Source organism: Escherichia sp. MOD1-EC6021 (assembly GCF_002965245.1).
GTDB classification, from domain to species: Bacteria; Pseudomonadota; Gammaproteobacteria; order Enterobacterales; family Enterobacteriaceae; genus Escherichia; species Escherichia coli_F.
The window spans coordinates 1-115,343 of the sequence record NZ_PTRU01000003.1 but is presented as its reverse complement, the minus strand read 5'-3'; the positions used below and the strand labels follow the sequence as shown (position 1 = coordinate 115,343).

Here is a 115,343-nt window from a genome sequence, read left to right as displayed (position 1 = left end):
AAAGGGTACTGTTAAGTGGTTCAACAATGCCAAAGGGTTTGGTTTCATCTGCCCTGAAGGCGGCGGCGAAGATATTTTCGCTCATTATTCCACCATTCAGATGGATGGTTACAGAACGCTAAAAGCTGGACAATCCGTTCAGTTTGATGTCCACCAGGGGCCAAAAGGCAATCACGCCAGTGTTATTGTGCCCGTCGAAGTAGAAGCGGCAGTCGCATAGCTCTTCTGTCTCATTGTGTACATCCTACAGGCAAAATGCCAGCCCGATCGGCTGGCATTTTTATCTCAAAAATTACTCTCGTGCCAAAGCATCTACTGGATCCAGTCGTGCCGCATTTCGTGCGGGTAACCAGCCAAATAAAATCCCGGTGACCGTCGAGCAGAGAAACGCCAGCAGCAGTGCCAACGGTGAAAAACCGATCTCCCAACCGGGTAAGAAAAGCTGCAAGGTGAAAGCAATTAACAGTGACAGTGTTATTCCCAACGCACCGCCGACCAGACAAACCAGCACGGCTTCGATCAGAAACTGTTGCAAAACATCGCTTGCTCGCGCACCTACAGCCATGCGAATGCCAATTTCCCGCGTCCGCTCGGTCACTGACACCAGCATAATATTCATTACACCAATACCGCCCACCACCAGCGAAATCACCGCCACCAGCGTCAGAAACAGTTGTAAAGTACGTGTGGTCTTTTCAACGGTTTTCAAGACGCCGTCCATGTTCCAGGTAAAGAAATCCTTCTTACCGTGGCGCAGTGAAAGTAAACGCGTGAGTTGCTGTTCCGCCTCGGCGCTGTCAAAGCCCTCTTTCACCCTGACAGTAATAGAGTTCAGCCACGACTGGCCCATAACTCTCCCGGACATCGTGCTGTAAGGTAACCACACGCGCAGCACTTTACTACTGCCAAACATCGACTGTTTTTCCTCTGCCACGCCGATGACTCTCGCTGGCATATTACCAACCAAGATAACCTCGCCAACCACATTTGCTTTATGGGGGAAAAGCTGACGGCGAGTATTACTGTCGAGAACCACGACTTGCGCACGGCCATTCAGCTGTTCCTGATTAAAGGTGTTCCCTTCACTGAAGGTCATGCCATAGACATTAAAATAATCGCCGCTCACGCCATTGGCACTGGCAGCCACATCGACATTGTTATAACGCAGGCGCAGGTTTTGCGAGACGGCAGGTGTGGCTGAGGCGACCCACGGTTGTTTTTGGATGGCGATTAAGTCGTCGTACTTCAGCGCCTGCTGATATTGCGGATCGTCATCGCCAAAATCTTTCCCGGGATAGACATCAATAGTATTCGTACCAATAGAACGAATATCCGCCAGCACCATTTGTTTGGCGGCGTCGCCGACCACGACAATGGAAACCACCGACGCAATACCGATAATAATCCCCAGCATGGTCAGTAAAGTACGCATTTTATTCGCTGCCAGCGCCCGCCACGCCATCGTCAGCGCCTCGTTAAAACCGCTGACAAACTGCCGCCAGCCAGACGCCGTGTTGATAACAGGCTCCGTCCCGCCAGCAACATTCACTTTTTCAATGGCGGGAGGATTGCGCACAATTTCGCCGTCGCGAATTTCGATCACCCGCTCGGCCTGAGCAGCGACCTGCGGATCGTGGGTAACGATAATCACCGTATGCCCGCGATCGCGCAGCTGATGCAGGATCGCCATTACCTCCTCACCGGAATGGCTGTCCAGTGCGCCTGTCGGTTCATCGGCAAGAATTACCTGACCGCCGTTCATCAATGCCCGCGCGATGCTGACGCGCTGTTGCTGACCACCCGAAAGCTGTGCCGGATAATACTCTGTACGGTCTTCAAGCCCCAGTCGTTGCAATAACTTCTGGGCACGAAGCAGTCGCTGTTTCCGCTCAAGACCCGCATAGACGGCGGGTACTTCAACATTCTGCTCGGCGGTTAAATGTGAAAGCAAATGGTAACGCTGGAAAATAAAGCCGAAGTGTTCGCGACGCAGTTGCGCCAGCGCATCGGCGTCCAGCATGGCAACATCCTGACCGGCGACGCGATAGGTGCCGCTGGTGGCCTTATCCAGGCAGCCGAGAATATTCATCAGGGTCGATTTACCGGAACCCGAAGCGCCGACAATCGCCACCATCTCACCAGCATAAATATCGAGGGTGATGCCCTTCAGCACCTCAACCTGCTCATCACCGGCAGGATAGCTGCGACGAATATCCTTTAATTCGAGCAAGGGCGTCATTGTGCAGCTCCTGGTTTGGCCTCACCAATCACCACTTCATCGCCCGCTTCCAGCCCTTTGACAATCTCAACATCGGTGTCGTTACGTGCACCAATCGTCACTTCACGCTCGCGTGTTTCACCATTACGCAACAATTTGACTTTATAACGATTATCGCCAACCGGATCGCCTAACGCCGACAGAGGGATCGTCAGCACATTTTTCACATCGGTGAGCTGAATATGCACTTGCGCGGTCATATCCAGCCGCAGCAAACCATTGGGGTTGGGTACTTCAAAACGGGCGTAATAGAAAATAGCGTCGTTAACCTTTTCCGGCGTCGGTAGCACATCCTTGATTTGCCCCTCATAGCGCGTCAGCGGATCGCCAAGCACCGTAAACCAGGCTTTTTGCCCCGGCTTCAGGTGGATTACATCCGCTTCAGAAACCTGCGCTTTTACCAGCATGGTGCTCATATCTGCCAGCGTCAGAATGTTCGGTGCTTGTTGTGCGGCAATCACCGTCTGGCCTTGCAGAGTGGTGATTTGCGTGACTTCCCCGGCCATCGGGGCAACGATGCGGGTGTAATCGAGATTGGTTTTAGCCGTATCGAGTGAGGCCTGATTACGCTTGATTTGCGCGTCAATGGTGCCAATTTGCGCCTGTTTCACAGCCATCTCCGTCGCGGCGGTATCGAGATCCTGCTGTGAAACCGCCTGCGTTTGTGCAAGACGTTGCTGACGGGAATACGTCACCCGCGCCAGTTTCAGCTCCGCTTCCGCCTGCTGCCGCTGCGCGCGTAGCTCCATCAGCGTTGCTTCCACCTCCTTGATCTGGTTTTCAGCTTGTTCAGGATCAATAACCCCTAAAAGCTGGTCTTTTTTTACTTTATCGCCAATCGCCACCGACAGCGTTTTCAACTGACCGCTGACCTGCGCGCCCACATCAACCTTACGCAGCGCGTCCAGCTTTCCGGTCGCCAGCACGCTTTGCTGTAAATCACCGGGGCGCACAATCAGCGTCTGATAAGTCGGCACGGGTGCGTTAAGAATTCTCCATAACGTAATCAGCCCGGCAATGACTATCACCAGCGCAATAACGTAACGCTTCTTCACGGTTTTCCGCTTTTTCATAAATATTCTGAATACTCCATATGCCAATCCGGGTCATTAACTTCAACGAAATATCAACAAAACCCTAAAATTTACGTTAGTAATCACACTATTGATGTTTGGTTAAGATACGCCATGGTGAAATCGACGTTATGTACAACCATTGATTTCATGAATATGTCGCAGCTAACTGAACGGACCTTTACGCCATCTGAATCTCTCAGCAGCCTGTCACTTTTTCTTAGTCTGGCACGTGGACAGTGTCGGCCGGGTAAATTTTGGCATCGCCGTAGTTTTCGCCAGAAATTTTTGCTGCGCTCGTTGATTATGCCGCGTTTAAGCGTTGAGTGGATGAACGAACTTTCCCACTGGCCGAATCTCCATGTGTTGTTAACGCGCCAGCCGCGACTGCCTGTGCGTCTGCATCGCCCTTACCTTGCGGCGAATCTTAGCCGCAAGCAATTGCTGGAGGCGTTACGTTACCATTATGCATTGCTTCGTGCCTGCATGTCGGCAGAAGAATTCAGCTTATATTTGAATACTCCCGGGCTGCAACTGGCGAAGCTGGAAGGCAAAAACGGCGAGCAGTTCACACTTGAGCTGACCATGATGATCTCAATGGATAAAGAAGGTGACAGCACAATCCTGTTCCGCAACAGCGAAGGTATTCCTCTGGCAGAGATCACCTTTACTCTGTGTGAATACCAGGGGAAAAGAACAATGTTTATTGGCGGGCTGCAAGGTGCGAAATGGGAAATTCCACATCAGGAAATCCAGAATGCGACGAAAGCCTGCCACGGGCTATTTCCCAAACGTCTCGTGATGGAAGCGGCCTGTCTGTTTGCCCAACGTTTGCAGGTAGAGCAGATCATTGCCGTCAGCAATGAAACACATATTTACCGCAGCCTGCGTTATCGCGATAAAGAAGGCAAGATCCATGCTGATTACAACGCGTTCTGGGAGTCGGTTGGCGGCGTATGTGATGCTGAACGCCATTACCGCCTTCCGGCACAGATAGCACGAAAAGAGATTGCCGAAATCGCCAGTAAAAAACGGGCTGAATACCGTCGGCGCTATGAGATGCTCGACGCTATTCAGCCACAAATGGCCACGATGTTTCGCGGTTAATCCGCGCGACCGCGCGCCAGCCACAGCACGCGTGAGAACATTTTTTTCAGCAGCGTCGGTACGGAGTCCACACCACGACGGCCGGCCTCCATTGCCACTTCAATGGCAAGATCGGGTTTGGAAGAGCGATGGATCGCTTTCGAGATAATTTTACGCAGATTCATCGGCACATTTTCCGGGATCTGCGCCACGCGGTGGAACACATCGGAAAATCCCTGGCGATACATAAAATGTTCCATATCCAGCGCCGGTAACGCCGTTAAATGTTCTCGTTCGGCTTCCCGATCGTTATTCAACAGGCTGCGTACCGTAGCGGCATACTTCTTCCCGGCTTCATCGCCATCGACCAGCACATGCCATTCAATCCCCATTCGACGGGCGAATTTAACCAGTGGCTTTAGCCCGGACTGGGCAAACTCAATGACCTTGATCCCTTCGGCATCAAAATGATGTCCACACTGACGCGCCAGTTCATTGATAACCCAGGTTTCCGTTTCGCCTTCCACCAGCAGCCAGCAGCGAGCAAACAGCGATGACGGACGGTTAAAACGAATGTGGAAAGAGATACGTCGGCTATCTTCGGTACTCAAGCCACTCGGCCCCAGACGCCAGGCGGCAACGCGAGAGGACTCACGTACCAGTCGGCAAACATGCTCTACCGGCGTTAACGAAAGCAGCTCGCCAGAGTTGGTGGTGGCAATGCGCTGCAATGGCAGAAGATTCAACAGATGCCAGGCAACTGAAAGCATAATGGGGTGTAAACGCGTTTCTGGATCTTCAATCAGCAATAATGGACGTGCGTCTTTATCCAGCCGCAATGTGCCTTTTGCCTGCAATAAAGTAGCAAACAGGCCGAGCAAAATAACCCGATACGAGCGCCCTCCAGGCCGGTCAATCATCCGGTTGATGATATCCAGATAGCGCCAGCTTCGTTGCTCATTACTGGCCCGCCGCCGCATTAAACGATATCGCGCTTGTCCGGCCCCCTGCTCAGAGAAATAATGCTCAAGCAGCTGCACCATTGCGGAAAGTCCCTGACGAATCTGTCCATCAGAGAGATTTTGCGGATGTGAGGATAATTCACGGGCGAGGAAATCGAGTTGGCGCGCGGTGACTTCCACATTAGGGACATTTGGCACCGTGCCGTTACGAATACGGCGCATAAAACGGGCATCACGCAAGCGCAGCACCGGCATTAAACGCACCAGATGGCGTGCCTGATCGTTAATATCCTCGACATCAATCGGATGTCCGTCTTTATCGAGAAAACTGCGGAGTGTCATCACACTGCCATCTTCCGCACTCTCCCCTTCCAGGCGATAAAAAATTCGATGATAACCATCGGTGCATGGCGTCCAGCATGCTTCCAACGGTCGATAGCGGCGTACCCGATGACGGCCTGGCAGCGATTCGCGGAAGGTCAAAATAATATGCAGATGATGTTCCCGCCCGTTGATATCTCCCGGCGGAAACCAGAAATCGTCGCGCTCAAAATGGTAGAGATCTGATTCTGGCGATAGCAGCAGGGTTAAGGCGTCCAGCAAGCTGGATTTACCCCACGCGTTCTCCCCAATCAGGACGTTGTTTTGTTCCAGCATCAACGATAAACGGTTGATACCGCGAAAACCCACAATTTCAACGCGCTCAAGAATCATATCCCCTCCAGAAATATGTGACTTATCCTTTACGCTGGCAGTATAACGGGAAAGGCCGTGCTAATACGTGATGACATCACATTTAAGCATGGCAAATGTCTGAAAAATGAGCGAATAATCGCGTTATACTCCCTCTTGCTGATAAGTCTGCAAAAACAACAAAATCAAATAATTAGCATGATAAATTATTTTTTATTACGCCTAAAGGATTAAATCTTTTGCTTGCACTACACTGTCAATCAGACAAATGACTATATGGGGCAACCCGCTGTTGCCCTAAATCAAATTTACTGGATTTATTTATCTGGTGAATGACTCGCCTTCGTTTTTAAAATAGCCGCGCATTATTTCCGTCGTCACTTTTTTACGACGACCCTATAAAACGACCATATTTTTCACAGGGTCAATTTTTAATTGAGGTGGATATGTTCAGAAAATTAGCAGCTGAATGTTTTGGTACTTTCTGGCTTGTTTTTGGTGGCTGTGGTAGTGCCGTACTGGCCGCAGGCTTCCCGGAATTAGGCATTGGTTTTGCCGGCGTGGCGCTGGCATTCGGTTTAACCGTTCTGACGATGGCCTTCGCTGTTGGTCATATTTCTGGTGGTCATTTTAACCCGGCGGTCACTATTGGCTTATGGGCTGGCGGACGTTTTCCGGCAAAAGAAGTCGTTGGCTACGTAATTGCCCAGGTTGTCGGCGGTATTGTTGCAGCGGCGCTGCTGTATTTAATTGCCAGTGGTAAAACGGGATTTGACGCGGCAGCCAGCGGTTTTGCTTCTAACGGTTATGGCGAGCATTCACCAGGCGGTTATTCCATGCTTTCCGCGCTGGTAGTTGAACTGGTATTGAGTGCAGGTTTCTTGCTGGTGATCCACGGCGCAACCGACAAATTCGCTCCGGCGGGTTTTGCGCCAATTGCCATTGGTCTGGCATTAACGCTGATTCACTTAATCAGTATTCCGGTGACTAACACTTCCGTTAACCCGGCGCGCAGTACTGCGGTTGCCATCTTCCAGGGCGGCTGGGCGTTAGAACAACTGTGGTTCTTCTGGGTGGTGCCAATTGTCGGCGGCATTATCGGTGGTCTGATTTACCGGACTCTGCTGGAAAAGCGTAATTAATTAACGCAGAAGGCCTGGCGCAATGTCAGGCCTTTTTTAAATATATTGATTCATCTTCCTGTTGCGCTCCTTGATGTGTTAAGCCACATATAGTCACTGGCGCAGGGGGCGGCCAATCGCCGCCGCCCCCTGCACCCCCGGGCTCTGGCGAACAAAATCGCCGCTGCGCGGTGCCCTCGACTTATCCCTTGCGGCTACCGGGTCGGGCGCGAGGTAACATCCCGGTAAAACGCGCCCTCAGCCCACATCCATGTGGGCTGCCCCGGCCTTCAGGGAACACCTCGGCGATTTTGACGCCACCAACACCGGTGCGGTTTGTAATTAAAGCGCAAGAATATCTTTAAATGAAAATGAATACCCTACCGATCCTTATGCATAACATTTCCTTTTAATTGCAACTTTACTCGTCCTTCCGCTTTCAGTAGTGTGTCATCGCGCATTTCGACTTCTTTCTTTGCAAGGACTGGTTTTTCATGTTTTCTGGGCTGTTAATCATTCTGGTTCCCCTGATTGTGGGTTACCTCATTCCGCTTCGCCAAAAAGCTGCATTAAAAGTTATTAATCAGCTATTAAGTTGGATGGTTTACCTCATTCTCTTTTTTATGGGTATCAGTCTGGCGTTTCTCGATAACCTCGCCAGTAACCTGTTGGCGATTCTGCATTATTCCGCCGTCAGTATTACCGTTATTTTACTGTGTAATATTGCCGCCCTGATGTGGCTGGAGCGAGGCCTACCGTGGCGCAACCACCATCAGCAAGAAAAACTCCCGTCACGTATTGCGATGGCGCTGGAGTCCCTCAAGCTCTGCGGTGTGGTGGTGATTGGCTTTGCTATTGGCCTTAGCGGATTAGGTTTCTTACAACACGCTACGGAAGCCAGCGAATACACGTTAATTCTGCTACTTTTCCTCGTCGGTATTCAGTTGCGCAATAATGGCATGACCTTAAAGCAGATTGTCCTTAATCGCCGGGGAATGATTGTCGCTGTGGTGGTGGTGGCCAGTTCTTTAATTGGTGGTTTAATTAACGCCTTTATTCTTGATCTTCCCATCAATACCGCGCTGGCAATGGCTTCCGGTTTCGGCTGGTATTCTCTTTCCGGTATTTTATTGACCGAATCTTTTGGTCCGGTAATCGGGAGCGCGGCGTTTTTTAATGATCTGGCCCGTGAGCTGCTTGCTATTATGTTGATCCCTGGGCTGATTCGCCGTAGCCGCTCTACTGCACTGGGCTTATGCGGTGCGACGTCGATGGATTTCACACTGCCCGTTCTTCAACGTACTGGCGGACTGGATATGGTCCCGGCGGCGATTGTTCACGGTTTTATTCTTAGCCTGTTAGTGCCGATCCTCATCGCCTTTTTCTCTGCATAATACCTCTCTGGCGGTAGATCCCTGCCGCCAAAATTGCGCTAAATCAATCTCCCTTAAAGTTGCATGAAAAATCCCTTTTATCCCCGCGTTAAGCGTCTTAACCTTAAACATGTATATTAAATATAACTTTAAAAGGTGTGATCATGTTTTGTGTGCAATGTGAACAAACTATCCGTACTCCGGCAGGAAACGGCTGCTCATACGCGCAGGGGATGTGTGGTAAAACGGCGGAAACCTCTGACCTTCAGGATTTACTCATCGCGGCGCTGCAAGGGCTTTCAGCCTGGGCGGTAAAAGCGCGTGAATACGGCATCATCAACCATGACGTTGACAGCTTCGCGCCGCGCGCATTTTTCTCAACCCTGACCAACGTTAATTTCGATTCTCCGCGTATTGTCGGCTACGCCCGTGAAGCAATTGCCCTGCGTGAGGCGCTGAAAGCACAGTGCCTGGCTGTAGATGCCAACGCCCGCGTCGATAACCCGATGGCTGACCTGCAACTGGTGAGTGACGATCTCGGCGAGCTGCAACGTCAGGCGGCGGAATTTACTCCCAATAAAGATAAAGCGGCGATTGGCGAAAACATTCTCGGCCTGCGTCTGCTCTGCCTGTATGGCCTGAAAGGTGCTGCCGCCTATATGGAACACGCGCACGTTCTCGGTCAATATGACAACGATATTTACGCCCAGTACCATAAAATCATGGCATGGCTGGGTACCTGGCCTGCCGATATGAACGCACTTCTCGAGTGCTCCATGGAAATCGGCCAGATGAACTTCAAAGTGATGAGCATTCTGGACGCAGGCGAAACAGGTAAATACGGTCACCCGACGCCAACTCAGGTCAACGTCAAAGCGACGGCGGGTAAATGCATTCTGATTTCCGGTCACGATCTCAAAGATCTCTACAACTTGCTGGAACAGACCGAAGGCACGGGTGTTAATGTCTACACCCACGGCGAAATGCTGCCTGCCCACGGCTACCCGGAGCTGCGTAAATTCAAGCATCTGGTCGGTAACTACGGCAGCGGCTGGCAGAATCAGCAAGTAGAGTTCGCTCGCTTCCCTGGACCTATCGTGATGACCTCGAACTGCATCATCGACCCAACCGTAGGGGCTTATGACGATCGTATCTGGACCCGCAGCATCGTTGGCTGGCCGGGTGTGCGTCATCTGGATGGTGATGATTTCTCAGCAGTCATCGCCCAGGCGCAACAAATGGCGGGCTTCCCGTACAGCGAAATTCCGCACCTGATTACCGTGGGCTTTGGTCGTCAGACGCTGCTTGGCGCGGCGGATACGCTGATTGATCTGGTGAGCCGTGAAAAACTGCGTCATATCTTCCTGCTCGGTGGCTGTGACGGCGCACGCGGCGAGCGCCACTACTTCACCGATTTCGCCACCAGCGTACCAGATGACTGCCTGATCCTGACTCTCGCCTGCGGTAAATATCGCTTTAACAAACTTGAGTTCGGCGATATCGAAGGTCTGCCGCGTCTGGTAGATGCTGGTCAATGTAACGATGCTTACTCAGCGATTATTCTGGCTGTCACTTTGGCAGAAAAACTGGGCTGCGGTGTCAACGATCTGCCGTTGTCGCTGGTACTCTCCTGGTTCGAACAAAAAGCGATTGTTATTCTGCTGACGCTGCTTTCTCTGGGCGTGAAAAATATCGTTACCGGCCCGACTGCACCTGGCTTCCTGACGCCAGACCTGCTGGCGGTACTGAACGAGAAATTCGGCCTACGTTCTATCACCACTGTTGAAGAAGACATGAAGCAACTGTTGAGCGCGTAAGGAGTTTGTCGATGACGATGCCAACCAATCAATGCCCGTGGCGGATGCAGGTTCATCACATTACGCAAGAAACGCCGGATGTGTGGACGATTTCCCTGATTTGCCACGATTACTACCCGTATCGCGCCGGGCAATATGCGCTGGTCAGCGTGCGTAACTCAGCGGAAACGCTGCGTGCTTACACCATTTCCTCCACACCAGGCGTGAGTGATTACATCACTCTGACCGTGCGGCGGATTGATGACGGTGTCGGTTCCCAGTGGCTGACCCGCGATGTAAAACGCGGTGACTACCTCTGGCTTTCGGACGCGATGGGGGAATTTACCTGCGACGATAAAGCAGAAGATAAATTCCTGTTGCTGGCGGCCGGCTGCGGCGTCACGCCGATTATGTCGATGCGTCGCTGGCTGGCGAAAAACCGTCCGCAGGCTGATGTGCAGGTGATCTACAACGTGCGTACGCCGCAGGATGTCATTTTCGCGGATGAGTGGCGTAATTACCCGGTGACACTGGTGGCGGAAAATAATGTTACCGAGGGATTCGTTGCCGGACGCCTGACTCGCGAACTGCTGGCCCGCGTTCCTGATTTAGCCTCGCGTACTGTAATGACCTGTGGCCCGGCTCCGTATATGGATTGGGTAGAACAGGAAGTGAAAGCGCTCGGCGTGACGCGTTTCTTTAAAGAGAAGTTCTTTACGCCAGTGGCGGAAGCAGCAACCAGCGGTCTGAAATTCACCAAACTGCAACCGGCGCAAGAATTTTACGCACCTGTTGGCACCACACTGCTGGAGGCTTTGGAAAGCAACAAAGTTCCGGTTGTCGCCGCCTGCCGTGCAGGTGTTTGCGGCTGCTGTAAGACGAAAGTGGTTTCCGGTGAATATACGGTGAGTAGCACAATGACGCTGACCGACGCCGAAATCGCAGAAGGTTATGTACTGGCCTGCTCCTGCCATCCGCAGGGGGATTTGGTTCTCGCATAATCGTATTATGCCCGATGATATACCTGTCATCGGGCAGTTTAACCGTTAGTGCCTCATTTTTCTCCCACCCCATCCCCCTCCGTCAGATGAACTAAACTTGTTACCGTTATCACATTCAGGAGATGGAGAACCATGAAACAAACGGTTGCAGCTTATATCGCCAAAACACTCGAATCAGCAGGGGTAAAACGCATTTGGGGAGTCACGGGCGACTCTCTGAACGGTCTTAGCGACAGTCTTAATCGCATGGGCACCATAGAGTGGATGTCCACCCGTCATGAAGAAGTGGCGGCCTTTGCCGCTGGCGCTGAAGCCCAACTTAGCGGGGAACTGGCGGTCTGCGCCGGATCATGCGGACCTGGCAACCTGCACTTAATCAACGGTTTGTTCGATTGTCACCGTAATCACGTTCCGGTACTGGCAATTGCCGCTCATATCCCTTCCAGCGAAATTGGCAGCGGCTATTTCCAGGAAACCCACCCGCAAGAGTTATTCCGCGAATGTAGCCATTATTGCGAGCTGGTTTCCAGCCCGGAGCAGATCCCACAAGTGCTGGCGATTGCTATGCGTAAAGCGGTGCTAAACCGTGGCGTTTCCGTTGTCGTGTTACCGGGCGACGTGGCGTTAAAACCGGCACCGGAAGGGGCAACCACGCACTGGTATCATGCGCCACAACCAGTCGTCACCCCAGAAGAGGAAGAGTTACGCAAACTGGCGCAACTGCTGCGTTACTCAAGCAATATCGCCCTGATGTGCGGTAGCGGCTGCGCGGGGGCGCATAAAGAGCTCGTCGAGTTTGCCGGAAAAATTAAAGCGCCTATTGTTCATGCCCTGCGCGGTAAAGAACATGTCGAATACGATAATCCGTATGATGTCGGAATGACGGGATTAATCGGCTTCTCGTCAGGTTTTCATACCATGATGAACGCCGACACGTTAGTGCTGCTCGGCACCCAATTCCCCTACCGTGCGTTCTACCCGACCGATGCCAAAATTATTCAGATTGATATCAACCCGGCCAGCATCGGCGCGCACAGTAAGGTGGATATGGCACTGGTCGGTGATATCAAATCGACTCTGCGTGCATTGCTGCCTTTAGTGGAAGAAAAAACCGATCGAAAATTTCTGGATAAAGCGCTGGAAGATTACCGCGATGCCCGCAAAGGGCTGGACGATTTAGCTAAACCGAGTGAGAAAGCCATTCACCCGCAATATCTGGCGCAGCAAATTAGCCATTTTGCTGCCGATGACGCCATTTTCACTTGTGATGTCGGCACACCAACGGTATGGGCGGCGCGTTATCTGAAAATGAACGGCAAGCGCCGCCTGTTAGGTTCGTTTAACCACGGTTCAATGGCCAACGCCATGCCGCAGGCGCTGGGTGCTCAGGCGACAGAGCCAGAACGTCAGGTGGTCGCCATGTGCGGTGATGGTGGTTTCAGTATGTTGATGGGCGATTTTCTCTCAGTGGTACAAATGAAGCTGCCAGTGAAAATTATCGTCTTTAACAACAGCGTGCTGGGCTTTGTAGCGATGGAGATGAAAGCCGGAGGCTACCTGACAGACGGCACCGAACTGCACGACACCAACTTTGCCCGTATCGCTGAAGCGTGCGGTATTACGGGCATCCGCGTAGAAAAAGCCGCTGAAGTCGATGAAGCCTTGCAACGCGCCTTTTCCATCGACGGCCCGGTGCTGGTGGATGTGGTAGTCGCGAAAGAAGAGTTAGCCATTCCGCCGCAGATCAAACTCGAACAGGCCAAAGGATTTAGCCTGTATATGTTGCGCGCAATCATCAGCGGACGCGGTGACGAAGTGATCGAACTGGCGAAAACGAACTGGCTAAGGTAAAAAGGGTGGCATTTCCTGTCATAAATAAGGACATGCCATGATTGATTTACGCAGTGATACCGTTACCCGACCGAGCCGCGCCATGCTCGAAGCAATGATGGCCGCCCCGGTTGGGGACGACGTTTACGGAGACGACCCTACCGTTAATGCTCTGCAGGACTATGCGGCAGAGCTTTCCGGGAAAGAAGCCGCCATTTTTCTGCCTACCGGCACTCAGGCCAACCTGGTCGCTCTGCTCAGTCACTGCGAACGCGGCGAAGAGTATATTGTCGGTCAGGCCGCGCATAACTATCTGTTTGAAGCCGGTGGCGCAGCGGTGCTGGGCAGTATTCAGCCGCAACCCATCGATGCTGACGCCGACGGTACGCTACCGCTGGATAAAGTGGCGATGAAAATCAAACCCGACGATATCCATTTCGCCCGCACCAAATTACTCAGTCTGGAAAACACCCACAATGGAAAAGTGCTGCCGCGGGAATACCTGAAAGAAGCATGGGAATTTACTCGCGAGCGCAATCTGGCACTGCATGTTGACGGTGCGCGCATCTTTAATGCCGTGGTGGCTTACGGCTGCGAACTGAAAGAGATCACGCAATATTGTGATTCGTTCACCATTTGTCTGTCGAAAGGTCTTGGTACGCCAGTCGGTTCATTACTTGTCGGTAATCGTGATTACATTAAACGCGCCATCCGCTGGCGGAAAATGACTGGCGGCGGGATGCGCCAGTCCGGGATTCTGGCCGCCGCCGGAATGTATGCGCTGAAAAATAACGTTGCACGCTTGCAGGAAGACCACGATAACGCCGCCTGGATGGCGGAGCAACTGCGTGAAGCAGGCGCGGATGTCATGCGCCAGGACACCAATATGCTGTTTGTCCGCGTCGGACAAGAAAATGCTGCCGCATTAGGCGAATACATGAAAGCGAGAAACATACTGATTAACGCCTCGCCGATTGTCCGCCTGGTAACCCATCTCGATGTCTCGCGTGAACAACTGGCAGAAGTCGCAGCCCACTGGCGCGCTTTCCTGGCGCGTTAAGGAGAGAGACGTGCCGCAACGCATTTTAGTTCTCGGTGCCAGTGGCTACATTGGTCAGCATCTGGTGCACGCGCTTAGCCAACAAGGGCATCAGATCCTGGCGGCGGCACGTCACGTCGACAGGCTTGAAAAGCTGCAACTGGCAAACGTCAGTTGCCATAAAGTCGATCTCAGCTGGCCGGATAACCTTCCGGCCCTGTTGCAGAATATCGATACCGTCTATTTTCTGGTGCACAGCATGGGCGAAGGCGGCGATTTTATCGCTCAGGAGCGCCAGGTGGCTCTTAACGTCCGCGATGCGCTGCGCGAAGCACCGGTTAAACAATTAATCTTTCTCAGTTCATTGCAGGCCCCGCCTCACGAGCAGTCGGACCATCTGCGCGCCCGTCAGGCTACGGCGGATATTCTTCGTGAAGCGGGTGTTCCGGTGACCGAATTGCGTGCCGGAATTATCGTTGGCGCAGGTTCAGCGGCGTTCGAAGTCATGCGCGATATGGTGTACAACCTGCCAGTGTTAACGCCGCCACGCTGGGTTCGTTCACGCACCACGCCCATCGCGCTGGAAAACTTGCTGCACTATCTGGTGGCGCTGTTAGATCATCCGGCCAGCGAACACCGCATCTTCGAAGCCGCCGGACCAGAGGTGCTCAGTTATCAGCAACAGTTTGAACATTTTATGGCGGTGAGCGGTAAGCGCCGCTGGTTAATCCCCATCCCCTTTCCCACCCGCTGGATTTCGGTGTGGTTTCTCAATGTGATTACTTCCGTACCGTCAACCACCGCCAAAGCGTTGATTCAGGGGCTGAAACATGATCTGCTGGCGGATGACACCGCGCTACGTGCACTCATCCCACAACGGCTGATCGCTTTCGATGACGCGGTACGTCGCACCCTGAAAGAAGAAGAAAAGCTGGTCAACTCCAGCGACTGGGGATACGACGCTCAGGCCTTTGCCCGCTGGCGACCGGAGTACGGTTATTTCGCCAAACAGGCGGGGTTTACCGTTAAAACGTCCGCCAGCCTTGCGGCTTTATGGCAGGTGGTGAATCAAATCGGCGGTCAAGAGCGTTATTTCTTTGGCAATATTTTGTGGCAAACCCGGGCGTTGATGGACCGCGCGATCGGTCATAAGCTGGCGAAAGGCCGCCCGGAGCGTGAATATTTGCAGACCGGAGATGCGGTGGATAGCTGGAAAGTGATTGTCGTTGAACCGGAAAAACAACTTACGCTGTTATTTGGCATGAAAGCGCCGGGGCTGGGACGACTGTGTTTTACCCTGGAAGATAAAGGTGACTATCGTACTATCGATGTTCGCGCATTCTGGCATCCGCACGGTATGCCGGGGCTGTTTTACTGGTTACTGATGATCCCCGCGCATCTGTTTATTTTTCGCGGAATGGCAAAACGAATCGCCAGACTGGCAGAACAAAGCACAGATTAATCGACAAAACCTGCGTTATTCTTTCATGTTTCCCATTGCATCAAGGGGGAAATCACGGAAGAATGCGCACGTCATTTTCTCAACAACAGTGGATTGATATGAAGGTACTGGTTACCGGCGCCACCAGCGGCTTAGGTCGAAACGCGGTAGAGTTTTTATGCCAGAAAGGCATCAGCGTGCGTGCGACCGGTCGCAACGAGGCAATGGGTAAATTGCTGGAAAAAATGGGCGCAGAGTTTGTTCCGGCGGATCTGACCGAGCTGGTCTCATCACAAGCTAAAGTGATGCTCGCAGGCATTGATACGTTGTGGCACTGCTCCAGCTTTACCTCTCCGTGGGGGACACAACAGGCTTTCGATCTGGCTAACGTTCGCGCCACTCGCCGTCTGGGTGAATGGGCTGTCGCCTGGGGAGTACGTAACTTTATTCATATCTCTTCCCCCTCCCTGTACTTCGATTATCACCACCATCGCGATATTAAAGAAGATTTTCGCCCTCACCGCTTCGCTAACGAGTTTGCCCGCAGCAAAGCGGCCAGCGAAGAAGTGATCAATATGCTTTCGCAGGCGAATCCACAAACACGCTTTACTATTTTACGCCCACAAAGTCTGTTCGGGCCACACGATAAAGTCTTTATTCCCCGTCTGGCGCATATGATGCACCACTACGGCAGCATTCTGTTACCACACGGCGGCAGTGCGCTGGTCGATATGACGTACTATGAAAATGCCGTGCACGCCATGTGGCTGGCAAGTCAGGAAGCCTGCGATAAGCTGCCTTCCGGGCGAGCATATAACATTACCAACGGCGAGCATCGCACTCTACGCAGCATCGTGCAAAAACTTATCGACGAGTTGAATATTGATTGCCGTATTCGCTCGGTGCCTTACCCGATGCTGGACATGATCGCCCGCAGCATGGAGCGTTTAGGTCGCAAGTCAGCAAAAGAGCCGCCGCTGACCCACTACGGCGTCTCCAAGTTGAATTTTGACTTTACGCTGGATATGACGCGTGCACAGGAAGAATTAGGCTATCAGCCAGTCATCACTCTGGATGAAGGCATTGAGAAAACTGCTGCCTGGCTGCGCGATCACGGGAAACTGCCCCGCTAATCCTGACCGTATTTCTCCAGCAACGCTTCGGCAATCGCCTGAGTTTCTGCATCCGCTTCGCCGTTGTATAACGTCGGGCGAAAATGCATCTGGAACGCCATAATCACGCGCCGCTGCTCGCGCGGTGTCATATCAGGTTTAACGTCATAACCATAGCGCGCCAACAGTTCCAGCAATGGCGCGGTATCTACTGGCGTGTGCGGCGCACGCCCGGCAAGGTAAAAGTTCACCCGCTGCGCATCCGGCCAGGCACCAATCCCCTGCTGCGCCAGTTGCTGCCACGGAAATAACGGTCCTGGATCGTCTTTTCGCTGCGGCGCAATATCCGCATGTGCCACCACGTTTTCCGGCTTGATGTGATAACGGGTAATAATATCTTTCGCCAGGGGGATGAGCGCCTGTATCTGTGCCGGTTCAAACGGGGCAAAATATTTCACTCCGGATGATTTTTGCCAGCCACGGTTTTCCAGCTCAATGCCAATAGAGGTGTCGTTAAGGCGTGTTGCCCCGCGCCAGGCGCTAATCCCCGCATGCCAGGCCAGTTCCTGTTCCGGCACCAGTTGCCAGATGCGCGGTTTACCGTTGTATCGCGGTGGCACAGCAGGGACCAGATAATGCGAGCTGACCTGTTTATCGGTCAGTGTCGCCAGCGAGCTATCAAAATCATCTGCGGTGTAGTGGATCACCAGCACTTTAATGCGCGGATACGCCGCCTGCGCCTGGCGTCGGGTATCAAGCTGGTATCCCTCTTTCTCGACAATGCCTTTTTCGCCTGCACACCCTGCAAGTAACAAAGCAGCGGCGACCAGCCAGAAGACTCTTCTCATCGACGTGTTTTCACCGCCGTACCGCTGACGCTAACCATCAGCATACTGCCGTTTTGCCCGACCGTTTCGTAGTCGATATCAATACCGACTACGGCATCGGCCCCCAACGCCCGCGCCTGCTCACCAAGTTCCTCAAAGGCAATCTCCCGCGCTTTACGCAATTCTTTTTCATAAGCCCCGGAGCGTCCGCCAACGATATCGCGGATACCGGCAAAGAAATCACGGAAAATATTGGCACCTAAAATCGCTTCGCCTGTCACCACACCGCAATATTCAACGATGGTCTGGCCTTCCAGAGTTGGGGTTGTAGAAAATTGCATGATCGATCTCCTTGTTTGCTAATCCTTCGATCTCAAAGCATTATCGGGCTGATATGCCATGTTGGGAAGAAGGTTTTGATCAGTTTAGGAAATCATCTCATTGTGTCAAAAATAAGCGCATATGCCTTTACGATTACCCGTCTCCTAACCCGATATTGGTTTCATTATGGGATAGCGCTGACCTGCTATATTATGTTGTACCTGCAACATTAATGAATGGGAAGAGTCACCTTATATTGTAAATTATTCCAAAATTTTTCCGCATCTTGAGGCTGAGGAATATACCTCTGAATTCTTGTTTGATCGGTCTCCGCAAAACATGAAAGTAATGTAACCTCAAGGCTTCTATCATTAATATAAGCAAAGATCATTTTTGCAAATTCGTAAATAAATGCCCGATCCTGAGCGCTTAATAGCTTAATACAATATTTATTCTTTAGAGAGTAAAGGATTTCAATGAAAGCATCCGCTGCAACCTTTACGTTATTCCCAACGGTCATATTAAATATATCCCTTACACAGATAGAGTACAGTGATAGTAAACAACCATACAAATAATCATTTATTAATTCTTTTGTCCATTTTACTGGTAACCATGGTCTTATCTTGACATCATGCATACTACACTCATGAAAAAGACATTTATAGAGATTAACTCTTATCATATCAACACTGTAAAAATGGCAATGGACAAATTTTGAAGAATGAGCATTTACATTATTAATTTTAGTCGCTCTAAACGTAAAGTTACTGAATACGTTTTTCGTTAAATTACTATTTGTTATCTTAACATCACCTAAACTGCCGTTCTCAAAACAACATCCCTTCAATATACTTTCATTTAAAAGAGAATGTGATAAATACAGATGATTTAAGTTTTTCTTCATTAAACCCACAGCATCAAAATGACTATATTTAATAAAACAACCATCATTGAGTAGCGTTTTTAGATTGACTAAATTACTATCATGTTCACGTGCCATAGTTGTGATAGGGGTTGGAAGAGACATGAAAACCTCTTCATTGACCATCAAGTGAATCATGCATTGCTTGCCTTTTGTCATATCCACACTTACACTACAAATATCGTTGTAATGCGATGAATGCATTTCCGGACACAGATTCAATACAATATTTTGAAAGGCGTAAAATCGTGTTAATACTTCCGAATAAGTAATTGGATTAAACTTAAGATCGTCATTAGCAAAACCAAGTGTTATTGTATGTTCTACATTTAGGTCAGGTTCAGATGAGTCTTCAAGAGCAATATCATCACTGAAAATTTCGCCTGATGTATTATCACTGTTACAAAAGGTGCTCATCAATGCAATGGTATTTATAACGGACTCTTTGTCGATATCCTCACTCATTGTATATCGCCTGCTATAATCATAGAAATGAATAAATGCGTCTTTTATAATTGTTATATATTGTTCCTTATTAAATACAATTCGATTGTATACTTTTTCAAAGATCGCATTCGCGATCTTACAACCAAGGGTATACCTATATAACAATGGATAAGAATCAATAGTAAAATTCTTCTCCAATTCACATTGCAGTTTATTTTCGTAATGCAGAGGAAAAAGAAATTCTTGTCTTTCCATTTTTCCGCTGACTTTATTTCGCACCCCAATGGTGATTCTTTCATTGCCAATTTTTATTTCAACTTCATTGTTTTGTGATGTACCAAGGTATGTTTTAGTACCAGTTTCGAAAGCACTACTAAAAAAAGAATTAAAATAATTATTTGCTGAATAAATAATGTTACCGAGCGACATATCATTTTTAATAGTTTCACTATCAGCATTTATTACTAATACTAGATTCAAGTAGATGGTGTCCCATGTAGATAACTCATCCTTATGACTGGATTTTAATATGGTAAAAAATTCCCTCAGCGAGGCCATGAGATTATCACTTTGATTCGGTTGTGTGCTTAGAAATGATGACGATTGTTCAGAGACATTATTTATCATATAAAAATCACCCAAAAAAAACAATAACCCACTGTACTCCCTGTGATTTATAAACATAAAGTCACAACACATTCTATATTCATATTAATTAATGGCGCATTGAAAAAAATTATATTATTCTTAACTCAAATCCATTAGCTTAATAAGATTATATTCTTCACTCACAACCGTAACAAAAATAATATTATCGAAAGTTAAAGTTGGGACTATCAAATTTCGCTCATTTCAAACATACATTGTGATTTTTGCAATCATCTTAATCTTAGGGCCTATCATCATATGTTAAAATTTTGTCAATAATAGAAATGAATCTTGGTCACCTATCATGCGTTATAAATGTGCAACTGGCTTCCTGCAGATGCTCTTAACTTCTACAGCAGGATTTATACCAGCGTTTCAGAACTATCATATTTACCTTAAATGATCATTTCAGTCTTATAACACGCTCAGCCTCACAAATGGTTTACACTGTCTATTGTTTGGGTAATTTAAGTAAGTCAGCTACGATCAACCTTGAATGGGGAGCCAGCAATGGACTTAAGCCTAATCGGGTCTTCAGATTGTTTCAGAATTGTATAAAAAACAATGTATTAAATAATCTGATTGTTTTTGGTCATAGTGTGACGCAGAAAGCAAGCCAATAAGGAAATGATTATGCGCTACCGTTCACTATCTCTACTTATTCCATGTGCACTGCTGCTGAGTGCCTGTACCACCGTCACGCCAGCTTATAAAGATAACGGCCCCCGCACCGGTTCCTGTGTCCAGGGTGGACCTGACAGCGTGGCTCAACAATTCTATGACTACCGCATTCAACATCGCAGCAATGACATTACCGCTCTGCGCCCCTATTTGAGTGACAAACTGGCAACCCTACTTAGCGATGCCAGCCGCGATAATAGTCATCGTGAATTGTTAAGCAGCGATCCGTTCTCCAGTCGAACCACCTTGCCAGACAGCGCCCACGTTGCCAGTGCATCTACTATCCCTAATCGTGATGCCCGTAACATTCCTTTGCGCGTGGATCTCAAACAGGGTGACCAGGGCTGGCAGGATGAAGTGCTAATGATTCAGGAAGGCCAGTGTTGGGTGATTGACGATGTGCGCTACTTAGGCGGCAGCGTTCATGCCACAGCAGGTACACTCCGTCAGTCAATCGAGAATCGCTAACGCCTTGATCAACCAATAACCCCCGTAAATTGTCCGGCATTTCGCGAGGAATGCCGACATTTATGCTCGCCGCCCACCGCGCCCGTTATTTTGTGCTATGTTTAGTGAATAATGCGCTTTGCTTTTAACTTTTAAAGCAGAAATATTGCATAATTATTCTGTCAAAGGTACTATCTTCGACCTCAATAGCTATCAGACTGCCAGTATACGAGTGTCAATGAGTATTCAATTAAACGGCATTAATTGCTTTTACGGCGCGCATCAGGCGCTGTTCGATATCACGCTGGATTGCCCACAGGGCGAAACGCTGGTGTTACTTGGCCCCAGTGGCGCGGGTAAAAGCTCGCTGCTGCGTGTACTCAATCTGCTTGAGATGCCGCGCTCCGGTACGCTCAACATTGCAGGCAACCATTTCGATTTCACTAAAACGCCCTCAGACAAAGCGATTCGCGATCTGCGTCGTAACGTCGGTATGGTGTTTCAACAATACAACCTGTGGCCGCACCTCACCGTGCAGCAAAACCTGATTGAAGCGCCCTGCCGTGTACTGGGATTGAGTAAAGATCAGGCGCTGGCCCGTGCAGAAAAATTGCTGGAACGTCTGCGCCTGAAACCTTTCAGTGATCGCTATCCGCTGCATCTTTCTGGTGGTCAGCAGCAGCGTGTTGCTATTGCGCGTGCGTTAATGATGGAACCGCAGGTACTGCTGTTCGATGAACCGACCGCCGCGCTGGACCCGGAAATTACGGCACAAATCGTCAGCATCATTCGTGAGCTGGCAGAAACCAATATTACCCAGGTGATCGTCACCCACGAAGTGGAAGTGGCGCGTAAAACCGCCAGCCGTGTGGTGTATATGGAAAATGGTCACATCGTAGAACAAGGCGACGCGCGCTGCTTTACCAAGCCGCAAACCGAAGCATTTAAAAACTATCTCTCTCACTAAGATTCGGGATAACAACAATGAAAAAAGTTCTGATTGCCGCGTTAATTGCAGGTTTTAGTCTTTCCGCCACAGCTGCCGAAACTATTCGTTTTGCCACCGAAGCCTCCTATCCTCCGTTTGAATCAATGGATGCAAACAACCAGATCGTTGGTTTTGACGTCGACCTGGCGCAGGCATTGTGTAAAGAGATTGATGCGACCTGCACTTTCTCTAACCAGGCGTTTGACAGCCTGATCCCAAGCCTGAAATTCCGTCGCGTAGACGCGGTGATGGCTGGTATGGATATCACCCCGGAGCGTGAAAAGCAGGTGCTGTTTACCACGCCGTACTATGACAACTCTGCCCTGTTTGTGGGTCAACAAGGTAAATACACCAGCGTTGATCAGCTGAAAGGCAAAAAAGTCGGCGTTCAGAACGGGACGACGCACCAGAAATTCATTATGGATAAACATCCGGAAATCACCACGGTTCCTTATGATAGCTACCAGAACGCGAAACTCGATCTGCAAAACGGTCGTATCGACGGCGTTTTTGGTGACACCGCAGTGGTAACCGAATGGCTGAAAGATAACCCGAAACTGGCGGCTGTCGGCGACAAAGTGACCGATAAAGATTACTTCGGTACTGGCCTCGGCATCGCGGTACGTCAGGGCAACACTGAACTGCAGCAGAAATTCAACACTGCGCTGGAAAAAGTGAAGAAAGATGGCACTTACGAAACCATCTACAACAAATGGTTCCAGAAGTAATACCTGATGAATGAATTTTTTCCTTTAGCAAGCGCCGCCGGGATGACCGTCGGCCTTGCCGTTTGTGCATTGATTGTCGGACTGGCGCTGGCGATGTTCTTTGCGGTGTGGGAGTCAGCAAAATGGCGTCCTGTCGCGTGGGTAGGTTCAGCACTGGTGACGATTCTGCGCGGTCTGCCAGAAATTCTGGTGGTGCTGTTTATCTATTTTGGCTCCTCGCAGTTACTGCTGACGCTTTCGGATGGCTTCACCATCAATCTTGGGATCGTACAGATCCCGGTGCAGATGGACATTGAGAACTTCGACGTTAGCCCGTTCCTGTGTGGGGTTATCGCCCTGTCGCTACTGTATGCCGCCTATGCCTCGCAAACCCTGCGTGGCGCACTGAAAGCGGTGCCGGTGGGCCAGTGGGAATCCGGTCAGGCGCTGGGGCTGTCGAAATCGGCTATCTTTTTCCGCCTGGTGATGCCGCAGATGTGGCGTCATGCGCTGCCTGGTCTCGGTAACCAGTGGCTGGTACTGCTGAAAGATACCGCGCTGGTCAGTTTGATAAGTGTGAATGATTTAATGCTGCAAACCAAAAGCATCGCCACTCGTACCCAGGAGCCATTTACCTGGTACATTGTGGCAGCAGCGATCTATCTGGTGATTACCCTGCTCAGTCAGTACATTCTCAAACGCATTGACCTGCGCGCGACACGTTTTGAGCGGAGGCCTGGCTGATGCTTGAGTATTTACCCGAACTGATGAAAGGGCTGCACACCAGCCTGACGCTGACGATTGCCTCGCTGATTGTGGCGCTAATTCTGGCGTTGATTTTTACCATCATCCTGACGCTGAAAACGCCGGTACTGGTGTGGCTGGTGCGGGGCTATATCACGCTGTTTACCGGTACGCCGCTGTTGGTGCAGATCTTCCTGATTTACTACGGTCCAGGCCAGTTCCCGACATTGCAGGAGTATCCGGCACTGTGGCATCTGTTGTCAGAACCGTGGTTGTGCGCGCTGATTGCGTTGTCGCTGAACAGTGCGGCGTATACCACGCAGCTATTTTACGGTGCAATTCGTGCAATCCCGGAAGGTCAGTGGCAGTCCTGTAGCGCCCTGGGGATGAGCAAAAAAGATACGCTGGCGATCCTGCTGCCGTATGCCTTTAAACGCTCACTCTCTTCTTATTCCAACGAAGTGGTGCTGGTGTTCAAAAGTACCTCTCTGGCTTACACCATTACGCTGATGGAAGTGATGGGATACAGCCAGTTGTTGTACGGGCGCACTTACGATGTCATGGTGTTCGGTGCGGCGGGGATTATTTACCTGGTCGTCAACGGCCTGCTGACACTGATGATGCGTTTGATCGAGCGCAAAGCGCTGGCGTTCGAGCGACGGAATTGACATGGCTGCATGCTGATGCCGGATGATTTGTAGGTCTGATAAGACGCGCCAGCGTCGCATCAGACACCAGCACGGTGCCTATGCCGGATGCGGCGTGTACGCCTTATCCGGCATACATAGTGCATAGATTAATATAATAAAGACGGGCAACCCACTAAGTTGTCCGTCTTTTTTTATTCATTACGAATTATTTAATCATATTTATTGCATATAAATTCACTTAATGGCATTGTTATCTCATGCCGCAGACACGGCCAAAAATCATAAGATTGACAGACGGGAGTTCCATCATGAAAAAGTTAGTTCTTGCCGCTTTACTTTCATCCTGTGCATTCGGCGCTTCTGCGGCAGAGAAAATCAATTTCGGCGTATCAGCGACCTATCCTCCCTTTGAATCTATAGGTGCTAATAATGAGATTGTCGGCTTTGATATCGACCTGGCAAAAGCGTTATGCAAACAGATGCAGGCAGAATGTACTTTTACCAATCACGCTTTCGACAGCCTCATCCCGTCACTGAAATTCAGAAAATATGACGCCGTTATCTCCGGTATGGATATCACGCCGGAGCGTAGCAAGCAGGTATCATTTACCACGCCCTACTACGAAAACTCAGCTGTTGTGATTGCCAAAAAAGATACCTACAAAACGTTTGCCGACCTGAAAGGCAAACGCATTGGGATGGAAAACGGTACAACGCACCAGAAATATATTCAGGATCAACACCCGGAAGTAAAAACTGTCTCCTATGACAGTTATCAAAATGCCTTTATCGACCTGAAAAATGGTCGTATTGATGGGGTATTTGGTGACACAGCGGTGGTTAATGAATGGCTGAAAACCAATCCACAACTGGGCGTTGCAACAGAGAAAGTAACCGACCCGCAGTACTTCGGCACCGGTCTGGGCATCGCTGTACGTCCGGATAATAAAGCCCTGCTGGAAAAACTGAATAACGCACTGGCAGCGATTAAAGCAGATGGTACGTATCAGAAAATCAATGACCAGTGGTTCCCGCAGTAATCGGGACTGATGACAAAAGTAAGATTGCCTGATGCGCTACGCTTATCAGGCCTACATTTACCCTGCAATGCATTGATTTAGCACGATTTTGTAGGCCGAACAAGGCGCTCACGCCGCATCCGACATGAACAACGCGCACCTTATCAGCAATCTGAAGCCGCAGCCGCGGCTTTTTTATTGCTTCACCAACAGTGTCAGCACTTCATAGTGCGCGGTGTGCGGGAACATATCAAAAAGCTGTACCCGTTCAATACGATAACCTGACAGTTCGCGGATATCTTTGGCCATCGTTTGGGCGTTACAGCTGGAGTAGATGATAAAACGCGGAGCCATCGTTGAAAGATAATCACACAGCGGTTTACCAATACCTCGGCGCGGCGGGTTAACCAGCACCAGCTCCGGCACCTCTCCCTGAGTGGTGACAAACTGAGTGGAGTCCAGCGCCTGAAATTGCAAACGCGTTAAGCCCAGTTCAGCAGCTGACTGCTTCGCACAGGCAATGGCCTCTGGCGCAATTTCGATCCCGGTTAACTGCATGTCAGGCGTCGCGCAGTGTAAACCAAAGCCGCCCACGCCACAGAACAGATCCCACATATGTTTAACCGGCAACTGTCGTACCCAGTCGCGCGCAGTAGCGTACAGCTGGCTGGCGACTACCGGATTAGTCTGGAAGAAACTTTGTGGACGGATCCACAGCGGCACATCGTTAAAACGCTCAGCCAGCGCCTGTTGTTCGCTCAGATAAATCTCCGTCTCCCCTTCCATAATCGCCATATGTATCGGCTGAATATTGGCGGTAATGACTTTCAGCTGCGGCAGTTGTTCCTGTAACCACGGCAGCGCCTTACGCAGTTGTGCCAGCTTGGTTTCGGAACGCAGTACAAAGCGCAACATCATGCCACCATCACTTTGGCTTTCAGTCAGCAGAATGTATTTCAGTTCGCCACGCTTACGCGCCACATTGTAGGGGGTTAGCCCCGCACGGGCGATAAACGGTTTTAACGCCGCAAAAACGGGCGCAAATGAGGAGGGATAAAGCGGACAATCGCAAAGGTCTTCTGGTGTGCCGTCGCGATGCAGCATACCGAGCAGTGGTTTTTCAACGCTACCACTCACCACCATTTTGGCTTTATTACGAAACCCTTGCTCCGGGCCTGACACCGGCTCGCACCATTCCTCAACCGAAAAGTCGGCGAGCAGATTTTTAAGATCGGCGGTTTTAGCGGAGAGTTGCTCTGGAATCAGCTGCGTTATCCACTGACAGGAACGACAGCGACCCGCGTCGTAAAGTGCGCACTGCATACATTGACCTTCACATCATCAGGGGCGACGATTATACACATTATTGCAACTGGAAGAACCGCCGACTGGTCGAGGGAACGAACAGTAGCAACAGGATGAGCATATCCGGCAACTTCTGCAGCATCAGACTATGGAAGATTTCACGTTTTGATTCACCGGGAATGCTGAACAGCTCCGGATAACCATACCCCAGCGAAGCCGCCCACAAATAACTGGCGGCCGTGATTTGTGTCAACAGATACAGCCAGCGCGCCCAGCGACGCCCTTTCACCAGTGAAAACGCACACCAGATCTCAATGAAAACCAGCACCAGGCTGCTTAAAAAGACCAGTGTTAAACTCCAGGTTTGTACACTGCGATGAATGAACTCGCCAATACCGCGCACGCCCAGCGTATTGAAAATCATCAGCACGTCGAGGCCACGGATCATAATAATGGCGAGCGCCGCCACCTGCACCAGCGCAGGCACATTCAGGCGAGCATGAGATGAAGATGTTTTCTTAAAAAATCCCAACGTTTCGTCTTCCATGAAAACAATGCCGCGACATGCGCGGCATTATGTAGCCAGGTTGGCAAATTTTAGTGTCTTCAGCCACGTCTTGCACGCTGGATGTCGCGTATCCGCTGTTTTTCTGCGCGCGCCATCAGATACCAGGCGATAAATCCGACAATTCCGACTGCGCCGAGGATTAATGTTGCCAGGGCGTTGATTTCCGGATTCACCCCCATCCGCACGCTGGAGAAGACCAGCATCGGTAACGTGGTGGCTCCTGGCCCGGAAACAAAGCTGGCAATCACCAGATCGTCGAGCGACAGAGTAAAAGCCAGTAACCAGCCAGAAATGATCGCGGGCATGATCATCGGTAGCGTAATGACGAAAAACACTTTCAGCGGCGTCGCACCGAGATCCATCGCTGCTTCTTCAATGGAACGGTCCAGCTCCCGCAGACGCGACGAAATAACGACTGCCACATAAGCCGTACAGAAAGTGACATGCGCCAGCCAGATGGTGAGCATGCCTCGCTCCGCAGGCCAGCCGATGGCATGTGCAAGTGCGACGAATAACAACAACAGCGACAAGCCCGTGATGACATCTGGCATCACCAGCGGCGCGGTGATCATAAAGGCAAAACCATTTGATCCGCGAAACCTGCCAAAGCGCACCAGCACGACCGCCGCAATCGTCCCGAGGATCGCCGCCGCCGTTGCCGCACAGGCAGCTATTGTCAGGCTTAAACCAACCGCACTCATCATCGCGTCATCGCGCAATAATTCGCCATACCAGCGCGTTGACCAGCCGGCCCACACCGTCACCAGCTTCGAGCTGTTGAATGAATAGATCACCAGCATCAGCATTGGCGCGTAGAGAAAGGTGAAGCCCAACAGCAAAATCACAATTCGCCAGGGCGAACGAACCACCGGTAAATTATTCATCCGTGTTCTCCCACGCTTTTTTGCTGATGCTTGTGGAACCACATTATCGGCACAATTAGCAGCAACAACATGATGATCGCCACTGCCGAGGCCACCGGCCAGTCACGGTTGTTAAAGAACTCCTGCCACAGCACGCGTCCGATCATGATGCTATCCGGACCGCCGAGCAGCTCCGGGATTACAAACTCTCCCACTGCCGGAATAAAAACCAGCATCGATCCGGCAATAATACCCCCTTTGGTGAGCGGCACGATCACAGTAAAGAATGTTTTCAGCGGTCGAGCGCCGAGATCCAGTGCCGCTTCCACCAGCGAATAATCAATACGAATCAAGGCGGTGTAGATCGGCAGCACCATAAACGGTACATAGGCATAAACAATGCCAATATAAACGGCCAGGTTTGTATGCAGAATGGTCAGCGGCTGGTCGATAACCCCCAGCCACAGCAGAAAATTATTCAGCACGCCGTTATTTTTTAATATTCCCATCCAGGCATAAACGCGGATCAGAAACGAGGTCCACGACGGCAGGATCACCAGCAGCAATAAGATATTGCGGGTCGAAGGCTTACTGTGCGCCACCGCCCACGCCAGCGGATAGCCGATCAGTAAACAACAAATTGTCGAAATCGCCGCTACCTGTAACGACTGGAGATATGCATCGAAATAGAGCGGATCGTCAGTCAGTTGCAGGAAATTACCAAGATTGAGGGTGATGGAAAGTTGCCCGTCAGCCCACTCCATCAGTTCGGTATAAGGTGGAATAGCGCGCGCCATCTCCGCCAGACTTATTTTAAAGACGATCAGAAATGGCAGCAGAAACAGCAAGATCAACCAGATATACGGCAACGCAATGACCAGTTTGCGCCCATGCTTCATTTGCAGCTGCGACAACCACAGCTTAAATCCGCCCGGCGGTTTCGACTGGGCAGCAGGTTCAAGTGTACTCATCTTTGCTCCTTAAACCGTCAGCACCACACAACTGTCCACTTCCCAGCACAAGCGCACTTCATCGCCCCAGGTGGGTAATCCTTTACGATAACGATGGGCATTTTGTAGCTGGGCGCTGATCATCTGCCCGCTTTTCAGGCGAACGTGATAGACCGAAAGATCGCCGAGATAGGCAATGTGCATCACCTCCCCCACCGCGAAGTTACAACCATTGGCGGGCGGTTCTTCACAAAGCATGATTTTTTCCGGACGCAGCGCCACATGCACCGGCACGTTATCGACCACCGAAGCATCTACATCAACTTTCAGTGGATGCACCAGCCCCGGCGAATAAAGCACCAGACCATCTTCCTGACGCTCTTTGAGTACACCTTCAAAGACGTTTACCGAACCGATAAATTCAGCACTGTAGCGCGTGGTCGGATGCTCGTAGATCTCTTCCGGCTCGCCAATCTGGACAAATTTCCCACGATTCATAATGGCGATGCGCCCCGCCATGGTCATCGCCTCTTCCTGATCGTGAGTGACCATTACGCAGGTCACACCGACGCGCTCCAGAATATCCACCACTTCAAGCTGCATCCGGTCACGCAGCTTTTTATCCAGCGCGCCCATCGGCTCATCGAGCAGTAATAGTTTCGGGCGCTTGGCAAGGCTTCGGGCCAGCGCCACACGCTGTCGCTGACCGCCGGAAAGCTGGTGCGGTTTGCGTTTGGCGAACTCCTGCATATGCACCAGCCCAAGCATCTCATTGACCCGGCTGGCAATTTCCGCTTTCGGTAGTTTGTCCTGTTTCAGGCCAAAAGCGATGTTCTGTTCCACGGTCATATGCGGAAACAGCGCGTAAGACTGAAACATCATATTGATGGGGCGCAGGTAAGGCGGCACCTGTGACAAATCGACGCCATCGAGCATAATCTGCCCGGCAGAAGGTTGTTCGAAACCTGCCAGCATACGCAGCAGCGTGGACTTGCCACAGCCGGATGCGCCCAGCAGCGCGAAGATTTCGCCTTTATAGATGGTCAGGCTGACATCATCGACCGCATGCTGACCATCGTAAGATTTAGTCAGATTACGGATTTCTAATAGCGGCGTCAGCGCCTTACGGGTTTTCGCCTGGGGGCGAGGGATAGCGTCATTCACGGCTGCTCTCCGGCATTGAATGTGTGCAAGCGCACCCTGATGGTGCGAATTGCCGGCGGGTGTGGTGCGCCCGTCCGGCATCTACGGCTGCGGATTATTTTCCGCTCTTCACTTTGGTCCACGCGCGGGTGCGCACACGGTCGATTTTCGGATCCTGCACTTTCAGAGTGAACAGCTTCGCACGGACATCCGCAGGCGGGTAAATACCGGGGTTATCACGCACTTCCGCGCTTACCAGCGGCGTAGCTTCTTTGTTCGCGTTGGCATAGAACACATGGTCAGAGATATGCGCTACGACATCCGGACGCAGCAGGTAATTCAGGAACTGATAAGCTTCGTCTTTATTTTTGGCATCCGCAGGCATGGCAAATACATCAAAGAATGCCATCGCCCCTTCTTTCGGAATCGAGAACGAGACATTCACGCCATTCTTTGCTTCCTTCGCGCGGTTTGACGCCTGCCAGACATCGCCCGCCCAGCCGATAGCGACGCAAATATCGCCGTTTGCCAGGTCGTTAATGTATTGAGATGAATGGAAATAACGAATGTTCGGGCGCAGCTTTAACAGCAGATCGGTTGCCGGTCCGGTGTAATCATCTGCTTTAGTGCTGTTGGGATCTTTACCGAGATAATTCAGCACGGTAGCAAACACTTCTTCCGGTGCATCAAGGAAAGAGACGCCGCAGCTTTTCAGTTTTTCCAGATTTTCAGGTTTGAGGATCAAGTCCCAGCTATCGACGGGCGCGTTTTCACCCAGTACCGCTTTGACTTTATCGACGTTATAGCCAATCCCGGTCGTCGCCCACATATAGGGCATAGCAAATTTATTATCCGGGTCATGTTTAGCGACCAGCTTCAGCAGTTCCGGGTCGAGATTCTTCCACTCCGGCAATTTGTTTTTATCCAGTGGCTGGAAAACTCCCGCAGTCAACTGGCGCTCCAGAAAGCTGGCAGATGGAACCACCAGGTCAAAGCCGGTGCTCCCCGCCATTAATTTTCCTTCCAGTACTTCGTTGGAATCGAAAACATCGTAAACGACTTTAATACCGGTTTCTTTTTCAAAATTGGCCACCGTATCCGGGGCGATATAATCAGACCAGTTATAAATGTGGAGTGTTTTTTGTTCAGCCGCGAGCGTGCCGACAGAGACGGCCATCAGAGCACCCGCAACCAGACCCGATAGCCATTTTTTATTTAAGGCGGTCATATCTCTTTCCTTCTGAAAGTTCGTTAACAAACGAACAAAAGTTGTCACACTGAAAGATATGCAATATTCGTGCATATTTTTATCGGCTCGGTGTAAGAAAAGAGAACTCTCTCCCGGCCAGCACTGCTCGCTATATAAAAGCATCGCAAGAATAACTTTAGCCAGGGTTTGAGACTATAGCTCGGATTAAAAAACGGTATTTAACAAATTTTTATGCGTATTTGCTCTATGTGATAAAGCCAAATCGGCACAAGAGAAGTGAAATAATCTTTAATAAAAGGTTAAAAACAGCAGATAATTTTGCAGCACGCAGTCACTGCGGCAGCGACTGCGTACTCGAAAGGAGTTATCAGTGGAGGAAATAGTTTTCGGTAACGTTGTTTTGCCCTTCATCGTCAGTCGGTAACAGCAGTTGATGGGCATTAGCTTCAAGAATGACCATCGAAATCTGCTCTTCGCTCTGACGCACGAACCATGCAAACTGCTCATAGGTTACGCCCTGCATAACGGATAAAGACTGGCAAACCACCAGCTTTGGCAGATTATCATCCTGCATATCAAGAAATGCTTTCACGGTCAGCGAACTGGCATTGATGGCGGATAAATCCGCCGCCAGCGGCAATACGGCTGAAGGTCGGACTTCCGCCATGGCAGAAAACAGGATCGTGTTATCGATCAGATCGATTTTGGCATCAAAGACACCGTCGAAATTCTGCATATGGGGCAGATGCAGAGCCTGACAGTTATCACATTCAAAAAAACTCATCCCCAGGTCATCGAGCCATTGACGCAACGTATCCAGACCAGGAACGACCAGCGATGTCATAATTTTGTACAACCTCTTCCGATAAAAAGACCGGCACAGCTTACGCAAAAAGCGCAGGCAAAACCATGATCAGTAATGTGATTGCGACTAACCACCCGTTTTCAGGCAATATTCTGTCGTGGCGTTGCGTTCGATCCAGCGGATCATTTTACTCGCGATGTCGATACCGGTGGTTTTTTCTATTCCTTCCAGCCCCGGCGACGCATTCACCTCCATCACCAATGGCCCGCGATTAGCACGCAGAATATCCACACCAGCAACGTCCAGCGCCATCGTTCGCGCGGCTTTTATCGCGATTTCACGCTCCTGTGGTGTGATACTGGCGACGCTTGCCGCGCCTCCACGATGCAAATTGGAACGAAAATCGCCCTCTTTCGCCCGCCGTTCAATCGCAGCGACCACTTCATCGCCAACAACCAGACAGCGGATATCGCACCCTTGCGCCTCTTTGATATATTCCTGCACCAAAATATGCGCGTTCAGACCGCGAAAGGCGTCAATCACGCTTTCCGCCGCCTGACGCGTCTCCGCCAGCACGACACCAATTCCCTGCGTACCTTCAACCAGCTTAACCACCAGCGGCGCACCACCGACCATGTCGATTAAATCGCTGGTATCATCCGGCGAATGCGCAATGCCCGTGACAGGCAGGTCGATGCCCTGACGCGCCAGCAGTTGCATGGAACGCAATTTGTCACGCGCCCGGGCAATGGCGACCGACTCATTGAGCGGATAGCTCCCCAGCATCTCGAACTGGCGCAGTGCCGCCGTCCCATAAAAGGTAATGGCGGTGCCAATACGCGGGATCACAGCGTCAAAATGGGGTAACTTGCGGCCTTTGTAGTGAATTGAAGACGCCGCAGGATTTATGTTCATGTAGCAAGAAAGCGGATCAAGAATTTCAACCAGGTGACCACGCTGTATAGCGGCTTCACGCAGCCGCTTACACGAATAGAGCGTTCCATCCCGGGACAATATGGCAATTTTCACCCTGCACCTCTCTGTCAGACCTGGTCAAAAGCCCGCGTATCATACATCGGCGTGGCGATTTTAGCGCGTAGCCCAACCCTGTTTGTGCAAATAATCCAGTATAAATGGGCGGCTTTCTTTAATGATTGTTCGGCGGATATGATCGCTCCAGGTATCCCGGCGATTATTGCTGCCACGGGTGAGGTAATATTCCGCCAGTTGTTCGTCATACTGCGCCAGTGCGTCTTTATCCAGCGGTTGATAGCTGTTTTCATGCACCAAAATGGAAGCCGGTAAACGCGGCTTAAGATCTGGATTATCCGCAGGCCAGCCAAGGCACAGCCCAAACAGCGGCAGAACATGCTGCGGTAATTTCAGCAGTTCCGTCACCGCTTCAATATTATTGCGCAGGCCGCCGATATATACCCCGCCCAATCCCAGCGATTCCGCTGCGGTTAACGCATTCTGCGCCATCATTGCCGTATCAACGACACCGAGCAACAGTTGTTCCGCCAGGCCAAGTTGTGCATCCGGACAGATCTGTAAATGGCGGTTAAAGTCGGCACAGAACACCCAAAACTCCGCCGCTTTCGCTACGTGTTTTTGCCCGCCGGTCAGCGTCACCAGTTCATCACGTAACGCTTTGTCGGTAATGCGAATAATGCTACTGCACTGCAAAAAACTGGAACTGGACGTCGCACGGGCGCTGTTAATAATCGCCTCACGCTGCGCTTCGGAAATGGGTTCATCAGTGAAATGGCGAATGGAGCGATGGCCACAAATAAGTTCAATGGTTGGCGTTATTATCTTTTTCTCTTTCTGAACGTGAATATTGCGGTGGACGGTTCATCAGCTGTGGGGCAAGACGTTTTGCCACCTGAAGAATAACCACCACCGCAGCGGGAAGCATGAGCAAAACACCGAGAAAAATCATCAGAATCTGCACTTCTGGCCGAGAAAATGGCTCAGGCAGCGACAGGGAGTCGCTTACCGACAGCAGCGCCACCGCCAGCAACATCATTCCGATAAATTCCAGTATCAACACGCTTTTAGGCAATTTACCGATCGCGCGCATACGCTTCCCTCTGCAAAGTGAGCCTTCAGTCTAAAACTTTTCACTGTATTGTGTTTAACAGTTATAGCTTTTAGCAATTAATGCAACAGGTTAAACCTACTTTCAGCGAATACATTTTAGCGTGATCATTACAGGCATAAGTCTATGAGGGGAGAAATAATGCAAACCGTTATTTTTGGTCGTCCGGGTTGCCCTTACTGTGTGCGTGCAAAAGATCTGGCTGAGAAGTTGAGCAATGAACGCGATGATTTTCAGTATCAGTATGTAGATATTCGTGCGGAAGGGATCACTAAAGAAGATCTACAACAAAAGGCAGGTAAACCCGTAGAAACCGTGCCGCAGATTTTTGTCGATCAGCAACATATCGGCGGCTATACCGATTTTGCTGCATGGGTGAAAGAGAATCTGGACGCCTGAGCGTCTGACAAGCCCTCGTGTTGAGGGCTTAATTAATTTTTTCTGTGCTGTGATTTAAACAAACTGCTGATAAATAAGAAACACAATGCCCCCAACGCACACCAGAACACCGCACTTAATAACCATGCCAGCTCTTGCCAGAATGAGCGCGTTGGTGAAAAAAACAGCCGCATTATGAGCATCGAACAGGGTGCCGCCAGCATTGCGCCAAACAGAGGTTTCAGGACTTCTCTACGCTGTGAAAAGAAGCTGGCAACCGCTCCAGGAAGAATGAAAAACAGCAAACCAATTTCAGGATGCCCGGCAGCCCGAAAAGCGCCTTTCATGTGCGTCGCCAGAAAAAGGCACACCACAATGAAGAGGACAAAACAGCAGATTGCCCCCGCCCAACGTTGTTTATGTTTCACTCGTTCCTCCTGACACTGCGTCTATCGAACACATTTTTCGCCAGTGTGGCGTTCAGTAAGATAAAGCCGCTTCGCATTCCATGCTAATATAGGCCAACGCAATTCATATAGCCGTTGATACCTAATGTGATTACACTAGTAAAATATATTGTTACTTTACTATCGTTTAGGTGCGCTGAATGAATCTGCGCCCTGAATTCTGGTAAAAAACATTATCGTAAATTACCATTTCTTTCAACAGCTTACTAGTAAACAAGAAGTTAGCCTCCGTGAATATAAACGTCGCCGAATTGTTAAATGGGAATTACATTCTGTTATTATTTGTGGTCCTCGCGCTTGGGCTATGTCTCGGGAAATTACGACTTGGTTCGATCCAACTGGGTAATTCCATTGGCGTTTTAGTCGTATCGCTGTTATTAGGCCAACAACATTTCAGCATTAACACCGACGCGCTTAATCTTGGCTTTATGCTGTTTATTTTCTGCGTCGGGGTCGAAGCTGGACCGAACTTTTTTTCCATTTTTTTTCGCGATGGGAAAAATTACCTAATGTTAGCACTGGTGATGGTTGGCAGTGCGCTGGTGATCGCCTTAGGGTTAGGTAAGCTGTTTGGCTGGGATATTGGCCTGACGGCCGGTATGTTAGCAGGCTCTATGACGTCAACACCGGTTTTGGTCGGTGCTGGCGATACACTGCGTCATTCCGGCATGGAAAGCAGGCAGCTCTCACTGGCACTGGATAATCTGAGCCTCGGGTATGCCTTAACCTATTTAATCGGTCTGGTGAGTTTGATTGTTGGTGCGCGTTACTTGCCGAAATTGCAGCATCAGGACTTACAGACCAGCGCCCAGCAAATCGCCCGCGAACGTGGCCTGGACACAGATGCCAACCGTAAGGTTTATTTGCCGGTGATCCGCGCCTACCGCGTCGGCCCGGAGCTGGTAGCCTGGACCGACGGCAAAAATCTGCGTGAACTGGGTATTTATCGACAAACTGGCTGTTACATTGAACGTATTCGTCGTAACGGGATTCTGGCAAATCCAGACGGTGATGCCGTACTACAAATGGGCGATGAAATAGCGTTGGTAGGCTATCCCGACGCCCACGCCCGACTCGATCCCAGTTTCCGTAATGGCAAAGAAGTTTTTGATCGCGACCTCCTCGACATGCGTATCGTCACTGAAGAAGTGGTCGTTAAAAACCATAACGCTGTTGGCAAACGTCTCGCACAACTGAAGTTGACCGATCACGGCTGCTTCCTCAACCGCGTCATTCGTAGTCAGATTGAGATGCCGATTGATGACAACGTCGTGCTTAACAAAGGTGACGTTTTACAAGTCAGCGGCGATGCCCGTCGCGTAAAAACCATCGCCGATCGCATCGGCTTTATCTCGATTCACAGCCAGGTCACTGACTTGCTGGCATTCTGCGCCTTCTTTGTTATTGGGCTGATGATCGGGATGATCACCTTCCAGTTCAGCACATTCAGTTTCGGCATGGGGAACGCTGCCGGGTTGTTATTCGCCGGAATTATGCTGGGCTTTATGCGCGCTAACCACCCGACCTTCGGTTACATTCCGCAGGGTGCATTAAGCATGGTGAAGGAGTTCGGCTTGATGGTGTTTATGGCAGGCGTTGGTCTGAGCGCTGGTAGCGGTATTAATAACGGCCTGGGCGCGATTGGCGGTCAAATGTTGATTGCCGGATTGATTGTCAGTCTGGTGCCAGTGGTTATCTGCTTCTTGTTCGGTGCTTATGTATTGCGAATGAACCGCGCACTGTTGTTCGGCGCAATGATGGGCGCACGCACCTGCGCGCCGGCAATGGAGATCATCAGTGATACAGCTCGCAGTAATATCCCGGCGCTGGGCTATGCGGGCACCTACGCAATCGCCAACGTTCTGCTAACGCTGGCTGGGACAATCATCGTCATGGTATGGCCAGGATTAGGATAAAACTGAAGTTGCCCTGAAAATGAAATTTTTTTGCACAACCGCAGAACTTTTCCTCAGGGCATCAGTCTTAATTAGTGCCACTGCTTTTCTTTGATGTCCCCATTTTGTGGAGCCCATCAACCCCGCCATTTTGGTTCAAGGTTGGTGGGTTTTTTGTTATCTAAAATTTATCTACTACCCTGCAACCCTCTCAACCATCCTCAAAATCTCCTCGCGCGATAGCGGCTTACGGTCGGTGACAAAATGCAGCGTCATCCCCTCAATAAACGCATCAAGCGCGCGGGCGGTTCCGGGTTCAAACCATTGTTCGAGCGTTTGCTGACTGCGCTGCATCCAGTTTTGCATTACCGTTTTTAATAGCGGTTTTCGGCTAGCCAGCGCGTAGAGCTGGTACATCAGCTCCATGTTATCCGGCGTTGCAACCTGTGAGCTGTAGATCATATCGGTGATAGCCTGGCATGCGCCCGGAGCATCACTAACATCGCTAAAAAATGCCTGATATTGCCGGGACATGATCTCAGTAAAACTGCTGAACGCCTCCAGCAACAACTCATCAATTCCTGAAAAATAGTAGGTCATCGACCCCAACGGTACCCCGGCAAGGGTAGCAATTTTGCGGTGCGTAACGGCATGTATTCCGTAAAGTTTCACCGCCTCCAGCGTGGCCTGGATAATTTTTTCTCGCCGTTGCGGATCGTTAGCGCGACGCATGTCATTTCCTCTCTCTGCAATTGTGTACAAATGTACACAACCTTGCTAATGTTGTCTTCCCTCTTCTTATTTTGACGTGATCTATGACCGTAAATTCTTCACGTAATGCATTGAAACGCCGAACCTGGGCGCTGTTTATGTTCTTCTTTTTGCCGGGCCTGTTAATGGCGTCCTGGGCAACTCGTACACCTGCTATCCGCGATATTCTTTCTGTTTCGATCGCTGAAATGGGCGGAGTCCTCTTTGGTCTGTCGATCGGTTCAATGAGCGGTATTCTCTGCTCGGCGTGGTTAGTGAAACGCTTTGGGACGCGTAATGTCATCCTGGTCACGATGTCCTGCGCATTGCTCGGGATGATGATATTAAGCCTGGCGCTCTGGCTGACATCGCCCGTGCTCTTTGCCGTTGGTCTCGGCGTCTTTGGGGCTAGTTTTGGTTCTGCAGAAGTGGCGATAAACGTTGAGGGTGCCGCCGTTGAGCGAGAAATGAATAAAACGGTTTTACCGATGATGCACGGTTTTTATAGCCTGGGCACGCTGGCAGGCGCTGGTGTCGGGATGGCACTGACGGCCTTTGGCGTTCCGGCAACGGTGCATATTTTATTGGCGGCGCTGGTAGGCATCGCGCCTATTTATATCGCCATTCAGGCAATCCCTGACGGTACGGGCAAAAATGCTGCCGATGGCACCCAGCATGGTGAAAAAGGCGTACCTTTTTATCGGGATATCCAGTTGCTGCTGATTGGTGTTGTGGTACTGGCGATGGCCTTTGCCGAAGGTTCTGCCAACGACTGGTTACCCTTATTAATGGTTGACGGTCACGGTTTTAGCCCTACTTCCGGCTCGCTGATTTATGCCGGTTTTACCCTGGGGATGACTGTTGGACGCTTTACCGGCGGTTGGTTCATCGACCGTTATAGTCGCGTTGCCGTGGTTCGGGCCAGTGCACTGATGGGAGCGTTGGGTATTGGGCTGATTATTTTTGTCGATAGCGCCTGGGTCGCTGGGGTGTCTGTTGTACTTTGGGGACTGGGTGCCTCGCTGGGCTTCCCGCTGACCATTTCTGCCGCCAGCGATACCGGACCCGATGCACCAACCCGCGTCAGCGTAGTGGCAACGACCGGTTATCTGGCTTTCCTCGTCGGGCCTCCGCTACTGGGCTATCTCGGCGAACATTATGGATTACGTAGTGCAATGTTGGTTGTACTGGCGCTGGTTATTCTTGCGGCTATTGTCGCGAAAGCCGTCGCCAAACCCGATACCCAAACGCAGACGGCGATGGAGAATAGTTGATGAGCATTAAATTAATTGCGGTAGACATGGATGGTACTTTCTTAAGCGATCAAAAAACCTATAACCGTGAGCGGTTTATGGCTCAGTATCAGCAGATGAAAGCACAAGGCATTCGCTTTGTGGTCGCCAGCGGGAATCAATATTATCAGTTGATCTCTTTCTTCCCTGAAATTGCTAATGAAATTGCCTTTGTGGCAGAAAACGGCGGTTGGGTAGTGAGCGAAGGCAAAGATGTTTTTAATGGCGAGCTGTCGAAGGATGCGTTTGCTACTGTCGTGGAACATTTGCTGACGCGCCCGGAAGTGGAAATTATTGCCTGCGGAAAAAATAGCGCCTATACCCTCAAAAAATATGACGATGCCATGAAAACGGTGGCGGAAATGTATTATCACCGTCTGGAATACGTCGATAACTTTGATAATTTAGAAGATATCTTCTTTAAGTTTGGCCTGAATCTTTCCGATGAACTGATTCCACAAGTGCAAAAAGCATTACATGAGACCATCGGCGATATTATGGTGCCGGTCCACACCGGCAACGGCAGCATCGATCTGATTATCCCCGGCGTACATAAAGCGAATGGCCTGCGCCAACTTCAGAAATTATGGGGAATAGACGACAGCGAAGTGGTGGTCTTCGGCGATGGTGGTAACGATATTGAGATGCTGCGTCAGGCAGGCTTTAGTTTTGCGATGGAAAATGCCGGCAGCGCGGTCGTCGCAGCGGCAAAATACCGGGCAGGCTCCAATAATCATGAAGGTGTACTGGATGTGATCGATAAAGTTCTTAAACACGAAGCGCCTTTTGATCAATAAAAACGGTAGCACGCCCGGCAACACAAAGCCTGAATGCAGGCTGCATAATTCGCGGAAATTAACCCGCTGCATTATTTCAGGCGAAATGATTATGAAAAATTGTCTACTGTTGGGCGCGCTTTTAATGGGCTTTACTGGTGTGGCGATGGCGCAAAGTGTCACCGTCGATGTGCCGAGTGGATACAAAGTGGTTGTGGTTCCTGATTCAGTCAGCGTTCCACAAGCAGTCAGCGTCGCGACTGTGCCGCAAACCGTCTATGTGGCTCCTGCGCCAGCTCCGGCTTACCGCCCGCATCCGTATGTTCGCCATCTTGCCAGCGTAGGTGAAGGGATGGTTATCGAACACCAGATTGATGACCATCACCATTAATTTGAAAATGCCTGATTGCTTTGCGCAACCAGGCATTTTTTTACCCTTCGTGCGAATTACCCATCTGTTTATCTTTTAAAAAGATAACCATCAGCAGCAGCCACAAAATCCCGTTGGCAAGGTTGAAGAGATTAAACAGGCCGTTGCCCCCATTCAGCCAGGCATGTTTGCTGATTTCAATACCGACGGTAAAAATAAGCATTTGCAACATTCCCATCGCCGCAGAAACCGTACCTTTACTCATATCGCTGGCAAACAGGGTCAATCGCACCAATCCCGCATTCGCCAGGCCAATACCGAAAGCATAAATACTTAACCCGGCGGTCATCCACAAATACGCGTGCGATGAGATAACCGTTGCCGCAGCAGCGACCAACAGGCCAATCATAATCGGCCAGCCGCCCATAATAATCAATGAACGTACGGTGCGGCGCGAGGTCAGACGCGCTAGCAGCAAGTTACCCGCAATTAATGCCCCGAAAATAGGCACTTGCAGCAAGCCATATTCATAGCTACTCAACTGCTCGCCGGTAATGATGATAATCGGCGACTGGGCGATCCACGCCAGCAACGGCAGGCTAACGAATCCCAGCGCCAGTGCCCCTGCCACAAAGCGACCGTTCTTCAGCACCAGCTTATAGTCACGACCGAGTTCTTTCAGCGACAGTTTCTCGCCTATACGCGTCGCGGTTTCAGGCATGGCTCGTTGCAGACCGAAAAAGGAGATCGCTGCCAATGCGGCAAACAAAACAAACATCCCCTCCCAGGGCAGCACATGGATCCACGCCGCGCCCACCAGCGGACCAAGTAGCGGAGCAATCAGCGCCACGTTCGCCATCAGCGCGGTGATCTTGATACAAACCGCCTCTTCGAAGGACTCCTGAATTGCGGCGTAACCCACAGCGCCAATGAAACAGAGGCTTATGCCCTGCAAGAAGCGCAACAGCGTGAATTGTTCAATGTTTTGCGCCAGTAATATCGCCAGACAAGTGATGATAAACCACACTACTCCCGCCAGCATCACCGGACGGCGACCAATACGATCCGACAGTGGTCCCAGCAGCCACTGTAAAAACATCCCGCCCGCCAGATACGCGGTCATCGAAGTAGGAACCCAATCAATGCCCGCCTGATATTGTTCCACCACGGCCAACATACCGGGTTGAATCATATCGTTGCCGATATAGGTTGAAAATTCGTAAAGCACCAGACAGAGAGGGAAAAGTAACGCCTGACGTCCAAGCCTGGCACCGGAAGCTAATCTATTTTGCATGCAATTTCTTCGCCAATAATAATCGCGCAAAGTTTAATAAAAGCGCAGCTAACGAGAAAGCGAATTTTGTAGCTGAAACTTCGGTTAAGCACATTCTTACATTATTGCGAGTATAGCTACGCTTTCTTTAAGTTTTATTTAACCTATGCTCGTTACAATCAGCCACCGTAAACAGGGCCGCTTGAGGGAAATAAGACGATGCCGCTTTACCCAGTTTAACCTGCACTTTATTCTCAACGACTTGCCTGTATTGGCTCCCTTTTAATCACTTTGCGTCGGGAAGTTATGCTGGAAAATTTGAATCTCTCTCTATTCTCTCTTATTAACGCGACGCCAGACTCTGCGCCGTGGATGATCTCGTTGGCGATTTTTATTGCTAAAGATTTGATTACCGTGGTGCCGCTGCTGGCCGCAGTACTTTGGTTGTGGGGGCTTACAGCACAACGGCAACTGGTGATAAAAATCGCAATCGCGCTAGTCGTCAGCCTGTTAGTGTCCTGGACGATGGGGCATCTTTTCCCACACGACCGACCCTTTGTCGAGAATATCGGCTATAACTTCCTGCATCATGCGGCGGATGACTCATTCCCGAGCGATCACGGTACGGTGATTTTCACCTTTGCACTGGCATTTTTATGCTGGCATCGCCTGTGGTCCGGCTCACTTTTAATGGTGCTGGCCGTCGTCATTGCCTGGTCGCGCGTTTATCTTGGCGTCCACTGGCCGCTGGATATGCTCGGTGGATTGCTGGCAGGTATGATTGGCTGCCTTAGCGCCCAGATTATCTGGCAAGCGATGGGGCATAAACTCTATCAACGTCTGCAATCGTGGTATCGTTTCTGTTTTGCATTACCGATCCGCAAAGGCTGGGTGCGTGACTGATCTCTGCTAAAAAGTGTAGTATTGAGCGGCTCGCTTCAATAACTATTCAGAGGGATTATGGAAACACGTCGCGAAGAGCGTATCGGGCAGCTGCTGCAAGAATTAAAACGCAGCGATAAGTTACATCTTAAAGACGCCGCCGCCCTGCTTGGGGTTTCGGAGATGACGATTCGTCGCGATCTGAATAACCACAGCGCCCCCGTCGTTTTGCTTGGCGGCTATATTGTTCTGGAACCGCGCAGCGCCAGCCATTATCTGTTAAGCGATCAAAAATCCCGTCTGGTAGAGGAAAAACGCCGGGCGGCAAAACTGGCTGCGACGCTGGTAGAACCCGATCAGACCCTCTTTTTTGACTGTGGCACCACCACACCGTGGATTATTGAAGCGATTGATAATGAAATCCCTTTTACCGCCATTTGTTATTCGCTAAATACCTTTCTGGCACTGAAAGAGAAACCTCATTGCCGCGCGTTTCTTTGCGGTGGTGAATTTCACGCCAGCAACGCCATTTTCAAACCCATCGATTTTCAGCAAACGCTGAATAATTTTTGCCCGGATATCGCTTTTTATTCCGCGGCGGGGGTGCATGTCAGTAAGGGCGCTACCTGTTTTAATCTTGAAGAGTTGCCGGTAAAACACTGGGCCATGTCGATGGCGCAAAAGCATGTGCTGGTTGTCGACCACAGTAAATTTGGCAAGGTGCGTCCGGCGCGCATGGGTGACCTGAAACGCTTTGACATTGTGGTGAGCGATTGTTGCCCGGAAGATGAGTATGTGAAGTACGCGCAGACGCAGCGTATTAAGTTGATGTATTAATGATGCATAACCGGATGACGTTTCCACGCCATCCGGTTATCACAAAATCAAGAGAACCAGCTGCCGAACCACTGATGGAATTTCATCATCACGAAATCCCACATCCGACCAAAGAATCCACCCTCTTCCACATTTTCCATCACGATCAGCGGGCGCTGTTCAATGGATTTACCGTTAAGCTGGAAATCAATGGTGCCGACAACCTGACCTTTTTTCAGCGGTGCGGTAAGCTGCGGTTCCGTTAACGTATAACTCGCTTTCAGGTTTTTCAGCTGCCCACGCGGTATGGTCACGGATCCCGCTTCGCCTGCCCCGAGATTCACTTCGCTCTTATCACCAAACCAGACGCGCTGAGTCACAAAGGTGGCATCAGGTTTAATTGGCGTCACGGTTTCAAAGAAGCGGAAACCCCAGGTCAATAATTTCTCAGACTCATTAAAACGGATACGGTCAGTTTTCGCCCCCAGCACTACGGAGATTAAACGCATATCGCCCTGGGTAGCCGAAGCAACCAGATTATATCCCGCGCCTGCCGTGGTTCCTGTCTTCATGCCATCAACATTCAGATTGCTGCTCCATAGCAGACGGTTACGGTTAGGCTGACGAATTTTGTTGAAGGTGAACTCTTTCTCTTTATGAATGGCGTACTCTTCTGGCACATCGTGAATCAGTGCTTTACCCAGCAATGCCATATCGCGCGCGGTACTGAACTGCCCCGGCGCATCCAGACCGTGCACCGTCTGGAAGGTCGTGTTGGTCAGCCCCAGTTTTTTGGCATAACCATTCATCAAACCAATAAATGACTCCTGGCTCCCGGCAACGTAATCAGCCAGCGCAATACAGGCGTCATTACCGGACTGGATAATCACGCCTTTGTTCAAGTCTGCCACCGAAACCTGATCGCCTGGTTTGAGGAACATTACCGACGAACCACGCAGTGCCGGGTTTCCCGTCGCCCAGGCATCTTTACCGACCGTCACCATATCGGTGAGTTTAATCTTATCGGCCTTAAGCGCCTGCCCAACCACATAGCTGGTCATGATTTTAGTCAGGCTCGCGGGGTCCAGTTTCTCATCCGCATTGCCTTCTGCCAGCACTTTACCGCTGGCGTAATCCATTAAAATCCATGCACGCGCATCCACGCTCGGCGCTTCAACGGTTTGTTCCGCCGCGAATGCCGTTGGGGCAAAAAGGAATAAAAATGCAGAACCCGCTGCAAGACCACGAAGGAGAGAGGAGTATTGCGTCATAAATGCCACCCGAGTATCCATTCAAAAAAAATACGTTATATCGCCGTATGATAAGTTCGGTGATTAATAACGCACACACAAACTTAAAGAAACCGTAAGTTGGTAAAGTTTTTAAAGTTTATGCAATATCCTGCCGCTTCGCTGCTTCTGCCGTCATTTTTTTGCCAGCTGTTGCTTAAAAGTTAACTTTACTTCACCATCAAAGTCCTGTTCAGCCTGTGGCTGCCTGTCGGAAAAGGAGTAAGTATGATTACGCTGTGGGGTCGGAATAATTCAACCAACGTAAAAAAAGTATTGCTGACGCTCGAAGAACTGGAACTACCTTATGAGCAAATTCTCGCGGGCCGTGAGTTTGGGGTAAACCACGATGCTGATTTTCTGGCGATGAACCCTAACGGGCTGGTGCCGTTATTGCGTGACGACGAAAGTGATCTCATTCTTTGGGAATCAAACGCCATTGTCCGCTATCTGGCGGCACAGTATGGGCAAAACCGCCTGTGGATCGACTCACCGGCACGCCGTGCAGAAGCGGAAAAATGGATGGACTGGGCAAACCAGACGCTCAGTAATGCCCATCGCGGGATCCTGATGGGATTAGTCAGAACACCACCGGAAGAGCGCGATCAGGCCGCCATTGATGCCAGTTGCAAAGAGTGCGACGCCCTGTTTGCCCTGCTCGATGCGGAACTGGCAAAAGTAAAATGGTTCTCTGGCGACGAGTTTGGTGTGGGCGATATCGCTATCGCTCCGTTCATCTACAATTTATTTAACGTTGGCCTGACCTGGACACCGCGTCCAAATCTGCAACGCTGGTATCAGCAACTCACTGAACGCCCCGCAGTGCGCAAAGTGGTGATGATCCCCGTTAGCTAATTGCGTGGGCTAACTTTAAGTAATTCCCCACTGGACTCGTCGGTGAGAACGTATAAATAACCGTCGGGTCCAGTGCGAACATCACGAATTCGCTGCCCTCTGTCCGTTAAAATACGGCCATCTTCTGTCACTTTGTCGCCGTTGACGCTCATCACAATGACATCTTTATCTTTCAGCGCGCCAATAAATAATTTTTGCTGCCACTGGGGGAATTTATCGCTGTTATAGAAGGCCATGCCGCTCACGGCGGGCGAATCTTTCCAGTAAAAAATAGGTTGCTCGGTCCCGGCGACGATCTCCCCTTTCGCTTCCGGTATTTTAAAGCCTGAATAATTGATTCCCCAGGTTGCCAGCGGCCAGCCGTAGTTTTTGCCTTTTTGCGGGATATTAATTTCATCACCACCGCGTGGGCCATGTTCATTCAGCCACAGTGCATTACTCCACGGATTCATCGCCATTCCTTGCGGGTTACGAATACCATAAGACCAGATCTCGGCGCGTGCATCGGATCTCCTGGCAAAAGGATTATCATCCGGGATCTCGCCCTGGTCAGTAAGACGCACCAGTTTGCCCTGTAATTTATCCAGATCCTGCGCCGTCGGGCGCTGATTGTTTTCGCCCAGAGCAATAAAAAGATAACCTTTACCGTCGAATACCAGCCGCCCGCCAAAATGGTTGCCGGTAGACAGTTTTGGCATCTGGCGAAAGACGGTGCGGAAGTCGGTCACTTTTGAGAGATCATCACTTAAGCGGCCATAACCCACAGCAGTTCCGGCTTTGCCATCATCGCCAACTTCGGAATAACTTAACCAGATGCGGCGCGACTGGGCAAAATCAGGCGCTAAAGCCACGTCCAGCAGACCGCCCTGCCCGTGCGCCCAAACTTCCGGCACTCCGGAAAGCGGCGCAGATAATCCTTTTCCTGCTTGCCAGTGACGCAACTCGCCGCCGCGCAGAGTGATTAACATACCGTGATTATCGGGTAAAAAGGCCAGCGCCCAGGGGTGATCGAGTTTGTCTTGCAGTACTTCGACATTTACCGTTGCAGGAGCTGCCCAGAGAGCAGAAGAAAGACAGATAAGGGGCACAAGGAAAAAGGATTGTCTCTGCATAACGCCTCCAGATTGACTCTGGCTTAAAGCGTAGTCAGTGGAGGAGATAACAAATTCATTTTTACAAAAACTTAAACATGAAGGGGGAGACGCTTTCTCCCCCTTAGTTTTCAGGCCTTCTCAAGCATGGCGTGCTTCTGCAGGCTCTGGATACTCAGCGTTAAGCTCATCAGACAATTTTCAAGCTTATCGGCGTTGACGGTAATAACAGTCGGGCAATCATGGTGCCCACTCATCAAACATACTGCGGCTGTCGCTAATGCTTCTTCAGCATGATGAAGAGCACTCCACTCTTCCTGATCCAGATGAAGATTCAACCGCAGCGATTTATCGTGCAGTTCGCGATTCAGTTTAAAAAAGTTATCTCGTAGATGATTGCTTTCGCTGACGGACATGTATCCTTTTGCCTTCCTCAGTTGCACGTATGCAGCGAGGTCAACGCGTGCGTCGATCAACCGGTTCAGCAGATCGATTCGCTGTCTGTCAACGAACATACTTCGATCCTCCTCTTTCCAGCCTTGTTGCAATTAAATAGTATGGCTATTTATTGAGCAAAATGCTGTCCAGGATCAATTCTTCACGCCGAATTAACAAAATTTACATTTCCTTCGCCTCCGCCAGCGAATGAGATTGCGATACAAATTTTATCCAGAACTCTGTAGAATCCCTGCCCTGACCTTTCCTGTAACTGAATATTTTTTAAGCTATGAGCAAAGTAACTCCCCAGCCGAAAATCGGCTTTGTTTCCCTTGGCTGTCCAAAAAACCTTGTCGATTCAGAGCGAATTCTCACCGAACTACGCACCGAAGGTTATGACGTGGTACCGAGCTATGACGATGCGGACATGGTGATCGTCAATACCTGCGGCTTTATTGACAGCGCGGTACAAGAATCACTGGAAGCCATTGGCGAAGCGTTGAATGAAAACGGCAAGGTAATTGTGACCGGTTGTCTGGGGGCGAAAGAAGATCAGATCCGCGAAGTCCACCCGAAAGTGCTGGAAATCACCGGGCCTCATAGCTATGAGCAGGTTCTTGAGCACGTTCATCACTACGTACCAAAACCGAAACACAACCCATTCCTGAGCCTGGTGCCAGAACAAGGTGTGAAACTGACGCCGCGTCATTATGCCTATCTGAAAATTTCTGAAGGCTGTAACCACCGCTGCACCTTCTGCATTATTCCGTCTATGCGCGGCGATCTGGTGAGCCGTCCGATTGGCGAAGTGTTAAGTGAAGCGAAACGTCTGGTTGATGCGGGCGTTAAAGAGATTCTGGTGATCTCGCAGGATACATCCGCCTATGGCGTCGATGTTAAACATCGTACTGGCTTCCACAACGGCGAGCCGGTAAAAACCAGCATGGTCAGCCTGTGTGAACAGTTATCGAAACTGGGGATCTGGACACGTCTGCACTACGTTTACCCTTATCCACACGTGGACGACGTCATCCCACTGATGGCGGAAGGCAAAATCCTGCCGTATCTGGATATCCCGTTGCAACACGCCAGCCCGCGCATTCTCAAACTGATGAAGCGTCCGGGTTCTGTAGATCGCCAACTGGCGCGCATCAAACAGTGGCGCGAAATCTGCCCGGAACTGACCCTGCGCTCAACCTTTATTGTCGGCTTCCCTGGCGAGACGGAAGAAGATTTCCAGATGCTACTCGATTTCCTGAAAGAAGCACGTCTGGATCGCGTTGGCTGCTTTAAATACAGCCCGGTTGAAGGCGCAGATGCCAATGCCCTGCCTGACCAGGTTCCGGAAGAAGTGAAAGAAGAACGCTGGAACCGTTTCATGCAGCTACAGCAGCAGATTTCCGCCGAGCGCCTGCAAGAGAAAGTGGGCCGTGAAATTCTGGTGATTATCGACGAAGTGGACGAAGAAGGTGCGATTGGCCGCAGCATGGCAGATGCACCAGAAATCGACGGCGCGGTTTATCTCAATGGTGAAACTAACGTTAAGCCGGGTGATATCCTGCGAGTGAAAGTCGAGCACGCCGATGAGTACGATTTGTGGGGTAGCCGGGTTTAATTAATTCAGGCAGGGCAACATCATTTGCCCTGCCTGCTAATAATGATTACTGCCAGCTAATCTGCGCCCTGCCGTTTTTCTTACTCTTATACAGCCGCTCATCCGCCAGCATTTTCAAACGTTCAACGGTGGTACATTCATTTGAATGCGCTACGCCGATACTGGTGCTCAAGTTAATACTCCCCACCTGGAAATGGACGATTTCTTTTAGAATCGATAGCAACTCCTCCAGCGTTCCGCCAGTATAAATCACCGCAAATTCGTCACCGCCGAAGCGGTAGACTTTACCTTTATCTACCGGGATCTGTGATTTAAGGATTTTCACCACTTTCATCAACACTTCATCGCCCAGCAAATGACCGAAGGTGTCGTTAATGTTTTTGAATTTATCGACATCAAAAAGACACAGATAGCCCCCTTTTTCCGGCAGGGCTTTTAAATCTTCATCAAAGGATTTTCTGCCCATTGCTTTGGTCAGGTCGTCCAGAAACGCCGAGTTATACATACTGTAGAGTTTTTTGACATCGGCAGCCGAGAAGAAAAGCCCACCGTCCAGGACGCGTTCAAAATGGTTATTAATAATGGCTTCTTTCTCCACAATGCCACGATTAATCACTCTGCGCACCAGATAAAGGCAGCTAGCACCCGATATCAATGCCACCAATGCAGCAAAGAAAATAATCAACATACATACCTGAAAATAAACGTCTTTTTTATACGAAAATACGTACAATCCGGTCGGCAAATAGGCGAAGTGCTCCATTGCTTCCGAAACGGTGAAGATGGCGTTTTTAGCATTATATTCATCACCGGTCACCGGTTTACCGTTCTTAAACAGAGAGAACATCAGGTTCTCGCTATCCATCGCCAGCGATTTTGACAGTAAAGAAAAACGCTCCAGACCAAGCAAAAATATCAGACTGCGATTGTGAGTTACCGGATAGAGGTAATAGACGAAGGTTTTACCGTCAAAAGAGATAAACCCTGTATTTTTGACATGTCGATACTTAACAACCTGCATAATATCTGCACAATAATTTTTCTCGAACTCCTTTACCTGAATACATTCGTCACTGGAAATCAGATAAGGACCGACATCGTACAAATAAGAGGGTGAAACCGAGTCGGCGTAAGCTGTGCGCAAGCCAACCAACAGCTGTTCCTCCGTGGGATTTAGCGTGTTGATGAGATCAATTGCCACGCTACGCCGATATTCAGCAATATTTGCCACCGCAAAAGCAGTATCAATAACGGACTGTTTCAGGCCATACACCCGTTCCTTTACCATTTGAGTGTAGATCCCGCAGGCAACTGCTGAAATCATGATAAAAATCAGCAGACTGACTGTAAGTACGAACTTATTGATTCTGGACATACGTAAACTACTCTTTTACTAATTTTCCACTTTTATCCCAGGCGGAGAACGGCATGGGTTTCTGGTACAGATACCCCTGAGCCTGAACACATCCTAATTTGATTAATTCGCGCGCAACGTCTTCGCTCTCTACGCCTTCCGCAATCACCGGGATCCGGTTATAGCGTGCCAGATCGAAAATAATGCGCACAATTTTTCCCGCAGTACCGAAAATATCGCCGGTAAATTGTGAGTCCACTTTTATGCTATCTGGATTAATTTCATAAAAACGTTTCAGGTTTGACAAACCGGTGCCAAAGTCATCAATCGACATCCGTACCCCTTGTTTACGCAGTTGTTCAATATTGAGATAAAAATGTTCATTAATTCGCTCGATCACAGTTTCAGTGATCTCAACACAGAGGCTGTTCGCCTTCAGGCCATTTTCTTTCATGATGGTGGTAAAACGCTCATGAAAGTGTGGTTCGTTTAACTGCCAGGGCGAAACATTAATATGCAGTAAGAAACCGTCCTTCAGCGACGCACGCTGACTAAAATGTCTAAATTCACCCATTGCCGTTTTAATAATCTGATAACCCAGCTCATTGATAAACCCGATATCTTCAGCAATGGTAATGAACTTCAGCGGTGAAATGATCCCCCGCTCCGCAGACACCCAACGGCACAACGCCTCCGCGCCCAGAATGGCGCGGGTGTTAATATCAACGATCGGTTGATAGACCAGGAATAGTTCGCCAATTTCCATTGCATGGCGAATATTACGCGCAATCCAAATATTCTCTTCTATTTCGTTGAGTTTCGCGTCATCACAGAAAATAAACTCTGAGAACATATGGTCACGGATGCTGGAAATCGCCAGTTTCAGTTTTTCTGCGTAACTCCAGGCGTTTTCTCCCTGCAAAGGTTCACAAATAGCAGACTTATGGATGCGCAGATTGCGGTAGCCAAAGCTGCTGTCAAAATCGTTTATCGTCGCTATCTTACGGGTAAACGTCTGGACATTTTCCCGGCACAGGAGTAAATAAAGATCGGCATTGAATGTCACGATATCGCAGCATTGTGCATATTTCTCGGCAATTCGCTGACACAGTTTTCTGACGATTTTATTACGCTCATCGACACCAAACACCGCTTCAACGGCTTCCAGGCCACACAGTTTGATGATCCCCACAGCCAGATACTGATTATTGTTGGACTCAATAATCGCCATATTTTTAATAAAACCGCTTTCTTGATCGTAAGAGATCAGCGAGAGCAATTTATTCGAACGTTCAATTTCGGCATCTTTCATTTCCGCGATCGAATTTTTGATGCTGATAATCTCTTTCGCATCGCCTTCGCGAATTTTCAGAGCCTCGATTTGATCCGTTGAGTCGGGCAAAAATGCCAGCGTATTAACCAGCTCGGTCATTTCAGAAAATTGCCGACGGAACACACGAGTGGTCATTAAATAAACCACCAGCAATACGATAATAATGAAAGCAAACGGCAGATAAAAAAGTTTATCTGATGCGTTCAATAAATTACCGCCAGGATAATAAAAATAGATTTCGAATAATGCGTTGTTTGGCACCGCTGATGTTTTTTCGATATATTCAGTATCGACAGAATCAATAATATTATAATTGCCTTCGCTATTATAAATAATCAGTTTTTCACGAGCGAGTTGATTCTTGGCAATGATCTCATGGCCTTGTTTCAAAAATAGAACTTCATCATTAGCGCTGATTTGATCAAGATACTCGTTCAGATATCGCCAGTTTAAATCGACATGAATTTTATCCACCACTAACAAATCGTGATCTTTGCCGTTGATGCGTAGCGTAAAAGAGATACATTTTTTACCCGGACGATCAAAGCAATTGTATGCCGGATTCCAGCTGTTGTTAGAGTCATCTGAAGCCACAGACCACGGTCGTTTCGATGGGTTAAAATCGGCAAAAATAACCCGCCCTGACTCGTCGACAAGCGGTCCATTTAATTGTTCCTGATGATAAACAACGATTTTATCATTTGCCCTCCGCGAAAAGAGATAATATTTATTATCATCAAGTACCAGTCCCACCGAGTCTAAAAATGGCATCATTTCCATTTTAAGGATCACAGCGCGTTGAATCTCCTCTGTATTTTTTAATAAATACAGTGAGTCCTTTAATGTCAGGGCCGAACGTTCAATATCTTTAAAGAAATAGCCAACGTTTTTCTGAATAAGTTCAAAGCGGCTATCGGCACGTTTTACCGCGCGTTCCGATACCAGTTGATAGTTAATGATGAAAAAAAGGCCAATAAATGACAGTGCTGCCAATAAAAATAAAATTATCAGCCTTATCTTTATCTTTTCGTATAAACTCAGCATGTTAATACATTTAACAAAATAACTGTCTGAACGCTGTGCCGCTGCAAAAACAGTCCCTTGCTGCGGCTTTTTAACCAAATTACCCGATTCTACAAAATCAGCAGAAAGTTACAACACTTGCTTAGGGCAATAATTTCCTGTGAGGTGATTACCCTTTCAAGCAATATTCAAACGTAACTATCCTTTAATTTTCGGATCCAGCGCATCGCGTAAACCATCCCCCAGCAAATTGAACGCCAGTACAGTCAGAAAAATAGCCAGGGCCGGAAAAACAGCGACATGCGGCGCGATAACCATATCCGCTCGAGCCTCATTGAGCATCGCTCCCCACTCTGGTGTCGGCGGCTGCGCGCCGAGGCCGAGAAACGACAGGCTGGCCGCAGAGATAATCGAGGTGCCAATGCGCATGGTGAAAAACACCACGATAGAAGAGACGGTCCCAGGCAGAATATGACGCAATAAAATGGTCATATCGCTGGCACCAATACTGCGTGCTGACTCAATAAAGGTTTGCTGTTTCAACACCAGCGTATTGCCGCGCACCAGTCGGGCAAACGCGGGGATGGAAAAAATGGCAACGGCGATAATCACGTTAGCGATGCCGCTTCCCAACACCGCAACAACAGCGATCGCCAGTAAAATACCCGGGAAGGCAAACAGCACATCGCAAATGCGCATGATCAGCCGATCCCACCAGCCTTCATAATATCCCGCCAGCAAGCCCAGCAACGTCCCGATCGCCGCACCGATAAACACGGCAAACACGCCCGCCGCCAGCGAGATTTGCGCACCAACCAGGACACGGCTGAAAATGTCGCGTCCCAGTGAATCGACGCCAAACCAGTGCTGCAAAGAAGGTCCGTTATTCAGATTGTCATAATCGAAAAAATTTTCGGCGTCATAGGGGGCGATCCAGCGTGCAAAAATGGCCACCACAATCAATAAAATGACGAATAATGCGGCGGCCATCGCCATATGCTGATGGCGAAATCGTCGCCAGAATTCATGCCACGGTGTACGTACCTGGTCAGGTTTAACCAATGGCATGGCGTTTAACACCGCCTGACGTCGCCAGTTAAATATTCGCATCCTTACTTGTACCTGATAGCCGGGTTAATGGCGGCATAAAGCACATCCACCACTAAGTTGATAAGAATAAATTCCAGCGAGAAAAGCAGAATTTCCGCCTGAATCACCGGGTAATCGCGCATTTCTACGGAGTCGACGAGTAAGCGTCCAAGTCCGGGCCAGTTGAAGACTTTCTCCACCACAATGGAACCACCGAGTAAAAAGCCAAACTGTAAGCCCATCATGGTCACTACCGGGATCATCGCATTGCGTAACCCGTGTTTGAGGATGACCCAGGTTTCGCTCACCCCTTTCGCCCTCGCGGTACGCATATAATCTTCGCTTAAAACGTCGACAAACGATGCGCGGGTAAAGCGCGCCATCACGGCTGCCACTGCCGCGCCGAGCGTCAGGGAGGGTAAAATGTAGTGCTGCCAACTGTCTGCACCAACGGTGGGTAACCAGCCAAGTTCAACTGAGAAAACCTGAATCAACAGTATTCCTAACGCAAATGCCGGGAATGAAATCCCTGATACCGCGATAGTCATACTTAATCGATCCGGCCAACGGTTACGCCAGACGGCGGCGATAATTCCCGCCGCCATACCAAATATCACTGCCCAGACCATACTGGTTATGGTCAGCCACAGCGTTGGCATAAAGCGGCTGGCAATCTCATTGGCAACGGGACGACGCGACACCATCGACAGGCCAAAATCCCCCTGCACAGCATTGCTGATATAGTGCCAGAACTGGTGATACATCGGCTGATCCAACCCCAGCTGCTGACGCACCAGTTCTATAACCTGCGCATCAGCTTCGGGCCCGGCAATCAATCGCGCCGGATCGCCGGGCAGCATATGGACAAATAAAAACACCAGCACCGAGACGATAAACAGCGTCGGAATCAACCCCAGTAAGCGTTTGATAACGTAATTAAGCATTCCACTCCCTGCGTTGCTTATTGCAAATCCGCGTCTTCAAAGCTGAAACCGGTGTCTGGCATGATCCAAAAACCGGTCAGGTTTTTACTGTGTGCCGACACCAGTTTTTCTACCACCAGCGGGATCCACGGCGACTCTTGCCAGATGATATCCTGCACCGCCTTATATAAACGGGTCTTTTCTGCCGGATCGTTGGTTTTCAGCGCCTGGGCAAGCTCGTCATCCACCTGCTTATTGCTGTAAAACGCAGTATTAAACAGCGTCGGCGGCCAGTTCTGCGAGGCGAACAGTGGCGATAGCGCCCAGTCAGCTTCACCAGTCGAGGCCGACCAGCCAGTGTAGAACATTCTCACGCCGCTCTCTTTTTGCCCTTTACCTTCAACTTCTGCCGCCCGCTGCCCGGCATCCATCGCAGTCACCTGGGCTTTAATCCCGACCTGCGCTAACTGCTGCTGGGTAAATTGCAGCACTTTCTGCGCGGTGCTGTGGTTATGTGACGACCACAGCGTGGTGCTGAAACCGTTGGGATATCCCGCCTCTTTCAGTAATTCGCGCGCTTTCACTGGATCGTAAGGCCACGGTTTATAACTTTGCGCGTAGGCGATACTCGGCGGTACCACACCAGTAGCTGGCGTTGCATAGCCCGCGAAGGCTACTTTCACCAGCGCCGGGCGGTTAATGGCGTAATTCAGCGCCTCACGGACCTTCGGGTTATCGAACGGCTTTTGCGTCACGTTCATACTGATATAACGCTGCATAATTGACGGACTGGCCATCAACTCGATATTTTTGTTTTTCTCCAGCAGTGCGGCCTGCTCGTAGGGAATGGGGAAAGCAAACTGCGCTTCACCGGTTTGCAGCATTGCCGCGCGGGTGTTGTTATCCGCCACCGGACGCCAGGTTATGCTGTCCAGTTTGGGCAATCCTGGCTGCCAGTAACCCGCGAATTTTTTCACTTTCACAAAATCGGTCTGATTCCAGGTATCCAGTTCATACGGCCCGGTTCCCACCGGATGAAAACCAATATCCTTGCCATATTTTTCCAGCGCTGCCGGTGAAATCATCGCGGTCGCCGGATGGGCAAGAATATTAATAAACGCTGAAAACGGCTGTTTGAGGGTAATCTTTACCGTTGTCGGATCGATCGCTTCCGTTTTGGCAATATTCTTATACAGGTTATAGCGTTTAAGATGATTCGCCGGATCGCTGGCCCGGTCCAGATTCGCTTTTACCGCTGCTGCGTTGAAATCGGTGCCATCCTGGAATTTAATTCCTTCCCGCAGTTTCACGGTGTAAGTAAGGCCGTCATCGGAAACGGTATAACTCTCCGCCAGCACGTTTTTCAGTTTCATCTCTTTATCGAGACCGAACAGCCCCTGGTAAAACGATTTCGCTACGGCCTGAGATAACGTGTCATTCGCGTCATATGGATCGAGCGTGGTGAAGTTCGATCCTACCGCCACCACCACATCTTTGGCAGCGAATGCACAAGATGCCATCAACGCTGTCGCAATGCCCAGCGCCACTAACCCACTACGGTGTACAGCTCTTGCCATTTTATTCTCCGCCTGAATGTTATCTACGCATGAATGCGTATTCTGATTGTGGTTGTGCGACGTAATGCCCCGGCCCGACGCATTGCAACGAGACGGCTGCAACCTCTTCGCCACGCAGATGAATATTGCTGGGAAGATCGTCCGACAGCAGTACACGCTGCGGTCGTTGTCGGGACGGTTCAGCGACCGGAACTGCCGCCAGTAATTTACGCGTATAAGGATGCTGCGGGTTTTCAAAGACCGCGCGCCGTGGACCAATTTCAACAATTTGTCCGAGATACATCACCGCCACACGATGACTAATCCGCTCTACCACGGCCATATCGTGGGAGATAAACAGATACGCAATGCCGAAATCACGCTGGAGATCGAGCAACAAGTTGATAATCTGCCCGCGAATAGATACATCCAGCGCCGAGACGGCTTCGTCGGCAATGATCACTTTTGGATTCAATGCCAACGCGCGAGCAATGCAGATGCGCTGGCGCTGACCGCCGGAAAACTCATGCGGGTAACGCCAGGCATGTTCAGGTAACAGGCCCACGCGCTCCAGCAACCACGCAACGCGTGCAGCCGCTTCTTTACCTGGCAATAAACCGTGTACGCGCAGCGGTTCGATAATCGAATCACCGATGGTCTGACGTGGGTCCAGCGAAGCGTAAGGGTCCTGAAAAATAAACTGAATATCGCGACGCAATGCCTGAAGTTTGCCGGGTGACAAAGTATCGATTCGCTGACCGTTAAAGATAATTTCGCCGCCCTGCGATTCGACCAGGCGCAGCAACGCCCGCCCGGTAGTGGATTTACCGCTGCCAGACTCACCCACCAGCGATAGCGTTTCGCCAGGCCAGAGATCAAAACTGACTTTCTCAACGGCATGCACTTCCCGCGTTACGCGATTCAACAAACCACTGCGCAAAGGGAAACGGGTGACCAGATTACGCACCCGTAAAACAGGTTCGCCATCCACCACCGTTTTCTGCTCGATGGGTGGCTCCTGTTTCGCTGGATGTTCAAGCGATATCAATGGGAAACGTCGTGGATAATCTAACCCTTTCATCGCACCAAGTTGCGGAACAGCAGCTAACAGCGCACGGGTATAAGGATGTTGCGGTGCATTAAAAATCTGTTCGACGCTACCCGTTTCCACCGCCTCGCCCTGATACATCACCAGTACCCGATCGGCAATCTCTGCCACCACACCCATATCGTGAGTGATAAAGATAACGCCCATCGACATCTCTTTTTGCAATACTTTGATTAATTGCAGGATCTGCGCCTGAATAGTGACATCCAGCGCGGTGGTTGGCTCATCGGCAATCAGCACCGCCGGGCGGCATGACAGTGCCATCGCAATCATCACTCGCTGGCGCATCCCGCCAGAGAGTTGATGCGGATAACGTGAAAGAATGGTTTGTGCCTCCGGAATGCGTACCTGATCCAGCATCCGCTTCGCCTCGACCATTGCTTCTTCACGACTGGCGTTTTGATGCAGACGAATTGATTCGGCAATCTGTTCACCCACGGTAAATACCGGGTTCAGCGATGTCATCGGCTCCTGAAATATCATCGCCATATCCGCACCGCGCACATGGCGCATTTGTGCAGCGCTCTGTTCGCTAAGTTCAATCACCTCACGACTGCGCCGCCGCAACAGCATTTGATCGCACTGCACTAAACCACCGGCCTGTTCCAACAGGCGCATCAATGCCAGCGCAGTCACTGACTTACCGGAGCCGGATTCGCCAACAATTGCCAGCGTCTCACCACGTTGTAGGCTAAAAGAGAGATTGCGGACCGCAGCTATTTTCTGCTGGTCCTGCCTAAAGGCAATATTCAGATTTTCAACCGCCAGCACATCACCGGCATCAAGTTCATCACTGTGTGGCAACGGTGTCCCCTTTTTCACGGTAGATACCGGTGGTTGGCGTATCGCCTGCGTAGCCCCAGGCGCGATACATTCCTTCGGTGTTAAACGGTAGCGCGACGTTACCTTCATGGTCGATAGCGATTAAGCCACCGCTACCGCCAAGCGCAGGGAGTTTTTCCATTACTACCCGCTCGCAGGCTTCCGCGAGACTTAATCCGCCGTAATCCATTAACGCGGCGATGTCATATGCCGCCAGCGCGCGGATGAAGACTTCGCCCGTGCCGGTACAAGAAACCGCCACACTGGCGTTATTGGCGTAGCATCCGGCGCCCACTAAGGGACTATCGCCAACTCGTCCGGGTAATTTATTGGTCATTCCGCCCGTGGACGTGGCTGCCGCCAGATTGCCGTTTAAATCCAACGCCACGGCCCCCACGGTGCCCATTTTCTGTTTTTCATCCAGTGGCGCACCGCTATGGTCGAGGACCATTGCCCCTTCCTCGCGCGCTGCCAGGAGTTGTTCATAGCGCAAAGGCGTGGAGAAAATCTCCGGCGAGACGCGCTCCATGCCATGAGCAAATGCAAAATTTTCTGCCCCTTCGCCAATCATCATCACATGCGGGCTTTGCTCCATCACCAGCCGGGCGGCAAGAACCGGATTACGCAGATGCCTAACGCCCGCCACCGCACCGGCTTTCAGGGTGTTACCATCCATCACACAGGCGTCCAGTTCATGGGTTTCATCACGCGTAAAGACAGCGCCAATTCCGGCGTTAAACAGTGGACACTCTTCCAGCAGACGCACCGCTTCCGTCACCACATCCAGCGCACTTTCGCCCGCTTCCAGCATTTTCTGCCCGGTTTCAACAATGGCAGACAGCGCCTCGATGTAGCGTAATTCCTGTTGCAGACTCATCTGCGCGCGGCTAATTGCACCTGCGCCACCATGAATTGCAATGACTGCTTTGCCCATAGTATTCGTCCATTAAGGGTGGCTCGCCACTTTTGCTATAAATATCAGAATTTTTATGAATTACTCATTCAATTTTTGAATATAGAAAGATGGATATGGCATGTAAAGGCAGGAGCCAGCGCTACGCCCGAGGTGGCATACAGTCTGTGGCGTTTTTCTGACATAATAGGCAAATTCGATTTTGCCTCCGCAGGAGTGTTTTCATGGAATTTACCACCGGATTGATGTCGCTCGACACCGCGCTTAATGAGATGCTTTCTCGCGTTACCCCACTGACCGCCCAGGAAACGCTGCCACTGGTACAGTGTTTTGGTCGTATTCTGGCGAGCGATGTCGTTTCGCCACTGGATGTCCCGGGGTTTGATAACTCCGCTATGGACGGCTACGCGGTGCGTTTAGCCGATATTGCCTCCGGGCAACCGCTGCCCGTTGCCGGTAAATCCTTTGCCGGTCAGCCGTACCATGGTGAATGGCCTGCGGGTACCTGCATTCGTATTATGACCGGTGCGCCGGTGCCGGAAGGCTGCGAAGCGGTGGTGATGCAGGAACAGACCGAACAGACTGACGCTGGCGTGCGTTTTACCGCTGAAGTGCGTAGCGGACAAAATATTCGCCGTCGCGGTGAAGATATTTCTGCGGGTGCGGTTGTTTTTCCAGTAGGTACTCGCCTGACTACCGCAGAGCTGCCAGTAATTGCTTCACTGGGGATTGCCGACGTTCCGGTGATTCGTAAAGTGCGTGTAGCGCTGTTTTCTACCGGTGATGAACTCCAGTTGCCAGGCCAGCCGCTGGGCGACGGCCAAATCTACGATACCAACCGTCTCGCCGTACACCTGATGTTAGAACAGCTGGGATGCGAGGTAATCAACTTAGGGATTATCCGCGACGATCCCCATGCCCTGCGCGCCGCTTTTATTGAAGCCGATAGCCAGGCAGATGTGGTGATCAGTTCCGGCGGTGTTTCAGTGGGTGAAGCGGATTACACCAAAACCATTCTTGAAGAGCTGGGGGAGATCGCCTTCTGGAAGCTGGCGATTAAACCAGGTAAACCGTTCGCGTTCGGTAAACTCAGCAATAGCTGGTTCTGCGGCCTGCCGGGCAACCCGGTTTCAGCAACGCTGACCTTCTATCAACTGGTACAGCCTTTGCTGGCAAAATTGAGCGGCAACACCGCCAGCGGCCTGCCCGCGCGCCAGCGTGTGCGCACGGCATCGCCTCTGAAGAAATCGCCAGGACGCCTTGATTTCCAGCGCGGCGTGCTGCAACGCAACGCCGATGGCGAACTGGAAGTGACGACCACCGGACATCAGGGTTCACATATATTTAGCTCCTTTAGCCTCGGCAACTGCTTTATCGTACTGGAGCGCGAGCGCGGCAATGTGGAAGTGGGCGAATGGGTGGAAGTAGAACCGTTTAACGCGTTGTTCGGAGGCCTGTAATGGCGGAACTCAGCGATCAGGAGATGCTGCGCTACAACCGGCAAATCATTCTGCGCGGTTTTGATTTTGACGGTCAGGAGGCGCTAAAAGATTCTCGCGTGCTGATCGTCGGCCTCGGTGGACTCGGCTGTGCAGCTTCGCAGTATCTGGCAAGCGCCGGTGTCGGTAACCTGACGCTGCTCGACTTCGACACGGTTTCGCTTTCAAATCTGCAACGCCAGACACTGCATAGTGATGCCACGGTCGGGCAACCGAAGGTGGAATCCGCCCGTGACGCCCTGACGCGGATCAACCCGCATATTGCGATTACGCCAGTCAATGCACTGCTAGATGACGCAGAACTTGCAGCATTGATTGCTGAACACGATCTGGTGCTCGACTGTACGGATAACGTTGCGGTACGCAATCAACTGAACGCTGGCTGTTTTGCCGCAAAGGTGCCGCTGGTTTCCGGGGCGGCAATTCGTATGGAAGGGCAAATCACGGTCTTCACTTATCAGGACGGCGAACCGTGCTACCGCTGCCTTAGCCGTTTGTTTGGCGAGAACGCGCTAACCTGCGTAGAAGCAGGCGTGATGGCACCGTTGATCGGGGTGATTGGTTCGTTGCAGGCAATGGAGGCGATCAAACTGCTGGCAGGTTATGGCAAACCTGCCAGCGGCAAAATCATCATGTACGATGCGATGACTTGCCAGTTTCGCGAAATGAAACTGATGCGTAATCCGGGGTGCGAGGTGTGCGGGCAGTAATTGCCAGCCCCAGGCCTGATAAGTCGCGGCAAGCGTCGCATCAGGCATTTGCTCCAGACGCCAGATGCGGCGTGAACGCCTTATCTGGCCTACGGTTCGGGCGCAGATTTCCAGGCGCGGCAAGCGTTGGTGCACTCCACCATGTCATCAGCAATTGATGAGGATGCAGAACGTCCGGTTAAATCGACGTTCTGCCAAAAGCCCCCTGCCAGTCCTGCTCAAACTTCGCCACGGCGGCATCAACTGCCGGATAGCTAATCATCTGCTGCGCCACATCCAGTGGCAGAGTAATTGATTCACATCCTGCCAGTAAGCAGTCCAGCGCCTGACGCGGGGTTTTGAAACTTGCGGCTAACACTTTCGCCTGCGGCGCATGCATTTTCAATAACTGGTGCAAATCGGTCACAGTTTGAATACCGCTACCGCCCTGAGCATCAATTCGGTTGACGTAAGGCGCAACGTACTCCGCACCTGCCAGCGCCGACAGCAGCCCTTGTGCCGCGCCATATACCGCGGTTCCCAGCGTCGGAATCCCTTCCGCTTTTAACATTTTAATGGCTGACAGGCCCTCAGCGGTCACCGGGATTTTCACCACGATATCCGCAATGATAGAACGCAGTTTACGTGCATCATTCACCATCCCTTCGGCAGTGGTAGCCATTACCTGGGCAAACAGACGCCCCTGACCGCCCATCGCTTCGTGAAGCTCCGGAAGTACCACCTCCAGCGGTTTTTTACCCGCGGCGATAATACTTGGGTTAGTGGTCACACCCGCCAGCGGAAAAATACGTGACAGCGCCTTCACCGCAACAACGTCTGAAGTATCCAGATACAGTTCCATACCATCCTCAAAATGTACTTTTTGTCTGAATGTAGACTATCACGGGAAAACTCTCTGAACAGTTGACGCACATCAATCAAACTTTCATTCGAAAGTTTTTTAATGTTTGAACGAAACAGAGAGGCAACTATGATTTTCAATATTCAGCGCTACTCGACCCATGACGGCCCCGGTATCCGCACGGTCGTTTTTCTTAAAGGCTGTTCACTGGGCTGCCGCTGGTGTCAGAACCCGGAAAGCCGCGCCCGCACGCAGGATCTGCTGTATGACGCACGTCTGTGCCTGGAAGGCTGCGAGCTGTGCGCTAAGGCCGCGCCGGAAGCGATTGAGCGCGCGCTGAATGGTTTGCTTATTCATCGGGAAAAGTTAACCCCGGAGCATCTGACGGCGTTAACCGACTGCTGCCCGACACAGGCGTTAACCGTGTGTGGTGAAGTGAAAAGCGTTGAGGAGATCATGGCGACCGTTCTGCGCGACAAACCGTTTTACGATCGCAGCGGCGGCGGCTTAACGCTTTCCGGTGGTGAGCCGTTTATGCAGCCGGAAATGGCGATGGGGCTACTGCAAACCAGCCACGAAGCCGGTATTCATACTGCGGTAGAAACCTGTCTGCATGTGCCGTGGAAATACATCGCCCCTTCTCTGCCGTATATCGATCTGTTTCTTGCCGATTTAAAACACGTTGCCGACGTGCCGTTTAAACAGTGGACCGACGGTAACGCCGCCAGAGTGCTGGATAACCTGAAAAAACTCGCAGCGGCGGGGAAAAAAATCATCATCCGCGTGCCGTTGATTCAGGGCTTTAATGCCGATGAAACCTCTGTGAAAGCCATTACCGATTTTGCCGCCGACGAGCTGCACGTCGGCGAAATTCATTTCCTGCCCTACCACACGCTGGGCATCAACAAATATCACTTACTTAATCTGCCCTATGACGCCCCGGAAAAACCGCTTGATGCGCCAGAACTGCTCGACTTTGCCCTGCAGTATGCCTGCCAGAAAGGGTTAACCGCGACCTTACGAGGATAACAACCATGACCACACTGAAACTGGACACGCTCAGCGACCGCATTAAAGCGCACAAAAATGCGCTGGTGAATATTGTGAAACCGCCGGTCTGTACCGAGCGCGCGCAGCACTATACCGAGATGTATCAACAACATCTCGATAAGCCGATCCCGGTACGTCGCGCTCTGGCGCTGGCCCATCACCTGGCGAATCGCACTATTTGGATCAAGCACGATGAGTTGATCATCGGCAACCAGGCAAGCGAAGTTCGCGCCGCGCCGATCTTCCCGGAATATACCGTCTCCTGGATCGAAAAAGAGATTGATGATCTGGCGGATCGTCCGGGTGCAGGTTTTGCGGTGAGCGAAGAGAACAAACGCGTTCTGCATGAAGTGTGCCCTTGGTGGCGCGGTCAGACGGTACAGGATCGCTGCTATGGCATGTTTACCGATGAGCAAAAAGGCCTGCTGGCGACCGGTATCATTAAAGCGGAAGGTAATATGACCTCCGGCGATGCGCACCTGGCGGTCAATTTCCCACTGTTGCTGGAAAAAGGGCTTGATGGTCTGCGCGAGAAAGTGGCGGAGCGCCGCATGCGTATTAACCTGACCGTGCTGGAAGATCTGCACGGCGAGCAATTCCTGAAAGCGATTGATATCGTGTTGGTGGCGGTCAGTGAACATATTGAACGTTTCGCTGCCCTGGCGCGTGAAATGGCCGCTACCGAACCCCGCGAAAGCCGTCGCGATGAACTGCTGGCGATGGCCGAAAACTGCGACCTTATCGCCCACCAGCCGCCGCAGACTTTCTGGCAGGCGCTGCAACTGTGCTACTTCATCCAGTTGATTTTGCAGATCGAATCTAACGGTCACTCAGTATCGTTTGGTCGTATGGACCAGTATCTCTACCCGTACTATCGCCGCGACGTTGAACTGAACCAGACACTGGATCGTGAACACGCCATCGAGATGCTGCATAGCTGCTGGCTGAAACTGCTGGAAGTGAACAAGATCCGCTCCGGCTCGCACTCAAAAGCCTCTGCGGGAAGTCCGCTGTATCAGAACGTCACCATTGGCGGGCAAAATCTGGTTGATGGTCAGCCGATGGACGCGGTGAATCCACTCTCTTACGCAATCCTCGAATCTTGCGGCCGCCTGCGTTCCACTCAGCCTAACCTCAGCGTGCGCTACCACGCGGGAATGAGTAACGATTTCCTCGATGCCTGCGTACAGGTGATCCGCTGCGGCTTCGGGATGCCGGCGTTCAACAACGACGAAATCGTCATCCCGGAATTTATTAAACTCGGTATTGAACCGCAGGATGCTTACGACTACGCGGCGATTGGCTGTATCGAAACCGCCGTCGGTGGCAAATGGGGCTATCGCTGCACCGGGATGAGCTTTATCAACTTCGCCCGCGTGATGCTGGCGGCGCTGGAAGGCGGTCGTGATGCCACCAGCGGCAAAGTGTTCCTGCCACAAGAAAAAGCGTTGTCAGCGGGTAACTTCAACAACTTCGATGAAGTGATGGACGCGTGGGACACGCAAATCCGTTACTACACCCGTAAATCAATCGAAATCGAATATGTCGTCGACACCATGCTGGAAGAGAACGTGCACGATATTCTCTGCTCGGCGCTGGTGGATGACTGTATTGAGCGAGCGAAAAGCATTAAACAAGGCGGCGCGAAGTATGACTGGGTTTCTGGCCTGCAGGTCGGCATTGCTAACCTCGGCAACAGCCTGGCGGCAGTGAAGAAACTGGTGTTTGAACAGGGCGCGATTGGTCAGCAACAACTGGCTGCCGCACTGGCGGATGACTTCGACGGCCTGACGCACGAGCAGCTGCGTCAGCGGCTGATTAACGGCGCGCCGAAGTACGGCAACGACGATGATACTGTCGATACGCTGCTGGCTCGCGCTTATCAGACCTATATCGACGAACTGAAACAGTACCATAACCCGCGCTACGGTCGTGGTCCGATTGGCGGCAACTATTACGCAGGTACGTCGTCTATCTCCGCTAACGTACCGTTTGGCGCGCAGACTATGGCAACGCCGGACGGACGTAAAGCACATACCCCGCTGGCAGAAGGCGCTAGTCCGGCCTCCGGTACTGACCATCTCGGCCCAACGGCGGTCATTGGCTCGGTGGGTAAACTGCCTACGGCAGCGATTCTCGGCGGCGTGTTGCTCAACCAGAAACTGAATCCGGCAACGCTGGAGAACGAATCTGACAAGCAGAAACTGATGATCCTACTGCGCACCTTCTTCGAGGTGCATAAAGGCTGGCATATTCAGTACAACATCGTTTCCCGCGAAACGCTGCTGGAAGCGAAAAAGCATCCGGATCAGTACCGCGATCTGGTGGTGCGCGTAGCGGGTTATTCCGCCTTCTTCACTGCGCTCTCTCCAGACGCACAGGACGATATCATCGCCCGTACTGAACATATGCTGTAATCTCCTTCGCCCGGTAACGGTTGTTGCCGGGCGAAAATACTCATCCCATCGATATTATTTTAATCCGAAATAAATTTGTGCTCCGCGTCACATTGTCATTACACTGTGGCGGTTTGCATTCATTGTCAGGAGCACATCTATGAGCGTAAAAGTTATCGTCACAGACATGGACGGTACTTTTCTGAGCGACGCCAAAACGTACAACAATGAGCGTTTTATGGTGCAATATCAGGAACTTAAAAAGCGCGGCATTGAGTTCGTTGTCGCCAGCGGTAATCAGTATTACCAGCTTATTTCGTTCTTTCCTGAGCTAAAGGATGAGATCTCTTTTGTCGCGGAAAACGGCGCACTGGTTTACGAACATGGCAAGCAACTGTTCCACGGCGAACTGACCCGACATGAATCAAGAGTTGTCATTGGTGAACTGCTGAAAGACAAGCAGCTCAATTTTGTTGCCTGCGGTTTGCAAAGCGCGTATGTCAGTGAGAATGCGCCAGAAGCATTCGTCGCGCTAATGGCAAAACACTACCATCGTCTGAAACCTGTGAAAGATTACCAGGATATTGATGATGTACTGTTCAAGTTTTCGCTCAACCTGCCTGACGAACAAATCCCGTTAGTGATCGACAAACTGCATATTACGCTCGATGGCATTATGAAGCCCGTCACCAGTGGTTTTGGCTTTATCGACCTGATTATTCCTGGCCTGCATAAAGCGAATGGTATTTCGCGGTTACTGAAACGCTGGGATCTGTCACCGCAAAATGTGGTAGCGATTGGCGACAGCGGTAACGATGCGGAGATGCTGAAAATGGCGCGTTATTCCTTTGCGATGGGCAATGCTGCGGAAAACATTAAACAAATCTCCCGTTACGCTACCGATGATAATAATCATGAAGGCGCGCTGAATGTGATTCAGGCGGTGCTAGATAACACCGCTCCTTTCAATAAGTAACCTTTTCCCGGCCGGAGCAATCGTTCCGGCATCTCTCTTTTTTGCTCACTTTGTGCACTTACTCAAGATTTTCATCTTGCGTTAACTTATTTTTAACTTAAAGTATCAATCATAACTATTTTCACTTTCGAACGAAAGTTGTGAGGTTGATATGACTTTTACCTATGAGACACTGCCAACAGATGCGAAAACGGCTATCCGTAAGATGAAAGCGGAGCTGCGACAACAGATCGGCGATGTACAACAGGTCTTCGATAAACTCTCTGCAAAAATCGAAGCACGTGTAGCAGAAATAGACGCCCTCAAAGGGCAAGGATTACCGGTTTGGCCGGAAGTCCCATATAGCGACGTTGCAGCAGGTACAGTGAGTGAAGCCACGCGCAATGAAATTAAACGTCGCGGCTGTGCAGTAATTAAAGGCCATTTCCCCCGCGAACAGGCACTGGCATGGGATCGCGCAATGCTTGACTATCTTGATGCCAATCATTTTGATGATGTTTATAAAGGTCCCGGCGACAGCTTCTTTGGATCGCTGGAGGCATCTCGTCCTGAAATCTACCCTATTTACTGGTCGCAGGCACAAATGCAGGCGCGACAAAGTGACAATATGGCGGCGCTGCAATCTTTCCTTAACCGCCTGTGGAAGTCTGAAAGCAACGGCAGGCAGTGGTTTGATCCCGATATTAGCGTGATCTATCCGGACAGGATCCGCCGCCGCCCACCAGGCACGACGTCTAAAGGTCTGGGTGCACACACTGATTCTGGGGCGCTGGAACGTTGGTTATTACCCGCTTATCAGCGTGTTTTTGCCCATGTTTTCAACGGTAATGTCGACGATTACGATCCGTGGGATGCTGCATACCGTACTGATGTTGAAGAGTACACGGTAGATAACACCACAAAATGTTCGGTGTTCCGCACTTTTCAAGGCTGGACGGCGCTTTCCGATATGTTACCAGGACAGGGATTATTGCATGTGGTGCCAATCCCGGAAGCGATGGCGTATGTTTTATTGCGCCCACTGCTGGATGACGTACCGGACGATGAGTTGTGTGGGGTCGCTCCTGGCAAAGTTCTGCCCATTTCAGAGAGATGGCATCCACTACTGATTAAAGCACTCACTTCCATTCCAGCTATTACAGCGGGGGATTCCGTCTGGTGGCACTGCGACGTGATCCACTCCGTCGCACCGGTAAATAATCAACAAGGCTGGGGGAATGTGATGTATATCCCTGCCGCGCCGATGTGTGAGAAAAACCGGGCTTATGCGCATAACGTCAGGAAAGCACTGGAAAAAGGGGCATCACCGGGCGATTTCCCTCGAGAAGATTATGAAGCAAACTGGGATGGCCGATTTACGCTGGATGATCTGAACATTCACGGTAAGCGCGCGCTGGGCATGGATGTTTGAGAGGTGATGGATTAGTAGAAGTGAATTGATGTGAGGTTAAGAAAGCAGGTTCGGTGTTGCTCTGATTGCTGACAAAGTGCGCTTTGTTCATGACGGATGCGGCGTTAACGCCTTATCCGGTCTACAAAGTCCTGAAAATTCAATATATTGCGATACGCTGTCAGGCCTGATAAGCGTAGCGCATCAGGCAATTTTGCATTTGTCATCAGTTTCAGTAGCCCTGACCCTATCAGGGCTACTGATAATAACTTACTCGATCCCTTTACTACGCAGGTAATCTTCGTAATTACCGCTAAAGTCGATCACGCGTTCCGGGGTGATTTCCAGAATGCGGGTCGCCAGGGAGCTTACAAACTCACGGTCGTGAGAAACAAAGATCAGCGTTCCCTGATACAGTTCCAGCGCCATGTTCAGCGACTCGATAGATTCCATATCCAGGTGGTTGGTCGGTTCGTCCATGATTAGAATATTTGGTTTCTGCATCATTAACTTACCAAACAGCATCCGCCCTTTTTCCCCACCGGAAAGCACATTAGCTGGTTTTTTGATGTCGTCCTGGCTGAACAGCAAACGACCGAGAATGCTGCGTACCGCCTGCTCGTCATCGCCTTCCTGCTTCCACTGACTCATCCATTCGAATACGGTCAGATCATTTTCGAACTCATATTCGTGGTCCTGGGCGTAGTAACCAATGCGCGCGTTTTCAGACCATTTTACGGTGCCGCTGTCCGGTTGCAGATCGCCCACCAGCGTTTTCAGCAGCGTTGATTTACCGACGCCGTTGGTACCCAGTACCGCCAGTTTTTCACCCACTTCCAGCAGCAGGTTGAGATTTTTAAACAGGGGACCGTTATCAAACCCTTTGGTCAGACCTTCCACTTCCAGCGCGTTACGGAACAGTTTCTTATCCTGTTCAAAACGGATGAACGGGTTCTGACGGCTGGAGGCTTTCACCTCTTCAAGTTTGATTTTATCAATCTGGCGTGCGCGCGAAGTTGCCTGGCGAGATTTCGAGGCGTTGGCACTAAAGCGGCTAACGAAAGATTGCAACTCAGCAATCTGCGCTTTCTTCTTGGCGTTATCAGCCAGCAGACGTTCACGCGCCTGAGTCGCCGCCGTCATGTACTCATCGTAGTTGCCCGGATAAACGCGCAGTTCACCGTAATCCAGATCCGCCATGTGGGTACAAACCATGTTAAGGAAGTGACGGTCGTGCGAGATGATGATCATGGTGCTGTCACGCTCGTTCAGCACCTGTTCCAGCCAACGAATGGTGTCGATGTCGAGGTTGTTGGTCGGTTCGTCGAGCAGGAGAATGTCCGGATCAGCAAACAGCGCCTGCGCCAGCAGCACACGCAGCTTCCAGCCAGGAGCAACTTCACTCATCGGGCCGTAGTGCTGTTCCACTGGAATTCCCACGCCAAGCAACAGTTCACCGGCGCGAGCTTCCGCAGAGTAACCGTCCATTTCGCCGTATTTCACTTCCAGATCGGCCACTTTATAGCCGTCTTCTTCACTCATTTCCGGCAAAGCATAGATGCGGTCGCGCTCCTGCTTCACTTCCCACAACTCTTTATGCCCCATGATCACCGTATCCAGCACGGTGAACTCTTCAAAGGCAAACTGATCCTGACGCAATTTACCAATGCGCTCGTTGGGATCGAGGGAAACGTTACCCAGCGTCGGCTCTAAGTCGCCGCCGAGGATCTTCATAAAGGTGGATTTACCACTACCGTTCGCGCCAATCAGGCCGTAACGGTTGCCGCCGCCAAACTTGACGGAAATGTTTTCAAACAACGGCTTACTGCCGAACTGCATGGTGACGTTACTGGAAACTAACACAGGCGTATCCTGAAAAGAGATATGACAAACCGCGTATTATGCCATAAGTCTGAAAGAAGATCCCGTCCCCCGCTTAAGGTCTACACTCTTCCCAAAGGCAAAAAATGTGATTTCGTACACATCTGATTTCACTGTGAGCTGGAATGAACTTATAATGCGCTTCCAATACTCTAATATTCTCAACCCAATGGCCTGCCAGGCACTAAATCTCGCTTAACATGAATATGAAATTGAAAACATTATTCGCAGCGGCCTTCGCTGTTGTCGGCTTTTGCAGTACCGCCTCTGCGGTAACTTATCCTCTGCCAACCGACGGGAGTCGCCTGGTTGGTCAGAATCAGGTGATCACCATTCCTGAAGGTAACACTCAGCCGCTGGAGTATTTTGCCGCCGAGTACCAGATGGGTCTTTCCAACATGATGGAAGCTAACCCGGGTGTGGACACCTTCCTGCCGAAAGGCGGTACTGTACTGAACATTCCGCAGCAGCTGATCCTGCCGGATACCGTTCATGAAGGCATTGTCATTAACAGCGCAGAGATGCGTCTCTATTACTATCCGAAAGGCAGCAACACCGTTATCGTGCTGCCCATCGGCATTGGTCAGTTAGGCAAAGACACGCCTATCAACTGGACCACCAAAGTTGAGCGTAAGAAAGCAGGCCCGACCTGGACGCCGACCGCCAAAATGCACGCAGAGTACCGCGCTGCGGGCGAACCGCTTCCGGCTGTCGTTCCGGCAGGTCCGGATAACCCGATGGGGCTGTATGCACTCTACATCGGTCGCCTGTACGCTATCCATGGCACCAACGCCAACTTCGGTATCGGTCTGCGTGTAAGTCATGGCTGTGTGCGTCTGCGTAACGAAGACATCAAATTCCTGTTCGAGAAAGTACCGGTCGGTACTCGCGTACAGTTTATTGATGAGCCGGTAAAAGCGACCACCGAGCCTGACGGCAGCCGTTATATTGAAGTCCATAACCCGCTGTCTACCACCGAAGCCCAGTTTGAAGGTCAGGAAATTGTGCCAATTACCCTGACGAAGAGCGTGCAGACAGTAACTGGTCAGCCTGATGTGGATCAGGTCGTGCTGGATGAAGCGATCAAAAATCGTTCCGGGATGCCGGTTCGTCTGAATTAATCTTCAAAACTTAAATTAAAAGGCGGACTCATAATCCGCCTTTTTTATTTGCCAGCACCTAGCTGGCCGGGAACATAACTAACAAAACGTATCCCACCAGCGCCGCCCACAACAGTATCGGTATTGAATAGAGATGGAAACGCCACCAGATACGGCGATCGTTTGCCATCCGTAACGCAATCAAATTTGCCAGCGATCCGGGTAATAAACCAAAGCCACCCACGTTTACCGCCCATGCCAGTAATAAAGACGGTGGCACATAATTGAGGAGCAAAATCGTGCTCGGCACGTTACTGATCACCTGCGATAAACCAATCGCCGTTAACCATAATCCGGGTTCGGATAAATGACTCACGTTACTTAACACCCCCTGCAAAGCTGGCAATTGGGTTAGTAAATGGACGTCGATAAACATCGCCATAAACACCAGCAGCAGCGTCCAGTCCACGCTGATCACCACGCGACGAGCCAGCAGCGCAAAGCCCGCCGCTACAATCACAAGTCCCCACAGCTCTTGTTTTAACTCCAGCGCCGTCAGAAAGACGATATACAGCCCCAGACAACTCCACACCAGCCGCGGTTTCCACTCAGGTGTTTGCGCCCCCGTATGATATTGCAGCGCCTTTCCAGGGAAACAACACCAGCACAGTAGCAGGAGTGTCAGCATCATTGCGCCAGCCAGCGGTGCCATTTGGGCAATAAACCCGGCAAACGAAAGACCAGAACGACCCCAGATAAGAATATTTTGCGGGTTGCCAATCGGCGTCAGTAGCGAACCCGCATTGACTGCCAGCGCCTCAAAAATAATCAGTCGATTAATCGGGATCTCACACAGTCTTTTTAGTGTGATTGTCAGCGGAACAACAATAAACAGCGCGACATCGTTGGTCAGAAATGTTGAAAGCAACGCCGCCGCCAGCACCATAAACATTGCCAGCCGACGCTCAGTAGCAAAGCGGCGCACCATTTTGCGCCCCAGCACATCAAAATAACCGCTTAACTCCACACCTTTGGTCAGCAGCATCAGGCCACTGAGGGTGATGATAGTGTGCCAGTCGATAGCAGCAAGCCAGGATTTCGGTGCAAAGGGAACGAAAAAACTTAATCCGATGCCAACAAGAATTAATAACTGAAAAAAGCGATCGCCTTGTAGCGTGCGTAAAAAAGGCAGGCTCATTTGGCACCGTGTTTCTGGGTAAACAAACGAAAGGCATCCAGCGTCTCTTCACTGACATGGTGCTCCATGCCTTCCGCGTCGCGACGAGCGATTTCCGGGCTGACACCCAACACTAACAAGAAATTTTCGACTATCTGATGTCGCTCGCGGCTTTCCTGCGCCAGCTTCTCTCCTTCTGCCGTTAAAAACACGCCACGCCAGGGGATCATTTCAATCAGCCCCATGGTTGCCAGTCGCTTGAGCATTTTAGCCACCGTCGGTTGCGAAACGCCCAGACGAGCCGCCATGTCCACCTGACGAGCTTCCCCCACTTCCCTGATCAAGTCAGAAATCAGCTCAACGTAATCATCAATAAGCTCGCGCCGATGCGCCTCTCTGACCTGGCGGAACCCTTCAACGTGCTCTTCCACGTTCACTAACTGCGTCACTTTTTTTGCTGTTGGCGTACCTGCGCGACGACTCATTGTGCTTCCTCATTATGGTGACGCATACATAGCGTTCTCATTTCGTGCGCACATTGTAAACCAGAGTTGCGAAGGTACAAAAAATTAACGTTTTAGCAATAGCTATATAATATAGCCTGTGCTATATCTGTATGTAATGCAATCATCCCTCAAGGATCGACGGGATTAGCAAGTCAGGAGGTCTTATGAATGAGTTCAAGAGGTGTATGCGCGTGTTTAGTCATTCTCCCTTTAAAGTACGGTTAATGCTGCTCTCTATGTTGTGCGATATGGTCAACAACAAACCGCAGCAAGATAAACCTTCCGATAAATAGCGGCGTCGCGGTACGCCGCTTCACTCCTGCTTTTATGCAGGCACAACGCGTTTTGCTCTGAAAAACCCCACTTTTTGTCGGATTTGCAATCCCCTTCGCAAAAGATTTGTTCGTCAGTAGTTGACCTGAACGGCAGCTCGCTCTATCTTCTTGCAGCCCTGCGTATATTGCGGCTCGCGGATGCGGACCCTTTTCCCCTCTTCACGCACTCTTGCAGGTATTGACCCTTGACGCCAGGGTAAGCACATGGCGTTTGTTACGATAGTGGCATATGAATTTAACCCTCAAAGAATCGCTTGTTACCCGTAGCCGGGTATTTAGCCCGTGGACTGCGTTCTACTTTTTACAGTCGCTATTAATTAACCTCGGCTTAGGTTACCCCTTCAGTTTGCTATACACCGCCGCATTTACGGCTATTTTGCTTTTGCTATGGCGAACATTGCCTCGCGTACAAAAAGTTCTGGTCGGTGTCAGTTCGCTGGTCGCCGCTTGTTATTTCCCTTTTGCTCAGGCCTACGGCGCGCCTAACTTCAATACCTTGCTGGCATTGCATTCCACCAATATGGAAGAGTCGACCGAAATCCTGACGATTTTTCCGTGGTATAGCTACCTGGTCGGCTTATTTATTTTTGCACTCGGCGTAATAGCAATCAGGCGGAAAAAAGAGAGTGAAAAAGCGCGCTGGAATACCTTCGACAGTCTGTGTCTGGTATTCAGTGTGGCGACATTTTTTGTTGCTCCCGTGCAAAATCTGGCCTGGGGCGGCGTATTTAAACTGAAAGATACTGGCTATCCGGTATTTCGTTTTGCTAAGGATGTCATCGTCAATAATAACGAGGTGATTGAAGAGCAAGAACGGATGGCAAAACTTTCCGGAATGAAAGATACCTGGACGGTCACTGCCGTTAAGCCGAAATATCAGACCTATGTGGTGGTGATCGGTGAAAGCGCGCGTCGCGATGCCCTCGGTGCCTTTGGCGGTCACTGGGACAATACCCCGTTTGCCAGCAGTGTTAACGGTTTGCTTTTTGCTGACTACATTGCCGCCAGTGGCTCCACGCAGAAATCGCTTGGCTTAACGCTCAATCGCGTAGTCGATGGCAAACCACAGTTTCAGGATAACTTTGTCACCCTGGCAAATCGCGCGGGCTTCCAGACCTGGTGGTTTTCCAACCAGGGCCAAATCGGCGAATACGATACCGCCATCGCCAGCATCGCCAAACGGGCAGATGAAGTGTACTTCCTGAAAGAAGGTAATTTTGAAGCAGATAAAAACACGAAAGACGAAGCGTTACTGGATATGACCGCTCAAGTGCTGGCACAAGAGCACTCGCAACCGCAGCTGATTGTTCTACATCTGATGGGCTCACATCCACAGGCCTGCGACCGGACACAAGGCAAATACGCAACCTTTGTGCAATCGAAAGAAACGTCATGCTATCTCTATACCATGACACAAACGGACGATTTGTTGCGTAAGCTGTACGACCAGTTACGCAATAGCGGCAGCAGCTTCTCGCTGGTTTACTTTGCGGACCACGGTCTGGCCTTTAAAGAACGCGGCAAAGACGTGCAATACCTTGCCCATGATGATAAGTATCAGCAAAATTTCCAGGTACCTTTTATGGTCATTTCCAGCGATGATAAAGCGCATCGGGTGATTAAAGCCCGCCGTTCAGCCAATGACTTCTTAGGTTTTTTCTCGCAGTGGACGGGAATTAAAGCGAAGGAAATTAACATCAAATACCCGTTTATATCTGAGAAGAAAGCCGGGCCGATATACATCACCAACTTCCAGTTACAGAAGGTAGATTACAACCATCTCGGAACCGATATTTTCGACCCGAAACCTTAAAACAAAAAATCCGCCCCGAGAGGCGGATTTTTTATATCACCGAAGTGATTAGAAGCGGTAACCAACACCGGCAATCCAGGTGCCTACGTCAACGCTACGAATACGGCTCTGCTCGTAAGAGAAGTCCAGAGCAACGTTTTCCATCGGGTTGAACTGCAGACCAGCACCGTAGGAGAAACCGTAGTCGCTGGTGTCGTGTTTGTAGGTCGGGTATTCAGTGGTCTGGAATTTACCATAACCCACACCCACTACACCGTAGATGCTTGCCCAGTCGTTAATGCGGTAAGCCGGACCAGCAGTGATGCCGTAGTACTGGTTTTTGTTGTAGTCACCAGAGCTTGCAGTACGGCTTTTCTCGGTGTAAGTGAAAGAACCGATCACACCCAGCGGGCTGTTGTCTTCTTCATAGCGGTATTTCAGGTTGAAACCGCCCATTTTGTTCATTTGGCCCTGAGCGTCGCTCTGTGCGTAACCGCCAGTTACGGTAGAAGTCGCAGCTACGGAAGTACCTGCGGTGAAAGCCAGAACTGCGGCCAGTGCTGAAAGACATGCAATTTTTTTCATAACCACCTCAAATGTGATTCAAATAAGTCCTAAGTTTTAAATATATCAAAAATTAATGGGAAACTCTTCGCGATTTATGATGTCTAACGGGCCATTTCATGTAACAGAACGTTTCCATACACCGCTATCCATCTAAATTTAAATCACTTTTTCAGAGAACTGCGTAAGTATTACGCATGTATTCCCTGTCATTCATCCAGATTATTCCTAATCACCAGACTAATGATTCCATCAATCCTGGCGCATTTTAGTCAAAACGGGGGAAAATTTTTTCAACAAATGCTCAACCAGCATTGGGTATATCCAGTACACTCCACGCTTTACTTAGGTTTAGATATTTGTGGGAGAAAGGATGCCTGGTTCATTACGTAAAATGCCGGTCTGGTTACCAATAGTCATATTGCTCGTTGCCATGGCGTCTATTCAGGGTGGAGCCTCGTTAGCTAAGTCACTTTTTCCTCTGGTGGGCGCACCGGGTGTCACTGCGCTGCGTCTGGCATTAGGAACGCTGATCCTCATCGCGTTCTTTAAGCCATGGCGACTGCGCTTTGCCAAAGAGCAGCGGTTACCGCTGTTGTTTTACGGCGTTTCGCTGGGTGGGATGAATTATCTTTTTTATCTTTCTATTCAGACAGTACCGCTGGGTATTGCGGTGGCGCTGGAGTTCACCGGACCACTGGCGGTGGCACTGGGGGCCGGGGCTTGTTGGGCTATTTACATTTTAAGTGGGCAACGCGCAGGAGCGGAACATGGCCCTGCGACGGTGGCAATTGGTTCGTTGATTGCAGCGTTAATTTTCGTGCCAATTGGAGCGCTTCAGGCTGGTGAAGCACTCTGGCACTGGTCGGTTATTCCATTGGGTCTGGCGGTCGCTATTCTCTCGACCGCTCTGCCTTATTCGCTGGAAATGATTGCCCTCACCCGTTTGCCAACACGGACATTTGGTACGCTGATGAGCATGGAACCGGCGCTGGCTGCCGTTTCCGGGATGATTTTCCTCGGAGAAACACTGACACCCATACAGCTGCTGGCGCTCGGCGCTATCATCGCCGCTTCAATGGGTTCTACGCTGACAGTACGCAAAGAGAGCAAAATAAAAGAATTAGACATTAATTAAATTTACATTTCTGCATGGTTATGCATAACCATGCAGAATTTCTCGCTACTTTTCCTCCACACCGTCTTTATATATCGAATTATGCAAAAGCATATTTATTCCGAAAATTCCTGGCGAGCCAATAAATAAGAATTGTTCTTATCAATATATCTAACTCATTGAATTTTTATTAGTTTTGTTTTTCACGCTTGTTACCACTATTAGTGTGATAGGAACAGCCAGAATAGCGGAACACATAGCCGGTGCTATACTTAGTCTCGTTAATTACTGGGACATAACATCAAGAGGATATGAAATTATGAGTACCGCTAAATTAGTTAAATCAAAAGCGACCAATCTGCTTTATACCCGCAACGATGTCTCTGACAGCGAGAAAAAAGCAACAGTAGAGTTGCTGAATCGCCAGGTTATCCAGTTTATTGATCTTTCTTTGATTACCAAACAAGCGCACTGGAACATGCGCGGCGCTAACTTCATTGCCGTACATGAAATGCTGGATGGCTTCCGCACCGCACTGATCGATCATCTGGATACCATGGCAGAACGTGCAGTGCAGCTGGGCGGTGTAGCTCTGGGGACCACTCAAGTTATCAACAGCAAAACCCCGCTGAAAAGTTACCCGCTGGACATCCACAACGTTCAGGATCATCTGAAAGAACTGGCTGACCGTTACGCAATCGTCGCTAATGACGTACGCAAAGCGATTGGTGAAGCGAAAGATGACGACACCGCAGATATCCTGACCGCCGCGTCTCGCGACCTGGATAAATTCCTGTGGTTTATCGAGTCTAACATCGAATAAATCCATCGCTGATGGTGGAGAACTTTAGTACCCGATAAAAGCGGCTTCCTGACAGGAGGCCGTTTTGTTTTGCAGCCCACCTCAACGCACTTATTTAGTGCATCCATCTGCTATCTCCAGCTGATTAAGTAAATTTTTTGTATCCACATCATCACACAATCGTTACATAAAGATTGTTTTTTCATCAGGTTTTACGCTAAATAATCACTGTGTTGAGTGCACAATTTTAGCGCACCAGTTTGGTGCCCCAGAATGGTGCATCTTCAGGGTATTGCCCTATAAATCGTGCATCACGTTTTTACCGCATCTCGATAAATCAATGAGTTGCAAAACTGGCACGATTTTTTCATATATGTGAATGTCACGCAGGGGATCGTCCCGTGGATAGAAAAAAGGAAATGCTATGAAGTCTGTATTAAAAGTTTCACTGGCTGCACTGACCCTGGCTTTTGCGGTTTCTTCTCATGCCGCGGATAAAAAATTAGTTGTCGCGACGGATACCGCCTTCGTTCCGTTTGAATTTAAACAGGGCGATAAATACGTGGGCTTTGACGTTGATCTGTGGGCTGCCATCGCTAAAGAGCTGAAGCTGGATTACGAACTGAAGCCGATGGATTTCAGTGGGATCATTCCGGCACTGCAAACCAAAAACGTCGATCTGGCGCTGGCGGGCATCACCATTACCGACGAGCGTAAAAAAGCGATCGATTTCTCTGACGGCTACTACAAAAGCGGCCTGTTAGTGATGGTGAAAGCTAACAATAACGATGTGAAAAGCGTGAAAGATCTCGACGGGAAAGTGGTTGCTGTGAAGAGCGGCACTGGCTCCGTTGATTACGCGAAAGCAAACATCAAAACTAAAGATCTGCGTCAGTTCCCGAACATTGATAACGCCTATATGGAACTGGGCACTAACCGCGCAGACGCCGTTCTGCACGATACGCCAAACATTCTTTACTTCATCAAAACTGCCGGTAACGGTCAGTTCAAAGCGGTAGGTGACTCTCTGGAAGCACAGCAATACGGTATCGCGTTCCCGAAAGGTAGCGATGAGCTGCGTGACAAAGTCAACGGCGCATTGAAAACCCTGCGCGAGAACGGAACTTACAACGAAATCTACAAAAAATGGTTCGGTACTGAACCAAAATAATAACGCTACGCCTGTAAAGCGCACTGGCAGTCCCCTCTCCCCTCTGGGGAGGGGGGTTGGGTAAGGGGCGCAAACCCGCTCCGGGGCCATTAATTACCCTGAATTTGATTATTTACACCACGGTAACAGGAACAACATATGCAGTTTGACTGGAGTGCCATCTGGCCTGCCATTCCGCTTCTGATTGAAGGTGCCAAAATGACCCTGTGGATTTCGGTCCTCGGTCTGGCTGGCGGCCTGGTGATCGGATTGCTGGCAGGTTTTGCACGCACCTTCGGTGGTTGGATATCCAACCACGTCGCGCTGGTCTTTATTGAAGTGATCCGCGGCACACCTATCGTCGTCCAGGTGATGTTTATCTACTTCGCCCTGCCGATGGCGTTTAACGACTTACGCATCGACCCATTTACTGCGGCGGTGGTCACCATCATGATCAACTCCGGCGCATACATTGCGGAAATCACGCGTGGTGCGGTGCTGTCTATCCACAAAGGTTTCCGTGAAGCAGGACTGGCTCTCGGCCTTTCACGTTGGGAAACCATTCGCTACGTCATTTTACCGCTGGCACTGCGTCGTATGCTGCCGCCGCTGGGTAACCAGTGGATCATCAGCATTAAAGACACCTCGCTGTTTATTGTTATCGGCGTGGCGGAACTGACCCGTCAGGGGCAAGAAATTATTGCCGGTAACTTCCGCGCCCTTGAGATCTGGAGCGCCGTGGCGGTGTTCTATCTGATTATTACCCTGGTGCTGAGCTTTATTCTGCGTCGTCTGGAAAGAAGGATGAAAATCCTGTGATTGAATTTAAAAACGTCTCCAAGCATTTTGGTCCAACCCAGGTGCTGCACAATATCGATTTGAACATTGCCCAGGGCGAAGTCGTGGTGATTATCGGGCCGTCCGGTTCCGGTAAATCGACCCTGCTGCGCTGCATCAACAAACTGGAAGAAATCACTTCCGGCGATCTGATTGTCGATGGCCTGAAGGTTAACGATCCGAAAGTTGACGAGCGCCTGATTCGCCAGGAAGCGGGTATGGTGTTCCAGCAGTTTTACCTCTTCCCGCATCTGACGGCGCTGGAAAACGTGATGTTTGGTCCGCTACGCGTGCGTGGCGCGAACAAAGAAGAGGCGGAAAAACTGGCGCGTGAGCTGCTGGCGAAAGTCGGTCTGGCAGAACGTGCACATCACTACCCTTCCGAACTTTCTGGTGGTCAGCAGCAGCGTGTGGCGATTGCCCGCGCGCTGGCGGTGAAGCCGAAAATGATGCTGTTTGATGAACCGACTTCCGCTCTTGACCCGGAACTGCGCCATGAAGTGCTGAAGGTTATGCAGGATCTGGCTGAAGAAGGGATGACGATGGTGATCGTGACACACGAAATCGGTTTTGCCGAGAAAGTCGCTTCGCGCCTGATCTTTATCGACAAAGGCCGGATTGCGGAAGATGGCGATCCGCAGGTGTTGATCAAGAACCCACCGAGCCAGCGCTTGCAGGAATTTTTGCAGCACGTCTCTTAACTTCTCAGCCTCCCTTTCTTCCGAAAGGGAGGCACACCAGATTCCTCTCATTTAAAATCGCCCCTCCCCCAGCATCTATACTTATCTTTTTGCTCTGTTTTCTCACTGGAGGAGTCATGCGGTGGATCCTGTTCATCCTCTTCTGCCTGCTGGGCGCACCTGCCCACGCGGTATCCATACCCGGCGTTACAACCACAACGACAACGGACTCAACGACTGAACCGGCCCCGGAACCGGATATCGAACAAAAAAAAGCGGCCTATGGCGCACTGGCGGATGTGCTGGATAATGACACCTCGCGTAAAGAGTTGATCGACCAGTTGCGCACCGTCGCCGCGACGCCCCCTGCGGAACCCGTACCGAAGATCGTGCCGCCGACGCTGGTTGAAGAGCAAACCGTGCTGCAAAAAGTCACCGAAGTCAGCCGCCATTATGGTGAAGCCCTTTCCGCCCGCTTCGGACAACTTTATCGCAATATCACCGGCTCCCCGCATAAGCCGTTTAATCCACAAACCTTCAGCAATGCGTTGACCCATTTTTCAATGTTAGCGGTATTAGTGTTTGGTTTTTACTGGCTGATTCGCCTGTGCGCACTGCCGCTGTATCGCAAAATGGGCCAGTGGGCGCGGCAAAAAAATCGTGAGCGCAGTAACTGGTTGCAGCTTCCGGCGATGATTATCGGGGCGTTTATTATCGACCTGCTGTTACTGGCACTGACATTATTTGTCGGTCAGGTTTTAAGCGACAACCTGAATGCGGGCAGTCGCACCATCGCTTTCCAACAAAGTTTGTTTCTCAACGCCTTTGCCCTGATTGAATTTTTCAAAGCCGTACTACGCCTGATTTTTTGCCCCAACGTGGCGGAGCTGCGCCCGTTCACGATTCAGGACGAAAGCGCCCGTTACTGGAGTCGTCGCCTGAGCTGGTTAAGCAGCCTGATTGGGTATGGTCTGATTGTGGCTGTGCCGATTATCTCTAATCAGGTGAATGTGCAAATCGGTGCGCTAGCGAACGTCATCATTATGCTGTGCATGACCGTCTGGGCGCTGTACCTGATCTTTCGTAATAAAAAAGAGATTACCCAACATTTGCTCAACTTCGCAGAAAACTCGCTGGCCTTTTTCAGCCTGTTTATTCGCGCTTTTGCGCTGGTGTGGCACTGGTTGGCAAGCGCCTATTTTATCGTGCTGTTTTTCTTTTCGTTGTTCGATCCGGGCAACAGCCTGAAATTTATGATGGGTGCAACGGTACGCAGCCTGGCGATTATTGGTATCGCAGCGTTTGTTTCTGGTATGTTTTCCCGCTGGCTGGCGAAAACCATCACTCTCTCGCCACATACTCAGCGTAATTATCCGGAACTGCAAAAACGGCTGAACGGCTGGCTTTCGGCGGCGCTGAAAACGGCGCGTATTCTGACCGTCTGCGTGGCGGTGATGTTGCTGTTGAGCGCATGGGGATTGTTCGATTTCTGGAACTGGCTGCAAAACGGTGCGGGGCAGAAAACCGTAGATATCCTGATCCGTATCGCACTCATTCTTTTCTTCTCGGCGGTTGGCTGGACGGTGCTCGCCAGTTTGATCGAAAACCGGCTGGCTTCGGATATTCATGGCCGCCCGCTACCGAGCGCCCGCACGCGTACTCTGCTGACGCTGTTTCGCAACGCGCTGGCGGTGATTATCAGTACCATCACCATCATGATTGTGTTGTCAGAAATCGGCGTCAATATCGCGCCATTGCTGGCAGGTGCCGGGGCATTAGGTCTGGCTATCTCATTTGGTTCGCAAACGCTGGTGAAAGATATCATCACCGGCGTGTTTATACAGTTTGAAAACGGCATGAACACTGGAGATTTGGTGACTATCGGGCCGCTGACCGGCACTGTGGAACGGATGTCGATTCGCTCCGTGGGCGTACGCCAGGATACCGGGGCGTATCACATCATTCCGTGGTCTTCGATTACCACCTTTGCTAACTTTGTCCGCGGTATTGGTTCGGTAGTGGCAAATTATGATGTTGATCGCCATGAAGATGCTGATAAAGCCAATCAGGCGCTGAAAGATGCGGTAGCGGAATTGATGGCAAACGAAGAAATTCGCGGGTTGATTATCGGTGAACCGAACTTTGCCGGGATTGTCGGCTTAAGCAATACCGCGTTTACACTGCGTGTTTCATTCACCACGCTGCCTCTCAAACAGTGGACGGTCCGCTTTGCCCTCGACAGCCAGGTGAAAAAGCATTTCGACCTGGCGGGTGTTCGCGCGCCGGTACAGACTTATCAGGTGCTGCCCGCTCCGGGCGCGGCCCCGGCTGAACCGCTGCCACCGGGAGAACCGACACTTTAACGCTGGCGATTGACAAAACGACGGCGTTGCTCGTCGTTCATAAAGGTCCAGGCTATAAAGCGGCTCTGCTTTTGCCCCTGGGCCATCTCTTTTTTGACCACTTTCACCGCGCCCACGTCCGTCAGAGCACGATACAATGGCGGTAAGTTTTCGCCACGAGATACCAGCGAGGTAAACCACATCACCTGCTTCGCGAAGCCTTTGCTCTCTTCAATCATCTTTTTGATAAAAGCCACTTCACCGCCGTCACACCACAACTCCTGTTGCTGACCACCAAAGTTCAGTGCATCGTCTTTGTTCAGCCCCAGATTACGCCGTTTACGCTCACTACCCGCCCGTGCCGCAGAGGCGGAATCGTGGAATGGCGGGTTACACAAGGTCGCGTCGTATTGCTCGCTTTTGTGGATAATACCGTTAAAAATCGCCCCGCTCTCTTTTTGCCGACGCAGACGAATGGCTCGATTAAGCCCCGGATTAGCGCTGATGATCGCCTGCGCGCTGCTTAACGCCTGGCTGCTGGTTTCACTACCGGTAAAACGCCAGCCGTATTCATGTACGCCAATCAGCGGATAAATACAGTTCGCACCAACGCCGATATCCAGAATGCTGGCCCTGGCTGGAATTGTTCCTGTTGCTTCTGCCAGTAAATCGGCAAGGTGATGAATGTAATCTGCCCGGCCTGGCACTGGCGGGCAGAGAAAACCGTCCGGGATATCCCAGTTCGCTACGGCGTAAAAATGGGCCAGCAACGCCTTATTGAGCGCCTTCACCGCCAGCGGATTGGCAAAGTCTACGCTTTGCTCCCCGGCGGGTGTAAGCGTGAGGAATTGCCCGAGTTCAGGATTCACCTGACAAAGCGTGGCAAGATCGTAGCGGCTGTGATGACGGTTGCGCGGATGCAACCCCGGTTTCTGGGCGGACATAGCATTCTCCTTTAAGCAGCGGCGTAAGATACCCGCATAACGCGACAGGGTAAATATCTGGCTGCGTTTATCATTCCCCAAAGCCTTAACATGGCTATGGTTTATGGCAATTCATCATAAAAATCAGCATCATGCATGTCATTGATTTGTCTTATTTTGTAAAAATATATCGTTCAAAAAACAAGCACATCTCTGTCAATTTTTTGCGTCATTTTCATCGTCCAGGCGACCTACACTTATCAGGCACTACCCGTTGTATTTATGAGGATGTCATTATGAAAAAGTGCCTCACACTACTGATTGCCACCGTCCTGAGCGGAATCTCTCTCACGGCTTATGCCGCGCAACCGATGAGTAACCTGGACAGCGGTCAGCTACGGCCCGCCGGTACCGTTTCGGCAACTGGCGCATCAAACCTAAGCGATCTGGAGGATAAACTGGCAGAAAAAGCGCGCGAACAAGGCGCGAAAGGTTATGTCATTAATTCCGCAGGCGGAAATGACCAGATGTTCGGTACTGCAACCATCTACAAATAACCCCACCAACGTAACTGCATTCGCCTCTGGATGCAGTTTTCGCCTGTTTTGTAATCAAAAAACATCAAATATGAACGCAATGTAAATAAATGTATTTCTTTTTCGCGCAATGGGTGATAGAAAATCGCGCCAAGTGATAATGCTTATCAAAATTATTATCACTTGCACGAACACTATCACGGGATTAACAGTGGCATCGCATCCGCAGAGAGGCTTTCTCGTGACAGTGAAAATTTCAACATATAAGAAAAAGTCACCTGCAAAATGGAAAACAATCGCAATTTCCCTGCCAGACAATTTCATTCGCTCACGTTCTTTGCCGGTCTTTGTATTGGTATTACGCCTGTGGCACAGGCACTCGCCGCCGAAGGGCAAACTAACGCGGATGACACGCTGGTTGTCGAAGCATCAACGCCTTCGCTTTATGCACCACAACAATCTGCCGATCCGAAATTCTCGCGTCCGGTAGCGAATACTACCCGCACGATGACGGTGATTTCTGAACAAGTGATTAAAGATCAGGGCGCAACCAACCTTACCGACGCGCTCAAAAACGTCCCCGGCGTGGGTGCGTTTTTTGCGGGTGAGAACGGTAACTCCACCACTGGCGACGCCATTTATATGCGTGGTGCCGATACCTCTAACAGTATTTATATTGATGGCATTCGCGATATCGGCAGCGTCTCGCGCGACACCTTCAATACCGAGCAGGTCGAAGTGATTAAAGGGCCGTCCGGCACCGACTACGGGCGCAGCGCACCGACGGGCTCGATCAATATGATCAGCAAGCAGCCGCGCAATGATTCGGGCATTGACGCCTCCGCGAGTATTGGCAGCGCCTGGTTCCGCCGCGGCACGCTGGACGTCAATCAGGTCATTGGTGATACCACCGCGGTGCGCCTGAATGTAATGGGCGAAAAAACGCACGATGCCGGACGCGACAAAGTCAAAAATGAGCGTTACGGCGTCGCCCCTTCTGTCGCTTTTGGCCTTGGTACAGCGAATCGTTTGTATCTTAATTATCTGCATGTCACCCAGCACAACACGCCAGACGGCGGCATTCCAACCATCGGTTTGCCGGGCTATTCTGCCCCATCTGCGGGAACGGCGGCCCTGAATCATTCCGGAAAAGTTGATACGCATAACTTTTACGGCACGGATTCCGATTACGACGATTCGACCACCGACACCGCTACCATGCGTTTTGAGCACGACATCAACGATAACACCACCATTCGCAACACTACCCGTTGGTCGCGCGTAAAGCAGGATTACCTGATGACGGCGATTATGGGCGGGGCATCGAATATTACCCAGCCCACCAGCGATGTGAATAGCTGGACGTGGTCACGTACGGCGAATACCAAAGATGTGAGTAATAAAATTCTCACCAACCAGACCAACCTGACCTCGACGTTCTATACCGGCTCTATCGGTCATGATGTCAGTACCGGCGTGGAATTTACCCGTGAGACGCAGACCAACTACGGCGTTAATCCGGTGACGTTACCGGCGGTGAATATTTATCATCCTGACAGCAGCATTCATCCCGGCGGCCTGACGCGCAACGGCGCAAACGCCAATGGTCAGACGGATACCTTCGCAATTTACGCCTTCGATACGCTGCAAATCACCCGTGATTTTGAGCTGAACGGCGGGATCCGTCTGGATAATTATCATACTGAATATGACAGTGCCACCGCCTGCGGCGGCAGCGGACGCGGTGCCGTTACCTGCCCAGCTGGCGTGGCGAAAGGTTCTCCGGTCACCACTGTTGACACCGCCAAGTCTGGCAATCTGGTGAACTGGAAAGCCGGGGCGCTGTATCACCTGACGGAAAACGGCAATGTCTATATTAACTATGCCGTTTCCCAACAGCCGCCGGGCGGAAACAACTTCGCCCTTGCGCAGTCTGGCAGCGGTAACAGTGCCAACCGTACCGATTTTAAACCGCAAAAAGCCAACACCAGCGAGATTGGCACCAAATGGCAGGTTCTGGATAAACGCCTGTTGCTCACCGCCGCGCTGTTCCGTACTGATATCGAAAATGAAGTTGAGCAAAATGATGACGGAACTTACTCGCAATACGGTAAGAAACGCGTCGAAGGCTATGAGATATCCGTGGCCGGGAATATCACTCCCGCGTGGCAGGTGATTGGCGGCTATACCCAGCAAAAAGCAACCATCAAAAACGGCAAAGATGTTGCCCAGGATGGTTCCTCATCGCTGCCGTATACCCCGGAGCACGCCTTTACCTTATGGAGCCAGTACCAGGCAACCGATGATATTTCCGTTGGTGCGGGCGCACGCTATATCGGCAGTATGCATAAAGGTTCTGACGGCGCGGTGGGAACGCCAGCGTTTACCGAAGGTTATTGGGTCGCCGACGCTAAACTGGGGTATCGGGTTAATCGCAATCTCGACTTCCAGCTAAACGTCTACAACCTGTTTGATACCGATTACGTCGCCTCAATCAACAAGAGCGGCTACCGTTATCACCCGGGCGAGCCAAGAACGTTCCTGCTTACCGCCAATATGCATTTCTGATTCAGATGTGGGGCGCAGGGCTCACTAATGTTGATGGCGAGAACAGGACTGCCTGATGCGCTGCGCTTATCAGGCCTACAAGGTTGTGCAATGCATTGAATTCACATCATTTGGTAGGCCGGATAAGGCGTTCACGCCGCATCCGGCATGAACAAAGCACCTGCTGTTAAAAATCGGTGTAGGGTAAAAGCCCCACTTTTTGGAGAACTTGTATGATGTACCACATTCCCGGCGTGCTATCGCCAAAGGACGTCGCCCGGTTTCGCGAACAACTGGAACAAGCCGAATGGGTTGATGGACGCGTCACCACCGGCGCACAAGGCGCGCAAGTTAAGAACAATCAACAGGTCGACACCCACAGCGCGTTATACGCCGCCCTGCAAAATGAGGTGCTGAACGCGGTTAACCAACATGCATTGTTCTTTGCCGCTGCCTTGCCGCGTACCCTTTCCACGCCGCTGTTTAATCGTTATCAGAACAATGAAACTTACGGTTTTCATGTGGATGGCGCGGTACGCAGTCACCCACAAAACGGCTGGATGCGCACTGACCTTTCTGCCACGCTGTTTTTAAGCGATCCACAAAGCTACGACGGCGGCGAACTGGTCGTTAATGACACCTTCGGACAACATCGGGTAAAACTCCCGGCAGGCGATCTGGTGTTGTACCCTTCCAGCAGCCTGCACTGCGTGACCCCCGTAACCCGTGGCGTACGGGTGGCATCATTTATGTGGATCCAGTCGATGATCCGCGATGATAAAAAGCGCGCCATGCTGTTCGAACTGGACACCAATATTCAGTCGCTGAAAAGCCGCCATGGCGAAAGTGAAGAGATCCTGTCGCTGCTCAATCTTTATCATAATCTGCTGCGGGAATGGTCGGAGATCTGACGCTTGAACTGCCCGAGTTCGTCCCTATATTAGCTACACTTAACTGTACAAGCATTGATATGGGGAGGACGATATGGCATCCGGTTGGGCTAACGATGACGCCGTCAACGAACAGATCAACAGTACAATTGAAGATGCGATTGCTCGTGCCCGGGGTGAAATTCCGCGTGGCGAGAGCCTGTATGAATGTGAAGAGTGCGGCGCCCCCATCCCGCAGGCCCGCCGGGAAGCCATTCCTGGCGTGCGCTTATGCATTCACTGCCAACAGGAGAAAGATTTACAAAAACCAGCTTATACAGGATATAATCGCAGAGGTTCGAAAGACAGCCAGTTACGTTAACTACAACTGGCGGGATGTATAGCGAGTATAATTTGTATTTTGCGTGGCATTCCGTGCCTTTAACGCTGTCGTGACTGCCACGCTGCATAAAACACGTCCATAAGTTCAACAAATAAATGGATTATCAGTATGTTAGATATCAATCAATTTATTTGAACAAGGCGGTCAATTCTCTTCGATTTTATCTCTCGAAAAAAAACGTGATACTCATCACATCGACGAAACAACGTCACTTATACAAAAATCACCTGCGAGAGATTAATTATGAAAACTATCAATACTGTTGTTGCTGCTATGGCTCTTTCAACTCTGTCATTTGGCGTGTTTGCCGCGGAACCGGTAACGGCATCCCAGGCACAGAACATGAATAAAATCGGCGTGGTTTCTGCCGATGGCGCATCCACCCTCGATGCCCTGGAAGCGAAACTGGCTGAGAAAGCTGCGGCTGCTGGTGCTAGTGGATACAGCATCACTTCCGCCACCAACAACAATAAATTAAGCGGTACCGCGGTTATCTATAAGTAATTCGTAGGCTGGATAAGGCGTTCACGCCGCATCCGGCAACAGGTGCCTGATGCGACGCTACAGCATCTTATCAGGCCTACAAAATCCGAACCGTTGGACGGATCAGGCGTTGACGCTACGTCCAGCAAAAGTATTTCCCTGTCTGTTTGCCGACAGACGCATATGCTCTAACCCTCATTGATCCTATGTTACCCTTGTTTGCCCGTACGCCACTGGACGGGCTTTTTTTTAGCTGGCTAACTGCTGACAGAAAGCCTGCAACGTCTCTTCCGGCATACCAATCTGCCGCGCCGCATCACAAATGGCCTGCCAGCTTCCCGCATCCAATGGAATCCCCTGCTCCTGCCGTTCGCGACGCGTGTTAACTTCCCACTCGCCCGGTAGCAAAATCGGCTTATCGTCATCATGCGGCGAGGCTTTCACCCACTCGGCAAAGGCTTCGGTCTGCGCGCTACAATCCGGCGCGCCGAACAGTTCCGGGTTGATGATGATAGTGGTCATGCAGTTAAGAATGGCATCGGGACTGGTTTGTAACGTTTCCTGATGCGTCGTTTTACCGCCGGAAAGCGCCCCACCAAGAATTTCACACATCGCTGCAAGGGCGTAGCCTTTATGTTCGGCAAAGGTCAACAGCGAACCCAACGGCGACTCCTGCATTACCGCCGGATTGGTCGTCGGCATGCCGTTAACGTCAATCAGGCAATCTGGCGGCACGGGGACGCCTTTATGCCAGGCGACGCGGGTTTTGCCAAATGCGATGGCGCTGGTGGCGTAATCAAGCAACAGCGGGAAATTATCTTTACGAGGGAAAACCACACAGAACGGGTTGGTGCCAAAGCGGCTGTCGCGGCCGTGGAACGGCGCGACCATTGGAATACCCACCACGCTAACAAAGTGGATAGAGACAAACCCCGCCGCCGCGCACTGTTCTGCCCAGTAACCAATACGACCGATGTGATGCGAGTTATGCAGCGCCACGGCAGCAATACCGTGCTGATGCGCTTTCTCAATCCCCAGCGCCATCGCTTCGTGTGCCGCGACCTGACCAAATGCGCGATCGCCATCAAGCGTGACCGCCGCCCCCGCTTCTTTAACGATTTTGGCATGGTGGTTAATTTGCAGATGCCCCTGACTCCAGGAACGCACATAGCTTGGGATCATGCCAATACCATGTGAATCATGCCCTGCCAGGTTTGCCGCGATTAAATGATCGGCAACTAATTTCGCTTCTTGTTCCTCGCTACCCATCTGACGAAATACAGCCTGAATAAAACTGTGCAACGTCTGAGCATCAAAGCGATGACCACTTTCCATGGTTAACTCCTGTTTATGTTATGTGTTTGTTGTTTTTTTATGCTGCACGCCGGGCGCGGGAAGGTCAATAAAGATGCAGGAATTTCATATTGCGGTGGGGTAAAAGCCGGATGACGTGGCTCATCCGGCTGAGATAAAAATTAAAATGCCTGATTAACGCGCGCCAGGCCATCGCTGATAGTTGCCGCTTCCCCCGTAGCCACCAGGCAGCAAGCCATCTGGATTTTCAGCGATTCGGGAATCGGTTCGCTGCCAGCCAGGCAACGCTCAATCCACTGCGCCGTGGTTTCCGGATCTTTTGCTTGTGGCAGTAACTCGCTACCAGCAGGGTCCTGTTTTTCATACAGCACCCGCATCCCTTCATGGTCGATCAAATTGATTTGCGGGCAGCGCTGCGGATTAGCATACACTTCACCTTCGGTACCATGCATTAGTAGCGCCCGCCCGCCGATATCGCTAAAGAACTTCGCGACGCGTCCAATGTATTCTGGATGCGAAACGCTGGAAAGACGCAGTGCCTCACCTTCGGCAAATGGCGTCGCCAGTTTCGCCAGGGTATGTGCACTGTTACGCACGCCCATCCGCCAGCGCATCGCCAGTTGTTTTTCCAGCGGCGGGCAAAACGCGCCGACAGGCATAAACACCGGTTGATGTTCGTCGAGCTTCGCCTGCGCCTGCCCGCCGTGCAACGTTGGCGTAATACCCATCAGTTCGAAAATGGTTTCTGTCAGCACGCGGGTTGGATCTTCGCTAACCCCGTGAACCACCACAGGAAAACCGAGCTTGTGCAGGAGAATCGCCAACAACGGCGTCAGGTTGGCCTGTTTACGCGCGCCGTTGTAACTGGGGATGACAATCGGCATCGGCTTGTCTGCAGGCGGCGTCAGCTTGATGGTGTGATTTTGCATGGCTTCGTAAAAGCCGAGCATCTCTGCTTCCCCTTCCCCTTTGATACGCAGCGCAATCAATACGCCGCCCAACTCAAGGTCAGGGACTTCACCATTGAGCATATGGGCATACAGACCGCGCGCAGTATCCCGGTCTAAATCGCGCGCGTGGTTTTTCCCGCGCCCGATCTCTTTAATGATTTTGCGATAGTCCATTTACGACTCCTTACCTGACTCACATCATTAACGCCGCCGACGGCGTGGGGATTTCGTTTTTTCTTTCTTTTTAACTATACCTTCAGGGACTTCCGGTTGCTCTATCGGAAATACCGGTAATGCATCCAGTAGCCGCTTGCCGTAGTTTTTGGTGAGCAAGCGTTTATCGTAAATCACCACTTCGCCCCAGCAACCGTGGCTTCGAATCAGTCGCCCAACCTGCTGAATCAGGTTAAACGAGGCGCTCGGCAGGCTTTGCACCTCAAACGGATAGCGGTTGAGGCTTTTCAGCCATTCCCCTTCGGTGATCACCACCGGGCTGTCGATGGGCGGAAAAGCGATTTTGTGGATATGCACCTGGCTGAGCAGATCACCTTTCAAATCAAGCCCTTCGGCAAAGGACTGTAAGCCCACCAGCACACTACGCTCACCGTTGGCAACGCGTTTGCGGTGCAGTTCAACTAAGCGATAACGCGGCTGATCGCCCTGCACCAGCAACATCAGGCGTAAATCCGTCACATAGTCGAGAAAGCGCTGCATCGCCCGTCCGCTGGCAAACAGTACCAACATACCGAGATGTTTTTTGCTCTCCACCTGCTCACGGAAAAAGGCCGCCATTTCGGCAATATGCTGCTCTTCGTTGTCGATGGAAGGCTCAAAGCGCATCCGGGGAATAACAATTTTGCCCTGTTCGCAATGGTTGAAGGGGGAATCCAGCGCCACAAAACGGTCGCCCGCTTTCTCTTTCAGCCCGCTCATCTCCTGCAAACGCGAAAAACTGTTCAGCGAACGCAAGGTTGCGGAGGTAACAATAATGTGCGGAATACTGCGCCACAACAGCCTTTCCAGTTGGTCGCTAACACGAATACCCACACAGTGAAACCACAGATGTAGCTGCCCGTCGCGCTCTTCCCGCGTCGCCCATTTAGTGACGGGTGCACCGGAAGATTGCGCCAGAGAAGCCAGCCGCCAGAGTTTGCTTTGCGCCTCGAACATCCCCAACGCACGGTTCATCTGCAAAATCAACCGATGCAGACGCACAATGTCGTGACTGCCGGTTTTCTCGCTTAAATCGTTAAGAAATAACTCCGCCAGACCCCGCAGCATCTCGGTGAGTTTTGCCAGCCGCTGGCAGATCTCCAGCACTTCATCAGGTAGTTCGCCCATCGCAAAACGGTGTTCTGCCTCCTGCCCGGCAGGCATGTAGAGATTGAGAATGTTGTTTAACGAGGCGATAAGCTCATACAACTCTTCACAATGCGCATTCAAACGCTCGGGGATCGCCAGCGGTGGGATGGTCTTCGGGCGAAACTGCTCCATGCAGGTAGCGACCAGTTTGGTGAACAAGTCCAGCTGTAGCCGATACCAGGGCGCGGTAATTTCGGCGCTCATCTCGAGCGCATCCCTTGCCACATCCGGCAGGTGATGACCTTCGTCCAGCACCAGCAGTAAATTTTTCGGGTCAGGCAATACGGCTTCGCTTTCCATCGCCGCCATCACCAGCGCATGGTTTGCCACCACCACTTCCGCTTCCTGAATCTCCCGACGAGCAACAAAAAACGGGCATTCACGATAGTAGTAACAGTTGCGGTTGAGGCAGCTGGCTTTGTCGGTACTCAAGCGACGCCAGAGATCGTCATCTATAGCGATATCCGTATGATCGCGCAGACCATCCCATTTATAAGTATCGAGATCGCCCTTAAGCTTCGCACAACGTTTTTGCTCTTCCTGATTGTTCGGTGTCAGCTCGTCGTCAAGAAACGCCAGCAGATCCTGTTGCGTGGGTTCAGTGCTGGCGAGCGCCGTCAGATTACGCGGGCAAACGTAGCGCCCACGCCCAAAAGCGGCAGTGAATTTAAGATCGGGAATGATCTTTTTCAGCAGTGGCAAATCTTTGCTGTAGATCTGATCCTGCAATGCCACGTTGGCGGTACTCACCACCAACGTTTTTTGCTCTTCGCGGGCAATGGCGATGCCGGGAATCAAATAGGAGAGCGTTTTCCCAACGCCGGTGGGTGCTTCAATCGCCAGATGCCGCCCTTCTTCTCCGGCCAGCGTTTTGGCGACGTCCGCAATCATCTGCCGCTGCGGCGCACGGGGAATAAAGTCGGGGATCTGTTCCTGAAGCGCCTTATACCAGGCGGCAATTTGCGCTTTAAGCGCGGCGGTTAATGCCATGAGAAAACCTGAAATACTGTATAAACAGCCAATATTGTGGCATTTTTCGGTTTTCAGCGGTAATGGTTTTTCTGTTTCTGGAAAGCGGCTCGCAAACACGCCCTCACACAATATATTTGATTGAAAGTTCGACGGCACGGTGAGCGCCAGTCTTCAGGGCAGAAAACAGCAAGTGATACCTCATTTCGTGGTTACACTTGCCGCCGTCATCGCTTCGCAGGAACCGGTATTGCCCGCCCTGGCCTGAGCCAGGGCCATCAATGCCATTATCCTGTTGGGATCTTTACAGCCATGCGTCTGGCGTCCACTCGGATAAAACTTTAGAAAAACGATATTGTGCGTAGCGGACCATATCACGATATAACGAACTTATACGCAGCTGGTTGGCCTCTTCATTAGACAGATTATTGAAATCAAGCAATACCGCTTTGTATGTATTAAAAGTTTGACTGCTTATCATATTTTCATCTAAAGAGTGAGCTTTAGCCAATAAAGCAAATGCATAACGTTTTAAAATTTTTGACGCATCAGGAATACCGTAAAAGACATTACTATGAGAAATATTTGCAAATACGGCGGACAGACAGAAAAATATTTTAGATTTATCACTTTCACTGGCCTCTTTGAGATCCAGCATCGTTAATAGATTAGTGTAATGTTTTTCTTTCAAAGTATGCTGTTGCCATTGGTCTGAATCGGTCATCAAAGAGGAAAATAATGATTTAAATTCTGTCGATTGATTATCCGATTCTGGCACAAAGTCTGTTTTTCGCATTATTGCTGACATAAATACATCACGAATATAACCTTTCAATCCAAGAGCATTGAGAATCAATTGGTGTTTCTTATTTTTCTGCGCATATTCCCATCCTTTTGCAAATAAAGGAAATGCACACGTACAAATCGTTTCTGGATCATCTCTGACAACTTCATGGGTATCCTGCAAAGATGGATAAATAGAGTAACTATTCCAGATGGTCTTTTTCTGAACATTTGGCTCGAGCATTGAGATTAACGCCTGGTGCGATAAACGCATTACTCGCCCGGAGTTATCGGATGATAACAGGATATAACATTTATTATTTTTATCTAACAATCCTTGCTGCTCATTGAAATTCAATTTTATTTCTGCAGTAACGAATTGTTTTATTTCAGGTAATACCTGATAATTGTGATAAAGGTCAAATGCTAAGTTTTTCTCTTCAACACTTCTGTTTTCAAAAAGCAAATCAACAAATTGAATAAATCTATAATTTTCAGAAACCATCAACTCTGGTCTCTTTAAAAAGAGAGCATAGAAAAAGTTTATTATTTCCGCATCGTTACTCAGATTTTTATTTCTGAAGTAGCACAGATACGTATCCAGTACGCGCATAACAAGTTCATGATCGCTATTAAGTGGGGATTTTAATAGTTTTGCTATTATGGACGATGGGAATGCTACCATGTCCCGCAGCGTGAAGAGTTCCATGCCATCAGTTAATTGCGTTAGCAAATCTTTTACTGTTTTTATGTTATCAGTATTATCATTGAAAGATTCGTCTGCCAGAGACTCTAGTTTTTCTATCATCCCCCCGATTACAAATATATCTTTTTCGCTCTCCACGTCATGATTAGACATATCATCGACGATATCTTTAACTTTACTATCACTTTCATATAGTTTTTCTCTCACAATATTATTAGCGTTTACTGCAGAAGTCGCATCATAATAGGATGGCGGAATAATAACAGAGAATTCGTTAGTGAATATAGAATGATATGCAAGATTATCATCATTCAATTTCTCACCAACGTTAAGCGAATTAATATCCCTCAGAATATGCGTCTCAATCTGACTGTCAAAAAGACTTTTAGAAAAACCACTACCTTCAGTCAGTTCAATTTTCATCCTGAGTATTTTATTTTTGAGGTCAGAAAATGTATTTACATAAGGAATAAAAACATCTGATGAATTAGAGTTATTTTTCTTTCCATTAATATTATCTATTCTGACGGTGATCCCTTTCTCATCACGATGAATTGCATTATTCATATTTATAGAGATCACATTTTCATGTCTGGATTGCCCGGTTTTAATCGTCATATTGATATCATTTGCGCTGATCTCCGAAATCTCACTGACGAATTTTTTAAATGCATTATAGCGCTGGTGGCCAGCATTAAATTTGCCAAATGAAACATAATATGCGAAGTGTTCAAGGAAACCATGTAATTCCAGTAAATTAACCGGGTCAGAACCCTGCACCATATTTAATAACATCGTCGCATAACCATTGCATTTTGAACAATCCATACACCGCTCCTTTGCACATGAATGATCTGCGGATCATAAGCCTGGCAAAATAGGGAATCTTACAGAAATCGCTCATTTTTTAACTTTTCGCACAGTAAACTCAGGATAACCTGGTTATGAAAGTTTGCTGCTGCACCGCTCTAAACAGACTGGCGATCAATCTTTCTATCAATAAGCAGAAATGAGCGATTTTTGATAGTTTATTGGAAATGCTAAAGATATACGGTAATGAAACGACTGCACACTTTATTTTGCTTAGGGAGATAGTCGGATACACTATAGACAATGAAAATAATAAAATCAGGGACAGAATCAAGCTAATACTAAATCACATATCTCATAATAATTTTCCAGATGATGAACAAACACTTTATGCAATAGCATGTTTATTCCAGACTTTCCCAAAATTTGTTTATGAATATCAACCAATGTTATTAACAATAAGTGAAATTGCAAGAAGAAATAATTTCATTGCCATTTTAAATACACTAGATAGATCATAAAGCAAATTTATTAAAACAATAAAATCAGACATGTCATGCATGTCTGACCGTGTTACCTGAATAATGGGCAAAAGCCTGTGATACTCTTTTGCCCTTACATGGTATTACTGCGCAGCGGCAGGTTTACGCGGACGGCGACGGCGTTGTTGCTCGCCTGCCGGTTTGGCATCGCCGAGACGACGAGATGGTTTTTCTGCAGGTTTTGCGCTTGCAGATTTTGAGCCACCTTCTCCACGGCGTGGTTGCTGTTGACCGCGACCACCACCTTGCCCACGACCGCCGCCGCCACGTTGCTGGCGACCGTTCTGGATCGGTTCGGCTTTGATTGACGGGTCCGGCTCATAACCCGGAATCGCAATGCGTGGAATCTCTTTTTTCAGCAGTTTTTCGATATCACGCAGAAGTTTGTGTTCATCCACACACACCAGCGATAACGCTTCACCAGTTGCCGCTGCACGACCGGTACGCCCGATACGGTGGACGTAATCTTCCGGTACGTTTGGCAGTTCATAGTTGACGACGTGCGGCAACTCTTCGATATCCAGACCGCGCGCAGCGATGTCAGTTGCCACCAGTACACGAATATCGCCCGATTTAAAATCAGCCAGCGCACGGGTACGCGCACCTTGCGATTTATTACCGTGGATCGCCGCACTACGGATGCCATCTTTATTGAGCTGTTCCGCCAGATGGTTAGCGCCGTGTTTGGTACGGGTAAACACCAGCACCTGCTGCCAGTTCCCTTTCCCAATCATGTGCGACAGCAATTCGCGTTTGCGTTTTTTATCAACAAAGTGAACATGCTGGGTCACCTGATCAGACGCGGTATTGCGGCGTGCCACTTCGATTTCCAGCGGGTTGTGCAGCAGTTTTTCCGCCAGGTTTTTAATATCGTCTGAGAAAGTGGCGGAGAACAACAGGTTCTGGCGCTTCGCTGGCAGCTTAGTCAACACACGACGGATATCGTGGATAAAGCCCATGTCGAGCATGCGGTCAGCTTCATCGAGGACGAGAATTTCAACCTGATCCAGCTTCACTGCATTCTGATGTTCCAGGTCCAGCAAACGCCCCGGCGTTGCCACCAGCACATCAACGCCACCGCGCAGCTTCATCATCTGCGGGTTGATGCTGACGCCGCCAAACACCACCAGCGAACGAATATTCAGGTATTTGCTGTAATCACGGACGTTTTCGCCAATCTGTGCAGCCAGTTCACGGGTTGGGGTAAGAATGAGCGCACGGACCGGACGACGCCCTTTGGCGTGCGGCTGGCGAGTGATCAGGTGTTGCAACAGCGGCAGCGTAAAGCCCGCTGTTTTGCCGGTACCGGTCTGGGCACTGGCCATCAGGTCGCGGCCTTCCAGCACCGCAGGGATCGCCTGCTGCTGAATAGGGGTGGGTTCACGGTAACCCTGCTCGGCAACGGCGCGCAGGATATCAGGGCTTAAACCCAAAGAATCGAAAGACATAACTACTCCGAACCGCCCCGACCGTTACCGGTGTAGTTTTCAGGGAGATACTGAAAAGGAAAATGACAAAAACCACAATGTCATGAGGGAGCGGAGTGTAGCAGTTTTTGTGACGCAGCGCATAAATTATCCCTGTGACTGGCGTAGCTAAAATTCTTAGCCATACTGGACAACTCCAGGATGGAGACATAATCTTAATCAATCATTTGATTAAGAATGGACTGTGCGATGAATAATCCTGCCATGACAATCAAGGGTGAACAGGCTAAAAAACAGCTGATTGCTGCCGCACTGGCGCAGTTTGGCGAATATGGAATGAACGCCACCACCCGCGAGATAGCCGCCCAGGCCGGGCAGAATATCGCTGCCATCACCTATTACTTCGGTTCGAAAGAAGATTTATATCTCGCCTGCGCCCAATGGATTGCCGATTTCATTGGCGAGCAGTTCCGTCCGCACGCTGAAGAAGCCGAACGTTTGTTCGCGCAACCACAGCCTGATCGCGCAGCTATTCGTGAACTGATCCTTCGTGCCTGCAGGAACATGATTAAGCTGCTCACCCAGGATGACACCGTCAACCTCAGCAAGTTTATCTCCCGTGAGCAACTCTCTCCTACGGCAGCCTACCACCTGGTGCATGAACAGGTGATTAGCCCGCTACACAGCCACCTTACACGCCTGATTGCCGCCTGGACCGGCTGCGACGCCAACGACACCCGCATGATCCTCCATACCCATGCGTTGATTGGTGAGATTCTGGCGTTTCGTCTTGGCAAAGAAACTATTTTGTTACGTACCGGCTGGACCGCGTTCGATGAAGAAAAGACCGAACTGATTAACCAGACGGTAACCTGTCATATCGACCTGATTTTGCAAGGATTATCGCAAAGGAGTTTGTAGTGATGAAAAAACCTGTCGTGATCGGACTGGCGGTAGTGGTACTTGCCGCCGTGGTTGCCGGAGGCTACTGGTGGTATCAAAGCCGCCAGGATAACGGCCTGACGCTGTATGGCAACGTGGATATTCGCACCGTGAATCTTAGCTTCCGTGTCGGTGGTCGCGTTGAATCGCTGGCCGTAGACGAAGGTGATGCGATTAAAGCGGGCCAGGTGCTGGGTGAACTGGATCATAAGCCGTATGAAATTGCCCTGATGCAGGCAAAAGCGGGTGTTTCGGTGGCACAGGCGCAGTATGACCTGATGCTTGCCGGGTATCGCGATGAAGAAATCGCTCAGGCCGCCGCCGCCGTAAAACAGGCGCAGGCCGCATATGACTATGCGCAGAACTTCTACAACCGCCAGCAAGGGTTGTGGAAAAGTCGCACTATTTCGGCAAACGACCTGGAAAATGCCCGCTCCTCGCGCGACCAGGCGCAGGCAACGCTGAAATCAGCACAGGATAAATTGCGTCAGTATCGCTCCGGTAATCGTGAACAGGACATCGCCCAGGCGAAAGCCAGCCTCGAACAGGCACAGGCGCAACTGGCGCAGGCGGAGCTGAATTTACAGGACTCAACATTGATAGCACCGTCTGATGGCACGCTGTTAACCCGCGCGGTAGAGCCTGGCACGGTGCTCAATGAAGGTGGCACAGTCTTTACCGTCTCACTGACACGTCCGGTGTGGGTGCGCGCTTATGTTGATGAACGTAATCTCGACCAGGCCCAGCCGGGGCGCAAAGTGCTACTTTATACCGATGGTCGCCCGGACAAGCCGTATCACGGGCAGATTGGTTTCGTTTCGCCAACTGCTGAATTTACCCCGAAAACTGTCGAAACGCCGGATCTGCGTACCGACCTCGTCTATCGCCTGCGTATTGTGGTGACCGACGCCGATGATGCCTTACGCCAGGGAATGCCAGTGACGGTGCAATTCGGTAACGAGGCAGGACATGAATGATGCCGTTATTACGCTGAACGGTCTGGAAAAACGCTTTCCGGGCATGGACAAGCCCGCCGTCGCGCCGCTCGACTGTACCATTCATGCTGGTTATGTAACGGGGCTGGTGGGGCCGGATGGCGCAGGCAAAACCACGCTGATGCGCATGCTGGCGGGATTACTTAAACCCGACAGCGGCAGCGCCACGGTAATTGGCTTTGATCCGATCAAAAACGACGGCGCGCTGCACGCCGTTCTCGGCTATATGCCGCAGAAATTCGGCCTGTATGAAGATCTCACGGTGATGGAGAACCTCAATCTGTACGCGGATTTGCGCAGCGTCACCGGTGAAGCGCGGAAGCAGACTTTTGCTCGCCTGCTGGAGTTTACATCTCTTGGCCCGTTTACCGGACGCCTCGCGGGCAAGCTTTCCGGCGGGATGAAGCAAAAACTCGGCCTGGCCTGTACCCTGGTGGGCGAACCGAAAGTGTTGCTGCTCGATGAACCCGGCGTCGGCGTTGACCCTATCTCACGCCGCGAATTGTGGCAGATGGTGCATGAGCTGGCAGGCGAAGGAATGTTAATTCTCTGGAGTACCTCGTATCTCGACGAAGCCGAGCAGTGCCGTGACGTGTTACTGATGAACGAAGGTGAATTGTTGTACCAGGGAGAACCGACGGCCCTGACACAAACCATGGCCGGACGCAGCTTTCTGATGACCAGCCCGCACGAGGGCAACCGCAAACTGTTGCAACGCGCCTTGAAACTGCCGCAGGTCAGCGACGGCATGATTCAGGGGAAATCGGTACGACTGATCCTCAAAAAAGAGACCACACCAGACGATATTCGCCACGCCGACGGGATGCCAGAAATCGACATCAGCCAAACCACGCCCCGCTTTGAAGATGCGTTTATTGATTTGCTGGGCGGAGCTGGAACCTCGGAATCACCGCTGGGCGCAATATTGCATACGGTGGAAGGTACACCTGGCGAGACGGTGATCGAAGCGAAAGAGCTGACCAAAAAGTTTGGCGATTTTGCCGCCACCGATCACGTCAACTTTGCCGTCAAACGCGGTGAAATCTTTGGTTTGCTCGGGCCAAACGGCGCAGGGAAATCGACCACCTTTAAGATGATGTGCGGCTTGTTGGTACCGACCTCTGGCCAGGCGCTGGTGCTGGGGATGGATCTGAAAGAGAGTTCTGGCAAAGCGCGCCAGCATCTCGGCTATATGGCGCAAAAGTTTTCGCTCTATGGCAACCTGACGGTCGAACAGAATTTACGCTTTTTCTCCGGCGTGTATGGCTTACGCGGGCGGGCGCAGAACGAAAAAATCGCCCGTATGAGTGAGGCGTTCGGCCTGAAAAGTATCGCCTCCCACGCGACCGATGAACTGCCATTAGGTTTTAAACAGCGGCTGGCGCTGGCTTGTTCGCTGATGCATGAACCGGACATTCTGTTTCTCGACGAACCGACTTCCGGCGTTGATCCCCTCACCCGCCGCGAATTTTGGCTGCATATCAACAGCATGGTAGAGAAAGGCGTCACGGTAATGGTCACCACCCACTTTATGGATGAAGCAGAATATTGTGACCGCATCGGCCTGGTGTATCGTGGGAAATTAATCGCCAGCGGCACGCCAGATGATTTGAAAGCGCAGTCGGCCAACGACGAGCAACCCGATCCCACAATGGAGCAGGCCTTTATTCAGTTGATCCACGACTGGGATAAGGAGCATAGCCATGAGTAATCCGATCCTGTCCTGGCGTCGCGTGCGGGCGCTGTGCGTCAAAGAGACGCGGCAGATCGTTCGCGATCCGAGTAGCTGGCTGATTGCAGTGGTGATCCCACTGTTGCTGCTGTTTATATTTGGCTACGGCATTAACCTCGACTCCAGCAAGCTGCGGGTCGGGATTTTGCTGGAACAGCGTAGCGAAGCGGCGCTGGATTTCACCCATACCATGACCGGTTCGCCCTACATCGACGCCACCATCAGCGATAACCGTCAGGAATTGATCGCCAAAATGCAGGCGGGAAAAATTCGTGGCCTGGTGGTGATTCCGGTGGATTTCGCCGAACAGATGGAGCGCGCCAACGCTACCGCGCCGATTCAGGTGATCACCGACGGCAGTGAGCCAAATACCGCTAACTTTGTGCAAGGTTATGTCGAAGGGATCTGGCAGATCTGGCAAATGCAGCGGGCAGAGGACAACGGGCAGACTTTTGAACCGCTTATCGACGTCCAGACTCGCTACTGGTTTAACCCGGCGGCGATTAGCCAGCACTTTATTATCCCCGGTGCGGTAACCATCATCATGACGGTTATCGGCGCGATTCTCACCTCGCTGGTGGTGGCGCGAGAATGGGAACGCGGCACCATGGAGGCGTTACTCTCTACGGAGATAACCCGTACGGAACTGTTGCTGTGTAAGCTGATCCCTTATTACTTCCTTGGGATGCTGGCGATGTTGCTGTGTATGCTGGTGTCAGTGTTTATTCTCGGCGTGCCGTATCGCGGGTCGCTGCTGATTCTGTTTTTTATCTCCAGCCTGTTTTTGCTCAGTACTCTGGGAATGGGACTGCTGATTTCCACAATTACCCGCAACCAGTTCAACGCCGCACAAGTTGCCCTGAACGCCGCTTTTCTGCCGTCGATTATGCTTTCCGGCTTTATTTTTCAGATCGACAGTATGCCCGCGGTGATCCGCGCGGTGACGTACATTATTCCCGCACGTTATTTCGTCAGCACCCTGCAAAGCCTGTTCCTCGCCGGGAATATTCCGGTGGTGCTGGTGGTGAACGTGCTGTTTTTGATCGCTTCGGCGGTGATGTTTATCGGCCTGACGTGGCTGAAAACCAAACGTCGGCTGGATTAGGGAGAAGAGCATGTTTCATCGCTTATGGACGTTAATCCGCAAAGAGTTGCAGTCGTTGCTGCGTGAACCACAAACCCGCGCGATTCTGATTTTACCCGTGCTGATTCAGGTGATTCTTTTCCCGTTCGCCGCCACGCTGGAAGTGACTAACGCCACCATCGCCATCTACGATGAAGATAACGGCGAACATTCGGTAGAACTTACTCAACGTTTTGCCCGCGCCAGCGCCTTTACCCACGTGCTGCTGCTGAAAAGCCCACAGGAGATCCGCCCAACCATCGACACACAAAAGGCATTACTCCTGGTGCGTTTCCCGGCTGATTTCTCACGCAAATTGGATACCTTCCAGACCGCGCCATTGCAGTTGATCCTCGACGGACGCAACTCCAACAGTGCGCAAATTGCCGCCAACTACCTGCAACAGATCGTCAAAAATTATCAGCAGGAGCTGCTGGAAGGAAAACCGAAACCCAACAACAGCGAGCTGGTGGTACGCAACTGGTATAACCCGAATCTCGACTACAAATGGTTTGTGGTGCCGTCGCTTATCGCCATGATCACCACTATCGGCGTAATGATCGTCACGTCACTTTCCGTCGCCCGCGAACGTGAACAGGGTACGCTCGATCAGTTACTGGTTTCTCCCCTCACCACCTGGCAGATATTTATCGGCAAAGCCGTACCTGCGTTAATTGTCGCCACGTTTCAGGCAACCATTGTGCTGGCGATTGGTATCTGGGCGTATCAAATCCCCTTCGCCGGATCGCTGGCGCTATTCTACTTTACGATGGTGATTTACGGTTTATCGCTGGTGGGATTCGGTCTGTTGATTTCGTCACTCTGTTCAACGCAACAGCAGGCGTTTATCGGCGTGTTTGTCTTTATGATGCCCGCCATTCTCCTTTCCGGTTACGTTTCGCCAGTGGAGAACATGCCAGTGTGGCTGCAAAACCTGACGTGGATTAACCCTATTCGCCACTTTACGGACATTACCAAGCAGATTTATTTGAAGGATGCGAGTCTGGATATTGTGTGGAATAGTTTGTGGCCGCTACTGGTGATAACGGCCACGACAGGGTCAGCGGCGTACGCGATGTTTAGACGCAAGGTGATGTAACTTCTTATCTTTCGCCAGCAAAGACACTACCGCCGGGCCAGCAAGGATTGCCAGCCCTGCAATTGCCAGCAAAAAGTTGTTTTCCAGTACGCGGGACAACAGCCACAGCACAATCAGCGCTGCGCCAAAATACCAGGTTGTGGTCAGTTCTTCCAGCACATCTGCCACCTCACGCCAGCGTTGCTCGGGGTGGCGCTGAAACACCAGCATCATCACTACCGTGACACAATACAGTGCGCATAATCCTACGCCAACGTGAACCAGAGTCTTACTCATCCAGCCCACCACCAGCAGCGCCACTACCAGTAAATGCAACATAATCTGCCAGCAACTTAGACCCGTTGCGACACGAACACGTTGTTGCCACTTCATGGCTTCTCTCCTGAAGAATTTATCTCTACTTACTCAGAGTACCGAACTTTACGGAAAATTCCGTAAGACCGCACCTTTTTGTGACGCCGACTACACTATTTCAATGAGATAAGAGGCAAAGACAGGAAAATTATGCCCGATCAAACACAACAATTTTCGTTCAAGGTGCTCACCATCAATATTCACAAAGGCTTTACCGCGTTTAACCGACGCTTCATTTTGCCGGAACTTCGCGACGCCGTGCGTACCGTCAGTGCCGATATTGTTTGCCTGCAAGAAGTGATGGGTGCGCACGAAGTTCATCCGCTGCATGTGGAAAACTGGCCCGATACCTCGCACTACGAGTTTCTCGCCGACACCATGTGGAGCGATTTCGCCTACGGTCGCAATGCCGTATACCCGGAAGGGCATCACGGCAACGCGGTTCTTTCACGTTATCCCATTGAACATTATGAGAATCGCGATGTTTCGGTCGATGGTGCGGAAAAGCGCGGCGTGCTCTACTGCCGCATTGTGCCGCCGATGACCGGGAAAGCGATTCATGTGATGTGCGTACATCTGGGCCTGCGTGAGGCGCACCGTCAGGCGCAGCTTGCGATGCTCGCCGAATGGGTCAATGAGCTGCCGGACGGCGAACCAGTATTGGTGGCGGGTGATTTCAACGACTGGCGGCAAAAAGCTAATCATCCGTTAAAAGTGCAGGCCGGACTGGATGAGATATTTACCCGCGCCCACGGACGCCCGGCGCGCACGTTTCCGGTGCAATTTCCTCTACTACGACTGGACAGGATCTACGTCAAAAATGCCAGCGCCAGCGCGCCAACCGCGTTGCCGCTGCGGACATGGCGACACCTTTCTGATCATGCCCCTTTAAGTGCGGAGATTCATTTATGAAATGTAGCTGGCGTGAAGGCAATAAGATCCAGTTGCTGGAAAACGGCGAGCAATATTATCCCGCGGTGTTTAAGGCGATTGGCGAGGCGCAAGAACGCATCATTCTTGAAACGTTTATCTGGTTTGAGGATGACGTCGGCAAACAGCTGCATGCGGTACTACTGGCAGCAGCGCAACGCGGGGTAAAAGCGGAAGTCTTGCTGGATGGCTACGGTTCGCCGGATCTCAGCGATGATTTTGTCAATGAACTGACGGCAGCTGGCGTGGTGTTCCGCTACTACGATCCCCGCCCTCGCCTTTTTGGTATGCGCACCAATGTGTTTCGCCGGATGCATCGCAAAATTGTGGTGATCGACGCACGTATCGCCTTTATTGGTGGGCTGAATTACTCCGCCGAGCATATGTCCAGCTACGGTCCAGAGGCTAAACAGGATTACGCAGTGCGCCTTGAAGGGCCGATTGTCGAAGATATTCTCCAGTTTGAACTGGAAAACCTGCCAGGACACAGCGCAGCACGACGCTGGTGGCGACGTCATCACAAAGCGGAAGAAAACCGCCAGCCGGGAGAAGCGCAGGTATTATTGGTTTGGCGCGATAACGAAGAACATCGCGATGATATCGAACGTCACTATCTGAAAATGCTCACTCAGGCGCGCCGGGAAGTGATTATCGCCAACGCCTACTTCTTCCCCGGCTATCGATTTTTGCACGCCTTACGTAAAGCGGCACGGCGCGGGGTGCGGATCAAACTGATCATTCAGGGCGAACCGGATATGCCCATTGTCAGAGTCGGCGCGCGTTTACTGTACAACTATCTGGTTAAAGGCGGCGTTCAGGTATTTGAGTACCGCCGCCGCCCGCTCCACGGTAAAGTGGCATTGATGGACGATCACTGGGCGACGGTAGGGTCCAGTAATCTCGATCCGCTCAGTTTGTCGCTAAATCTCGAAGCAAACGTCATCATTCACGATCGTAATTTTAACCAGACGCTACGCGATAATCTGAACGGCATCATCGCCGCCGACTGTCAACAAGTGGATGAATCCATGCTGCCGAAACGCACCTGGTGGAACCTGACGAAAAGCGTGCTGGCGTTCCACTTTTTACGCCACTTCCCGGCGCTGGTTGGCTGGCTTCCGGCACACACGCCACGTCTGGCGCAGGTTGACCCGCCCGCTCAGCCGACAATGGAAACGCAGGATCGGGTAGAAACTGAAAACACGGGGGTAAAACCCTGATGAGTAAATCACACCCACGCTGGCGCTTAGCAAAGAAGATCCTCACCTGGCTATTTTTTATCGCAGTGATTGTGTTGCTGGTGATCTACGCCAAAAAGGTAGACTGGGAAGAGGTCTGGAAGGTCATCCGCGATTACAATCGCGTTGCGTTGCTCAGTGCGATTGGGCTGGTGGTCGTCAGCTATCTGATATATGGCTGCTACGACCTGCTCGCCCGTTTCTACTGCGGTCACAAACTGGCGAAGCGCCAGGTGATGCTGGTGTCGTTTATCTGCTACGCCTTCAACCTGACGCTCAGTACCTGGGTCGGCGGCATAGGTATGCGCTATCGTTTGTACTCCCGGCTAGGGTTACCGGGCAGCACTATTACGCGGATTTTCTCGCTCAGTATTACCACCAACTGGCTGGGCTATATTTTGCTGGCCGGGATTATCTTTACCGCAGGCGTGGTGGAGCTGCCGGACCACTGGTATGTCGATCAAACTACGCTGCGTATTCTCGGCATTGGCTTACTGCTGATTATCGCGGTTTATTTGTGGTTTTGCGCTTTCGCGAAGCACCGCCATATGACCATCAAAGGGCAAAAGCTGGTGCTGCCTTCATGGAAATTCGCCCTCGCCCAGATGCTGATTTCCAGCGTTAACTGGATGGTAATGGGAGCGATTATCTGGCTGTTGCTAGGTCAAAACGTGAACTATTTCTTTGTACTGGGCGTATTACTGGTAAGCAGTATTGCCGGGGTAATTGTGCATATTCCGGCGGGAATTGGTGTACTGGAAGCGGTGTTTATCGCGCTACTGGCTGGGGAGCATACCTCCAAAGGCACAATTATCGCCGCCCTGCTCGCTTACCGTGTGCTGTATTACTTTATCCCGCTGCTGCTGGCGCTGATCTGTTACCTGTTGCTGGAAAGCCAGGCGAAGAAGCTACGAGCGAAAAATGAAGCGGTAATCTGAAGTTTAGTTAAGTTCTTTTGGTTTAAGTTCGGGATGCTGTTTATAGATGGGGTTCATGATATCGATTAACATGCGCCCCATAATTTCCCCGACGGCGGAACGATAAATATTAAGCTCAGATTCATCGCAAGCTTGCTGAACATATAATACTGATGCATCTAATTGAGAACCAATATTGAGCATTAATGCGCTGATATCTGCTGCCAGAGTCTTATCTTTGAACATTTTATAAACCTTTTCAATTTCTAAACATAAAAGATACTGCATGTTCCATTTTATTACCTACGGGATAATTATATTTTATTGCATATGTAAAATCACTTGTTTTGATTATTAAGTTTTTTATAGCATCATCAAGATACTCAGGAACTAATGATTCAATATTTTCAAGATCACAACCAAGATCAATTATCTCTATTAGCTCTTTATCACAATCATTTTTGTGTAAAAGCCTGGAAATAAAAGGTCTGAAAACTAGTAGTTCAGATTCATCTATAGTTATCGTGCCTTCTTTCAAGGAATGTAACACTCCTGAAAGCAGTATAGCCATAAATTTATCCATATATTTATTATCGATGGTACAAACTAACTGCATGATATTCTCCACTATTGTATTTCAGATACTACATTTCTAAACGTAAGTCGAAAGTGCGTTAAATATGAAACCGCGTATGCCTTTGCCAGACAAGTGTTATCGCTATTGCTGCAAGTATCCCAAAGAAGCCGATAAAATAGTAATAGAGTGTTAATGCACCTGTAAAAGCGCAACGAACCGGACTCCACAACTCTTCGCTATGGCATTTTCCTGCCAGTTCAAGGAGCTTATTTCGTCCATGCGAGATAATGCCTGACCATAAAACAATCATTAAGCAACTTATTACCCAAATGGGCCGTTCACTCATTAATGCGGCATTCACGATGATCACCAGGGCCAACCCTGTCAACGTCATCATAATGATAAAACGATGAGAACCAGGATCAACATTAAATAATAAACCGGCCAGCATACTGATTAAAAACATCGCGCCCGCAGTGCTGAACACAAGGATAATGGCAGATACAGGAGCTAAAATAGCAACGACAATCGCCACCAAAGAGATTAAAAACAGATACATTACGCCTGCGATGGCGGCATTTATCTTGTTGATATCTTTACTTAAGCCATACATACAAAGTAATAATAATCCTATGACAACATACATTGGTGGTGAATCATATTTGGTTGCCGTAATTTCGAGATAATTAGCTATCCAAGCCAGTCCTGCGGTTGCCGCCAAACCGACAGCGGTAATGAGCCATATGGCATTTAATATCCTGGCCTCGTACTGAAAATCATTAGTTATGTTTTTTGATGAGTACGATTTCATTATTTTTATATCCTTAAGTTGAATATCAATATCTATTGCAATTAACGCAAAAAAACTCATCAATTCACGCTACCACACTAAACCATTAATAAAGTCAAGAACCGTTACAGCAAGTCTAAAAAGGACGCTTAGGATACTGAAATAGAGTGTTATTGCCCCTACAACAATACAGCGAAGAACACCTGAAAATTCAGAGTTGTCGGCAACACGGATCAAATCTTCCAGTGTTGTTGCTTCACAGGCAGCCGTAACGCCCCAGATAACGACAGTCAAAATACTCGCTAACCATACGGAAAAACTGCTGGTAAGAATCAGGTTAACAACAAAAGCAATACTCAAACCACAGAAGATATATAAACATAACTGTCTAACTGGTGGGATAACCCTATTAATACAACAGCATATTAGCGCCATAGCGGCAAACATCCCTCCCGTAATTCCCATTACCCTCGCTATGCTCGAAAAGGTAAAAAGTCTGGAGAAGAGAAAGCCATTAAGCAGGATTATTAGCAGATAGACCAGACATGCGCCTGATGCCTCGAGCCTTTTCAGGGCATCGTTTAACCAGAAACCAATTATTATCAGCGCAGATAAAGCGAAGACAAACGCGCCTGGAGATTCTAGTGAAGCAACCCAATGCAAGCGCTGAAATATCCAGGCACAGCCTGCCGTAGCCCATACTCCAGCAGCTGTTAACCACCAAATTAGGAACAGCATTTTGCTGAGCGAAGCGCTTTTTTGCTGTAATTGAGTAGCAGTGGATCGTCTGTTCAATTGCGTTATCTGCCCCTGAAATTGCGTAGTGGACATAGTCTGGCATTTGCGGCGATTCAGTTCTCATGTAAATGAGCGGAATAGTCTTTATAAAATCCGAAAAAAATCCCGACACATGGCCGGGATATTGATGGTGAAAAAGAATTAACGGCGGTTGCCGAAGATCCTCAACAACATCAGGAACAGGTTGATGAAGTCCAGATATAAGGTTAACGCGCCAAGAATGGAATATTTGCGCAGGTTTGACGTGTCGCGGGTATCAATCTGCTCACCCATATTTTTCAGTTTCTGCGTGTCATACGCCGTCAATCCGACAAAGACAATCACGCCGATGTAGGTAACCGCCCACATCAACGCTTCGCTTTTCAGCCAGAAGTTAACCAGCGATGCCAGCACAATGCCGATTAACGCCATAAACAGCATATTGCCAAAGCCGCTTAGATCGCGCTTCGTGGTGTAACCGTACAGACTCATTGCGCCGAACATCCCGGCAGTAACGACGAAAGTACTGGCGATAGAAGCAGCGGTATAGACAATGAAAATACTGGAAAGCGTAAGGCCCGTCAGCGCCGAATAAAGCATAAAGAGCATCGTCGTTACACCTGCGCTCAGCTTTTGAATCATCGCTGATAACACAATAACCAATGCTAATTGCGCGATGATCAGACCGATTAAAAAGACACGGTTAGTAAACAACAGCTCCATCACGGCCGCGGAATTAGCCGCATACCAGGCAACAAATGCGGTCAGCAACAAGCCAACGGTCATCCAGCCATAGACTTGCGCCATATAAGTTTGCAAGCCAGCCCGGGGTTGTACGATTGAATCAGAACGTGGGAATCTGTCCATGACGATCTCCTGAAGATATAAGGAATATCTTAAGGATACTGCAAATGATGAGGCTGTGCATCGACACAGCGTAAACGCATGTACTGAGTGGTAAAATTGCCGGACGCAGCGTTGCCTTATCCGGCTAATAAAAAACTACCAGCGTTTTGCTGCCTGCTGATCGCTCTCCCGGGCTTCAACCCAGCGGTCGCCTTCCGGCGTGGCTTCGCGCTTCCAGAACGGTGCGCGGGTTTTGAGATAGTCCATAATAAACTGCCCGGCTTCAAACGCACTGCTGCGATGCGCACTGGTGACACCGACAAAAACGATTTCATCGCCCGGCCATAATTCCCCGATGCGGTGAATCACAGTGACGCGCCCCAGCGGCCAGCGGTTACGCGCTTCATCGACAATTTCTGCCAGTGCTTTTTCAGTCATCCCCGGATAGTGTTCGAGGGTTAATGCTTTGACGCTGTCGCCCAGGTTATGGTTGCGCACCTTACCGGTAAAGGTGACTACCGCACCGTCTTCGTCACGCTCAGCCAGCCACGGATACTCTTCTCCTACGCTGAACGGCTGCGGGCCGACAACAATTTTGGTTTCTGCCATCTTAACCTCCGGTTACCGGCGGGAAGAAAGCCACTTCGTCGCCGTCAGTCAGCGGATGGTCAAAACTCACCAGCGTCTGGTTGACGGCAGCCAGCAATTTGCCATCTTCCAGCGCCAGCGCCCAGCGATCGCTCTGCGCAGCCAGATGCTGGCGTAACGCTTCAACGGTTGGGAAATCCGCAGCCACTTCGCTTGCATCTGTTCCCACCAACTCGCGCACCTGGGCGAAAAAAAGAACTTTAATCATCCGCTTCCACCTTAAAGTCACCTGACTTGCCGCCGCTCTTCGCCAGCAAACGTACCGGACCAATCACCATATCTTTTTGCACCGCTTTACACATGTCATAAATGGTCAGCGCCGCCACGGAGGCCGCGGTTAACGCTTCCATTTCAACGCCGGTTTTCCCAGTCAGGCGGCATAAGGTTTCTATACGTACCCGATTGTGCTCCGGCTCGGCCTGCAAATTGACTTCAACTTTGCTGAGCATCAGCGGGTGGCACAGCGGGATCAGATCCCATGTGCGTTTTGCCGCCTGAATACCGGCGATACGCGCAGTGGCAAATACGTCGCCTTTGTGGTGGCGACCATCAATGATCATCGCCAGCGTCTCGCTGCGCATGGTGACAAAGGCTTCGGCGCGCGCTTCACGCACGGTTTCTGCTTTGGCGGAGACATCCACCATGTGCGCTTCGCCAGCGGCGTTGATATGGGTCAGTTGCGACATACTTATTTCTTCAAATGTGGATGGAAATTACACGGACGCGTACGGGCATCCAGCTGCGGTGCAATGATATTTTCCCAGGCGGTACGGCACGCTTTGGTTGAACCGGGCATGGCGAAAATCAGCGTTTTGTTAGCGACACCCGCTACCGCACGAGATTGCAACGTTGAGGTGCCAATCTCTTCGAACGACAACATACGGAACACTTCACCAAAACCTTCAACTTCACGGTCGAACAGCGGCAGCAGTGCTTCAGGTGCCTGATCGCCTTCGGTCAGACCAGTACCACCCGTAATCAACACCACTTGTACATCGTCGCTGGCGATCCACGCAGATACCTGAGCGCGAATGGCATAGCGGTTTTCTTTCACAATGGCTTTATCGACAACGTGATGGCCCGCGTCCTGCGCCGAGTCGCGCAGATAGTGACCGGAGGTATCGTCTTCTTCACCGCGACGATTAGAAACCGTAAGAATAGCAATACGGGTCGGGATAAATTCAGTGCTTACCTGACTCATCTGATCTCTCCTTTTGACGTTTTAGCCGCCAATGTACGATAAGTTTTGCGTAATACCGGTGTTGTTTTGATGCAGGAAATGGGTCTGTTTCTTCTCCCGCAGCGCCGCTGAAATACGCGCTTCCAGCGCCTGTTGCTGGGTATCGTCTTCCAGCAGATCGCGCAGGTTAACGCCGCCTTCACCGAACAGGCAGAGATGGAGTTTACCAATGGAGGAGACGCGCAGGCGGTTGCAAGTGGCGCAGAAGTCTTTTTCATACGGCATGATAAGGCCAATCTCTCCGGCGTAATCCGGATGACAAAAGACTTGCGCGGGACCGTCGCTGCGTTGACGTAATTGGTGGATCCAGCCGCGACGCAGTAACTCGTCACGCAGAACCTGACCAGAGATGTGATGCTTACGGAAGAGCTCGCTGCCCTCGCCCGTTTCCATCAGTTCGATGAAACGCAGCTGGATGGGGCGATGCTGGATCCAGTTCAGAAAGGTGTCGAGCTGATGATGATTAACATCACGCATCAGCACGGTATTGACTTTGACCTTCTCAAAACCGGCCTCAAATGCAGCATCGATCCCTGCCATGACCTGGTTGAATTTATCCTGTCCGGTAATAGCCTGAAACTGGCGAGCGTCGAGGCTATCGACACTAACGTTGATACCAGTAAGACCAGCATCACGCCAGTTCGCCACGTCGCGTTCCAGACGGTAACCATTGGTGGTGACCGCTATCTGGCGAATAGCGTCGTTTTCTCGCACAGCGGCGATGATATCGGTAAAGTCACGACGCAAAGACGGCTCTCCGCCCGTCAGACGGACTTTTTCGGTGCCCAGACTGGCGAAGGCGCGCGTAACCCGGCGAATTTCATCGACGGTCAGAAAGCCTTTATTGGTGACGCCGCTCGGTTTGTAGCCATCCGGCAGGCAGTAGGTGCAACGGAAATTGCACACATCGGTAATCGACAGGCGCAAGTAGTAAAACTTACGCGCAAATGCATCAGTCAGTTGTGAAGCCATGTACACCTTTCCAGATACGGGAGGCGAAGTCATTTCTTCCTTCGCCCTGGTGGCAATCTTTGTAAGCATTGTCACGGCCAAAGCACCGTATCAGTTGACCCAGGTGCAGAGGCTAGAGTGTTTAGTGGTTAAGCCGATACTAGCGTGTAAACAGGATTTTTACCATCCACACTTTCGCTATGTAATCATATATATAGCGTCATGATCGTGCTATTTCGCTACAGAATAAGGGAAAATAGCGTTTTTACTTTGATATACATCATCACGGATGCATAGCGTACATCGTCCTTTAGAGGTAGAAGAAAATAGTTTGTATCCTCAATATTGGCAGGTTAATTGCTGTTTCCCCGCAATTTGCGCTACTGTAGCGCGGAAAATCTGACTCCAGGAAACTATAATGCGCAATCGTACGTTGGCTGACCTTGATCGTGTCGTTGCTCTCGGCGGAGGGCATGGACTGGGACGCGTTCTCTCATCACTTTCGTCTTTGGGTTCTCGTTTAACGGGTATCGTGACCACCACGGATAACGGTGGTTCAACGGGGCGTATTCGCCGCTCAGAAGGTGGAATTGCCTGGGGCGATATGCGCAATTGCCTTAACCAGTTGATAACGGAACCCAGCGTCGCTTCCGCAATGTTTGAATATCGTTTCGGCGGTAATGGCGAACTTTCCGGGCACAACCTTGGAAACCTGATGTTGAAGGCACTGGATCACCTTAGCGTGCGGCCTCTTGAAGCGATTAATCTGATTCGCAATCTGTTGAAAGTGGACGCACATTTGATTCCGATGTCGGAGCATCCTGTTGATTTAATGGCGATTGACGATCAGGGGCATGAAGTTTACGGCGAGGTCAATATTGACCAGCTCACCGCGCCGATACAGGAGCTACTCTTAACCCCCAACGTACCTGCCACACGTGAAGCGGTGCTGGCGATTAATGAGGCGGATCTGATCATTATTGGGCCAGGGAGTTTTTATACTAGTCTTATGCCCATTCTGCTGCTCAAGGAAATGGCTCAGGCATTACGCCGAACGCCTGCCCCGATGGTGTATATCGGTAATTTGGGGCGAGAATTAAGCCTGCCTGCTGCAAATCTCAAGCTGGAAAATAAGCTGGCGATTATGGAGCAGTATGTTGGTAAAAAAGTGATTGATGCGGTAGTTGTTGGACCGAAAGCTGATGTATCCGCAGTTAACAACAGAATTGTGATTCAGGAAGTACTGGAGGCCAGCGATATTCCTTATCGTCATGACCGCCAGTTGCTGCATAACGCACTGGAAAAGGCATTACAGGCACTAGGTTAAGCGCCTGTGCCGGGGGCAGAAAAATACGACTGTGACTATGGCGTTTTAAATTATAGAAGGCCATAGTCACCTTTTTTTGGCACAACCCCATTGTTAGCAGCTCATTTATCTTTCCACTTTCTGGAATTTAGTTTTGCTTCTTGATGTTTCTTGTGCCATGACTATTCTAATAATGTTATAATCCCCATGCTTTGGGAGCCACCGAATCTAAATATTTATCAATATGATGAGAACGAGTATAATCTGCTATATTTTTTGATAAAATGGCCGTGCAATTTAAACCAGAACCTAATCCCAGTAGTACCGTTAACCAGTTATCCAGAGCTTCAGATTCAACAATCGAGTTTTCCAGTTCATATGCTTTTAGTAAAAGAGCAGCAGAGTAAATTCTGAGGATTTGCGGAGAATTGTATTCCGTTCCTAAACTTGAAGCTGAAGAATATCTTGCGAACACGACAGCAAAACTTATCAGAAGCATTGCTTGTTCCGTTTTATTTGCATTTTCCATTCTGCAAGCCTTCATTAAATCTTTATAATGGTTTCCCTTAATATTTAAACAAGACTTATACTTCAATAGTTCGCTAACATTCTTTTTTTGTTTTATCTTTTTATTTTTACTTAACATTTCGTAACCCGCACCTTCTATAGATTGCGCCTGCAATGAGTAATTATCTATGAGTTTCATAAGAGGCGCAAAAATTTCATTTAATTTTATTTGTTCATCAATACCATCCATTTTGGTTTGAGAACAACAACTTTGTGATGCAGTGACAAATGGTTCGTATAGATCACCAAGCTGAAGGATTTTGAGATAATTTTTTAATAAAATATTATGTTGTGACCGTTTCCATGGGTAGGAAAACACTGGGAATTCGGTCATCAATACGGTATTAAGATTAATATCTGCAAGCGAGCACACTTGTTCTGGTGCTGCATATAGATAAAAATGGTCCCAGTCCTTATTTTTAATAGTGGTATCCAACATTTTATTTAAGGCATTAGATGAAAGACGCATTGCACGATTATTTTGCTGTGCTGAAAACAATACGTACCAAGCATCATCATGATCTTGTTGTTTACGCCATTCCGAGAAGTCTGGATAATCATTTCCTTCAGTATAAGGTTTAACATCCTTATGTTGTAAATATGTTTTATAAATATTATATGCTTTTTCTGCCAATATATTATTTTTACTTTTTAGTGCCAGGTCAGTCATCATTACATATGCAGTACTAAATGATAACATTAATGTAGGTTGTTCTGTAAAGCGATCTAAATAATAATTAATCCTCTCTTCACTAAGATTAAACAAAAAAGAAGAAGAGATACAGCAATCAACTGTAATTAATGACAAAATAAAGTTATCAAATATATTTATATCATCATTTTGCAATATATCATTTAATCCCTCTGGTGGTCTGTTAGACGTATAGTATTTTGCTAAGCAATTAATTTCTGATACATCCTTTTTTAATTTTGCAAGGTCATAGATACAATTTTTTGCACTCAGTTCGTTGGCGAGGATTTTTTTTATTTCAGGCATTGAATCTTCAGAGATATCTTCAAAGATTTGATAAATTTTCTGGATATGTTCTTTTGCTTTACATATATCAACCCTGATTAAATCTTGTAATGGAGGAGTATCGTCAAAGAAAAATTTCCGCATAGATCCCGTATGCATTTTTATTATTTTCGCTTCACGCAACACTATATTTTTTAAAATACAAGTACTAAAGTCACCTCTCTCTATAGTTGCGTATTCAAAATTTACCCCCGACATATTCGTACCAGCAACATCACAGGAAAATAAAGTGGCATTCTTGAATGAACTATTTTCAAACTGTGCGCCATTCAATATGGCATACTCCATATAACATCCTGAAAAATCTGCACAACCCTTGGCTTCTGTTAGATCTGTCCTTACAAAACTAGCACCGCTCAATTTGCAATCCATGAGTGTTGCTCTCTTCATATTAGCATCATTAAAATTAACGTTAGAAAAATTTGATTCACCGAATTCAGTATCTTCAAAATTGAGCCTCGAAAAATCAAAGCGCCCATTGGGATCCTGCAAAATAATTAGTTGTCGAGTTCTGACTGGTTTATCTCCAATAAAATAAGTTGTTGTCATCACACTGTCTGAAAATTCTATCTTGCACTTAAAAAGCTCATGCATGTGCGGAGGACAAAAATTTTTCAGGGTCAAAAACTCATTACGTTCTTTATTATATTCTTTTTTTTCATCGGTAAGGTAAGGTGATAAAAACAATCCATAGCGAGAATGGATATCATTATACATTCTACTTAAAAAATCTTTTTTCGTTTCGAAACCCAAAATGAATCGCAGCACATCAAAAAGCCGCTCCCATTTACTCATATAAAAAGTATGGTCATTGTCAGCAAGAAGCAATTGCTCTGCGCGCTTTTCATCAATTTCAAAAGATGACTGTCGATGATTAACTGATAACATCATGCTGCCTCCATCAGATAAACAATTAATTGCTGCAGTCTTCCTGAATACAGTTTATTTACTATCAAAAATCGCTCATTTCAAATAGGCTTGTTCCCGATTACACAAATAAAAGCATATTATTTATTAACTCTTAAATAATTACACCTATAATTA

107 protein-coding genes, 1 pseudogene and 1 riboswitch (1 of these 109 running past the window's edge) are annotated in these 115,343 nt (G+C 50.2%); of the genes and pseudogenes, 54 read left to right on the top strand and 54 right to left on the bottom strand.

The window, feature by feature from the left end; all coding sequences use genetic code 11:
- On the top strand, positions 1 to 220 hold the 3' portion of the coding sequence (gene cspD / locus BEB54_RS04935) for a cold shock-like protein CspD (protein WP_000410785.1). The gene continues 5 nt to the left of window position 1, outside the view; only the last 220 of its 225 coding nucleotides appear in the window; the start codon falls outside the window, past its left edge; its stop codon occupies positions 218 to 220.
- A 72-nt stretch (positions 221 to 292) separates the two neighbouring features.
- On the opposite strand, the gene macB is transcribed toward cspD, so the two are convergent.
- Together macB and macA are read right to left on the bottom strand one after the other, a co-directional pair.
- Positions 293 to 2,239, bottom strand: coding sequence for a macrolide ABC transporter ATP-binding protein/permease MacB (macB, locus tag BEB54_RS04930; protein WP_105277066.1), 1,947 nt, complete (start codon positions 2,237 to 2,239; stop codon positions 293 to 295).
- Positions 2,236 to 3,351, bottom strand: a complete 1,116-nt coding sequence (gene macA, locus BEB54_RS04925) for a macrolide transporter subunit MacA (protein WP_000746460.1) — start codon at positions 3,349 to 3,351, stop codon at positions 2,236 to 2,238. Before macA ends, macB begins: the two co-directional genes overlap by 4 nt.
- Before the next feature lie 150 nt (positions 3,352 to 3,501).
- Here macA and BEB54_RS04920 point away from each other — a divergent pair, with 150 nt between their 5' ends.
- Positions 3,502 to 4,458, top strand: a complete 957-nt coding sequence (locus BEB54_RS04920) for a VirK/YbjX family protein (protein ID WP_134736206.1) — start codon at positions 3,502 to 3,504, stop codon at positions 4,456 to 4,458.
- Here the strand turns inward: BEB54_RS04920 and BEB54_RS04915 are convergent.
- Positions 4,455 to 6,113: an ATP-dependent endonuclease gene (locus BEB54_RS04915; RefSeq protein WP_000599806.1), complete on the bottom strand. Its 1,659-nt coding sequence runs from the start codon at positions 6,111 to 6,113 to the stop codon at positions 4,455 to 4,457. The genes BEB54_RS04920 and BEB54_RS04915 overlap by 4 nt on opposite strands.
- Positions 6,114 to 6,538: 425 nt before the next feature.
- Here BEB54_RS04915 and aqpZ point away from each other — a divergent pair, with 425 nt between their 5' ends.
- The 8 genes from aqpZ (at position 6,539) to BEB54_RS04870 (ending at position 16,826) form a co-directional block, all read left to right on the top strand.
- Complete coding sequence (gene aqpZ, locus BEB54_RS04910; RefSeq protein ID WP_000488716.1) at positions 6,539 to 7,234, top strand: aquaporin Z; 696 nt, start codon at positions 6,539 to 6,541, stop codon at positions 7,232 to 7,234.
- 473 nt (positions 7,235 to 7,707) lie between these two features.
- Positions 7,708 to 8,607: an L-lysine exporter LysO gene (lysO, locus tag BEB54_RS04900; protein ID WP_105277064.1), complete on the top strand. Its 900-nt coding sequence runs from the start codon at positions 7,708 to 7,710 to the stop codon at positions 8,605 to 8,607.
- A 143-nt stretch (positions 8,608 to 8,750) separates the two neighbouring features.
- Positions 8,751 to 10,403, top strand: coding sequence for a hydroxylamine reductase (hcp, locus tag BEB54_RS04895; RefSeq protein WP_046077410.1), 1,653 nt, complete (start codon positions 8,751 to 8,753; stop codon positions 10,401 to 10,403).
- An 11-nt stretch (positions 10,404 to 10,414) separates the two neighbouring features.
- Positions 10,415 to 11,383, top strand: coding sequence for an NADH oxidoreductase (hcr, locus tag BEB54_RS04890; RefSeq protein WP_105277063.1), 969 nt, complete (start codon positions 10,415 to 10,417; stop codon positions 11,381 to 11,383).
- A 132-nt stretch (positions 11,384 to 11,515) separates the two neighbouring features.
- Positions 11,516 to 13,234, top strand: coding sequence for a ubiquinone-dependent pyruvate dehydrogenase (poxB, locus tag BEB54_RS04885; protein WP_032302783.1), 1,719 nt, complete (start codon positions 11,516 to 11,518; stop codon positions 13,232 to 13,234).
- 37 nt (positions 13,235 to 13,271) lie between these two features.
- Positions 13,272 to 14,273, top strand: a complete 1,002-nt coding sequence (gene ltaE / locus BEB54_RS04880) for a low-specificity L-threonine aldolase (protein WP_105277062.1) — start codon at positions 13,272 to 13,274, stop codon at positions 14,271 to 14,273.
- A 10-nt stretch (positions 14,274 to 14,283) separates the two neighbouring features.
- Entirely contained in the window at positions 14,284 to 15,714 is a 1,431-nt protein-coding gene (locus tag BEB54_RS04875; RefSeq protein WP_105277061.1) for an SDR family oxidoreductase, read from the top strand.
- A 98-nt stretch (positions 15,715 to 15,812) separates the two neighbouring features.
- Complete coding sequence (locus tag BEB54_RS04870; RefSeq protein ID WP_024256718.1) at positions 15,813 to 16,826, top strand: NAD-dependent epimerase/dehydratase family protein; 1,014 nt, start codon at positions 15,813 to 15,815, stop codon at positions 16,824 to 16,826.
- Here BEB54_RS04870 and amiD read toward each other — a convergent pair.
- From amiD to BEB54_RS28975, 3 genes and pseudogenes are all read right to left on the bottom strand, one after another.
- On the bottom strand, positions 16,823 to 17,653 hold the full coding sequence (amiD, locus tag BEB54_RS04865; protein ID WP_001255175.1) for an N-acetylmuramoyl-L-alanine amidase AmiD: 831 nt from the start codon (positions 17,651 to 17,653) through the stop codon (positions 16,823 to 16,825). The two genes, BEB54_RS04870 and amiD, sit on opposite strands and share 4 nt — an antisense overlap.
- Positions 17,650 to 17,973, bottom strand: coding sequence for a heavy metal-binding domain-containing protein (locus tag BEB54_RS04860; RefSeq protein ID WP_001160732.1), 324 nt, complete (start codon positions 17,971 to 17,973; stop codon positions 17,650 to 17,652). The genes amiD and BEB54_RS04860 overlap by 4 nt, the downstream gene beginning before the upstream one ends.
- 209 nt (positions 17,974 to 18,182) lie before the next feature.
- Positions 18,183 to 19,984, bottom strand: a pseudogene (locus BEB54_RS28975) (pentapeptide repeat-containing protein).
- A gap of 622 nt (positions 19,985 to 20,606) precedes the next feature.
- Here BEB54_RS28975 and BEB54_RS04840 point away from each other — a divergent pair.
- From BEB54_RS04840 to artJ, 6 genes are all read left to right on the top strand, one after another.
- Positions 20,607 to 21,122: a lipoprotein gene (locus tag BEB54_RS04840; protein ID WP_001270657.1), complete on the top strand. Its 516-nt coding sequence runs from the start codon at positions 20,607 to 20,609 to the stop codon at positions 21,120 to 21,122.
- A gap of 217 nt (positions 21,123 to 21,339) precedes the next feature.
- Positions 21,340 to 22,068 (top strand): arginine ABC transporter ATP-binding protein ArtP, encoded by a 729-nt coding sequence (gene artP, locus BEB54_RS04835; RefSeq protein ID WP_105282142.1) that lies wholly within the window; start codon positions 21,340 to 21,342, stop codon positions 22,066 to 22,068.
- Positions 22,069 to 22,085: 17 nt separating this feature from the next.
- Positions 22,086 to 22,817 carry an arginine ABC transporter substrate-binding protein ArtI gene (gene artI, locus BEB54_RS04830; protein ID WP_000756580.1) on the top strand — a complete coding sequence of 244 codons (732 nt, stop codon included), beginning with the start codon at positions 22,086 to 22,088 and terminating at the stop codon, positions 22,815 to 22,817.
- A 6-nt stretch (positions 22,818 to 22,823) separates the two neighbouring features.
- Positions 22,824 to 23,540, top strand: coding sequence for an arginine ABC transporter permease ArtQ (artQ, locus tag BEB54_RS04825; RefSeq protein ID WP_039020450.1), 717 nt, complete (start codon positions 22,824 to 22,826; stop codon positions 23,538 to 23,540).
- On the top strand, positions 23,540 to 24,208 hold the full coding sequence (gene artM / locus BEB54_RS04820) for an arginine ABC transporter permease ArtM (protein WP_000895400.1): 669 nt from the start codon (positions 23,540 to 23,542) through the stop codon (positions 24,206 to 24,208). Before artQ ends, artM begins: the two co-directional genes overlap by 1 nt.
- A gap of 290 nt (positions 24,209 to 24,498) precedes the next feature.
- Positions 24,499 to 25,230 (top strand): arginine ABC transporter substrate-binding protein ArtJ, encoded by a 732-nt coding sequence (artJ, locus tag BEB54_RS04815; protein ID WP_001354873.1) that lies wholly within the window; start codon positions 24,499 to 24,501, stop codon positions 25,228 to 25,230.
- A gap of 174 nt (positions 25,231 to 25,404) precedes the next feature.
- Here artJ and rlmC read toward each other — a convergent pair whose 3' ends face one another.
- The 10 genes from rlmC to BEB54_RS04760 form a co-directional block, all read right to left on the bottom strand.
- A complete protein-coding gene (gene rlmC / locus BEB54_RS04810; RefSeq protein WP_105277059.1) occupies positions 25,405 to 26,532 on the bottom strand; it encodes a 23S rRNA (uracil(747)-C(5))-methyltransferase RlmC in 1,128 nt (375 codons plus the stop codon).
- A 40-nt stretch (positions 26,533 to 26,572) separates the two neighbouring features.
- Positions 26,573 to 27,061: a YbjO family protein gene (locus BEB54_RS04805; protein ID WP_000389258.1), complete on the bottom strand. Its 489-nt coding sequence runs from the start codon at positions 27,059 to 27,061 to the stop codon at positions 26,573 to 26,575.
- A 59-nt stretch (positions 27,062 to 27,120) separates the two neighbouring features.
- Positions 27,121 to 27,966 carry a putrescine ABC transporter permease PotI gene (gene potI / locus BEB54_RS04800; protein WP_001061668.1) on the bottom strand — a complete coding sequence of 282 codons (846 nt, stop codon included), beginning with the start codon at positions 27,964 to 27,966 and terminating at the stop codon, positions 27,121 to 27,123.
- Positions 27,963 to 28,916: a putrescine ABC transporter permease PotH gene (gene potH / locus BEB54_RS04795; RefSeq protein ID WP_000105436.1), complete on the bottom strand. Its 954-nt coding sequence runs from the start codon at positions 28,914 to 28,916 to the stop codon at positions 27,963 to 27,965. The genes potI and potH overlap by 4 nt, the downstream gene beginning before the upstream one ends.
- Positions 28,917 to 28,925: 9 nt before the next feature.
- Positions 28,926 to 30,059 carry a putrescine ABC transporter ATP-binding subunit PotG gene (potG, locus tag BEB54_RS04790; RefSeq protein ID WP_000996012.1) on the bottom strand — a complete coding sequence of 378 codons (1,134 nt, stop codon included), beginning with the start codon at positions 30,057 to 30,059 and terminating at the stop codon, positions 28,926 to 28,928.
- 94 nt (positions 30,060 to 30,153) lie between these two features.
- Positions 30,154 to 31,266: a spermidine/putrescine ABC transporter substrate-binding protein PotF gene (gene potF, locus BEB54_RS04785; RefSeq protein WP_000126061.1), complete on the bottom strand. Its 1,113-nt coding sequence runs from the start codon at positions 31,264 to 31,266 to the stop codon at positions 30,154 to 30,156.
- Between the two features lie 349 nt (positions 31,267 to 31,615).
- On the bottom strand, positions 31,616 to 32,092 hold the full coding sequence (locus BEB54_RS04775; protein WP_000203025.1) for a YbjN domain-containing protein: 477 nt from the start codon (positions 32,090 to 32,092) through the stop codon (positions 31,616 to 31,618).
- Positions 32,093 to 32,179: 87 nt separating this feature from the next.
- Positions 32,180 to 33,082, bottom strand: a complete 903-nt coding sequence (gene rimK, locus BEB54_RS04770; RefSeq protein WP_000684326.1) for a 30S ribosomal protein S6--L-glutamate ligase — start codon at positions 33,080 to 33,082, stop codon at positions 32,180 to 32,182.
- Between the two features lie 60 nt (positions 33,083 to 33,142).
- Entirely contained in the window at positions 33,143 to 33,865 is a 723-nt protein-coding gene (gene nfsA, locus BEB54_RS04765) for a nitroreductase NfsA (protein ID WP_000189133.1), read from the bottom strand.
- Positions 33,849 to 34,136, bottom strand: coding sequence for a DUF1418 family protein (locus tag BEB54_RS04760; RefSeq protein ID WP_023154886.1), 288 nt, complete (start codon positions 34,134 to 34,136; stop codon positions 33,849 to 33,851). The genes nfsA and BEB54_RS04760 overlap by 17 nt, the downstream gene beginning before the upstream one ends.
- Positions 34,137 to 34,295: 159 nt before the next feature.
- On the opposite strand from BEB54_RS04760, the gene grxA reads away from it, so the two are divergent.
- Positions 34,296 to 34,553, top strand: a complete 258-nt coding sequence (gene grxA / locus BEB54_RS04755) for a glutaredoxin 1 (protein WP_001195231.1) — start codon at positions 34,296 to 34,298, stop codon at positions 34,551 to 34,553.
- A gap of 32 nt (positions 34,554 to 34,585) precedes the next feature.
- Here grxA and BEB54_RS04750 read toward each other — a convergent pair whose 3' ends face one another.
- Positions 34,586 to 34,960 carry an inner membrane protein YbjM gene (locus BEB54_RS04750; RefSeq protein ID WP_000681109.1) on the bottom strand — a complete coding sequence of 125 codons (375 nt, stop codon included), beginning with the start codon at positions 34,958 to 34,960 and terminating at the stop codon, positions 34,586 to 34,588.
- A gap of 269 nt (positions 34,961 to 35,229) precedes the next feature.
- Between BEB54_RS04750 and BEB54_RS04745 the strand changes: the two genes are divergently transcribed.
- Complete coding sequence (locus tag BEB54_RS04745; RefSeq protein ID WP_001024876.1) at positions 35,230 to 36,915, top strand: aspartate:alanine antiporter; 1,686 nt, start codon at positions 35,230 to 35,232, stop codon at positions 36,913 to 36,915.
- Between the two features lie 174 nt (positions 36,916 to 37,089).
- Here BEB54_RS04745 and rcdA read toward each other — a convergent pair whose 3' ends face one another.
- Positions 37,090 to 37,626 (bottom strand): DNA-binding transcriptional regulator RcdA, encoded by a 537-nt coding sequence (rcdA, locus tag BEB54_RS04740; protein ID WP_001295289.1) that lies wholly within the window; start codon positions 37,624 to 37,626, stop codon positions 37,090 to 37,092.
- 83 nt (positions 37,627 to 37,709) lie between these two features.
- Here rcdA and BEB54_RS04735 point away from each other — a divergent pair, with 83 nt between their 5' ends.
- The 3 genes from BEB54_RS04735 (at position 37,710) to ybjH (ending at position 40,103) form a co-directional block, all read left to right on the top strand.
- The gene (locus BEB54_RS04735) at positions 37,710 to 38,918 is read left to right on the top strand and encodes an MFS transporter (RefSeq protein ID WP_105277057.1); all 1,209 of its coding nucleotides are present in this window, start codon (positions 37,710 to 37,712) and stop codon (positions 38,916 to 38,918) included.
- Positions 38,918 to 39,733, top strand: coding sequence for a 5-amino-6-(5-phospho-D-ribitylamino)uracil phosphatase (gene ybjI / locus BEB54_RS04730; RefSeq protein ID WP_001353328.1), 816 nt, complete (start codon positions 38,918 to 38,920; stop codon positions 39,731 to 39,733). The genes BEB54_RS04735 and ybjI overlap by 1 nt, the downstream gene beginning before the upstream one ends.
- A gap of 85 nt (positions 39,734 to 39,818) precedes the next feature.
- On the top strand, positions 39,819 to 40,103 hold the full coding sequence (ybjH, locus tag BEB54_RS04725) for a protein YbjH (RefSeq protein WP_000605480.1): 285 nt from the start codon (positions 39,819 to 39,821) through the stop codon (positions 40,101 to 40,103).
- Positions 40,104 to 40,143: 40 nt separating this feature from the next.
- Here the strand turns inward: ybjH and mdfA are convergent, their stop codons facing one another.
- The gene (gene mdfA / locus BEB54_RS04720; protein ID WP_088541635.1) at positions 40,144 to 41,376 is read right to left on the bottom strand and encodes a multidrug efflux MFS transporter MdfA; all 1,233 of its coding nucleotides are present in this window, start codon (positions 41,374 to 41,376) and stop codon (positions 40,144 to 40,146) included.
- Positions 41,377 to 41,661: 285 nt separating this feature from the next.
- Between mdfA and ybjG the strand changes: the two genes are divergently transcribed.
- Positions 41,662 to 42,258: an undecaprenyl-diphosphate phosphatase gene (gene ybjG, locus BEB54_RS04715; protein ID WP_105277056.1), complete on the top strand. Its 597-nt coding sequence runs from the start codon at positions 41,662 to 41,664 to the stop codon at positions 42,256 to 42,258.
- Between the two features lie 57 nt (positions 42,259 to 42,315).
- On the top strand, positions 42,316 to 43,074 hold the full coding sequence (gene deoR, locus BEB54_RS04710) for a DNA-binding transcriptional repressor DeoR (protein WP_000450117.1): 759 nt from the start codon (positions 42,316 to 42,318) through the stop codon (positions 43,072 to 43,074).
- A gap of 47 nt (positions 43,075 to 43,121) precedes the next feature.
- On the opposite strand, the gene dacC is transcribed toward deoR, so the two are convergent.
- Positions 43,122 to 44,324, bottom strand: a complete 1,203-nt coding sequence (gene dacC, locus BEB54_RS04705) for a serine-type D-Ala-D-Ala carboxypeptidase (protein ID WP_000195961.1) — start codon at positions 44,322 to 44,324, stop codon at positions 43,122 to 43,124.
- Positions 44,325 to 44,570: 246 nt separating this feature from the next.
- Here dacC and gstB point away from each other — a divergent pair, with 246 nt between their 5' ends.
- The gene (gene gstB / locus BEB54_RS04700; protein WP_000631897.1) at positions 44,571 to 45,197 is read left to right on the top strand and encodes a glutathione S-transferase GstB; all 627 of its coding nucleotides are present in this window, start codon (positions 44,571 to 44,573) and stop codon (positions 45,195 to 45,197) included.
- On the opposite strand, the gene yliI is transcribed toward gstB, so the two are convergent.
- Together yliI and bssR are read right to left on the bottom strand one after the other, a co-directional pair.
- Positions 45,194 to 46,309, bottom strand: coding sequence for an aldose sugar dehydrogenase YliI (yliI, locus tag BEB54_RS04695; RefSeq protein WP_105277055.1), 1,116 nt, complete (start codon positions 46,307 to 46,309; stop codon positions 45,194 to 45,196). The genes gstB and yliI overlap by 4 nt on opposite strands.
- Before the next feature lie 110 nt (positions 46,310 to 46,419).
- Positions 46,420 to 46,803 carry a biofilm formation regulator BssR gene (bssR, locus tag BEB54_RS04690; protein ID WP_000497137.1) on the bottom strand — a complete coding sequence of 128 codons (384 nt, stop codon included), beginning with the start codon at positions 46,801 to 46,803 and terminating at the stop codon, positions 46,420 to 46,422.
- Positions 46,804 to 47,015: 212 nt separating this feature from the next.
- Here bssR and rimO point away from each other — a divergent pair, with 212 nt between their 5' ends.
- On the top strand, positions 47,016 to 48,341 hold the full coding sequence (gene rimO / locus BEB54_RS04685) for a 30S ribosomal protein S12 methylthiotransferase RimO (RefSeq protein ID WP_000049367.1): 1,326 nt from the start codon (positions 47,016 to 47,018) through the stop codon (positions 48,339 to 48,341).
- Between the two features lie 46 nt (positions 48,342 to 48,387).
- Here rimO and BEB54_RS04680 read toward each other — a convergent pair whose 3' ends face one another.
- The 7 genes from BEB54_RS04680 to iaaA form a co-directional block, all read right to left on the bottom strand.
- Positions 48,388 to 49,716 carry a GGDEF domain-containing protein gene (locus tag BEB54_RS04680; RefSeq protein WP_105282141.1) on the bottom strand — a complete coding sequence of 443 codons (1,329 nt, stop codon included), beginning with the start codon at positions 49,714 to 49,716 and terminating at the stop codon, positions 48,388 to 48,390.
- A gap of 7 nt (positions 49,717 to 49,723) precedes the next feature.
- Complete coding sequence (locus BEB54_RS04675; RefSeq protein ID WP_105277135.1) at positions 49,724 to 52,072, bottom strand: sensor domain-containing phosphodiesterase; 2,349 nt, start codon at positions 52,070 to 52,072, stop codon at positions 49,724 to 49,726.
- Between the two features lie 177 nt (positions 52,073 to 52,249).
- On the bottom strand, positions 52,250 to 53,161 hold the full coding sequence (gene gsiD, locus BEB54_RS04670; protein WP_001218007.1) for a glutathione ABC transporter permease GsiD: 912 nt from the start codon (positions 53,159 to 53,161) through the stop codon (positions 52,250 to 52,252).
- 2 nt (positions 53,162 to 53,163) lie between these two features.
- A complete protein-coding gene (gsiC, locus tag BEB54_RS04665) occupies positions 53,164 to 54,084 on the bottom strand; it encodes a glutathione ABC transporter permease GsiC (protein WP_105277054.1) in 921 nt (306 codons plus the stop codon).
- 17 nt (positions 54,085 to 54,101) lie between these two features.
- Positions 54,102 to 55,640, bottom strand: a complete 1,539-nt coding sequence (gene gsiB / locus BEB54_RS04660; RefSeq protein WP_105277053.1) for a glutathione ABC transporter substrate-binding protein GsiB — start codon at positions 55,638 to 55,640, stop codon at positions 54,102 to 54,104.
- Between the two features lie 19 nt (positions 55,641 to 55,659).
- Entirely contained in the window at positions 55,660 to 57,531 is a 1,872-nt protein-coding gene (gene gsiA, locus BEB54_RS04655; RefSeq protein ID WP_105277052.1) for a glutathione ABC transporter ATP-binding protein GsiA, read from the bottom strand.
- Entirely contained in the window at positions 57,518 to 58,483 is a 966-nt protein-coding gene (iaaA, locus tag BEB54_RS04650) for a beta-aspartyl-peptidase (protein ID WP_105277051.1), read from the bottom strand. Before iaaA ends, gsiA begins: the two co-directional genes overlap by 14 nt.
- A 203-nt stretch (positions 58,484 to 58,686) precedes the next feature.
- Between iaaA and moeA the strand changes: the two genes are divergently transcribed.
- Both moeA and moeB read left to right on the top strand, forming a co-directional pair.
- On the top strand, positions 58,687 to 59,922 hold the full coding sequence (gene moeA / locus BEB54_RS04645; RefSeq protein WP_032183813.1) for a molybdopterin molybdotransferase MoeA: 1,236 nt from the start codon (positions 58,687 to 58,689) through the stop codon (positions 59,920 to 59,922).
- Positions 59,922 to 60,671, top strand: coding sequence for a molybdopterin-synthase adenylyltransferase MoeB (moeB, locus tag BEB54_RS04640; RefSeq protein ID WP_032183812.1), 750 nt, complete (start codon positions 59,922 to 59,924; stop codon positions 60,669 to 60,671). Before moeA ends, moeB begins: the two co-directional genes overlap by 1 nt.
- Positions 60,672 to 60,849: 178 nt before the next feature.
- On the opposite strand, the gene fsa is transcribed toward moeB, so the two are convergent.
- Complete coding sequence (gene fsa / locus BEB54_RS04635) at positions 60,850 to 61,512, bottom strand: fructose-6-phosphate aldolase (protein ID WP_032183811.1); 663 nt, start codon at positions 61,510 to 61,512, stop codon at positions 60,850 to 60,852.
- A 129-nt stretch (positions 61,513 to 61,641) separates the two neighbouring features.
- Between fsa and BEB54_RS04630 the strand changes: the two genes are divergently transcribed.
- From BEB54_RS04630 to BEB54_RS04615, 4 genes are all read left to right on the top strand, one after another.
- Entirely contained in the window at positions 61,642 to 62,541 is a 900-nt protein-coding gene (locus tag BEB54_RS04630; protein WP_001353332.1) for a glycyl-radical enzyme activating protein, read from the top strand.
- Positions 62,542 to 62,546: 5 nt separating this feature from the next.
- The gene (locus tag BEB54_RS04625) at positions 62,547 to 64,979 is read left to right on the top strand and encodes a glycyl radical protein (RefSeq protein WP_103253279.1); all 2,433 of its coding nucleotides are present in this window, start codon (positions 62,547 to 62,549) and stop codon (positions 64,977 to 64,979) included.
- A 139-nt stretch (positions 64,980 to 65,118) separates the two neighbouring features.
- Entirely contained in the window at positions 65,119 to 65,934 is an 816-nt protein-coding gene (gene ybiV, locus BEB54_RS04620; protein WP_105277050.1) for a sugar-phosphatase YbiV, read from the top strand.
- A gap of 151 nt (positions 65,935 to 66,085) precedes the next feature.
- Positions 66,086 to 67,345, top strand: a complete 1,260-nt coding sequence (locus BEB54_RS04615) for a DUF1479 domain-containing protein (RefSeq protein WP_105277049.1) — start codon at positions 66,086 to 66,088, stop codon at positions 67,343 to 67,345.
- Positions 67,346 to 67,594: 249 nt separating this feature from the next.
- Here BEB54_RS04615 and BEB54_RS04605 read toward each other — a convergent pair whose 3' ends face one another.
- A complete protein-coding gene (locus BEB54_RS04605) occupies positions 67,595 to 69,187 on the bottom strand; it encodes an ABC-F family ATPase (protein ID WP_074501063.1) in 1,593 nt (530 codons plus the stop codon).
- 218 nt (positions 69,188 to 69,405) lie between these two features.
- Here BEB54_RS04605 and ldtB point away from each other — a divergent pair, with 218 nt between their 5' ends.
- On the top strand, positions 69,406 to 70,326 hold the full coding sequence (ldtB, locus tag BEB54_RS04600) for a L,D-transpeptidase (protein WP_001056376.1): 921 nt from the start codon (positions 69,406 to 69,408) through the stop codon (positions 70,324 to 70,326).
- 58 nt (positions 70,327 to 70,384) lie between these two features.
- Here ldtB and BEB54_RS04595 read toward each other — a convergent pair whose 3' ends face one another.
- On the bottom strand, positions 70,385 to 71,503 hold the full coding sequence (locus tag BEB54_RS04595) for an anion transporter (RefSeq protein ID WP_105277047.1): 1,119 nt from the start codon (positions 71,501 to 71,503) through the stop codon (positions 70,385 to 70,387).
- Positions 71,500 to 71,967: a manganese-binding transcriptional regulator MntR gene (gene mntR, locus BEB54_RS04590; protein WP_000091016.1), complete on the bottom strand. Its 468-nt coding sequence runs from the start codon at positions 71,965 to 71,967 to the stop codon at positions 71,500 to 71,502. Before mntR ends, BEB54_RS04595 begins: the two co-directional genes overlap by 4 nt.
- A gap of 185 nt (positions 71,968 to 72,152) precedes the next feature.
- On the opposite strand from mntR, the gene mntS reads away from it, so the two are divergent.
- On the top strand, positions 72,153 to 72,281 hold the full coding sequence (gene mntS, locus BEB54_RS04585) for a manganase accumulation protein MntS (protein ID WP_001001761.1): 129 nt from the start codon (positions 72,153 to 72,155) through the stop codon (positions 72,279 to 72,281).
- A 271-nt stretch (positions 72,282 to 72,552) separates the two neighbouring features.
- Positions 72,553 to 74,136 carry a phosphoethanolamine transferase gene (gene opgE, locus BEB54_RS04580; RefSeq protein ID WP_105277046.1) on the top strand — a complete coding sequence of 528 codons (1,584 nt, stop codon included), beginning with the start codon at positions 72,553 to 72,555 and terminating at the stop codon, positions 74,134 to 74,136.
- Between the two features lie 48 nt (positions 74,137 to 74,184).
- Here opgE and ompX read toward each other — a convergent pair whose 3' ends face one another.
- Positions 74,185 to 74,700: an outer membrane protein OmpX gene (ompX, locus tag BEB54_RS04575; RefSeq protein WP_001295296.1), complete on the bottom strand. Its 516-nt coding sequence runs from the start codon at positions 74,698 to 74,700 to the stop codon at positions 74,185 to 74,187.
- A gap of 52 nt (positions 74,701 to 74,752) precedes the next feature.
- Positions 74,753 to 74,818 (bottom strand): protein YliM, encoded by a 66-nt coding sequence (locus BEB54_RS28520; protein ID WP_120795379.1) that lies wholly within the window; start codon positions 74,816 to 74,818, stop codon positions 74,753 to 74,755.
- 234 nt (positions 74,819 to 75,052) lie between these two features.
- Here BEB54_RS28520 and BEB54_RS04570 point away from each other — a divergent pair, with 234 nt between their 5' ends.
- From BEB54_RS04570 to ybiO, 6 genes are all read left to right on the top strand, one after another.
- Positions 75,053 to 75,817: an EamA family transporter gene (locus BEB54_RS04570; RefSeq protein ID WP_105282140.1), complete on the top strand. Its 765-nt coding sequence runs from the start codon at positions 75,053 to 75,055 to the stop codon at positions 75,815 to 75,817.
- Between the two features lie 298 nt (positions 75,818 to 76,115).
- A complete protein-coding gene (dps, locus tag BEB54_RS04560; protein WP_000100800.1) occupies positions 76,116 to 76,619 on the top strand; it encodes a DNA starvation/stationary phase protection protein Dps in 504 nt (167 codons plus the stop codon).
- Between the two features lie 403 nt (positions 76,620 to 77,022).
- Positions 77,023 to 77,769 carry a glutamine ABC transporter substrate-binding protein GlnH gene (gene glnH / locus BEB54_RS04550; protein ID WP_000843866.1) on the top strand — a complete coding sequence of 249 codons (747 nt, stop codon included), beginning with the start codon at positions 77,023 to 77,025 and terminating at the stop codon, positions 77,767 to 77,769.
- 138 nt (positions 77,770 to 77,907) lie between these two features.
- On the top strand, positions 77,908 to 78,567 hold the full coding sequence (gene glnP, locus BEB54_RS04545) for a glutamine ABC transporter permease GlnP (protein WP_103253282.1): 660 nt from the start codon (positions 77,908 to 77,910) through the stop codon (positions 78,565 to 78,567).
- Entirely contained in the window at positions 78,564 to 79,286 is a 723-nt protein-coding gene (gene glnQ, locus BEB54_RS04540) for a glutamine ABC transporter ATP-binding protein GlnQ (RefSeq protein WP_000569080.1), read from the top strand. The genes glnP and glnQ overlap by 4 nt, the downstream gene beginning before the upstream one ends.
- 116 nt (positions 79,287 to 79,402) lie before the next feature.
- Entirely contained in the window at positions 79,403 to 81,628 is a 2,226-nt protein-coding gene (ybiO, locus tag BEB54_RS04535) for a mechanosensitive channel protein (protein ID WP_105277045.1), read from the top strand.
- On the opposite strand, the gene rlmF is transcribed toward ybiO, so the two are convergent.
- A complete protein-coding gene (rlmF, locus tag BEB54_RS04530; protein ID WP_157943777.1) occupies positions 81,625 to 82,551 on the bottom strand; it encodes a 23S rRNA (adenine(1618)-N(6))-methyltransferase RlmF in 927 nt (308 codons plus the stop codon). The two genes, ybiO and rlmF, sit on opposite strands and share 4 nt — an antisense overlap.
- Positions 82,552 to 82,826: 275 nt before the next feature.
- Between rlmF and mcbA the strand changes: the two genes are divergently transcribed.
- The 5 genes from mcbA (at position 82,827) to ybiJ (ending at position 87,389) form a co-directional block, all read left to right on the top strand.
- Complete coding sequence (gene mcbA, locus BEB54_RS28515; RefSeq protein WP_000710619.1) at positions 82,827 to 83,087, top strand: DUF1471 family periplasmic protein McbA; 261 nt, start codon at positions 82,827 to 82,829, stop codon at positions 83,085 to 83,087.
- A gap of 264 nt (positions 83,088 to 83,351) precedes the next feature.
- On the top strand, positions 83,352 to 85,634 hold the full coding sequence (locus BEB54_RS04520; RefSeq protein WP_105277043.1) for a catecholate siderophore receptor Fiu: 2,283 nt from the start codon (positions 83,352 to 83,354) through the stop codon (positions 85,632 to 85,634).
- A 212-nt stretch (positions 85,635 to 85,846) separates the two neighbouring features.
- Positions 85,847 to 86,524 carry a PKHD-type hydroxylase YbiX gene (gene ybiX / locus BEB54_RS04515; protein ID WP_032183801.1) on the top strand — a complete coding sequence of 226 codons (678 nt, stop codon included), beginning with the start codon at positions 85,847 to 85,849 and terminating at the stop codon, positions 86,522 to 86,524.
- A gap of 73 nt (positions 86,525 to 86,597) precedes the next feature.
- Positions 86,598 to 86,864, top strand: a complete 267-nt coding sequence (gene ybiI / locus BEB54_RS04510; protein WP_000146357.1) for a C4-type zinc finger protein YbiI — start codon at positions 86,598 to 86,600, stop codon at positions 86,862 to 86,864.
- A 264-nt stretch (positions 86,865 to 87,128) separates the two neighbouring features.
- Positions 87,129 to 87,389 (top strand): DUF1471 family protein YbiJ, encoded by a 261-nt coding sequence (gene ybiJ, locus BEB54_RS04505; protein ID WP_000849301.1) that lies wholly within the window; start codon positions 87,129 to 87,131, stop codon positions 87,387 to 87,389.
- Between the two features lie 102 nt (positions 87,390 to 87,491).
- Here ybiJ and ybiE read toward each other — a convergent pair whose 3' ends face one another.
- From ybiE to rhlE, 6 genes are all read right to left on the bottom strand, one after another.
- A complete protein-coding gene (ybiE, locus tag BEB54_RS29220; protein WP_213089466.1) occupies positions 87,492 to 87,551 on the bottom strand; it encodes a protein YbiE in 60 nt (19 codons plus the stop codon).
- 66 nt (positions 87,552 to 87,617) lie between these two features.
- Positions 87,618 to 88,703 (bottom strand): hydroxycarboxylate dehydrogenase HcXB, encoded by a 1,086-nt coding sequence (hcxB, locus tag BEB54_RS04500; RefSeq protein ID WP_105282139.1) that lies wholly within the window; start codon positions 88,701 to 88,703, stop codon positions 87,618 to 87,620.
- Positions 88,704 to 88,843: 140 nt separating this feature from the next.
- Positions 88,844 to 89,806 (bottom strand): DNA-binding protein YbiB, encoded by a 963-nt coding sequence (gene ybiB, locus BEB54_RS04495; protein WP_000386513.1) that lies wholly within the window; start codon positions 89,804 to 89,806, stop codon positions 88,844 to 88,846.
- 27 nt (positions 89,807 to 89,833) lie between these two features.
- A complete protein-coding gene (dinG, locus tag BEB54_RS04490; protein ID WP_032183796.1) occupies positions 89,834 to 91,984 on the bottom strand; it encodes an ATP-dependent DNA helicase DinG in 2,151 nt (716 codons plus the stop codon).
- Positions 91,985 to 92,267: 283 nt separating this feature from the next.
- Positions 92,268 to 94,280: a type III effector gene (locus BEB54_RS04480; RefSeq protein WP_105277042.1), complete on the bottom strand. Its 2,013-nt coding sequence runs from the start codon at positions 94,278 to 94,280 to the stop codon at positions 92,268 to 92,270.
- A gap of 607 nt (positions 94,281 to 94,887) precedes the next feature.
- Positions 94,888 to 96,252 (bottom strand): ATP-dependent RNA helicase RhlE, encoded by a 1,365-nt coding sequence (rhlE, locus tag BEB54_RS04475; protein WP_000007133.1) that lies wholly within the window; start codon positions 96,250 to 96,252, stop codon positions 94,888 to 94,890.
- Between the two features lie 228 nt (positions 96,253 to 96,480).
- On the opposite strand from rhlE, the gene cecR reads away from it, so the two are divergent.
- From cecR to BEB54_RS04450, 5 genes are read left to right on the top strand one after another with little or no spacing between them, the layout of a single operon-like run.
- Positions 96,481 to 97,152, top strand: coding sequence for a DNA-binding transcriptional regulator CecR (gene cecR / locus BEB54_RS04470; protein WP_001296991.1), 672 nt, complete (start codon positions 96,481 to 96,483; stop codon positions 97,150 to 97,152).
- 2 nt (positions 97,153 to 97,154) lie between these two features.
- Positions 97,155 to 98,150, top strand: coding sequence for a secretion protein HlyD (gene hlyD, locus BEB54_RS04465; RefSeq protein WP_001296990.1), 996 nt, complete (start codon positions 97,155 to 97,157; stop codon positions 98,148 to 98,150).
- Positions 98,143 to 99,879: an ATP-binding cassette domain-containing protein gene (locus tag BEB54_RS04460; protein WP_105277041.1), complete on the top strand. Its 1,737-nt coding sequence runs from the start codon at positions 98,143 to 98,145 to the stop codon at positions 99,877 to 99,879. Before hlyD ends, BEB54_RS04460 begins: the two co-directional genes overlap by 8 nt.
- The gene (locus BEB54_RS04455) at positions 99,872 to 101,005 is read left to right on the top strand and encodes an ABC transporter permease (protein WP_000070131.1); all 1,134 of its coding nucleotides are present in this window, start codon (positions 99,872 to 99,874) and stop codon (positions 101,003 to 101,005) included. Before BEB54_RS04460 ends, BEB54_RS04455 begins: the two co-directional genes overlap by 8 nt.
- Before the next feature lie 10 nt (positions 101,006 to 101,015).
- The gene (locus BEB54_RS04450) at positions 101,016 to 102,122 is read left to right on the top strand and encodes an ABC transporter permease (RefSeq protein WP_000469031.1); all 1,107 of its coding nucleotides are present in this window, start codon (positions 101,016 to 101,018) and stop codon (positions 102,120 to 102,122) included.
- Here BEB54_RS04450 and BEB54_RS04445 read toward each other — a convergent pair.
- Entirely contained in the window at positions 102,084 to 102,494 is a 411-nt protein-coding gene (locus BEB54_RS04445) for a YbhQ family protein (RefSeq protein ID WP_000871981.1), read from the bottom strand. The genes BEB54_RS04450 and BEB54_RS04445 overlap by 39 nt on opposite strands.
- A 132-nt stretch (positions 102,495 to 102,626) precedes the next feature.
- Here BEB54_RS04445 and BEB54_RS04440 point away from each other — a divergent pair, with 132 nt between their 5' ends.
- From BEB54_RS04440 to BEB54_RS04430, 3 genes are read left to right on the top strand one after another with little or no spacing between them, the layout of a single operon-like run.
- Positions 102,627 to 103,388, top strand: coding sequence for an endonuclease/exonuclease/phosphatase family protein (locus BEB54_RS04440; protein WP_001113348.1), 762 nt, complete (start codon positions 102,627 to 102,629; stop codon positions 103,386 to 103,388).
- The gene (gene clsB, locus BEB54_RS04435; RefSeq protein WP_105277040.1) at positions 103,385 to 104,626 is read left to right on the top strand and encodes a cardiolipin synthase ClsB; all 1,242 of its coding nucleotides are present in this window, start codon (positions 103,385 to 103,387) and stop codon (positions 104,624 to 104,626) included. The genes BEB54_RS04440 and clsB overlap by 4 nt, the downstream gene beginning before the upstream one ends.
- Complete coding sequence (locus BEB54_RS04430; protein ID WP_105277039.1) at positions 104,626 to 105,582, top strand: lysylphosphatidylglycerol synthase domain-containing protein; 957 nt, start codon at positions 104,626 to 104,628, stop codon at positions 105,580 to 105,582. The genes clsB and BEB54_RS04430 overlap by 1 nt, the downstream gene beginning before the upstream one ends.
- A 3-nt stretch (positions 105,583 to 105,585) precedes the next feature.
- On the opposite strand, the gene BEB54_RS04425 is transcribed toward BEB54_RS04430, so the two are convergent.
- The 10 genes from BEB54_RS04425 to moaA all read right to left on the bottom strand — a co-directional run bounded on the left by BEB54_RS04425 (position 105,586) and on the right by moaA (position 111,411).
- Complete coding sequence (locus tag BEB54_RS04425; protein ID WP_000471748.1) at positions 105,586 to 105,807, bottom strand: hypothetical protein; 222 nt, start codon at positions 105,805 to 105,807, stop codon at positions 105,586 to 105,588.
- A gap of 13 nt (positions 105,808 to 105,820) precedes the next feature.
- Complete coding sequence (locus BEB54_RS04420) at positions 105,821 to 106,177, bottom strand: DUF3969 family protein (RefSeq protein WP_105277038.1); 357 nt, start codon at positions 106,175 to 106,177, stop codon at positions 105,821 to 105,823.
- A gap of 58 nt (positions 106,178 to 106,235) precedes the next feature.
- The gene (locus BEB54_RS04415) at positions 106,236 to 106,949 is read right to left on the bottom strand and encodes a Bax inhibitor-1/YccA family protein (RefSeq protein WP_105277134.1); all 714 of its coding nucleotides are present in this window, start codon (positions 106,947 to 106,949) and stop codon (positions 106,236 to 106,238) included.
- Positions 106,950 to 107,018: 69 nt separating this feature from the next.
- A complete protein-coding gene (locus tag BEB54_RS04410; RefSeq protein ID WP_236474640.1) occupies positions 107,019 to 107,759 on the bottom strand; it encodes a Bax inhibitor-1 family protein in 741 nt (246 codons plus the stop codon).
- 108 nt (positions 107,760 to 107,867) lie between these two features.
- On the bottom strand, positions 107,868 to 108,572 hold the full coding sequence (locus BEB54_RS04405) for a Bax inhibitor-1/YccA family protein (RefSeq protein WP_000373624.1): 705 nt from the start codon (positions 108,570 to 108,572) through the stop codon (positions 107,868 to 107,870).
- A gap of 135 nt (positions 108,573 to 108,707) precedes the next feature.
- The gene (moaE, locus tag BEB54_RS04400; protein ID WP_000852287.1) at positions 108,708 to 109,160 is read right to left on the bottom strand and encodes a molybdopterin synthase catalytic subunit MoaE; all 453 of its coding nucleotides are present in this window, start codon (positions 109,158 to 109,160) and stop codon (positions 108,708 to 108,710) included.
- Between the two features lies 1 nt (position 109,161).
- Positions 109,162 to 109,407 carry a molybdopterin synthase sulfur carrier subunit gene (moaD, locus tag BEB54_RS04395; protein ID WP_000598604.1) on the bottom strand — a complete coding sequence of 82 codons (246 nt, stop codon included), beginning with the start codon at positions 109,405 to 109,407 and terminating at the stop codon, positions 109,162 to 109,164.
- Complete coding sequence (gene moaC, locus BEB54_RS04390; protein WP_000080885.1) at positions 109,400 to 109,885, bottom strand: cyclic pyranopterin monophosphate synthase MoaC; 486 nt, start codon at positions 109,883 to 109,885, stop codon at positions 109,400 to 109,402. The genes moaD and moaC overlap by 8 nt, the downstream gene beginning before the upstream one ends.
- Before the next feature lie 2 nt (positions 109,886 to 109,887).
- A complete protein-coding gene (gene moaB / locus BEB54_RS04385) occupies positions 109,888 to 110,400 on the bottom strand; it encodes a molybdenum cofactor biosynthesis protein B (protein ID WP_032183780.1) in 513 nt (170 codons plus the stop codon).
- Positions 110,401 to 110,421: 21 nt separating this feature from the next.
- Entirely contained in the window at positions 110,422 to 111,411 is a 990-nt protein-coding gene (gene moaA, locus BEB54_RS04380) for a GTP 3',8-cyclase MoaA (protein WP_002432387.1), read from the bottom strand.
- Positions 111,399 to 111,543: riboswitch (molybdenum cofactor riboswitch) on the bottom strand. (Overlaps the previous gene by 13 nt.)
- A 265-nt stretch (positions 111,544 to 111,808) precedes the next feature.
- Here moaA and yvcK point away from each other — a divergent pair.
- Positions 111,809 to 112,717, top strand: a complete 909-nt coding sequence (gene yvcK, locus BEB54_RS04375; RefSeq protein WP_001246025.1) for a uridine diphosphate-N-acetylglucosamine-binding protein YvcK — start codon at positions 111,809 to 111,811, stop codon at positions 112,715 to 112,717.
- A gap of 175 nt (positions 112,718 to 112,892) precedes the next feature.
- Here the strand turns inward: yvcK and BEB54_RS04370 are convergent, their stop codons facing one another.
- Positions 112,893 to 115,190, bottom strand: coding sequence for a pentapeptide repeat-containing protein (locus tag BEB54_RS04370; RefSeq protein ID WP_105277037.1), 2,298 nt, complete (start codon positions 115,188 to 115,190; stop codon positions 112,893 to 112,895).
- Positions 115,191 to 115,343: the final 153 nt, after the last annotated feature.

Bases quoted from the DNA above. Each gene is read 5' to 3' on its own strand.
- macB (WP_105277066.1), bottom strand. From the start codon at position 2,239: ATGACGCCCTTGCTCGAATTAAAGGATATTCGTCGCAGCTATCCTGCC.
- macA (WP_000746460.1), bottom strand. From the start codon at position 3,351: ATGAAAAAGCGGAAAACCGTGAAGAAGCGTTACGTTATTGCGCTGGTG.
- BEB54_RS04920 (WP_134736206.1), top strand. From the start codon at position 3,502: ATGAATATGTCGCAGCTAACTGAACGGACCTTTACGCCATCTGAATCT.
- BEB54_RS04915 (WP_000599806.1), bottom strand. From the start codon at position 6,113: ATGATTCTTGAGCGCGTTGAAATTGTGGGTTTTCGCGGTATCAACCGT.
- aqpZ (WP_000488716.1), top strand. From the start codon at position 6,539: ATGTTCAGAAAATTAGCAGCTGAATGTTTTGGTACTTTCTGGCTTGTT.
- lysO (WP_105277064.1), top strand. From the start codon at position 7,708: ATGTTTTCTGGGCTGTTAATCATTCTGGTTCCCCTGATTGTGGGTTAC.
- hcp (WP_046077410.1), top strand. From the start codon at position 8,751: ATGTTTTGTGTGCAATGTGAACAAACTATCCGTACTCCGGCAGGAAAC.
- hcr (WP_105277063.1), top strand. From the start codon at position 10,415: ATGACGATGCCAACCAATCAATGCCCGTGGCGGATGCAGGTTCATCAC.
- poxB (WP_032302783.1), top strand. From the start codon at position 11,516: ATGAAACAAACGGTTGCAGCTTATATCGCCAAAACACTCGAATCAGCA.
- ltaE (WP_105277062.1), top strand. From the start codon at position 13,272: ATGATTGATTTACGCAGTGATACCGTTACCCGACCGAGCCGCGCCATG.
- BEB54_RS04870 (WP_024256718.1), top strand. From the start codon at position 15,813: ATGAAGGTACTGGTTACCGGCGCCACCAGCGGCTTAGGTCGAAACGCG.
- amiD (WP_001255175.1), bottom strand. From the start codon at position 17,653: ATGAGAAGAGTCTTCTGGCTGGTCGCCGCTGCTTTGTTACTTGCAGGG.
- BEB54_RS04860 (WP_001160732.1), bottom strand. From the start codon at position 17,973: ATGCAATTTTCTACAACCCCAACTCTGGAAGGCCAGACCATCGTTGAA.
- BEB54_RS04840 (WP_001270657.1), top strand. From the start codon at position 20,607: ATGCGCTACCGTTCACTATCTCTACTTATTCCATGTGCACTGCTGCTG.
- artP (WP_105282142.1), top strand. From the start codon at position 21,340: ATGAGTATTCAATTAAACGGCATTAATTGCTTTTACGGCGCGCATCAG.
- artI (WP_000756580.1), top strand. From the start codon at position 22,086: ATGAAAAAAGTTCTGATTGCCGCGTTAATTGCAGGTTTTAGTCTTTCC.
- artQ (WP_039020450.1), top strand. From the start codon at position 22,824: ATGAATGAATTTTTTCCTTTAGCAAGCGCCGCCGGGATGACCGTCGGC.
- artM (WP_000895400.1), top strand. From the start codon at position 23,540: ATGCTTGAGTATTTACCCGAACTGATGAAAGGGCTGCACACCAGCCTG.
- artJ (WP_001354873.1), top strand. From the start codon at position 24,499: ATGAAAAAGTTAGTTCTTGCCGCTTTACTTTCATCCTGTGCATTCGGC.
- rlmC (WP_105277059.1), bottom strand. From the start codon at position 26,532: ATGCAGTGCGCACTTTACGACGCGGGTCGCTGTCGTTCCTGTCAGTGG.
- BEB54_RS04805 (WP_000389258.1), bottom strand. From the start codon at position 27,061: ATGGAAGACGAAACGTTGGGATTTTTTAAGAAAACATCTTCATCTCAT.
- potI (WP_001061668.1), bottom strand. From the start codon at position 27,966: ATGAATAATTTACCGGTGGTTCGTTCGCCCTGGCGAATTGTGATTTTG.
- potH (WP_000105436.1), bottom strand. From the start codon at position 28,916: ATGAGTACACTTGAACCTGCTGCCCAGTCGAAACCGCCGGGCGGATTT.
- potF (WP_000126061.1), bottom strand. From the start codon at position 31,266: ATGACCGCCTTAAATAAAAAATGGCTATCGGGTCTGGTTGCGGGTGCT.
- BEB54_RS04775 (WP_000203025.1), bottom strand. From the start codon at position 32,092: ATGACATCGCTGGTCGTTCCTGGTCTGGATACGTTGCGTCAATGGCTC.
- BEB54_RS04760 (WP_023154886.1), bottom strand. From the start codon at position 34,136: ATGCGCGCGATCGGTAAATTGCCTAAAAGCGTGTTGATACTGGAATTT.
- grxA (WP_001195231.1), top strand. From the start codon at position 34,296: ATGCAAACCGTTATTTTTGGTCGTCCGGGTTGCCCTTACTGTGTGCGT.
- rcdA (WP_001295289.1), bottom strand. From the start codon at position 37,626: ATGCGTCGCGCTAACGATCCGCAACGGCGAGAAAAAATTATCCAGGCC.
- BEB54_RS04735 (WP_105277057.1), top strand. From the start codon at position 37,710: ATGACCGTAAATTCTTCACGTAATGCATTGAAACGCCGAACCTGGGCG.
- ybjI (WP_001353328.1), top strand. From the start codon at position 38,918: ATGAGCATTAAATTAATTGCGGTAGACATGGATGGTACTTTCTTAAGC.
- ybjH (WP_000605480.1), top strand. From the start codon at position 39,819: ATGATTATGAAAAATTGTCTACTGTTGGGCGCGCTTTTAATGGGCTTT.
- mdfA (WP_088541635.1), bottom strand. From the start codon at position 41,376: ATGCAAAATAGATTAGCTTCCGGTGCCAGGCTTGGACGTCAGGCGTTA.
- ybjG (WP_105277056.1), top strand. From the start codon at position 41,662: ATGCTGGAAAATTTGAATCTCTCTCTATTCTCTCTTATTAACGCGACG.
- deoR (WP_000450117.1), top strand. From the start codon at position 42,316: ATGGAAACACGTCGCGAAGAGCGTATCGGGCAGCTGCTGCAAGAATTA.
- dacC (WP_000195961.1), bottom strand. From the start codon at position 44,324: ATGACGCAATACTCCTCTCTCCTTCGTGGTCTTGCAGCGGGTTCTGCA.
- gstB (WP_000631897.1), top strand. From the start codon at position 44,571: ATGATTACGCTGTGGGGTCGGAATAATTCAACCAACGTAAAAAAAGTA.
- yliI (WP_105277055.1), bottom strand. From the start codon at position 46,309: ATGCAGAGACAATCCTTTTTCCTTGTGCCCCTTATCTGTCTTTCTTCT.
- bssR (WP_000497137.1), bottom strand. From the start codon at position 46,803: ATGTTCGTTGACAGACAGCGAATCGATCTGCTGAACCGGTTGATCGAC.
- rimO (WP_000049367.1), top strand. From the start codon at position 47,016: ATGAGCAAAGTAACTCCCCAGCCGAAAATCGGCTTTGTTTCCCTTGGC.
- BEB54_RS04680 (WP_105282141.1), bottom strand. From the start codon at position 49,716: ATGTCCAGAATCAATAAGTTCGTACTTACAGTCAGTCTGCTGATTTTT.
- BEB54_RS04675 (WP_105277135.1), bottom strand. From the start codon at position 52,072: ATGCTGAGTTTATACGAAAAGATAAAGATAAGGCTGATAATTTTATTT.
- gsiD (WP_001218007.1), bottom strand. From the start codon at position 53,161: ATGCGAATATTTAACTGGCGACGTCAGGCGGTGTTAAACGCCATGCCA.
- gsiC (WP_105277054.1), bottom strand. From the start codon at position 54,084: ATGCTTAATTACGTTATCAAACGCTTACTGGGGTTGATTCCGACGCTG.
- gsiB (WP_105277053.1), bottom strand. From the start codon at position 55,640: ATGGCAAGAGCTGTACACCGTAGTGGGTTAGTGGCGCTGGGCATTGCG.
- iaaA (WP_105277051.1), bottom strand. From the start codon at position 58,483: ATGGGCAAAGCAGTCATTGCAATTCATGGTGGCGCAGGTGCAATTAGC.
- moeA (WP_032183813.1), top strand. From the start codon at position 58,687: ATGGAATTTACCACCGGATTGATGTCGCTCGACACCGCGCTTAATGAG.
- moeB (WP_032183812.1), top strand. From the start codon at position 59,922: ATGGCGGAACTCAGCGATCAGGAGATGCTGCGCTACAACCGGCAAATC.
- fsa (WP_032183811.1), bottom strand. From the start codon at position 61,512: ATGGAACTGTATCTGGATACTTCAGACGTTGTTGCGGTGAAGGCGCTG.
- BEB54_RS04630 (WP_001353332.1), top strand. From the start codon at position 61,642: ATGATTTTCAATATTCAGCGCTACTCGACCCATGACGGCCCCGGTATC.
- BEB54_RS04625 (WP_103253279.1), top strand. From the start codon at position 62,547: ATGACCACACTGAAACTGGACACGCTCAGCGACCGCATTAAAGCGCAC.
- ybiV (WP_105277050.1), top strand. From the start codon at position 65,119: ATGAGCGTAAAAGTTATCGTCACAGACATGGACGGTACTTTTCTGAGC.
- BEB54_RS04615 (WP_105277049.1), top strand. From the start codon at position 66,086: ATGACTTTTACCTATGAGACACTGCCAACAGATGCGAAAACGGCTATC.
- ldtB (WP_001056376.1), top strand. From the start codon at position 69,406: ATGAATATGAAATTGAAAACATTATTCGCAGCGGCCTTCGCTGTTGTC.
- BEB54_RS04595 (WP_105277047.1), bottom strand. From the start codon at position 71,503: ATGAGCCTGCCTTTTTTACGCACGCTACAAGGCGATCGCTTTTTTCAG.
- mntR (WP_000091016.1), bottom strand. From the start codon at position 71,967: ATGAGTCGTCGCGCAGGTACGCCAACAGCAAAAAAAGTGACGCAGTTA.
- mntS (WP_001001761.1), top strand. From the start codon at position 72,153: ATGAATGAGTTCAAGAGGTGTATGCGCGTGTTTAGTCATTCTCCCTTT.
- opgE (WP_105277046.1), top strand. From the start codon at position 72,553: ATGAATTTAACCCTCAAAGAATCGCTTGTTACCCGTAGCCGGGTATTT.
- ompX (WP_001295296.1), bottom strand. From the start codon at position 74,700: ATGAAAAAAATTGCATGTCTTTCAGCACTGGCCGCAGTTCTGGCTTTC.
- BEB54_RS04570 (WP_105282140.1), top strand. From the start codon at position 75,053: ATGCCTGGTTCATTACGTAAAATGCCGGTCTGGTTACCAATAGTCATA.
- dps (WP_000100800.1), top strand. From the start codon at position 76,116: ATGAGTACCGCTAAATTAGTTAAATCAAAAGCGACCAATCTGCTTTAT.
- glnH (WP_000843866.1), top strand. From the start codon at position 77,023: ATGAAGTCTGTATTAAAAGTTTCACTGGCTGCACTGACCCTGGCTTTT.
- glnP (WP_103253282.1), top strand. From the start codon at position 77,908: ATGCAGTTTGACTGGAGTGCCATCTGGCCTGCCATTCCGCTTCTGATT.
- ybiO (WP_105277045.1), top strand. From the start codon at position 79,403: ATGCGGTGGATCCTGTTCATCCTCTTCTGCCTGCTGGGCGCACCTGCC.
- rlmF (WP_157943777.1), bottom strand. From the start codon at position 82,551: ATGTCCGCCCAGAAACCGGGGTTGCATCCGCGCAACCGTCATCACAGC.
- mcbA (WP_000710619.1), top strand. From the start codon at position 82,827: ATGAAAAAGTGCCTCACACTACTGATTGCCACCGTCCTGAGCGGAATC.
- BEB54_RS04520 (WP_105277043.1), top strand. From the start codon at position 83,352: ATGGAAAACAATCGCAATTTCCCTGCCAGACAATTTCATTCGCTCACG.
- ybiX (WP_032183801.1), top strand. From the start codon at position 85,847: ATGATGTACCACATTCCCGGCGTGCTATCGCCAAAGGACGTCGCCCGG.
- ybiI (WP_000146357.1), top strand. From the start codon at position 86,598: ATGGCATCCGGTTGGGCTAACGATGACGCCGTCAACGAACAGATCAAC.
- ybiJ (WP_000849301.1), top strand. From the start codon at position 87,129: ATGAAAACTATCAATACTGTTGTTGCTGCTATGGCTCTTTCAACTCTG.
- hcxB (WP_105282139.1), bottom strand. From the start codon at position 88,703: ATGGAAAGTGGTCATCGCTTTGATGCTCAGACGTTGCACAGTTTTATT.
- ybiB (WP_000386513.1), bottom strand. From the start codon at position 89,806: ATGGACTATCGCAAAATCATTAAAGAGATCGGGCGCGGGAAAAACCAC.
- dinG (WP_032183796.1), bottom strand. From the start codon at position 91,984: ATGGCATTAACCGCCGCGCTTAAAGCGCAAATTGCCGCCTGGTATAAG.
- BEB54_RS04480 (WP_105277042.1), bottom strand. From the start codon at position 94,280: ATGGATTGTTCAAAATGCAATGGTTATGCGACGATGTTATTAAATATG.
- rhlE (WP_000007133.1), bottom strand. From the start codon at position 96,252: ATGTCTTTCGATTCTTTGGGTTTAAGCCCTGATATCCTGCGCGCCGTT.
- cecR (WP_001296991.1), top strand. From the start codon at position 96,481: ATGAATAATCCTGCCATGACAATCAAGGGTGAACAGGCTAAAAAACAG.
- hlyD (WP_001296990.1), top strand. From the start codon at position 97,155: ATGAAAAAACCTGTCGTGATCGGACTGGCGGTAGTGGTACTTGCCGCC.
- BEB54_RS04460 (WP_105277041.1), top strand. From the start codon at position 98,143: ATGAATGATGCCGTTATTACGCTGAACGGTCTGGAAAAACGCTTTCCG.
- BEB54_RS04455 (WP_000070131.1), top strand. From the start codon at position 99,872: ATGAGTAATCCGATCCTGTCCTGGCGTCGCGTGCGGGCGCTGTGCGTC.
- BEB54_RS04450 (WP_000469031.1), top strand. From the start codon at position 101,016: ATGTTTCATCGCTTATGGACGTTAATCCGCAAAGAGTTGCAGTCGTTG.
- BEB54_RS04445 (WP_000871981.1), bottom strand. From the start codon at position 102,494: ATGAAGTGGCAACAACGTGTTCGTGTCGCAACGGGTCTAAGTTGCTGG.
- BEB54_RS04440 (WP_001113348.1), top strand. From the start codon at position 102,627: ATGCCCGATCAAACACAACAATTTTCGTTCAAGGTGCTCACCATCAAT.
- clsB (WP_105277040.1), top strand. From the start codon at position 103,385: ATGAAATGTAGCTGGCGTGAAGGCAATAAGATCCAGTTGCTGGAAAAC.
- BEB54_RS04430 (WP_105277039.1), top strand. From the start codon at position 104,626: ATGAGTAAATCACACCCACGCTGGCGCTTAGCAAAGAAGATCCTCACC.
- BEB54_RS04425 (WP_000471748.1), bottom strand. From the start codon at position 105,807: ATGTTCAAAGATAAGACTCTGGCAGCAGATATCAGCGCATTAATGCTC.
- BEB54_RS04420 (WP_105277038.1), bottom strand. From the start codon at position 106,177: ATGCAGTTAGTTTGTACCATCGATAATAAATATATGGATAAATTTATG.
- BEB54_RS04415 (WP_105277134.1), bottom strand. From the start codon at position 106,949: ATGAAATCGTACTCATCAAAAAACATAACTAATGATTTTCAGTACGAG.
- BEB54_RS04410 (WP_236474640.1), bottom strand. From the start codon at position 107,759: ATGTCCACTACGCAATTTCAGGGGCAGATAACGCAATTGAACAGACGA.
- BEB54_RS04405 (WP_000373624.1), bottom strand. From the start codon at position 108,572: ATGGACAGATTCCCACGTTCTGATTCAATCGTACAACCCCGGGCTGGC.
- moaE (WP_000852287.1), bottom strand. From the start codon at position 109,160: ATGGCAGAAACCAAAATTGTTGTCGGCCCGCAGCCGTTCAGCGTAGGA.
- moaD (WP_000598604.1), bottom strand. From the start codon at position 109,407: ATGATTAAAGTTCTTTTTTTCGCCCAGGTGCGCGAGTTGGTGGGAACA.
- moaC (WP_000080885.1), bottom strand. From the start codon at position 109,885: ATGTCGCAACTGACCCATATCAACGCCGCTGGCGAAGCGCACATGGTG.
- moaB (WP_032183780.1), bottom strand. From the start codon at position 110,400: ATGAGTCAGGTAAGCACTGAATTTATCCCGACCCGTATTGCTATTCTT.
- moaA (WP_002432387.1), bottom strand. From the start codon at position 111,411: ATGGCTTCACAACTGACTGATGCATTTGCGCGTAAGTTTTACTACTTG.
- yvcK (WP_001246025.1), top strand. From the start codon at position 111,809: ATGCGCAATCGTACGTTGGCTGACCTTGATCGTGTCGTTGCTCTCGGC.
- BEB54_RS04370 (WP_105277037.1), bottom strand. From the start codon at position 115,190: ATGATGTTATCAGTTAATCATCGACAGTCATCTTTTGAAATTGATGAA.